This is a genomic window from Rhizobium sp. CF080 (assembly GCF_000282095.2).
Taxonomy (GTDB): domain Bacteria; phylum Pseudomonadota; class Alphaproteobacteria; order Rhizobiales; family Rhizobiaceae; genus Neorhizobium.
On sequence record NZ_AKKC02000001.1, the window covers coordinates 110,838 to 223,398 of the forward strand.

A 112,561-nucleotide genomic window follows, 5' to 3' on the forward strand; every position below is an offset into this window, starting at 1 on the left:
GACACCAGCGGTTTTTCGGCAAGCGCCAGCGCCTTGATGAACACGGCAGCGGCAGGCGCATCCTTCGATCCGGACATGGCATAGGTGAGGAAATCGCCCATGTCGTTGCCGGCGCAGAAGCAGCCTTCGGTGCCGAGGAAGGCGACGGCGTGCACGGCATCGTCCCTGTTCGCCTCTTCGAGCGCTTCGGTCATGCGGTTGTACATGGCCGAGGTGATGGCGTTCTTCTTTTCCGGCCGGTTGAAGCGGATCACCATGACGCCCGGCTGGGCTTCCGGACGCTCGACGAGGATGTGGTTGTCGCTCACGGCTATCTCCTTCAGGCCAGGATCGCGCGGGCAGCTTCAAGGCTCGCGGCGCCCGAAATGACGCGGTCCTTCAGGGCCGAGGTTTCGGCGAGCAGGTTCTCGGCCATGAAGCGGCAGAGCGCGACACGCTTTTCCGGACCGCCGTTATCGGCAGCGACGAGCGCACCCTTGGCGAGATAGCAGCCGGTCAGCACCAGGCCAAACAGGCGCTGGTAAGGGGTCGCGCCAGCGAGTGCATCGGCGGTCTTGCCCGCTGCCTGAGTGTCGAGAAGCCAGCCGGTGGCAGTTTCGAGCGCGGCGATGGCGGCGCGCAGGCGGTCGCCCGTCTCGCCGAATGCCGTATTGTTGGAGGCTGTGACCTTGTCGGCGATCTCCTTCAGTTCGCCGATGAAACCGCGCACCTGGTCGCCGGAGGAAAGCGGCAGTTTTCGCGTCACGAGGTCGATCGCCTGAATGCCGTTGGTGCCCTCGTAGATCGGCGCGATGCGGGCGTCGCGCAGGTAGCGGGCAGCCCCCGTCTCCTCGATGAAGCCCATGCCGCCATGCACCTGGATGCCGAGCGACGCGACATCGACGCCGGCGTCGGTCGCGAAGGATTTTGCGATCGGTGTCAGAAGCGCTGCGCGTTCGATCCAGTGGCGGGCCTCGTCGCCTTCGGTATGGTGAGACATGTCGATCGCGTGGGCACAGGCATAGCAGATGGCGCGCGCGCCTTGTGTCAGGGCCTTCATGGTGATCAGCGTGCGGGCGATATCCGGATGGTCGATGATCGGGCTCATGCCCGAACCCGACCAGCCGGGCGCCTTGCCCTGGGTGCGCTCCTGCGCATAGGCAACCGCCTTCTGCGTCGCGGCTTCGGCTATCGCCACGCCCTGCATGCCGACCGCGAGGCGGGCATTGTTCATCATCGTGAACATGCAGGCGAGGCCCTTATTCTCCTCGCCGATCAGCCAACCGACCGCGCCCTTGTCTTCTTCGTTTCCGGGCGAGTATTTGCCGTCGCCATAGATCATCGTGCAGGTCGGCGAGCCGTGGATGCCGAGCTTGTGTTCGATCGAATGGCAGAAGACGTCGTTGCGCGCTTCCAGCGATCCATCCTCGCCCACGAGAAATTTCGGGACCAGGAACAGCGAAATGCCGCGGGTGCCGGCCGGCGCATCGGGAAGCCGCGCCAGCACCAGATGGATGATGTTGTCGGCGGCGTCGTGCTCGCCCCAAGTGATGAAGATCTTCTGGCCGAAAATGCGGTAGCTGCCGTCGTCGCTGCGCTCGGCGCGGGTCTTCAGCACGCCGAGATCGGAACCGGCATGCGGCTCTGTCAGGTTCATGGTGCCGGTCCATTCGCCGGAGACCATTTTGGCGAGGTATTTTTCCTTCAGCGCATCGCTGCCGTGGGCGACCAGCGCCTCGATCGCGCCCATGGTGAGCGTCGGGGCAAGCGCGAACGCCATGGAGGCGGAATTCCACATTTCCAACGCTGCGACGTTGAGCATATGCGGCAGGTTCTGGCCACCATAGGCTTCCGGCGCGGTCAGCCCGTTCCAGCCGCCTTCCCGCCAGTGCCGGTAGAGTTCCGGCCAGCCGTCCGGCGTTTTCACCTTGCCGTCGGTCAGGCGGGCGCCCTGCCTGTCGCCGATCTCACCGAGCGGGGCCATTTCGTTGCCGGCAAACCGTCCCGCCTCTTCCAGGATCGCCTCGACCAGATCGGCGCTCAGATCACCGAACCTGCCGATCTCCAGGGCGTCCGAAAGGCCCGCCACGTGGTTCAGGGTGAAGGCGATCTCCTCGACCGGTGCCTTGTACATGATGCTCCTCCTCGTGGGCGCAGCTGCGCCGGCATTAATGTAACCGATTCTGCTCCGTCGGCATTCCTCATATGCTTTTTACGTAAACGTAAATGAACTTGTCAACGTTCGTCGACCGGGAGCGGCGACAGCCTGGGATTGCTTGCGGCATTCATCTTCGGCGGCATATGGATTTCCGGTCGAGGTTGAGCGGACAGGCGGCGCTGGCCGAATGACAAGTCCAAGCTACTTCTTATGCTTTAGAGAATCTTGTTGAACCAGCGTTACACAAGAGGTCTATGGAGTGTTGCCTATGCTTCAAGATTCCTCGCCCATGTCCCTCATGAATCCCGCTGTCCCAGGCCTCGTCTGGGCCTATCGCTTCCATCCTGGATCGGCGCCCTGCACCCGATTGCCACTGGATGCGGCGCGCAGCGATCTCGAGGTTGAAGACGGCTTCCTGTGGCTGCATCTCAATCTCGCCGACAACCGCGTCAACGCGTTCCTGGAAAACTTTCCGGGCCTGACGCCACCGGCCATCACGGCGCTCACCACCCACGACACACACGCCGCCGTGACGCTCGACGAGCAGCTCGTCTATGGCACGCTGGTCGATTTCCAGCGGGAGTTCGACAGCGAGACGCGCGATATCGGCTGGCTGCATTTCTTCGTCTCGGACAGGGTGATCATCACCACCCGCCTGCAGCCGTTGCGCTCGATCGACCGGGTGCGGACGGCGATCGAAAAGAACGCCTCGCGCTACAAAAGACCGATCGACGTGTTCGAGACGCTGGTCGCCGAATTCCAGCGTACGCTGATCGCGCTGGTGATGGAACTGACCGAGGAAATGAACATCATCGAGGATTTCGTCTACGACAACACGCCGCGCGACGAGAGGCGCAGGCTCGCGCCGATCAGACGGACGGTGGTCAGGCTGCACCGGCACCTGAGGACCGTGCTGACGCTGCTCAGGCGCGCGGCGGCGATCGATGACGACGAGATGCCACCCGGTTTCGACGATGCCGCCTCGCGGCTGATCGGCCGGCTGGAGGCGGCCGATCACGACGTCTATGCACTGCAGGAACGCGCCCGGCTGCTGCACGAGGAAATCGACTCCAAGCTCTCCTCCGAGACCAACAGGCACCTCTACATCCTGTCCTTGATGACCGCCTTCCTGCTGCCGCCGACTTTAGTCACCGGCTTTTTTGGGATGAACACCTCATCGCTGCCTTTCGAGGGAAGCGGCAGCGGCACCGCCTATGCCTTCGGCCTGATCGTCATCTCGGTCCTTGCCGCCTGGTGGCTGCTGAAACGCACGGGCATTCTCTAACCGCCGGACACGCGAAAACCCGCCCGGTTTTGATGCCGGACGGGTTGAATGTTGGAAAATGCCTGCCAGGCGCTCTTAGAAGTAGGGCGAATAGCAGGTCTGGCGCGGGCCGTAGTTCGGCTGGAACGAGTTCGAATAGGCGTCGTAGGAGCGGTAACGCTGCGAGCACCATTCGTAGTGGCGCGGATTGATATCATCCCCACCGCCATAGGCCGGAGCCGGCTCGACGTAACGCGGCTGGGCGGCGATGGCACCGCCGATCAGAGCACCGGCACCGAATGCCGCCAGCGGGAACCAGTAGCCGTTATGGCGGCGATAGCCCGGACGGTAGTCACGATAACCGCGATGGCCGCCATACCAGCCGCCGCCATGGCGACGATATTGCACGAGGGTCACGTCGGCATTGGCGTTCGTTTCGATCCCGGCTGCCGGAGCGGCCGGCAGCGGCATGGCCTGAGCCGGCATCAGCGAGCCGGCGAGAACGGCAGCGGAGATGCCCGCGACCGCAAGCTTCTTGAAAAGCGTCATGTTAAGCCCCCAAATCCCTTGGCTATGTTTCAACTTTTGCCGGCAGATTATCCTGGATATCCGGCCGAATTCAATTTCGCTGCGACCTTAGGAAATTCATCCTGAATGCGTGATTAACATCGCTTTCGGCCAAGCAAACCCGGTCGCGGGATTTGCCGCAACCGGGTTGGTGTCGAGACGGAATACTTGCTTACCTGTAAGGCGAAACACAGGACCGGCGGATACCGGCGCTCGCGACATACGTGTTGTCGGAGGGGCGGTAGGTTCGGTAGCGGCTTTCGCACCAGGCGACGTGGCGGCTGCCATAGCCTCGATCCGCCTGGATAGCGCCGCCGATAATGGCGCCGGCACCGAATGCCGCCAGCGGGAACCAGAAGCCGTTGTAATAGCGATAGCCGGGGCGGCGGTCACGGTAACCGCGATGACCGCGGTACCAGCCGGAACGGTCACGCCGGAAGTCGCGACGGTACTGGACATTGGTGATATCACCGGCGGCCGAAATGCCGGACGGAGGAGCCGGCATCTGAATGGCCTGCGCAGGCACAAGGCCTGCAAATGTGGTCACGACAGCGACTGCCGCCGCGGTCAGACGTAGACGAAAAGCGTTCATGCGGTGAGCTTCCTCATTCTGATTTTTAATCAGAAAACAACGCCACACGCAGGATTCTGTTCCTGGAAACACGCCCCGCGACGATCAACGCCGATCACGACTTGGCGATCAGGCGACGATCGAAAGTTTCGCCTGGTCGCCCTGCAGCCGGTTGACCATGAAATTCGAATACCATTCGACGAACTGCATGACGCCGCCCTCGTGGAGCGCCGAATAGGGACCCGGTTCATAAGCGGGCGAGCGGATGCCGAAGGCATTTTCCTCGACGATCTGGCGGTCCTGGTCGTTGGTCATGTTCCAGACATGGGTCAGTTCTTCGAGATTGTAATCGACGCCCTCGACCGCATCCTTGTGAACCAGCCATTTGGTGGTGACCGCCGTCTCCTCCGGCCCGAGCGGGGTGACGCGGAACGAGATCGCGTGGTCGCCGAGAATGTGGTTCCAGGTGCTCGGATAGTGGAAAAGGAGCATGGTGCCGATCGAATTGATCGTCACGTCGTCGGAAAGCTTGCGCTGCACGGCGTTGCGGCCGGTCATCGTGTAGCTCTCGGCATCCTCGATCAGCGGCATGCGCGCGACGCGGAACTGGCCGGTTTCGTCCATCCGGAACTCGCTCGGCAAACCCGCCTCTTCACAACGCTGCCAATGGGCGGCGATGACCGGGTCGTCCTTGGCGCCCTGGACGCCGGTCGCGGTCGGCGATTCCGGATAGGTGCGGCAGAGTTCCGGGTGGTTGGCGGCGCAGTGGTAGCATTCACGGTTGTTTTCCCAGACGAGCTTCCAGTTGCCCTTCTCGATAATCGTCGACTGGTGCGCGACCTTGGCTTCCGACAGGCGATGCGGCCCCATATAGGGCTCGATCGCGGCCCGGACCGGTGCGAAATCCGGCGCTTCATTGGCAAGGCAGATGAAGATGTAGCCGGCGACGCTCTCGCAATGGACCTTCTTCATGCTGAACTGGGTCTTGTCGAAATCCTGGCCCATCTGGCGGCCGACCAGAAGCGAGCCGTCCAGCTCATAGGTCCATTGATGGTAGGGACAGACGAGCCGGACCGCCGAACCGCGCTCCTTGGTGCAGACGCGGCTGCCGCGATGGCGGCAGGTATTGTGCAGCGCGCGGATCTGGTTGTCGCGGCCGCGCACGATGACCACCGGATAGTCGCCGATCTGCAGGGTGAAATAGGCGCCGGCCTTGGGCAGCTCGCAATCATGCCCGACGAACAGCCAGTCGCGATACCAGATCATTTCCAGATCGAGCTTGTAATAGTTGGGATCGGTATAGAAGGCCTGTTCCAGGCTGAACCCTTCGCGGCGGTTCTTGAGCTGCCGCAGGGCCTGATTGCGAATTTCCATATCACCTTCCTCGTCAATGTGGACAGCGGAAGGACATGGAAATGCCGGCCGGCCTCAAACCCGCCCAAAACCCTGTCCCGAACGCCCGCCGCGTCCGGTCGTCATCTTTTGTCCCGTGGGCTGGTTTCCGGGCTCAGGAGCTTGTCCCCTTCGGGACGGGCTCGGCGCCTTCCCGGGCGGCCTTTCCGGCTCTTTCCCAGTGGCCTATGCCAAGCTTTATTGCTCCACCACCGTTGCGGGGGCAGCGCCGGATCGAGGTTTTCAAGACCCCTGCCGGCTTCCCAATTCTCCGCCTTCCCTAGTTAGGCGGCACCCTGAGATCGAGGCGGATATAACCACCCGCCGACCGTGTCGCATAGGCGACATTGCGACATCGGCAACCGCGTTGGCGACAGCCGAAAAACGGCCCAAAATGCAACACTCCAGCTCCGCGAAAGCGAAACCTGTCATTAAGGGATAAGCCATAAAATCCCGGCTCGAATGGGAGCATTGCCACCGTGCAAGCCAAGGGAAAGATCCGCTACTACAAAGCTCCTCCACCAAAGCCTCCGGCGCCGGTGGCCGTGAAGACTGCTGCGCATTCCGAATTCCTTCGGACGGGACGCATCGCCCGCTACAATCCGGTCTGGCTGCCGGAAGAGCGCCGCTACCTCACCCATGACGAAGTCGCCGAGCGCACGGGCAAAAGGCTCGAGGCCGCCGGGGAGACCAGCCACAACCGGATCAACTCCTTCCATCGCTCGATCCAGTTTCCGAAGATCATCTTTCACCACACCCTCGATGAAAGGCCGCATCTCGGCTATTGCCATGTCACGGCGGCAAGAACGCTGCTCGCCCACGGCGTGCCGGTCAGCTGGTCCTTCTACATCGCCAACTTCGTCTCCGAGATCGGCGGGGAAGAAACGTTCTTCAAGCGCATCAGCACGGCCTATTCGCGCATGTATTTTGCCGTCGCGGTCGAACGCGAGGCCGGCCAGCCGCTGCAGATCAACCGCTCGATCCGCAAGAACGGCCTTCTGTTCCAGACCAACGATCCGATGGAAGCGATCAAGAACGTGCTGATGCTCGGCACTTCCAACGAAACGCTCCGCGAGATCATCAAAAAGCTTTGAACGAACGCCTGTCCGCGTTATTGACGGGCGGATATGACGGCTCAAATCATCGACATCACCCGGGACCATGACGGCGCGCTCGCCCAGGCCTGCGCCGTGCTTGCAGACGCACTGCCGGTGGCGATCCCGACCGAGACGGTCTACGGGCTTGCGGCGGACGCCACCAATCCCGCCGCCATCACCCGGATCTACGAGACCAAAGGCCGGCCGCGTTTCAATCCGCTGATCTGCCACATGTCGGACCTCGCCATGGCGGAGCGTTATGCCGAATTCGATCCGATTTCGCGAACGCTTGCCGAAGCCTTCTGGCCGGGGCCGCTGACACTGATCCTTCCCCTGAAGCCCGAAAGCGGCATCCACGCGCTGGCGACGGCGGGGCTCGATACGGTCGGCATCCGGCTTCCCAAAGGCTTTGCCTCAGAACTCATCCGCGCCTTCGGCAAGCCACTGGCAGCGCCCAGCGCCAATACATCCGGCAAGGTGAGCCCGACCAGCGCGGCCCATGTAGCCGATGATCTGGGCGACAAGCTCGCGTTGATCATCGACGGCGGCGCGGCCCCGGTCGGGGTGGAATCGACCATCGTCCGTGTCGAGGACGGCGTGATCCGGCTGCTACGGCCCGGTGGCGTGGCTGCGGAAGAGATCGAAAAGGTGACCGGTCTCGAGGTGATCCGTCCGGAAGGGCCGGCGGCGATCATCGAGGCTCCCGGCATGCTCGCTTCCCATTACGCGCCCGGTGCGGCGGTCAGGCTCAATGCCGACCATGTCGATGAAGGTGAAGCATTGATCCGGTTCGGTTCCGTTCCGGTGAAGGGAATGGAACTGGCAAAGGCGGTTTTTGACCTGAGCGCCTCCGGCGACCTTGCACAGGCCGCGGCAAATCTGTTCGATTACCTGAAGCGCGCCGACGCGACCGGCGCTGCGCGTATCGCCGTCACCCCCATTCCAGACCACGGGCTCGGCGAAGCGATCAACGACCGGCTGGCGCGAGCCGCCGCCCCGAGGGAATGAACCGGGGGCAAAAGAGGAGAAGACGCTGATGGATATTTCCGGGCCGAAACCAGAGCTTCTCGATCGCTTCGCGGCGATCGTCGGCGAAAACCACGTGCTGCGCAACGCAAGCGATCTAGCGCCGCATCTGGTCGAGGGCCGCGGGCTCTACCAGGGCTCTTCGCCGATGCTGCTGAAGCCCGGTTCGGTCGAGGAAGTGTCCGCGATCCTCAAGCTTGCGAGCGAAACCGGCACGCCGATCGTGCCGCAGACCGGCAATACCGGCCTTGTCGGCGGGCAGACGCCGCGTGCCGGCGGCAGCGACCTGATCGTCTCGCTCGAACGCATGAACCGTATCCGCGACGTCGATCCTGTCGCCAATGTTCTGGTCGCCGATGGCGGCGCGATCCTCGCTGACGTACAGAAGGCAGCGGAAGCCGTCGATCGGCTGTTTCCGCTGTCGCTCGGGTCGGAAGGGTCCTGCCGCATCGGCGGCAACCTTTCCACGAATGCCGGCGGCACCGCCGTGCTCGCCTATGGCAACACCCGCCAGCTCTGCCTCGGGCTTGAAGTCGTGCTGCCGACCGGAGAGATCTGGGACGGATTGCGGCGGCTCAAGAAGGACAATACCGGCTACGACCTGCGCGACCTGTTCATCGGCGCGGAAGGCACGCTTGGGATCATTACCGGCGCGGTGCTGAAACTCTTCCCGCAGCCGGTCGGGCACCAGGTGGCGCTTGCCGGCCTCAACTCGCCGGCGGATGCGCTGAAACTCTTCGAGCGGGCTTCGAACCTCTGCGGCACGGCGCTGACCGGTTTCGAGCTGATGCCGCGCATCGGCATCGAGTTCGTGACCCGGCATACGGAAGGTGTGCGTGATCCGCTCTCCGAGCCGCATCCGTGGTACACCCTGATCGACATCTCGACCTCCGATTCTCCCGAGACAGCCGAGTCCATGGTCCAGTCACTGCTCGAACAGGGTTTCGAAGCCGGCCTGATCCGCGACGCCGTGATCGCCTCCTCCGTCGCCCAGCAGAAGGCGCTCTGGCATATGCGCGAAAGCATGTCGGACGCCCAGAAGCCCGAGGGCGGCTCGATCAAGCACGACGTCTCGGTACCGGTCTCGAAGATCCCGGCCTTCATGGCCGAAGCCGAGCAGGCGGTGCTGGCCGCCATACCCGGCGCCCGGGTCTGTGCCTTCGGCCATCTCGGCGACGGCAATATCCACTACAACGTCTCGCAGCCTATCAGCGCCGATATGGAGGCCGACAAGCCGGCCTTCATCGGCCGCTGGCGGGAGATCAATGCCATCGTACACGGCATGGTGCTCGCCGCGGGCGGGTCGATTTCGGCCGAACATGGCATCGGTCAATTGAAGCGCGACGAACTCGCCCATATCCGGTCGCCGATCGAGATGGACCTGATGCGGCGCATCAAGCAGGCATTCGATCCGGCCGGCATCATGAACCCCGGCAAGGTGGTGGCGATTCCATGAACCGGTCCTCGAAGACCACGATCCGGATAGACCTCGACAACGGGGTGAGGCTCGGTCCGGGCAAGGCTCAGCTTCTGGAACTGATCGCCGAACATGGCTCGATCCGTGCCGCGGGAGCCTCGATCGGCATGTCCTACCGACGGGCATGGCTGCTCGGCGACGAGATCAACCGGATGTTCAAGGAGGCGTCGATCTTTACCCGCCATGGCGGCAAGAGCGGCGGCGGTGCAGGATTGACCGAATTCGGCCAGGAACTGCTGTTCCGCTATCGGCGGATGGAAAAGGCAAGCCGCGACGCGATGCGCGCTGACCTCGACTGGCTCGAATCGAATGCCGATCCGCGTTTCGAGACGGCGGACAAGGGCGACGACGCCTGACTGGGGCGCCCCTCTCTCAGCTCATCCTGATCTGGGACAAGGCCCACAATGTATCCGAGCTGATGCCCACCGAACTGCCGTCGCTGCTCAGGATGCTAACCGCCGATGCCGTATTCGCGCTGTTTTCCAGATCGTACATGATCGTGAAGCGCTGCACCAATTTCTTCACCTTTTCCGGATCGGCCAGGTCTTCGAGATCGAGCTTCTTCTCAACGATCTTGGCCTGCTGGTCGACATCCATGTTGCCGATTTCCGTGGGGAGGCTGAAGGTGACGCGGAAAAACTCCATCAGCGCTTCGTCGCCGAGGATCACGTAAGGGTCGGTGATGCTGTCGGACATGCGCTCGAAATAGAGCGCGAGGCGGACGCCTGGGTTTTCCTCGCCCTGCTGGGTTTCGAGCATCTGGCGGACGTAAAGGTCCTGCGTCGCGACAACCTCGCCACCGTTCTGAGCCTCACCTGCCGAACTGCGGTCGATTTCGCCCTTGGAATCGAAATTGAAAGTACCGACGATCTGCGCGAACCGCTTGTCCGTCTGCTTATTCACAAAGCTTTCGGGATCGGCAGGGTCGGAGTTGAAGGCCTGCTTCAGGAAGTCGTCGGTGACCGTGGCAGGGTCTATCCCCTTGGAGGTCAGCAGGATGTCGAGCGTCTTGCGGTCGGCTAGCAGCTCATCGCGGCTGCCGATGTGCTGCATCGCGTCGGTATAATATTTCGCCTCGGTCTGGGCCTTCGTCTTGGCGGCCTCAAGTTCATCACCTTCCAGGAAACGGGTCTTGCGCAGGATATAGTCCTTGGCGACATTGGTGATCGCCGCATTGGACTGGAGCAGCACCTGGCGGGTGACGGCCCCCTTGGTGTCGAAGTTGAAAAATTTGGCAAGCGAGACGAAGCGCTCGTCCTTCAGCTTGTAGATATAGCTGTTCGGGTCGGAAAGGTCACTTTTCAGGGCATTCTTGATCGTCAGTTTCGAAACGGTCGTCGGATCGATACCAACCGCCTCGAGAGCGAAATCGTAGGAGACGTCGGCATCCGAGCTGAGGAAATCGTCAAGCGTCGTAATAGCGGAAAGATCAAGCTTGTAGGCCTTGATGGTTTTTTCGAGATCCGCTTCCTGCTTGTCGTCCCAGCGGCTCATATAGTCGCTGCGGGTGGAAGTCATCTGCAGTTCGGTCTGGGCCTGACCGGCGACCACAGTACCATCGGTATTGAAGTTGAAGGCCTTTGCCAGCTCGAGATATTCCGGATTGGTCTCGCCGAAGCGGTTCGCATAGCTATCCGGGTCGGAGAGGTCGCTGGTCAGGATCTGCTCGATCGTCGACTTGACGACCGTGACCTTGTCGAGATTGAAGGCGACCTTGATGTATTGGAGAAGCCGAGGATCGTCGATGAAATCGGTGACGTTGGTCGCGGTCTTGAGCTCCTGCTCGAAGAGTTCCTGATTGAACATCGCCTCGGCATGCGAAATACGGGTCTGCTTGTTGAAGAACCCGCCGACGATCTCCAGCAGCTTTTCGGGAGTGACCGCGCCGCCTGCCGGCACCGAACCGTCCGCATTGAAGTTGAAATCCTCGGCGAGCGATTTCATCAAGTCCAGATAGGGCGCATCGGACACCCCTGCGTTGATGATGGTCGCGAGCTCGGCGCGGCGCGAGGCCGTATCGGCGATCGGCACCAGCCTGGCGTCCAGCTCGGTATAGCGCGTCTGAGAGGTGGTGAGATTGTCCTGGTCCGTCTGGATCGCGGTCACCGTCTTCGTCAACTCCACCTGCATGGCGTCGATTTCGGGCTGGAGGGTTGCCGCATCACCGCCATTGTTCAGCTCATCCTGCTTGGCGGCGATCTGGGTTTCGAGATCGGTTTTCCTTTGCTGACCGAGTGCGATCGAGTCCTGCAGGGTGGGAATGCCGGTGCTGAGGCTCAGCCGCTCGGCAAGCTCGCTGTCTTCGGTTTTCGCTGCATTGTATTGGTCGAGATTGTTGCCGTAGGCGGTGTTGTAAAAGCTGGTCGGATCGGCCGGATCGCTGACCAACACGCCGCGGATGGCATTGTAATTGTAGTATTTCGTATCGATGCCATAGGCGGTGAACAGGTAGTCGCGAAGCCTGGGATTGGCCAGCAACTGATCGACATTGGTGATATTGCCGGTCTCGCCCAGCATCGCCTTGAAGTAGCGGGTGTCCTCTTCGAGCGTATCGTCCTGGGCGGCGATCGTCTGGTCATAGGTATCGAAGAGTTCCTCCATCTGGCCATTGGACTGCGCGGCCGCCCCTTCGCCACTGGAAACGCCGAAATTGAAGGCCGCGGCGATACTCTGGTAGCGATCGTCGGTCAGGCGGTTCGCGAAGCTGTTGTCGTCGCTGAGATCGCTTTCCAGCACCTGTTTCATGAAAGCCTTGGCGTAGATCATGTCGTCCAGGCCGTGCGCCTGCATGGCGTAGGAATAGAGCCGGTAGTTGTCGAGGAACTCGTCTACCGTTTTGATCTTGCCGATGTTTTCCTGGTAGTACTTCGTGTCGTTGACGACCGTCGTCTGGCCAGCGATCGTCTTCAAGCTTTTCTGCATGTCGCGATTGACGAGATCGAAGGTGAGATAGGTCGATACCATGGAAGGCCCCACAAGTCGGAATGATGCTGGCGCAATCATTGCGGACTAGCCTTGCCCGGGGCTTTTCTAAGCGTTCCGACGTCCCGCCCGAGATGTCCCGCACCTGCACCGAAATGCGCCGATTCACTTTCCGGAAACCCAAAACCGAGCCCTTTTGCTAACCATCCAGGCAGGCAAGGCTTCTTTAACCGCTATTTTTAAGCAGTCTCGAACATGGCAGTCCTATGCTTTGGCTATCAGAGGACAAAAGTCCCGTAGAGAAACCGGCAACGGCTCTCAGGTAAAACAAGGGTAGCATATCGATGACCAATACCGTTCTGAAGCCCGTCTGGGCAGGGTCGACATTCAGGCTCGATCCGTCTCGTTTCCCGCAGCAGGTTACCTATGCACTGCGCGAGACCTCAGGAGATGTCACTATCACCATCGACGAACGCGGCGCCGTGCTGCGTAAGATCCTTCCCGCAAGCGGCCTGCCGCTCTCCTTCGCCCTGCCCGCCCGCGCCTTCAAGGGCGTTGCGGCCCGTGCCATCGACCATGGCGACGGCGAAGTGACCGTCACGCTCGAACTGCATCACGACGACCCGGATCTGTGCATTCCGCTGCTCGTCGCCCACGACCTCTGCGACATCGCCGCCGACTGGCGGAGCTGGTCGGACGCCTTCCGCATTCCGATGCTGATGGTGGAAGCCGACGGCATCGCCCGACCGCTGGAAAACCATATCGGCGACGTGCGCACCAACGGCGTCAGGCAGCGCCGCCGCCATTCCTATTTCGCGGCCCGCCGGCCACGCTTCCTGGTCCGCCGCACCACCGGCAGCCTCGGCGTGACGATGAAGATCGAAGGCAAGGAGATTATCGCGCGCCGCTAGGGCTTTGCTGTCCCTTTGTCCTCCGCCCGCGCGATAAGGTGGGAGAGAGCCCGATCCGCTAACGGTCGGGCTTTTTCCATTAAAGGGCGAGCGACAGGACGAGGCCGGCAAACAGGATCGCGCCGACGCGGTTGTTGGACTTGAACAACCTCAGGCACTGGTCGGCGTTGTCGATATCGAGCACCAGAACCTGCCAGCCGAACATCAGCGCTGCGGCGACAAGGCCGAGATAGGCAAGGAACCCGGCACCCGCCGATCCGAAAGCCAACAGCAGGAAGACCAGTGTCAGGCCGTAAAGGCCGATCAGCCACGGCTTGGTATTGTCGCCGAACAGACGGGCGGTCGAGCGGACCCCGATCAGCTCGTCATCCTCCTTGTCCTGATGGGCGTAGATCGTGTCGTATCCGATCGTCCAGGCGATGGCTGCCAGATAGAGCCAGAGGGCTGCAAGCGAGAGGCTGCCGAACGTGGCGGCCCAACCCATCAGCGCACCCCAGGAAAAGGCAAGGCCGAGGAAGAACTGCGGCCAGTCGGTGAACCGCTTGGCGAAGGGATAGATTGCCACCACCGCCAGCGACAGGATGCCGAGCAGGATCGTGAAGGCATTGAACTGGACGAGGACGAGCAGGCCGACCAGCGCCTGCACTGCAATGAAGACCTTGGCCTCGAAGCGGGATACGCGGCCGGACGGCAGCGGCCGCGAACGGGTGCGCGCCACTTCCATGTCGATATCGTGGTCGACGAGATCGTTATAGGTGCAGCCGGCACCGCGCATGGCGACCGACCCCAAGAAGAACAGCAGGAGGTGGAAAAGCAGGAGGCCGAAGGAAAACGTCCCCTCGCCCTTGGCAGCGTTCGCCGCCAGCGCCGCCGACCAGAAACAGGGCCACATCAGCAGCTGCCAGCCGATTGGCCGGTCCCACCTTGCCAGCTGCGCATAGGGCCAGGCCGGCCGCGGCAGAACGCGATAGACCCAATTGTCGGATGGAGCGTCGGCCACGCGGCCGCTGAAATCGTCGGCGTTCGTCATGGCCGGTTCTAGCGCCGCCCGAACGGTGCGGTCAAGCGGACGCGTTGTCGCCTCATGGTGCCGACAGGTCAACGCCTCGGGGCGTGGCAGAGCCACGCCTTCCGGCGCGGACACGTCCACGCCTTAGGGCAGCGAGAAGCCGAATTTGTAGCTTGCCGAAACGCCGAACATCAGCTGGTTTTTCGAACCGCGCTCGCGCACCAGGCTGCTGTCGGCGGCATCGCCGGTCAGCCGCTTGTATTCGGCGAACGAGGACAGCTCGAGCTGTTCAGTCGCCTTCCAGGTCAGCGCCGCACCGACGCCGACCGAATGCAGGCCGCTGCCCGGATCGTAGGCGGAGAGACCCGATGCCGCCGACTGGCTCGGGGTCACCTTATAATAGGCGTCGTTGTAGCCGTTGCTTGCCCAGGTCGCGCGCGGACCGCCGGAAAGCCTGAGATCCGGCTGAAGATCGGTGAACGCATCGACCGAGACATCGGCGACGACGCCATCATGGCTGCGGATGCCCTGCCGGACTTCGGCTCGGGCGCGAATCCAGTCGGTCGGATAGATATCGATGAAGCCACCGAGTTCGCCGCCGAGCTTGACGTTCTTCAGGCCCTTCAGATCGTCGGACGTATCGCCGTCGCGCGGCATGATCAGCTTGGCCGCCACGCCGGCGCGGATCGAACCCTGGTCGATCAGCGCGAAGGAGATGCTGTCGTTGCGGGACGTGAAGCGGGCCTGCTTGCTGTTCTGGCGGCCGAGCGAGATGATCGGCGAGAACTGCAGGCTGCGGCCATTGTCACCTTCAAATTTCGGCGCAACGAAACCGGCGCCGCCGAGCGTCAGGTACCAGTCGCCGGACCAGAAACCTTCTTGGGCCTTGGCGCTGCCGGAAGAAACAATCGAAAAAACGGAAATGAAAAGAGCAGCCCGGAGAGGCAAGGACATGGCAACGGATCCCGAAAACGCAAAACAGAACAGAGATCCCACAGGGGATTTCTGTTCTATTATCGGATTTCCGTTGCCAGCTTGTTAACCACGCGCAAGATCAGACGGCGACCTTGTCGAGCGGGATGCGGCTCTGTTCGAAAGCCCTGAGTTCCGCCTCGCGCTCGTAAATATAGTCGCGATTGTCCGGAACAGCCGTGCGCTTCTTGACGATCTGCATCTGGAAGATGAAGAAGCTTTCGTGCGTGAAGGCCATTTCCGAACCGGCGAGATAGAATTCCCACATTCGCACGAACCGCTGGTCGTAAAGCGCTGCCGCCTTGTCCTTGTTGGCTATGAACCGTTCGCGCCAATGGCGCAGCGTATAGGCGTAATGCATCGGCAGGATCTCGATGTCGGAGACGAGCAAGCCCGCCTGCTCGATCGACGGCATCACTTCCGAGATTGCCGGGATATAGCCACCCGGGAAGATGTATTTCTCGATCCAGGGATTGTTGATAAGGGCCGGATAAGGCTGGCCGATCGAATGCAGGACCATGACGCCGTCATCGGCGAGAACGTCGTTCACCTTGTTGAAGAACTTGGGGTAATTCAACCGGCCGACATGCTCGAACATGCCGACGGAAACGATGCGGTCGTAGCGTTTGTCGGGCGGCAGGTAATAATAGTCCTGCAGCTCGAAGCGGACGCTGTTGGCGAGCCCGCGCTTGGCGGCGCGTTGGTTCGAAATCTTGAGCTGCGCGGTCGAGAGCGTGATGCCGGTCACGTCGACGCCGGAGGATTCCGACAGATACATGGCCATGCCGCCCCAGCCAGACCCGATTTCCAGCGCTTTGTGGCCCGGTTCGGCAAGCAGCTTGGCGACGATATGGCGCTTCTTGGCGATCTGCGCCTCGTCGAGCGAAATGCCCGGCGGATTGAAATAGGCACAGGAATATTGCCAGTCTTCGTCGAGGAAGAGCGAGAACAGCTTTTCATCGAGATCGTAGTGATGGGCGACGTTGCGCCGATTGTGGTTGATCGGCACACGGTTTCGGAACTGGGAAACCAGCACGCGGGCGATACCCCGCCAGATCATGCCGAAGGTCAAACCTTCGCTGAGCGTATTGTCCTTGATCAGGGCCAGGAACTCGTAGATGTCGCCCTCTTCGACAAGAAGGCGGCCATCCATATAGAGTTCGCCGAGTTTCAAGGGCGGATCCGCGACCAGTTCGCGTTCCGCAGCTTCATCGGCGAACCGTATCGAAACGGTGCGACCACCGCCGCCGCCATAACGCTGCTCGCCTCCCGAACCGCGTACGGTCAAGGTTCCAGTCTTGATGATTTTGTTGAGAAGATTGTGAAGGGACGAGGCCACGGACCCACCTCCAATATACTAAGGATGCCTTACTAATCCAAAATCTAATGGTTTCTCGGCGACTTTCAAGCACATTGCCGCCATGAAAATGACATAAAAAAACAGGCCGTCAAACCCCCGCCTGACGACCTACATCTTGTGATTGAGATTCATCCAAAGTGCGCAAAAATCACTTGCGTTTTAAAGCTTCCGCGAGTGCCGCACCGAAAGCGCCCTGGGATGAAGATTTTTCGGTTTTCATCATTTTGGGATTTACCGGCCGGGCGTCGCGGTCGCTGCGCGGGGCCGGCGCTACCTCGCCGCCGTCCTTGCGCATGGTGAGCGCGATCCTCTTGCGCTTCACATCGACCTCGACGACGCGGACTTTGACCACGTCACCTGCCTTCACCACCTCGTGCGGGTCCTTGATGAAACGGTCGGCGAGCTGCGAGACATGGACCAGACCGTCCTGATGCACGCCGATATCGACGAAGGCCCCGAAGGCGGCGACATTGGTGACCGTACCCTCGAGCATCATGCCGGGCTTCAGGTCGGTGATCTCGTCGACGCCTTCGGCAAAGGTGGCGGTCTTGAAGCTCGGGCGCGGGTCGCGGCCGGGCTTTTCCAACTCGGCGATGATGTCCTTGACCGTCGGCAGGCCGAAGGTCTCGTCGATGAACCGCTTCGGGTCAAGCGCCTTCAGGGCGGCGCTATCGCCCATCAGCGAGCGCAGGTCGCGGCCACAGGCGGCGACGATCTTCTTCGCCACGCCATAGGCTTCCGGATGGACGGCCGATGAATCGAGCGGCTCCTTGCCGTTCGGGATGCGCAGGAAGCCGGCCGCCTGTTCGAAAGTGCGGTTGCCGAGACGGGCGACCTTCAAGAGATCCTTGCGGCTCGAAAAAGCGCCGTTCTGGTCGCGATGGGCGACGATCGCTTCGGCAATCGAGCGGCTGAGGCCGGAGACGCGGGCCAGCAGCGGCGCGGATGCCATGTTGAGATCGACGCCAACGGCGTTCACTGCGTCTTCCACCACCGCATCCAGCGAGCGGGAGAGTTTTCCCTGGTCGACATCGTGCTGGTACTGGCCGACGCCGATCGATTTGGGCTCGATCTTGACGAGTTCCGCCAGCGGATCCTGAAGGCGGCGGGCGATGGAGACGGCGCCGCGCAGCGAGACGTCGAGGCCGGGGAATTCGAGAGCGGCGGTTTCCGACGCCGAATAGACCGATGCGCCCGCTTCCGAGACGATGACCTTGGTCGGTTTCTGCCCGGGCAGGTTCAACAGCATGTCTGCGACCAGCTTTTCCGTCTCGCGGCTACCGGTGCCGTTGCCGATGGCGATCAGCTCGACATTGTGTTTGCGGATCAGCGAGGCGAGCTCAGCCTGGGTGCCGCGGATGTCGTTCTTCGGCGGGAACGGATAGACGGTCGTGGTCTCCAGCAGCTTGCCGGTGGCATCGACGATCGCCACCTTGACGCCGGTGCGGATGCCCGGATCGAGGCCCATCGTGGTGCGAGAGCCGGCAGGTGCGGCCAGCAGCAGATCCTTGAGGTTGCGGGCGAAGACGTGGATCGCCTCCTCCTCGGCGCGCTCGCGCAGTTCGCGCATCAGGTCGAGCGACAGCGATACGGAGAGCTTGACGCGCCAGGTCCAGCCTGCGGCTTCCATCAGCCAGCGGTCGGCTGCCCCCCGGTCGCGAATGTCGAAGGCGAGCGCGATGATGCGCTGGGCGGGCTTGATCGGCGACGGATCGTCCTGGTCGACCTCGATCGTCAGGGTCAGGAACTCCTCGTTCCAGCCGCGCAGCATGGCAAGCGCGCGATGGCCGGGTGCCGTCGACCAGCGTTCGGAATGTTCGAAATAATCCGAGAACTTGGCGCCGGCCTCCTGCTTGCCGTCGACGACCTTGGCCTTCAACGTCGCACCATTGCGCATGTGCTGGCGCAGCCGGCCGAGCAGGTCGGCATTTTCGGAGAATGTCTCGGCGACGATATCGCGGGCGCCGTCGAGCGCTACCTTCACGTCGGTGACTTCATCCTTGATATAGGCTTCAGCCAATTTCGTCGGATCAACGCTGCGGTCGGCCCAGATCGCCTCGGCGAGCGGGCCGAGGCCACGCTCGCGGGCGATCTCGGCGCGGGTGCGGCGCTTCGGCTTATAGGGGAGATAGAGATCTTCGAGCTCGGCCTTGGTCGTCGCCTTGCCGATCTTTCCGGCAAGCTCGTCAGTCATCTTGCCCTGCGAATTGATCGAATCGACGATGGTCGAGCGGCGCGCTTCCAGCTCGCGCAGATAGACCAGGCGTTCCGACAGGTTGCGAAGCTGCGTGTCGTCCAGGCCGCCGGTCACTTCCTTGCGGTAGCGGGCGATGAACGGCACGGTCGCGCCTTCGTCGATCAGCCCGATCGCGGCGGCGGCCTGTTCGGGACGGGCATTGATTTCCGCGGCAATCGCGGCGGCAAGGAAACGGAGATCGGCGGCCATGGGCGTCCTCGTTCAAATGGGAGGCGCGACCATAGTCGAAGTTTGTGGCAAGGCAACGTGGCGAATGCCGGTTTCACAATTTGCTGAACCGAACCGTGCCGGAACGAAACACGGGGTGAAGGATCGGTAACCAAGGCTCTGTGGAAAAGAAACGGCACCCTCTCACCTCCGCCGAGAGACAATTAAAACCGCCCCGCCGCATGATGCGGCCGAACGGAGGGAATCATGCCCAAGAAAGCCGCCAGAATCCTGGCATTTGAAACGGCTGTTGACAGCGAAGAGCTTGAGGCCGCCATTTCCTATCTCGAACAGAAACTGGACGACGCGTCCCTGCGGAACGAACCGGTGCCATTCCTGGCGTATCGAAACAGGATGATCTTCCGCACCACGCTGGACATCCGACATGGAGCGAAGAACCGACACGGCGAGTTCTGACCTCTCTTGAACACGACCTGCCTCCCATCAAAGCGCCATGACGGCCACAAGATGGGAGGCCAACCAAGCCTTGGCCCTTGACCTTTGCCTCCCCTCCCCTTAACCGCCGCGCAAGGCCAAGGTTTTCAGCGCAGGCGAGGGCAGGACATGAAGGTTCTCTTGATCGGTTCGGGTGGACGCGAGCATGCGCTCGCCTGGAAACTCGCCCAGTCTCCCAAACTCACGCAATTTTATGCAGCACCCGGCAATCCCGGTATCGCCGATCATGCCGAACTCGTGCCGCTCGACATCGACGACCATGCCGCCATCGCGGCCTTCTGCCTCGAAAAGACCATCGACCTCGTCGTCGTCGGGCCGGAAGCGCCTCTGGTCGCCGGTCTTGCGGACGTTCTCCGCGCCAAGGGCATTGCAACCTTCGGTCCTTCGGCCACTGCTGCGCAGCTCGAAGGCTCGAAGGGTTTCACCAAGGATCTCTGCGCCCGCTACAATATCCCGACCGGCGCCTATCGCCGCTTCACTGATGTGTCCGAGGCCAAGGCCTATGCGCGCGAACAGGGCGCGCCCATCGTCGTAAAGGCCGACGGGCTTGCCGCCGGCAAGGGCGTCACCGTCGCCATGGCGCTCGACGAGGCGCTTGTCGCGATCGACGACTGTTTCGACGGCGCCTTCGGCTCGGCCGGCGCGGAAGTGGTGGTCGAAGCCTATCTGGACGGCGAGGAAGCGAGCTTCTTCTGCCTTTCCGACGGCAAGACGGCGCTGGCGCTGGCCACCGCCCAGGACCACAAGCGGGTCGGCGACGGCGATACCGGCCCGAATACCGGCGGCATGGGCGCCTATTCGCCCGCTCCGGTGATGACGCCGGACATGGTCGCGCGCACCATGAAGGAGATCATCGAGCCGACGATCCGCGGCATGGCAGAAAGCGGACATCCCTTTACCGGCGTGTTCTTTGCAGGACTGATGATCACGGCCAAGGGTCCGGAACTGATCGAATACAATGTCCGCTTCGGCGATCCGGAATGCCAGGTGCTGATGATGCGGCTGAAGAGCGACCTGCTCGACCTGCTCCATGCGGCTGCGACCGAGACGCTCGACCGGGTCTCCACCGAGTGGAGCGACGAGGTGGCGCTGACCGTGGTCATGGCCTCCAAGGGTTATCCGGGCGCCTATGACAGGAACACACCGATCGCCCATCTGCCTGAAAGTGTTCCCGGCGAGAAGATCTTCCATGCCGGAACGGCGCTCAGGGACGGCGCTCTTGTCGCAACCGGCGGCCGGGTGCTGAACGTCACGGCAACGGCAAAGACCGTGGCAGACGCTCAGGTCCGTGCCTATAAGTTGGTCGACCAAGTCGAATGGGAAAACGGTTTCTGCCGCCGCGATATTGGCTGGCAGGCGGTGGCACGCGAAAAGAACTGAGTGCCGGAAACACCAGTTCATTCAAAATTTACCGATTATCCAGACGGGATCGAAACGAAGCTGCGGTAATCATCGGGGACCTCAAGAAGGATTCCCGGTTATGCGTCTCGTCCTGGCTACAGCTCTGGTGTTTGCAAGCGGTTCCGCTTTCGCGTCGTCGATCACGGTGATCAACAGCACGCATCAAACGGGCGTCAGTATCGTCACCAAGACCTGCGCAAACTGCCCGGCCGCCGTGGCACGGAAATCGGAAGAAGCGGCCTATACCGTTCCCGATCTGCCGGCAGGCACCCAGAAGACCGAAATCATCGAGATCAACGGTGAGAAGAAGCTGGCGCGCACCGAAGCCTGGCTCGGCGGTTCGCCTGTGATCCATGTCAGCAAGCTTCCCGCATGGATGGCCAAGGAAAAGGCCATTGCCGAACTTCACCCGACCACCAACGGCTCGACCGAGACGCAGATCGCTGCCGCCGAGGCGTCGGGTGACGGCATCGATACCGGCGCCATGACCAGCGCGGTGAAGACGATCGGTGAGGCAGAGGTGGCGATTACGGAAGCCTCCCTCGCACCGAAGCCGCTGTCGCTCGATACGTTCGAGCTGCGCACCAATCGGTTCTAGATTAGAATATCATTATATTTACATAGCAAAAAGTGCTTCGATAATATCACTTCACGGAATGCGCGTAAATTGCGCATCATCAAGCCCGACTTGCCCAAAATATTCGCATTTGCGACTGTCAAGTCCGGCATAATTAAATTTTTATTCAAATATTCGAGATCACTCTCACATCCCAGTGCGATGTGAGCATGTGATCGGCGCAGGAAGCGCTCCCCCCTAAAACTTCGTCCCGCTCCGGCTCCTCCGGGAGAATTCGGCTGCCTGAAAGTGAGTCGAAACATGAAGAATCTCAAGATCTCCCACCAATTGTTGGCCATGGTGGCGGTACTCATGGTGGCTTTCACCGCCGTCACCTACTATCAGATCCGCACTTCGATCGCCTCCATCTATGCCGAGCGCTACGACATGCTGCGCACCCAGGTCGAATCCGGTATTTCCATCCTCCAGTCCTATTATGACCGGGAAAAATCGGGCGAGTTGAAGCACGAGGACGCGCAGAAACTGGCTTACGCAACCGTCGCAGGGATCAAATACGAGCCGGCCGGCTACATCTTCGGCCTGAACTACGACACGGTGACGCAGTTCCACTACAATTCCAAACTGATCGGCGTGAACCAGAAGGGTCAGCCGGACAAGATGGGCAACCTGTTCCGCGAAGAGATGGTCGCCAAGGGCCGTGCCGGCGGCGGGGTCACCACCTATTACTGGGAAAAGCCCGGCATGCCTGCCGACAAGGTCTTCGAGAAGGCGGCCTATTCCCGCGCCTTCGAACCCTGGCAGATTATTGTCGGCACGGGCGTTTACACCGACGACCTCGACGTCAAGATCAACAAGACGATCGTGGAAGTGGTCGGCATCGGTTTCATCGCCTTCCTGCTCGCCCTCGGTGTCGCCTTCATCGTCATCCGCAATATCACCAAGCCGCTCGCCTCCGTTCATTCGGCGCTGGAAGCGGTCGCCAACGAGAATGTCAAGCTCGCCATCCCGCATACGGACATGTCGAACGAGGTCGGCATGATGGCGAAGGCCACCCAGGCGCTGCAGGAAAAGATCCGCGAGCGTCACGCCATGGCCGAACGCGAGGAAAAGCAAAAGACGGAGCTTGACCGCGAGCGCCAGCATAACCTCGACCTGCAGCAGCAGGAAGCCGCCGTGCAGACCCGGGTGGTCTCCACCATCGGCGAAGCGCTCGAAGCGCTTGCTCAGGGTGACCTCACCGTCCGCTGCGCCGATCTCGGCTCGCGTTACGAAACCTTGCGCCACAACTTCAACGAGGCGCTTGCGCATCTCGAAGCCGCGATGAGCAAGGTCAACGCCAAGGGCATCGATATCGGCGGCTCCAAGGAGGAAATCCGCCGCGCTTCGAACGAACTGTCGCAGCGCACCGAACGCCAGGCCGCAAACCTCGAAGAGACGTCGGCGGCACTCGATGAACTCGCCGTCGCCGTTCGCCAGACGGCCGAAGGTGCACACGAGGCCGCCCAGCGCGTCACCTCGGTCAGCGCCGAAGCCAACCGTTCCGACCAGATCGTCGCCCAGGCGATCGATGCGATGGGCGGCATCGAACATTCGTCGGAAGAAATCTCCAAGATCATCGGCGTCATCGACGACATCGCCTTCCAGACCAACCTGCTGGCCCTCAATGCGGGCGTCGAAGCTGCCCGCGCCGGTGAATCCGGCAAGGGTTTCGCGGTCGTCGCCCAGGAAGTCCGCGAACTTGCCCAGCGCTCCGCCGCTGCCGCCAAGGAGATCAAGGACCAGATCTCGCGCTCTTCCGGCCAGGTGCAGAATGGCGTGCGCCTCGTCGGCGAAGCGGGCGAAGCCCTGAAGCGGATTTCCGACCAGGTGAAGGCGGCGAGCGACATCGTCGGCAAGATCGCCCATTCGGCCTCCGAACAGGACACGACGCTGCGCTCGATCTCGTCTTCGCTGAACCAGCTCGACGCGGCGACCCAGCACAATGCGGCGATGGCGGAAGAAACCACCGCCTCCGCAGAAGCGCTTGCCGCCGACACCGACGAATTGCTGAACCTGATCAGCAGCTTCCGCATCAATGCCGGCAACAATAGCGGTGCCGGCAGCCTCAACCGTGTCGCACAAAAGATGCGCCGCGCAAGCTAATTGAGATTAGTCGGGGGACGGAGAACCGCCGGGTCGAAAGATCCGGCGGTCTGTTTCACAAGAGGCATTACTTTCCACTATAGGTATACATTGCAAGTATATCTCGCCATTCAGCATTTCTATTCAATTTCTTTGAGCTATTTTTCTAGCGTATTCTGTATTTTTCCTATCCTCGCCGACCTTAAACATATCCAGCTCGCGGGAAACATGCGCAGAGTTTTTTAGAATATTGAATATCCTTCTCAAAATTCGCTATTGTTAAATTTTTATTCAAATATTGCGTCATATTCTCCAGAGTGTGCGATGCAGCACATCTCCATGCGCAGGACGCGCCTCTCCATTCCGAATCATTCTTCCCGGTCGCTCAAGGCGAGCTCAATCACTTATGGAACGAACATGAAAAACCTGAGGATTTCAAACCAGCTCGTCCTGCTGGTGCTGGCCCTGATCGCCGGCTTCGCCGTCGTGACCTATTTCGAACTCCAGGCCTCCAAGCGGGCTATCTATGCCGAGCGGTATGGAATGCTGCGGACCCAGGTGGAGTCCGGTATCGGCATCCTCAAGAAGTTCCAGCAGCGTGAGGCGGCCGGTGAACTGACGCGCGCAGAAGCCCAGAAACAGGCCTTTACCGCAGTCTCCGCCATGAGCTTCCAGCCCGACGGCTATCTCTTCGCCTATGACTACGATGTGAAGATGCTGATGCATCCCGATCCGAAGAAGGTCGGCGAGAGCGGCAAGGGCAAACCCGATTCCGCCGGGAAGATGTTCCGCGACGAAATGGTCTCGGTTGGCAAATCCGGCGGTGGAATTATCGATTATTTGAGCACGACCAAGCCCGGGCAGCCTGATGGCGACTTTGCGAAGAGCTCCTATGCGAAGGCCTTCGAACCCTGGCAGATGGTGCTTGCGACAGGCGTCTACACCGATGACCTGCAGGCACAGATCCGCGGAATGGTGCTGGACGCACTCGCTATCGGCGCGCTTGCGTTGATAATCGCTCTTGCGGCTGCCTATGTGGTGATCCGCGGCATCACCAAGCCTCTGGCCGCCGTGCATGGCACGCTTCAGGCCGTCGCCGACGAAAACGTCACGATCGCCATTCCGCATACGGACATGTCGAACGAAGTGGGCATGATGGCGAAGGCCACCCAGGCGCTGCAGGAAAAGATCCGCGAACGCCATGCCATGGCCGCACGCCAGGAAGACCAGCGCCAGGAGCTCGACCGCGAGCGCCAGCAGAACCTCGACCTGCAGCAGCAAGAAGCCGCAAGCCAGGCCCGCGTCGTTTCCACCATCGGCGAAGCACTGGAATCACTCGCCCATAGCGACCTGACGATCCGCTGCGCCGATCTCGGCCCGCGTTACGAAACGCTCCGCCACAACTTCAATGATGCGCTCGTCCATCTCGAAGCCGCGATGAGCAAGGTCAACGCCAAGGGCATCGATATCGGCGGCTCCAAGGAGGAAATCCGCCGCGCTTCGAATGAACTGTCGCAGCGTACCGAACGCCAGGCCGCAAACCTCGAAGAGACGTCGGCGGCACTCGACGAACTCGCCGTCGCCGTTCGCCAGACGGCCGAAGGTGCACACGAGGCCGCGCAGCGCGTCACCTCGGTCAGCGCCGAAGCCAACCGTTCCGACCAGATCGTCGCCCAGGCGATCGATGCGATGGGCGGCATCGAACATTCGTCGGAAGAAATCTCCAAGATTATCGGCGTGATCGACGACATCGCCTTCCAGACCAACCTGCTGGCCCTCAACGCGGGCGTCGAAGCTGCCCGCGCCGGTGAATCCGGCAAGGGTTTCGCGGTCGTCGCCCAGGAAGTCCGCGAACTTGCCCAGCGCTCCGCCGCTGCGGCCAAAGAGATCAAGGACCAGATCTCGCGCTCTTCCGGCCAGGTGCAGAACGGCGTGCGCCTCGTCGGCGAAGCGGGCGAAGCCCTGAAGCGGATTTCCGACCAGGTGAAGGCGGCGAGCGACATCGTCGGCAAGATCGCCCATTCGGCCTCCGAACAGGACACAACGCTGCGCTCGATCTCGTCTTCGCTGAACCAGCTCGACGCGGCAACCCAGCACAATGCGGCGATGGCCGAAGAAACCACCGCCTCCGCAGAAGCGCTTGCCGCAGACACCGACGAATTGCTGAACCTGATCAGCAGCTTCCGCATCAATGCCGGCAACAATAGCGGTGCCGGCAGCCTCAACCGCGTCGCACAGAAGATGCGCCGCGCAAGCTAATTGAGATTAGTCGGGGGACGGAGAACCGCCGGGTCGAAAGATCCGGCGGTTTTTTTGTTCGGGTTAGCCGCTGATCTTCGAGAAATCCGCAACCGTCGCGGTCGCTTCGCGGATGGCCTTCAGGAGCGCCAGGCGGTTGGCGCGGATCGCCGTGTCCTCGTCGTTGACCAGCACGTCCTCGAAGAATGTGTCGACGGGCGCGCGCAGCTTCGACAGGGCTTCCATGGCCGAGCGGAAGTCTTCCCTGGCGACCGCCTCGGACGCTTCCTTCGAGGCGACCACGATGGCCGCCCAGAGCGCCTTTTCGGCATCGAGCCTCAGCAGTTCGTCCGAAACGCCATCGGCGACGACGGTGCCCTTCTTCTCTTCGGCGGCGAGGAGTTGCACGGCACGCTTGGTGCCGGCGAGCAGGTTCTTGCCGTCTTCCGAGGTGATGAACGCCGTCAGCGCCTCGACGCGGCGGGCGACCAGCAGGAGGTCGTCAGCATCCGGTGTCAGGACTGCGTCGATGAGGTCGTGGCGGGCGCCCTGATCGCGGAGGTAGACTTTCAGGCGGTCGTGGAAGAAGGAGAGGAGATCCGTAATGACGACGTCTTTCGACACGTCAGTGACAAATGGCTTTATGTCTTCGATCGGCAGAATCGCTGTTCTCAAAACGGTATTCAGCGGCAGGCGGATCTTCCGCTCCAGCAGCATGCGCACCACGCCCAATGCCGCGCGGCGAAGCGCAAAGGGGTCCTTGGAGCCGGTCGGCTTTTCGTCGATCGCCCAGAAACCAACCAGCGTGTCGAGCTTGTCCGCAAGCGCTACCGTCAGCCCGACCTTGTCTTCAGGAAGGCGATCCGACGGGCCGTTCGGCTTCCAGTGATCCTCGATGGCGGCTGCGACAGAGGCATCCTCGCCCTGCAGCATCGCGTATTTGCGGCCCATCAGGCCCTGCAGTTCGGGGAATTCGCCGACGGCTTCGGTGCGCAGGTCGGCCTTGGCTAAAACCGCGGCACGATCGACGAGGGCCGGATCGGCCCCGACGATCGGCGCCAAATGCGCTGCCAGATCGCGAATGCGGCGAACGCGCTCCCCTTGCGTGCCGAGCTTGGCATGGAACGTCACGTTCAGCGCATCGAGCTTCGCCATGCGCTGGTCGAGCGGCTTCTTGAGGTCGAGGTCGAACTTCGCAGCGGATTCCTTCAGCGTGTCTAGGTCCGGCATGTCGCCCTGGTCGCGGGTCCAGAAATGCTTGGCGTCGGAGAGGCGGGCGCGCACGACCTTGCCGTTGCCGTGCATGATCTCCTTGCCGCCGTCCTTCGCCTCGATGTTCGAAATGAGGATGAAGCGGTTGGAGAGGCCCTCGCCGCCGGTCTGCGGGCGGGTGACGAAACATTTCTGGTTGGTCTTGATGGTCAGACGGATGATTTCGGACGGGATTTCGAGATAGTCCTCTTCGAACTCGCCCATCAGCACGTGCGGCCATTCGACGAGGCCGGAGACTTCCTCCAGCAGGCCTTCGTCCTCGACCAGGTCGAGGCCGTTGGCGAAGGCGAGGTCGCGGGCGTCGTGCAGGATGACGTCCTTGCGGCGGTCGGCATCGAGCATGACCTTCGCCTTTTCAAGGCTCGTCACATAGTCGTCGAAACGGCGCACGGTGATCGCATCAGGCGCATGGAAACGGTGGCCGTAGGTGATGTTGCTGGCGGTCAGCCCGTCGATCTCGAAGGGGATGACCTGGGTTTCGTCATGTTCCGGGCCGAAGACGCAGACGATCGACTGCAGCGGGCGCACCCAGCGCAGGCTTTCCGGACCCTTGCCCTCGACGCCGGCGAAACGGGCACCCTTCGGCATGGAGGCGGCGCCCCAGCGCATCGATTTCGGCCAGGGGAAATTGCGGATGATGCCGGGCATCACCTCGGCGATGATCTCTTCCGCCGGACGGCCGGGCTTGGAGATGACCGCGACGTAGAAATCGCCCTTCTTCGGGTCGTTGACGACCTGGGCTTCGGAGATCGACGACAGGCCGGCGCCGCGCAAAAAGCCGGCGATGGCGCCTTCGGGGGCGTCGGTGCGCGGACCCTTGCGCTCCTCGCGCTGGTCGGCCGAGCGGGCCGTCAGGCCGCGGATATCCAGCGTCAGGCGGCGCGGCGTCCAGTATTCGCGCGCACCCTCATAGGTCAGGCCCGCTTCCACCAGCGCGTCGGTGACGAGCTTTTTCAGGTCTCCCGCCGCCTTGCGCTGCATGCGGGCGGGAATTTCCTCGGAGCGGAGTTCGAGAAGCAGATCGGGCATGATGATGTCTTTGCGCTAACAATAAGGTCGCGGCGGACTTAGCAAGCCCGTCGCCAAAAGTCATCAGTCGGATTGGGGAAAGTCCGGCAATCAGGCAGCGTTGATGACCGGAAGCGCAGCGATTTCCTCGCGCTTTGCGGCACTTTCGATCTTCAGGTCGTAACTGGTCTGGAGATTCATCCAGAATTCCGGCGTGGTGTCGAAAAACCGGCCCAGGCGAAGCGCGGTATCGGTGGTGACCGACGTCTGCTCTGCAACCAGCCGTTCGATGCGGGTGCGCGGGACATTCAGCTTCTTCGCCAGGGCGCCGGCACTCAGATGAAGCGGGCCCAAGTATTCTTCGCGCAGGATTTCACCGGGATGAACGGGAGGAAGAAGGCTCGCCATGCTCGTCTCTTTCAATGGTAATCGACAATCTCAACCTGTTCGGCACCGGCCGTCGTCCAGACGAAGCAGATGCGCCACTGATCATTGATGCGGATGGAGTGCTGCCCCTCGCGATCGCCTTTCAGCGCCTCCAGATGATTGCCCGGTGGTGAGCGCAGGTCGTGCAATTCCATCGCATTTTCAATCATCGTCAGCTTTCGCACGGCTCTTCTTGCAAGATCGGCAGGAAAGCCTTTCGGCACCCTGCCGCTGGCAACCGCCTGCGTCATCGCATCGGCATAGGAGCGGATCACCATACCTCGCCCTCATGTATCACGAGACGATACATGTTTCAATCTCACCAGCCGCCTCCGCCGCCGCCACCTCCGCCGCCGCCGGACGAACCGCCCGAGAAGCCGGAGGAGGACGAGGAGGATTTTGGAGCGGGGATGGTCGAGGCGATGGTGGAGGCCATCGAGGAGGAGAAGCCGCCAATGCGGTCGCCGAAGTTTGAACCGTAATTGCCGCTATACCAGCCGGGCGCATAGGCGCCGGCGGCAGCGCCGGCCGCGGCACTCGCAAGCCAGATCTCGAATGTGGTGCTCCACGGCTTTTCGACACCGAGCGCCACCGCATAGGGCAGCAGCTTTTCGAAATGCTGCGGCGACATGGTGGGCGCGCCGGCCGTGTTCATGCGGTCCTTTTCGGCAAGCGTCAGGTAGATACGCAGGCCCTCGATGCCGTCCATCAGCTTGCGTCCGAGCGGCGTCGGCGCACCTATCAGGAAGAAGAAGATGACGTTGGCGAGCACGATGCCGCCGACCGAGACCAGGATCGGCCAATGCTCGTTGCCGGTCATTTCCGACATGATCGCCACAAGGACTGCCGAGCCGATCGACAGCGCCACCAGGCCGATAAAACCAAGGATCACGACCGACACGATTTTCGAAATCAGCGACGAGCCGCGGCGCAGGCCCTTGCCGAACGCGGCAGCGAGCACGCCGAAGACCACGGCAAAAAAGGCCGGGATGATCAGCATGGCGATCATGTCCGGCTCGAGATTGCCGAAGACGATCAACGCAAGGATGGAAAGTACGCTCAGGATGACGCCGCCGATCACGTAACCCTTGTTGCCGTTGTAATATTTGCCGCGGTGTTCCTTCTCGATCGCCTGGCGGAAGCTCGCGCCGATCGACTGAACAGTGGTGCCGTGCGCCTCGTCGATCACCAGTGCCTGCCCCTTGGCACCGATGGAACCGAGGATCGAGGCCTGGCCGATCGGCACTTCCCTGGGCACGGCCTTGTCGGTGCGCCGGATGACGATTTTTTCCGCGAGATCCTCCAGCGTCACATAACCCTTGACCGCCAGATCGAGCGCGCTTGCGGCGAAAGCCGTCCAGCCGCCGCCGGAAAATCCCTTGTTGTCGATATAGTTGACCAGGGCCGGCGACAGACCCTCCGGCGCATCCCAGCGCGGCACCACGACGCCGCGGTCCGGGTCGCGGCCGACGCGGGTCCAGAAAAGCGCATAATAACCGACGACGAGGACGAGGCCGACGATCGAGATGATCGTCCCGATATTGTCGCGCCACCACCAGGCGCTTTCCTGTTCTTTCGAAGGGGGAGCGACGATCCCCTTGGGAAAGCCCGCGACGATCGTCAGGCCTTCCTGCAAACCGAGCGGCCTTGTGGTCGAAAAGACCGCCTGATTGCCGTTCGCCTGCATGCGGGCATTGCGGGCGGTGGATCCGAGCGGGCCGGTATAGGCAGCGGTCTGGGTTATCCGCGCCGCACCCGGCAAGGTCACCCGCGCCGAGGCCTGGGCGATGCGGAACTCCCAGCCATTGCCGGTAACGTTCCAGTAAAGCTCGTCGTGGTCGTCGAAATAGCGGATCTGCCGGTCGGTCCTGTAGGTGAAGACGAAAGTGTGCTCGCCATCCCGAAGGAACACGTCCTTATCGCCGGAATAGATGCGGATGCCGCCGGTGACGCTTTCCGTGTGGAAGGGCTCTGCCTGGCCATCGCGGGTGACTGAAACGACCTCGAAGCCGACCCGCACCGTGCGGCCGTTGGCGTCCTGCATCGTCAGCGGGAAATCGCGAAACAGGCCGCGCTTGATCCTGTCGCCTTCCGCATTGGCGATGATCGTTTCGGTCACCGTCAGGTCGCCGTTGTCGGCGACCTGGATGTCGGAATGATAGGAGCGGATATATTCCTCTGCCGCGGCGGGCAGCGCCGCCGACAAGCAGAGAAGCAGAGCCAGACCAAAGCCGGAGAACCACCGCATCACGACATTTCTCCTCTTCGGCACGGGCCGATCCGGGTTTTCCGTTTAAACTATGTCCGTGTATTCAACCCCGAGCGAGGCCAAGACGTCCCAGTAGCTGGGGAAGGTCTTGGCGACGCAATCCGGATCGAGAATGGTGATGCCGCCGATCATCAGCCCCGCCAGCGCGAAGCTCATGGCGATGCGGTGGTCGGCAAACGTGTTGATTTCGGCGGATAAGGTCTGGCCGGCGAGCGACGGATCGGAGGCGACGATCAGGTCGTCACCCTCCTCCGTCGCAAGGCCTTCGCGAATGGCGTTGAGGCCGAGCGAGAGCGCCCTCACCCGGTCGCATTCCTTGACGCGCAGGTTGGCGATGCCGGTGAAACGCACCGGCGTTTCGTTGAAGGCGGCGAGTACGGCGATCGTCGGCACCGCATCCTGCATCTGCGAACCGTCGATTTCGGCCGGCAGGTGCGGGAATTGCGCGATCACCTCATAGGCCTTGGCATCCGGCTGGGTGAAGGCGGTGGCCGCCACGCCGAGATCGATGGCTCCGCCGGTCAGCACCTCTGCAGCCCAGAGATAGGTGGCGGCAGAGGCATCCGGCTCAATCACAAAATCCGCCGCCTTGTAGCCGGTCGGTTCCACCTTCCAGGTCGCAGCGTCGATCTGCTCGACCTTGGCGCCGAAAGCCTCCATCGCAGCGAGCGTCAGGTCGACGTAGCCACGGGCGCCGATTTCCGCACCGGCCAGCGCAACCGTCAAGGGGGCGTTAGCGCCTCGGCTGACAAGCGGTCCCGCCATCAGCAGCGCCGAAACATACTGGCTCGACAGTCCGGCGTCGATCTCGACGCGGCCGGAGGCGAAATGGCCGTTGCCGCGCACCGTCACCGGCGGGCAACCGGTCGGCGCCTCGGCATCGATGCCGAGCGACTTCAGGGCGGCGACCAGCGGGCCGATCGGCCGCTTGCGCATGTGTTCGTCACCATCGACGACAACGGTGCCATCGACAGAAGCGACAGCGGCGGTGAGGAAGCGGGTCGCGGTGCCGGCATTGCCGAGGAACAGCGGAGCGGACGGGGGCAGAAGCCTGCCGTTGCCGGTCACGACGAAGGTCGTCTCGTCCGGTTCGTCGACCGAAACACCCATGGCCCGCAATGCGTCGGCCATGTAGCGCGTATCGTCGCTCCGCAGCGCGCCGGTCAGCCGGCTGGTGCCTTCGGCAAGGCCCGCCAGAAGCAGCGCGCGGTTGGTGATCGACTTGGAACCCGGCGGCATCGCGCGTCCGGAAAGCGGCTTGCCCGGCGGCAGGATGGTGAGTTTGGCTCTACCCATGATATTCGTCTCTTAACGCCAAATGGAATGCCGCAATAAGGCGGCCGACCGCGCTCTTAAACCGTTGCGGCACGAAGGTCCAATGACGGATTTCAGAACTTGACGGTGGGGACCGCGCGGTCCGCCGCATTCTCGATCTCGAAATACTCGCGCTTCGAGAAACCGAACTGGCCGGCGACCAGGTTGTTGGGGAAGCTTTCGACCTTGACGTTCAGGTCACGGGCAGCACCATTGTAATAGCGGCGCGACATCTGGATCTCGCTCTCGATGGTTTCGAGCGACTCCTGCAGTTCGGAGAAGTTCTGGTTCGCCTTGAGGTCGGGATAGGCTTCGGCAAGCGCAATGATTTTTCCGAGTGCCTGGCCGAGCAGGCCTTCCGCCTGGGCACGGCCGGCGACATCGCCCGCCGGCACCGCCTGCGCCTGGTTGCGCAGCTTGACGACTTCCTCGAACGTGCCCTTTTCGTGGGCGGCATATCCCTTCACCGTCTCGATGAGGTTCGGGATCAGGTCGGCGCGGCGCTTCAGCTGTACGTCGATGCCGGACCAGGCCTCCTCCGCCATCTGACGCGCTTTAACGAGGCCGTTGTAGATCATGACGACGTAGAGTGCGACGAGAACAATTATACCGATCAAAATGTACATCTGAGTCTCCCGACTTGGCCTTGCGATGGGACAGTAGAGGCTTGGTATAAAAAAGTGGTTGAAGTCATCGATTATTTTTCGCGGTAACAGTTTTGATTTACAGCAAAGTTCCGACCGCGTGGATACCTTAGATTCTCTTGCAGAATAGGGGCGATTCCAAAGATTCGGCCCCACCTCAAAACAATCTGGATGGAATTGCCATGGCGTCCTTGGTGCGAACCGCCAATGTGCTGGCGTTTGCCGTGCTGTTTTTTCAGTACGGCGTGATGATGAAGCCCCCGGAGCCGGCGGGTACGCGGCGGTTTCTGCAGATCTATGCAGGGCAGCTTCCGACCGGGGCCTATCCGACCCTCAAGCCCGTCTGGCAGTTGGGTACGCAATGGACGGGAGCCGTCTGAACGGTTCGCCGCAGGCGGCCAGGTCGAAAATCAGGCAGCCTTGCCGAAATTCACACCACCGGCATCGGTCATCAGGAAGGCTTCGCCGCAGGCCTTTGCGAGCGTGCGTACACGCAGGATGTAGCTCTGGCGTTCGGTGACCGAGATCACCCCGCGGGCATCCAGCAGGTTGAAGACGTGGGACGCCTTGATGCACTGGTCATAGGCCGGGAAGACGCATTTGTGCAGCATCTGGTTGGCGTTCGCACCTGGAGCGCCGGCTGCAAGCAACGCCTGGCATTCCTTCTCCGCATCGATGAAATGCCGATGCAGCATGGCGGTATCGGCGAATTCGAAGTTATGGCGGGAATATTCCTGCTCGGCCTGCAGGAATACGTCGCCATAGGAGATCTTTTCCTCGCCCTCGCGGCCGTTGAAATTGAGCTCGTAGATGCTGTCCACCCCCTGCAGGTAAGTGGCGAGGCGTTCGAGGCCATAGGTCAGTTCGCCGGCGACCGGCGCGCATTCGATGCCGCAGACCTGCTGGAAGTAGGTGAACTGCGAGACTTCCATGCCGTCGCACCAGCATTCCCAGCCGAGGCCCCAGGCGCCGAGCGTCGGGCTTTCCCAGTCGTCCTCAACGAAACGTACGTCGTGCAGCAATGGGTCAAGGCCGATCGCCGCAAGCGAGCCGAGATAGAGTTCCTGCAGGTTCGGCGGGTTCGGCTTCAGGATGACCTGGAACTGGTAATAATGCTGCAGGCGGTTGGGGTTTTCACCGTAACGACCGTCGGATGGACGACGCGACGGCTGCACATAGGCGGCCTTCCACGGCTTGGGGCCGAGCGCGCGCAGCGTGGTGGCCGGATGGAAGGTACCGGCGCCGACTTCCATGTCGTAGGGCTGCAGGATCGCGCAACCCTTGTCCGCCCAGTAATTCTGGAGCGCGAGGATCAGCCCCTGGAAGGAGCGGGTCGGAGACATGTGGTCGGGCAGCTCGGTCATGGCCATATCTGTGTCGGTTCGTGGATGCGGACGAGTGCCACGCATCAGGGGCGCGGGTCAAGGATTTATGCGTCTGCGGCTATGCGCGTCGCGGACGATCCGTGTTAAGGTTCATCCGTTCTTCCGGAGAAAGACCATGAACGTCAAGAACAGCTTCACCCTGTCCGAGCGCTCCCTGCGACTTGCCGAAAAGCTCGTCGAGGACGGCCAGTTTCCCTCGGTCGAGAAAGTGCTCGAAGCGGGCATAGACAGGCTGTTGCGGGACGAGGAGAGTTCCGCTCATGACGACCCGTTGATCGGCATGAAGGACGAGATCCGCCGAAGGATGGAATTGCCCCGGGATCAGTGGTTGCGATGGGATGGGGATGAAATGGCTAATCGCATCAAGGCAAAGCTGGACGAGAAATATAAGAACCGCTGATGAGCTATACGATCATCAAGCACCCGCTCGTCGAACTCGATATCTTTGACATTACCGATTTCATTTCGTCCTATGCCGGCACTGCCATTGGCAAATCCAAGGTAGACGAGATCACGCTGTTCATCTCCCGCCTTACAGATTTCCCCAAAATCGGGACCACCCGGGATGACATTCTACCCGGTCTACGCGCCATCCCGGCCTCAGAAAAAGCCGTCGTCTGCTTCACCGTGAACGATCAAAACCTGACCGTCTCCATTCTCTGCGTAAGCTATGCGGGCTCCGATTGGGCATCGCGGGTGAAGGAACGGGTTTAATCGCTATTCGTCTCACGGCAATTGGCTTCCTCGCGATCGAATTTCCGGCCGTCCGGCAAATCCCACGTGAAAGCGCCAATCCTTTCCAGTGCCGCACGTCTTTCGTCGGCATCGGCCTCCCCGACGGCAGACGTCTTCTCATCGGGCATGAGTTCTATTCCTCGTCCCGCTTCACCCGGTATTCCCCCGTCGTCGGGTCCCTTTCCAGGGTGCCTATCGCGCCGGTCTGGCGTTCCTTTTCCTCCCGGCGGGTGCGCGAGGACAGTCTTTCGGCGTCCTTGATGAACTTCTTGTAGAGCATCCAGCCGCCGCCGATGACGATGATCAGAAATAAAAGCTGCGCCATTTCCCCTCTCGCGCTATTTTTGCGACCTCACAGGCCGTAGCGGCTCCACATTGCCTTTTCTTCCAGGCTCGCGGCAAGTCCCGTGACGGCGCCTGCGGCGATTTCTCCGGCCTTGCCTTCACCAAAGACGACGCCGGGCACGCGGCGGCCAAACAGGGTGCGGGCGCTGCCGATCAGCTCCAGCTTTGTGTCCTTGCCGTAACGGCGCTTGAGGACTTCGCGCATGTCGCCGAGACTGTCGATCAGGCCGAGATCGAGGCCGCGCAACCCGCTCCAGAACAGGCCTGAAAAGATGGTCGCGTCATCGGCCAGCCGCTCGCCGCGGCGCATCTTGACCATTTCGATGAAGACCTTGTGGATTTCGAGCTGCAGCGCCTTCAGGTATTCGATGTCGCCTTCCTTTTCCGGCTGGAAAGGATCGAGGATCACCTTGTTCTCGCCGGCGGTATAGACGCGGCGCTCGACGCCGATCTTGCGCAGCAGTTCCGGGAAGCCGAAGCCGCCGGAAACGACGCCGATCGACCCGACGATGGAGGTCGGATCGGCAAAGATCTCGTCACCGGCGAGAGCGATCATGTAGCCGCCCGACGCCGCGACATCCTCGACGAAAACCAGGACCTTCTTGTCCTTTTCTTCCGCCAGCGAGCGGATGCGCTGGAAGATCAGGCGCGACTGGACAGGTGAGCCGCCCGGCGAATTGAGCGAGATCGCAACGACCGGCGCGTCCTTCTTCGAGAAGGCCTTTTCGAGCATCGGCGCAACGCCGGCGAGGTTGAGGCTCGGCTTGAACTGGCTGCCGCCGGCCATAATCGCTCCGTGAAGGCGGACGACGGGTATCGTCAGCCCCTTCTTACGGAACCTTTTCGGCATCAACCCCTGCAAAAACCCGGCCATTTCTTTTCCTTCTGTCGCGTTCGGCTCTGCCAAAGCATGTATGCGACGGATTTTCAAACGCAATGGCTGCGCCTCGGAAAGCAGGATTTTGATTTTCTAGTTGCGAATGACTTGCATTATCATTCCAATGAGGCAATATCCCTCACCGAACGGAGATAAGGCGACCATGGACGTTTTGAGTTCAAAGCAGGAGAGCGGCTGGCGGAACAAGCGAGGCGAAGCATCGCTTTCTGACGTCCATCGCAGCATCAATATTTCGGCCTCCGGATCGCGGTGGCGGCGGCTAGCTGCCTTTGCGGGTCCAGGTTACCTGGTTGCTGTCGGCTATATGGACCCTGGAAACTGGGCCACCTCACTCGCCGGCGGGTCGAAGTTCGGTTATGCGCTGCTCGCGGTCGCGCTGCTGTCCAACCTGATGGCGATCGTGCTGCAGTCGCTCTGCGCCCGCCTTGCCATTGCATCAGGCCGAGATCTGGCGCAGGCCTGCCGTGACGCGTTTCCGAAATGGGTTTCCATTCCGCTCTGGGCGCTTGCCGAAATCGCCATCATCGCCACAGATATCGCCGAGGTGATCGGCACCGCGATCGGCCTCAACCTGATCTTCGGCATTCCGCTGGAGCTCGGCGTGCTGATCACGGCTCTCGACGTCTTCATCATCCTTTACCTGCAGAAGATGGGCTTCCGCTGGGTCGAAGCCTTCATCATCACTCTGCTCGGCGTCATTGCCGTGTGCTTCGCGATCCAGATCTTCCTTGCCGATCCGCAATGGGGCGGCGTCATCCGCGGCTTCTTCCCGACCACCGAGATCGTCACCAATCCGGAGATGCTCTATCTGGCGCTCGGCATCCTCGGTGCGACCGTCATGCCGCATAACCTCTACCTGCATTCCGGCATCGTGCAGACCCGCAACTATGGCCATACTCTGCCCGAGAAGAAGGAGGCGCTCACCTTTGCGACCATCGACTCCACCGTCGCACTCTGCTTCGCACTGTTGATCAATGCCTCGATCCTGATCCTTGCGGCCGCAGCTTTCAACAGCACCGGGCGGACGGAAGTGGCCGAACTCGGCGAAGCGCATTCGCTGCTGGCACCGCTGCTCGGGCTGGCCATTGCGCCGACGCTGTTTGGCATCGCGCTGCTCTGCTGCGGCCTGAATTCGACGGTGACGGCAACGCTCGCCGGTCAGATCGTCATGGAAGGCTTCCTCAAGATGAAGCTGCAGCCATGGATCCGCCGCCTGATCACCCGGGGGATCGCCATCATCCCAGCCGCGTTCGTCACCATCTGGTACGGCGATGCGGGCACCGCGGAGCTGCTGATCCTCACCCAGGTCGTGCTCAGCCTGCAGCTTTCCTTCGCGGTCTTCCCGCTCGTCATGTTCACCGCCAGCAAGGCCAAGATGGGCGAACTGGTGGCGCCGATCTGGCTCTCCGGCATCGCCTGGCTGATCGCCGTCGTCATCGCCGGCCTCAACGTCAAGCTGCTCGTGGATTTCGTTTCGGGCTGAGGCGAGCATAGGCGGCCCGGCCATTGTTCAGGTCGTCCACGAAAGACGAAAAGGCGTGGCCATCGGCGCCATGCACGAAAAGCGGCGCCCGGAATGCCAGCCGGGCGCGCGAACCCTTGATAGCGGTGACGAGGATGCGCGTGGCGCTTTCGTCCGGCCGGGGGTGAAGGGCGGTGATTTCCAGCCCGCCGAAACGCCTGCCGCAGGCCTCGATGATCTCGGCGATCGATTGCGGCCGGGCGATCAGCGACAACTGTCCGCCGGGCTTCATGATCGCGCCGGCAGTGCGGATCCAGGCTTCGAACAGGTCTTCCGTCATCGCATGTGCCTCGGCCTTCAGGGCATCGGGCGTCTTTCGGTCGCTGGCATCATTGAAGGGCGGGTTCATGATCACGTGGTCGTGGATTTCGTCGACGAGGCCGGCGGCGAGCCGTGGCTTGCCGGTCAGCGTCACGTCCGCCTCCAGCACCTCGACGCGACCGGCCATGAAGGCATTTTCGGGAAGTTTTAGCGTGCTGCGGGCATAGCCCGCCATCAGCGGCGATTTTTCGATCAGCAGGACCTTTGCCCGCTCCAGCCGCGAGGCGACCGCCAGACCCGCAGCACCGGCGCCCGAGCCGAGATCGGCAACGCTGACAGGTTTGTCGGAGTCGACCAGCGAGGCGAGCAGCATGGCGTCGACGCCCGAGCGATGCCCCCCGCCCTTCGGCTGCATGACGTGGAACCGGCCGCGATGGAAGGCGTCGATCGTGTGGGTGGGTGCGGTCATGCGGATTGACGCCATTGAATGTCGGTGGGTACCGGCCTGCCTTGGACATCGGCGGTCGGCAGCCCCCCTCTGCCCTGCCGGGCATCTCCCCCTCGGGTGGGGAGATTGGCTAGGCGCCTGCTCACCGCTCTATATCCACCGTCTCCCTCTGCACGACGTTTCTGGAGAAGCTGGGAGTGCGTAGCTTGTGATCTTCCCCCTTGAGGGGGAGATGCCCGGCAGGGCAGAGGGGGGTGCACCGCACAAAGGCTCAAGGCCGCAGCTCCGCTTCCAACCCCGCGTCCTTCAGGATCCGCCGGGCCTCGTCGGCGCGCTCGCTGTCAACCATCAACCGGCGCTGCAACAGGCCGAGCGAGCCTTCGAGCACGCTCATCGACTGGTCGGCGACCATAAAATGAATGCCCGCATCCTTCATCAGGCTCTGTGCCAGCGACAGGATCACGATGTCGTTGGTGCGGATGATTTCCAGCATGATGTCTTTGTTACCCCATTATATTCGGCCGGATGCGATTTGCGCTTGCCGCACTATCAGCCTCTTTCTATTGTCGTTTGAAAGATTTCGATAGGGAGGCCTGACATTGGGCGTCGTCATACCGCTTGAAGAAGGCAAAAACAAACTGGCATCCGTCAAACCGCTGGTGGATCTGACCAAGGCGGACATGGATCGGGTCAACCAGTTGATCCTGTCCAAGGCCGGCTCCGACGTGCAGATGATCCCGGAAGTTGCCAACCACCTGATCTCCTCCGGCGGCAAGCGGCTGCGGCCGATGCTGACGCTCGCCTCTGCTGCCCTGTTCGGCTACCAGGGCGACGGCCATGTGAAGCTTGCGACCAGCGTCGAGTTCATGCACACGGCAACGCTTCTCCACGACGACGTGGTGGACGAAAGCGACCTGCGCCGCGGGCGTTCCACCGCCCGGATGATCTGGGGCAATCAGGCAAGCGTTCTGGTCGGTGATTTCCTGCTCGGCCAGGCTTTCCGGATGATGGTGGATGTAGGCTCGCTCGAAGCGCTCGACGTGCTGTCGGCCGCAGCGTCCGTCATCGCCGAGGGGGAAGTGCTGCAGCTTTCCGTCGCCAAGAACATGGAAACGACCGAGGACGACTATCTTTCGGTCATCCGCGCCAAGACGGCGGCGCTGTTTGCCGCCGCCGCCGAAGTCGGCCCGATTATCGCCAATGCCGACAAGGCCGGCCGCGGCGCGCTGAAATCCTACGGCATGAACCTTGGCCTCGCCTTCCAGCTCGTCGATGACGCGCTCGATTACGGCGGCAAGGCGGCCGATCTCGGCAAGAATGTCGGCGACGATTTCCGCGAGGGAAAGATCACGCTGCCCGTCATTCTCTCCTATCGCCGCGGCACCGAGGCCGAGCGCACCTTCTGGCGACAGGCGATCGAGAAGGGCGAAAGCAGCGACGAGAATCTCGAAAAGGCGCTCGGTCTGATCAACAAGTACGGCGCCTTGAACGACACGATCGGCCGGGCGCTGCATTACGGCACGATCGCCCGCGACGCGCTGGCGCCGCTGCCCGCCTCGCCGCTCAAGGCCGCTCTTCTCGAAGTCATCGACTTCTCGATCCAACGCGTGAACTGACGGCCAGCGTTCGTTGACGAAGGTGTGACCGGTGCCGCGCCTAAGCGGCGCTGGGGATTTCCTTGCGGACGTGCTTCAAAAAAGCCATTCTATCGTGAATCAATAGGGCGGAATTGGCGGCGGTATTTCACCGAATCGCCATGCTCTTACGAAAGGCATCTTTATGCGGCAGAAATCCAGCCTTCTTCTGCTCTCCAGCGCGGCACTTGCAACCGTCCTCCTGTTCGGAACGGTCGCCAATGCGGCGACGGCGGAAGCGAAGCCCGCGGTGAAAGACACGGTGACGTTCGGTCCCGGCAACGTGAAGACGTTTTCCGGTGCGTTTCTGGCGGCCCGGACCGCCGACGTCGATCATGACTACGACACCGCGATCGCGCTTTACCGCAAGGCGCTGGCTTTCGATCCTGCCAACATGGAAATCCGCGAACGGCTGATGATCTCGTTGCTGCTCAACGGCGATTTCGACCAGGGACTCGCTGAGGCCAATGCGCTGAAGGATGACAACGCTGTCGAGCGGATCACCAAGATCGTCCGCGGCCTCGATGCCCTGCGCGACAAGAAGTTCGACACCGCCAAGAAAGTACTTGCCTATGAAGGCCCGAACGATCTCGACCGGTTGACCCACCAGCTTCTCTCCGCTTGGGCGGATATCGGTGCCGGCAAGGGCAAGCAGGCGATGGCCAGCATCACCAACCTCAAGGGACCGGCCTGGTACAAGGTGTTCACCGACTACCATATCGGCGCCATGGCACTCGTGACCGGCGATATCGGCACCGCCCGGCAGCATCTCAATACCGCCGTCACCAACAAGGAAGCCGTCGCGACGGCGCCCGACACGTTCATGCGCGCGGTCATGGCGCTTGCCCGCCTCGAAGCGGCTGCCGGCAACAAGCAGAAGGCGCTTGACGCGATCTCCGTCGGCGACGGCATGGTCTCCAATTATGCGCCGTTGAAGGCCTTGCGCCAGAGCATCGAAAAGGGCGAGAAGCCCCAGCAGCAGGTGAGCAATGCCGCCGAAGGTGCTGCCAGCGTGCTGTTTTCGATCGGCGGCGCGCTGAACCGCCAGGGCGCCGAAGACATGGTCTCGCTCTACCTGCAGATTTCCCACGCCCTCGACCCCAAGAGCGCCGACACGCTGATCCTGCTCGGCGGCATCGCCGAAAAGCTCAAGCAGCCGGAGCGCGCCATCAAGTTCTATGCCAGCGTTCCGGCCGATTCGCCGATGCGCCGCATTTCCGAGCTGCAGCTCGGCGTGACGCTTTCCGACACCGGCAAGGTGGACGAAGCCAAGCAGCATCTGAAGTCGCTGATCGATTCCGATCCATCCGACATCCGCAGCTACATCGCCTATGGCAGCGTGCTTTCCGACGCCAAGGACTACAAGGCGATGGCGGAAAACTACGACAAGGCCGCCCAGGTCATCGGACCGGTGCCGAAGCCGGGCGACTGGACCATCTTCTTCCAGCGCGGCATTGCGTATGAGCGGCTGAAGAACTGGGAAAAGGCCGAGCCGAGCTTCCGCAAGGCGCTGGAGCTCAATCCGGAGCAGCCGCAGGTCCTGAACTATCTCGGCTATTCGCTGGTCGACATGAGCAAGAATCTCGATGAAGGCCTCGGCATGATCAAGCGGGCCGTCGATGCGCGGCCCGATGACGGCTATATCGTCGATTCGCTCGGCTGGGCCTATTTCCGCATGGGCAAGTTCGACGACGCCGTGACCGAACTCGAACGCGCGGTGCAGCTGCGCGCCGGCGATTCGACGATCAACGACCATCTCGGCGATTCCTACTGGCGCGTCGGGCGCAAGCTCGAAGCCGTCTACCAGTGGAACCGGGCGCTGATCTCGGAAGGCGAGGATATCAACCGCGAGCAGATCAAGGAGAAGATCGAGAAGGGCCTTGCGCCGCTCGATCCGAACGCGACGACGGCCGACCGCAGCCCGACAGAGCCGGTGGCACCAGCACCGCCGGTGCCTGCCAATCCAGACAAGAAATCCTGACGCGCATGTTTCTGGACAATGTGTCGTCCGACAACTGGCTCGCCGACAAGGCGAGCCTTTTCGAACTGGCGCCCGCCAAGATCAACCTCGCCCTGCATGTGACGGGCCAGCGAGCCGACGGTTATCACCTGCTCGAGAGCATCGTGACCTTTGCCGACACCGGCGATCGGCTGGCTTTCAGCGATGCGGATGCCGACGATTTTTCCGTGTCCGGCCGTTTTGCTTCGCTGCTGCCGACCTCTGCCGAAGGCAGGCATGGCAACCTCGTGCTGAAAGCCCGCGACATCCTGCGCAAGGCGTTGGAGGATAAGGGTGTTTCAACAACGCCGGTTGCCATCCATCTCGAAAAGAACCTACCGGTCGCAGCGGGCATCGGCGGCGGCTCGGCGGATGCGGCAGCCGCCCTTCGCGGCCTGATGCGTTTCTGGAATGCCAGCCTGCCGGATGCGGAACTGGCAATGCTCTGTCTTTCGCTCGGCGCCGACGTGCCGATGTGCCTCAGGGGCGAGCCGCTGATGGCCAGGGGGATCGGCGAGGACCTGACTGCGCTTCCCGGCCTGCCCTCGCTGGCGCTGGTGCTCGGCAATCCGCTGGTGGGGGTCTCGACGCCCGACATTTTCCGCCGCCTGACGCAGAAGGACAATCCGCCGATCGGCGAGCTCGACAGCGACTGGATCGGCTTTCTGAGGACGCTGCGCAACGATCTCGAACCACCTGCGCGCTCGCTGGTGCGGGAAATCGACCAGATTTCCAGCCTGATCGGCGCCGAGGGCACGATGCTGACGCGGATGTCCGGTTCGGGCGCCACCTGTTTCGGGATATTTCCTTCCTTTGAAGCGTCCGAAAAGGCAGTGGAAAGCCTTAACGGCCAGAAGCCCGAGTGGTATTTTCAGGCGGTGAGAACCGTTGGCCAGGGCTAGAGAAAACCCAATGAACCGGATCGACGACACCCGCTCCTTCATCCCCGTCGGCATCGCCGTGCTGACCGTCTCCGACACGCGCACGCTTGCCGACGACAAGTCCGGCGACACACTGGTCGGGCGGATCGCGGAAGCAGGCCACGAGCTGAAGGCGCGCGCGATCGTGCCCGACGACAAGGACCGGATCGCCGGTCAGGTGCGGGAATGGACGCTCGATCCGGAGATCGACGTGGTGATTACGACGGGCGGGACCGGCTTTACCGGCCGGGACGTGACGCCTGAAGCGCTGGAGCCGCTGTTCGAAAAGCGCATGGACGGCTTTTCCGAAGTGTTCCACCGGATTTCCTATGACAAGATCGGCACGTCGACGATCCAGTCGCGGGCGACCGGCGGCGTGGCGAACGCCACCTTCATCTTCGTGCTGCCGGGTTCGCCCGGGGCCTGCAAGGACGCCTGGGACGGCATCCTGAAGGCGCAGCTCGACTACCGCCACATGCCCTGCAATTTCATCGAAATCATGCCGCGGCTCGACGAGCACCTGAAGCGCGGCGGCAAGTAGGTCTTAGCGGATAGCCGCCGCAACCCAGGCCGGAATCATCTCGCTTGCCAGCTTCGACACCTTCTGGCCCCGCACCAGGGTTTCCAGATCCATCCCCGACTTTGCCAGCGCGATCGCCTGCCGCTTCGGCAGCAGCATTCCGTATTCCAACGGCGGAACGGCGCGGCCGATGCGCTTGAAGAACGGCCGTCGATAATTGCGCGAAGGCGCGAAGCGAGCCGGCTGCCTGTTGAGCGCGATATATTCCATCACCTCGTCGATCCAGCCGCCCTGCAACCGGGCGCCGGGCTCCACGAGCAGCAGCCACTCGCCGCGGGCGCCACGAAGAATATCCTTGATGTCCCAATGGCCGTAAAAACGGCAACCGGCCGCATCGGCGACGCGGGAGGAACCGTCCCGCGAACCGTGATCGAGCACCACGACGTCGCTCACAAGTCCTTCCACCGCAGCGGAAACGAGCACTGAGAGCGTCTGCGCCAGCTCGGATTCCTGATCGCGGCATTCCATGATGACAGTCAGCATTCCTGACATGTAACGCATTGCAACACGGAACGCCAGAAATGCGGGTTTCAAATTTTGTTCTTGCAATGTTCTCATTTCGGCGCTAGGAATTTAATCATCAGGAACGGGAAATTTCCCCTTCAGGAGCTAACCATGAACGAGCTGCATCAATTGCGGCAGGACGCTTTTGCGCCTGCTCATACGGCTGATATTGCCGATGCGTTGGTCAAATCCTCCGGGCTTCGGGTGGAGATCGACCGACGTCGCGGGCGCGGCGCGGGGCTCAATCCGAGTGGCCGTTTCGAGGAGGAGCGCCGCGAGGCATTCGACGACGGCTGGCAGACGCTGGAGGAGCTCGAACCGTTCAAGACCGAGGTGCAGGTGGAAAAACCGCGCACCGCGATCACCCGCAATGAATCGCCGGATCTTTCCTTCGACCGCTCGATCAATCCCTATCGCGGCTGCGAACATGGCTGCATCTATTGCTTCGCCCGGCCGACCCACAGTTTCATGGGGCTTTCTCCGGGTCTCGACTTCGAATCGAAACTGTTTGCCAAGCCGGACGTGCCGAAACTGCTCGAGCGGGAGCTGAGCCGGCCGGATTACAAGGTACGGGCGATCGCGATCGGCACCAATACCGATCCCTATCAGCCGATCGAACGGGAATGGCGGATCATGCGGCAGATCCTCGAAGTGCTGCAGAAGGCCAATCATCCCGTCGCGATCGTCACCAAGTCGGCGCTGATCACCCGCGATATCGATATTCTCGCCGACATGGCATCCAAGGGGCTCGCGAAGGTCGGGATTTCGGTCACCACTCTCGACCGCAAGCTTGCCCGCACCATGGAGCCGCGCGCCTCGACCCCTCCCAAGCGCCTCTCAGCCATCAAGGCGTTGACCGAAGCCGGTATTCCGACCGCGGTCATGGTGGCACCCGTCATTCCGGCGCTCAACGACCATGAGATCGAGCGTATCCTCGACGCCGGCCATGCGGCAGGGGCGACGGAAGCAAGTTACGTGCTCCTGCGCCTGCCGCTGGAAGTGAGCCCCCTCTTCCGCGACTGGCTGCTGCAGAACTATCCGGACCGCTACCGGCATGTGATGTCGCTCGTCCGTTCGATGCGCGGCGGTAAGGATTACGACGCCGAATGGGGCAAGCGGATGAAAGGTGCCGGTCCCTATGCCTGGCAGATCGGCCGGCGTTTCGAGATGGCGACCAAACGGCTCGGCATGGTTCGGCGCGGCCTGCCGCTACGCGACGACATCTTCCTGCGCCCCGACGGCGGCGGCATCCAGCTCTCGCTGCTCTGATCTGACCGGCTTCCGGTCCGATTGCGAATCTCAATTTTCGACGCGACCCGCCCTGTCCCCGCGTCGGAAAACACCCCGGCTCCACCGCCGCCCCTCGGTGGATAGCGACGCCGCAATCGCCCGCCGGGGGTTGCAGGAGGTCGGGACGACGTGCGAGGTTGCCGCCATGTTACCTCGCACGTCGCCCGATTCTCCGATGCTTTTCGAAGACGTTCCGCTGGTTCCGGATTTCAGTCTGGAGCTCGTGGCACGGCAGGCCGGCCAGTGGCCGGTCGCGGGCACCGACGAGGCAGGACGCGGGCCTCTGGCAGGCCCGGTCGTTGCCGCCGCCGTCATCCTCGACCCTGACAATATCCCGGACGGCCTCAACGATTCCAAGCAGCTCACCGCCAACCAGCGGGAAGTTCTGTTCGAGGCGATCATGGCGACGGCGGAAGTATCGATCGCAGCATCCGGTCCTCGCCATATCGACGAACGCAACATCCTGCGCGCCAGCCTCGACGCCATGCGCCGTGCGGTGGCCGGACTTGCCGTGACGCCTGCCTATGTGCTCGCCGACGGCCGCGACGTGCCGCAAGGCCTCTGCTGCCCCGGCAAAGCGGTCATCAAGGGCGACGCCCGCTCGGTATCGATCGCCGCAGCCTCGATTATCGCCAAGGTCACCCGCGACCGGATGATGACCCGCGCCCACCTGGTCTTCCCCGCCTACGGGTTTGCCAACCACGTCGGTTATGGGACGGCACAACATCGTGCCGGTATCGAGGCGCATGGGCCGTGCTCGCTGCACCGGATGAGCTTCCGGCCGTTGAGGAAAGACGAGCCGGCGGAAGCTTGATACGCAGCAAGCCTCTCATTTCCTGATTTCCAAAAACAAAAAGGCCGGGGTTTCGCCCCGGCCTTTGGAAGTCTTATGTGATTGAAATCAGTTCAATCGCGACTGCACCTTGCCGACGGCGTCCTTGAAGAGCGTGTCCTGGGTGGAGGCATCGGCCTTGCGGGCGATGACGCTCTGGGCGGCGGCGATGGCGAGGTCGACTGCGGCAGCGCGCACGGCGCCGATCGCTTCGGCTTCGGCCTGCTTGATCTTCTGCTCGGACAGCGCGTTGCGGCGGGTGACGAATTCGTCGGTCTTCTGGCGAGCTTCCTCGGTCAGCGCCGCGGCTTCACGCTCGGCGATGGCCACGATCTGGGCGGCTTCCGCTTCGGCTTCCTTGCGCTTGCGCTGGTATTCGGCGAGCAGGGTCTGGGCTTCCTCGCGCAGACGCTTGGCTTCGTCGAGTTCCTTGCTGATGTTGGCGGCGCGCTCGTCGAGCGACTTCGCCATCATGCCCGGCACCTTGAGATAGACGACCAGGGCCAGGAAAAGGACGAGACCGACGAGTGCGAAAAATGTTGCATCGAATGCCATCGGATCAGGCCTCCGTCTTCGCGGCTGCGACCGCAGCCTTGATGTCGTCGCCGCTCGCCTTGGCGCCGATCAGCTGATCGACGATGGCGGTGGCGGTGTCTTCGGCAATCTGGCCGACTTCGGCAAAGGCCTTCGCCTTGATTTCGCCGATGCGGGTTTCGGCCGCAGCAAGCTTGTCGGCAAGTTCGGCTTCGATCGCGGTGCGGTCGGCGGCAGCCTTGGTCTTGGCGGCTTCGCGAGCGGTTTCGGCGATCTTGTGGCCCTTGGAACGAGCGGCAGCCAGTTCCCTTTCATAGGTCTCGACGGCAGCGTCCGCTTCTGCCTTCAGGCGGGCGGCTTCGTCGAGATCCTGGGCGATCCGGTCGTGGCGGTGTTCGAGAATACCGCCGACGCGTGGAACGATGACCTTCTTCATCAGAAGATAGAAAAGGCCGAAAGTGATGACGAGCCAAAGCAGCTGCGACGAGAAATGGGTCGCGTCGAACGGCGGAAAGGTGCCGCCGCCATGGTCAGCGCCGGTTTCGGTATGCGCTCCGCCAGCAGGCGCGGCATGCGGATCAGTAGCGGCCGGCGCGGTCTGCGCATATGCCGAGGTCACGAACATCATCACCTCCAGGTGTATTCCAAATGCGAAGGATCACGGCGCGCTTTCTGCAAGCGGCCGCGATCCGAATTCCTGGACAGATCTTAGACTGCGTACAGGAGCAGGAGAGCGATGAGCAGCGAGAAGATGCCCAGAGCTTCCGTAACGGCGAAGCCGAACACCAGACGGCCGAACTGGCTGTCAGCGGCGGACGGGTTGCGCAGAGCGCCCGAGAGGTAGCTGCCGAAGATGTTGCCAAGGCCAAGAGCCGTGCCGGCCATGCCAAAGCAAGCCAGGCCTGCACCGATGAACTTTGCTGCTTCCGCTTCCATGAGAAACTCCTTCGAAATGGTTGTTGCGGCTGATGACTGACGCCTCAGGACGCCAATGTCGGTTATCCTTAGTGCCCGCCGGGATGGATCGCGTCATTGAGGTACATGCAAGTCAGCACCGCAAAGACGTAAGCCTGGAGGAAGGCGACGAGGAATTCGAGACCGGTCAGGGCGACCGTCATGATGAGAGGCAGAACTGCGCCGCCGATGCCGAGCGCGCCCATGGTTCCGAGCGAGGCAACGAAGCCCGCGAACACTTTGAGCGTGATGTGGCCGGCCAGCATGTTCGCAAAGAGACGAACCGACAGCGAAACCGGGCGGGACAGGAACGAGATGACTTCGATCGCGATGACGAGCGGCAGAAGCGCGCCCGGAACACCGCTCGGCACGAAGAGTTGCAGGAAATGCAGGCCGTGCTTGTAGAAGCCGTAAACGAGCACCGTGCCGATGACGAGCAATGCGAGCGCGAAGGTGACGATGATCTGGCTGGTGATCGTATAGAAATACGGGAACATGCCGAGCAGGTTGGCGGTCAGCACGAACATGAACAGCGAGAAGACCAGCGGGAAGAACTTCATGCCGCTGCTGCCGGCGCCTTCGCGCAGCATGCCGGCGATGAATTCATAGGACATTTCCGCGACCGACTGCGCCCGGCCGGGGATCAGGCCGCGCTGCGAGGTGGCGAAATACAGGAAGCCGGCGGCGCAGGCGACGGTTGCCACCATGAACAGAGATGCATTGGTAAAGGAGAAATCGATGCCGCCGATCTCGATCGGAACGATCTTGCTGATCTGGAACTGATGGATCGGATCGTTTGCCACCGTCTACCTCTTCATCCTTGGCCGCGCCAGGTCGGCCTAATTTTATTTCCGGAAACAGGGCCTCAACGGTCGCCGTTTCCGTTCTCATCTTTGCCGCTTTGCTGATCCATGGTCGGAGGCGGAGCCACCATTCCCACGGAACGAAGCACATTCAACACACCTGCACAGAAGCCGAGGAGGAGGAGAACAATCATCCCCCACGGCGCAGTGCCGGCAAAACGGTCGAGCAAAAAGCCCAGAATAGCCCCAACCGCGACTGCGGAGATGAACTCGGAGGAAAGCTTGAAGCCCAAGGCCATGCCTTTTCGGCTCTCCTCGGATTGCGCGTCCCTCTTCGCCTCTGCCGCGTCGTCAGCCTTCCTGTCCGCAAGTTTCGCGGACAAGCGCTTCCGGCGCTCTTCCAGACCATCGTCGCGGTGATCCGTCATGTGCGTCCTCCCCTATTTCTGCTTCCGGCACAACCGGTTTTATGCTTTCCAACCGCAAAAAAGTGCGATTGGCGAGGGATTTCGCGCCGTCCGGCCCGTTTTCAAGTCGCGCGCAACATAGTTTTGCCCGCCCCCATAGTCAAGGCGTCCAAGACTCTTCATTCTCGGTAAATTAACTAAGCAAATTCAATTGCTTAAAACGGACACAACCGAAGCCGGGTAAAACTGTCGCGGGAATCGCCGCCTGTTGCGGCGATAAAGACTGCTCAGCTCCAGCCGCCGCCATAGGTGCGGTAGAAGAGGTGGAGACCGATGCGGCCGACCTTCTTCATCGTGCGCGCCCAGTCGGGGTGGACGTAGACGGCATGGTAATGAGTGGCTGAACCGACTTCCGGAAGCCAGATCTTGCCGGCGGTCACGGCCATCGCCACTTCGCGGGCCATTTTCCAGTGATATTCGGAGCGGATGCGGTCCTTGATATTGTCGCAGGCAAAGGAGAACTGGCAGCGGTTGCGCCAATCCTCGTTCTGATAGACGACGTCGCAGATCGTCTTCGGATAGGCCGGATTGCGCACCCGGTTGAGGATGACCTGCGCGACGGCGGCCTGGCCGCGGGCGGATTCGCCGCGCGACTCGAAATAGATACCGGATGAGAGGCATTGCTGCTGCTTGGCCGAGAAGGAATCGGGCGGCAGCGGGGTTGCGGCCCAAGCATGGTCGTCGGCACTGATCGGCGGGATGAACCGGCCGGGCGTTTTCTTTTCAGTCAGAATGGCGTCGAACGGTGATTGTTTGGCGAAATCGGGTTCCGGCGGCGCATAGGCGGCGGCCAGCACATCAGCGGTCGGATTGTTGATGAGGCTGGCGATCATCGGCATGAGTTCGTCCTCTGCCCGCCTCGGTTCATCCTTGCGGAAATAGAAGGACGCGAGCTCTACCGGAGCGTCATTCTTGCCGGCCTTCAAGAAGGCTGTCATCGCATCTTTCTCTTCGATAGGCGAAGTGAGCACACTCGAACGCTGCAGCACGGAGCCCGCGGAAAACGCCTTCGGCGGCAACATGGGTTCGACCGTGACGATGCGGCCCTTCTTGGCGGCGCGGTTGACGCGGTCTTCATCGGGGCGCGGATCGGAGGACTTGTTCTCGTCGACAAGGGCGATCTTACGGCCGTCCGGGAGTTCGAGGCCGGCACTGCCGGAAACCGCCTTCTTGAGGCCGGGAAAAGCGAGCGAGGCCTGATGGATCGAGCCCGCAGGCGAATCGGTCAGAACCATGCGCCATTGTTCGGCGCCGTCGAAGCCGCTCAGAAGATCGGAGAGATCGCCATGGGCCGGGGCGGACGGAAAGACCAGCCAGCAGGCAAGGCCGAAAACGGCCGGGGAAGTCCATCCATTCAGTCCGGACGAGGACTTGCGACGCAAAACACGCTTCGAACGCAAAACCTTAAACTCCACAGGGCAACAAGAACCCGATGAAGATCAATCATTAACCTTGATGAGCGGTTAACGCCGGTCGCCGAAACGTCCGGCAACTGGCCTGATTTAGCACATTCACATGAATGTCAGTCTGAGGTGCGCCGAATGCCGCACCTCAGATGATGACATGCGAGCCAAGCTCGACGACGCGGTTGGCCGGCAGGTGGAAGTAGTCGGACGGGTCGGTCGCGGTGTTGGCCATGGCGATGAACAAGCGGTCCTGCCACATGGGCATGCCGGAAGCGGCATCCGGCACCAGCTTGCGGCGGCCGAGATAGAAGGAGGTCGACATGATGTCGAACTTGAAGCCGGTCTTGCGCAGATAGGCGAGCGCCTGCGAAACATTGTGCGACTGCATGAAGCCGAAACGCAGTTCGATCAGCGTGAAGCGATCCGACAGCTTTTCGATCTTGAACCGCTCTTCGAGCGAGACACGCGGCTTGTTGACCGTGATGATGGTCAGGACGACGTTCTTTTCGTGCAGGACGTGGTTGTGCTTGATGTTGTGCAGCAGGGCGGCCGGCGCGGTTTCCGGGTCGCTGGTCAGGAAGATCGCGACACCCGGCACGGAAACCGGCGCGTGATCGCTCTTCTTCTCGACCATCGGAATGAAGGTTTCGAGCGGCACGTCGATGCGGCGGGTCTTTTCGAACAGGATCGCGGTGCCGCGCTTCCAGGTCCACATGACGATGGTGAAGATGATCGCCATCATGACCGGCACCCAGCCGCCGTCGTGGATCTTCAAAAGGTTGGCGCCGAGGAAGACCAGTTCAAGGGCAAGCAGCGGAGCCAGAACGCAGATCGCGAAGGTCTGCGGCCATTTCCACTTCACCCGAACGAATTCGAACGCCATCAGCGTGGTGACGACCATGGCGCCGGTCACCGAGATACCATAGGCGGTGGCGAGCGATTCAGAACTTTCGAAGCCCAGAACCAGAGCGATGACGCCGACCAGAAGCAGCGTATTGACCGATGGCAGGAAGATCTGCCCAGTATTGGTCTCGGAGGTGAACTGGATCTGCATGCGCGGCAGGTAACCGAGATGGATCCCCTGACGGACCAGCGAGAAGGCGCCGGTGATCACCGCCTGGCTGGCAATGATGGTGGCTGCGGTCGCGAGAATAACGACCGGCAGCAGCGCCCATTGCGGGAACATCAGGTAGAACGGATCGGACATCGCTTCCGGATGTTTCAGCACCAGAGCCCCCTGCCCCAGATAGTTCAGGGTCAGCGCCGGAAAGACGAGCGTGAACCAGGCCCACTGGATCGGCCGGCGGCCGAAATGGCCGAGGTCCGCATAGAGCGCTTCGGCGCCAGTGACCGTCAGGAAGACGGCGCCAAGAACGACGATGCCGACGAAACTCTCGTTCAGCATGAATTCGACCGCATATATCGGATTGAAGGACGACAGGATGCTGTAGTCGTCCGATATATGGGCGACGCCGCCGGCGCCCATGACGATGAACCAGACGGCGGTGATCGGCCCGAAAAAGCGCGATACAAGGCCGGTTCCCTTCGACTGGATGGCGAAAAGGCCGATCAGGATGCCGACCGAGATCGGCACCACGGCACTGCTCATCGACGGCGCCACCAGCTTCAGGCCCTCGACCGCGGACAGGACCGACAGCGCCGGAGTGATCATCGCATCGCCGAGGAAAAGTGCTGCGCCGATGAGGCCGAGCAGCATCAACAGCGCCCTGTGGCCGTTGGCGGACTTGGTCAGAAGTGCCAGGAGGGAAAGCGTGCCGCCTTCGCCGTCGTTGTCGGCGCGTAGCAGGAAGAGCACGTATTTGAATGTGACGATGATCGTCAGCGTCCAGATCATCAGCGAAATGAGGCCGATGATCTCAAGTTCGGTGACGCCGTCGTGGGCGATCGGCTTCAGAGCCTCGCGAAAGGCGTAAAGCGGGCTCGTGCCGATGTCGCCGTAGACGACGCCGACAGAGCCGAGTGCCAGCGCGAAAAGGCCTTGAACCTTGGTTTTCTCGGCGGCGTGATGTTCAGCGGGGTGACCCATGGGATGTCCGGCTTAAAGCCAGCCTTTCCAGCGAAAAAAGAAAAAGGGGAGGATGGCGGACATCAGCATCACGAGAAGCGCAAGCGGATATCCGAGATGCAAGCCGAGTTCCGGCATGAACTGGAAGTTCATGCCATAGATGGAGGCGACGAGCGTCGGCGGCAAGAACACAACCGACGCGATCGAGAATATCTTGATGATGGCGTTCTGCTCGACATTGATGAGACCGAGAGAAGCATCGAGCAGAAAGGCGATATTGCCGGCGATGTAGGAGGCGTGTTCCGAAAGCGAATCGACATCCCGCGCCACGGTGCGGCAGAGGTCATCGTCGCTCTTGTCCTGGTTGATCAATGGCACGTTCATCAGAAAGGTCAACAGCCGGGCGAGCGAACCCAGGCTATCGCGCACCTTGCTGATCAGCCGGTGGTATTCGGCGATATCGGCAAGCTTGCCTTCCAGGAATTGCGGCGGGCGGCGCTTGCCGCGGTCGCGGAAGATGTCGGTCGACAAGGCATCGACGTGATCGACCGTCTGCTCAAGAATTTCGGCTGTGCGATCGGCGATCGTTTCGAGAAGTTTTGCCAGCAAAGTGGCGCCATCGCGCCCCGTTTCCGGCAGACGGGTCAAGCTGGCGATGAACAGCTGGAAGCTTTTCGGCTCGGCGTAGCGCACGGTGATCAGCCGGCTGCCGGACAGGATGAAAGCCACATCGGTGAGCTGCGGATCCTTGCCATCGGCGCGCCAGACGAGCGACGCGGTCATGAACACCGAGTCCTTCTCCACATAAAGCCGGCTCGAAGGCTCGATGTCCTTCAGGTCGTCGCGGGTCGGAACCTGAATTCCGACCAAACCTTCGACATAGGCGTCTTCCTGCGGCGTCGGGTCGATCAGGTCGATCCAGACGATGTTGTCGGGAAGCTGTCGCAGCGCCTCAGCCGGCGCAAGCGTCTTCATCGAGCCAGTGGCGCTATAGGCATTGATCAATCGTGGTCTCCGGCCGAAATTCGTCGGCCTTGAACGAGAAGCGGGCTTGCCGGTTCCCTGGTTCCGGGTCCGCCAGCCGGCCCCCGGCGGGACGGGCCTATAGAGACAGCCATAGTCAAAATCAAGAGCCGTATAAATCTCGCAGTGGGCGCCGCAACATGACTCCGGCGTCGAATATGTTCAAGGGGCGTTCGGCAACAAGACGATTCATCACCCACATCAAGGCCTTGGCCGGCAATGCCCGCAAAAGTGCCTCCTCATCAGCGGCAGGGAGGTATTCCAAAATGCCGCGGCACATTTATTCGAACTTTTATTCGAAAACGATTGCCGGTGCCTGTCGCGGGGTGAGGCCGCCGAGTTCGGCCCAGACCCTGGCGGCAATTTCCCGGTAGATCTTGGCAGACGCTCCCTCGGGATCGGAGGCGACGACGGGGGTGCCGGCATCGGAACGTTCGCGGATGTCGATCGTCAGCGGAACCTCCCCCAGGAAGGGCACGCCAATACGCTCCGCCTCGGCCCGAGCGCCGCCATGGCCGAAGATGTCGTAACGCTTGCCGGTATCAGGAGCGAGGAAATAACTCATGTTCTCGACGATGCCGAGCAGCGGCACCTCGACCTTGCGGAACATGGCGATGCCCTTTCGGGCATCAAGCAGCGCCAGATCCTGCGGCGTCGAAACAATCACTGCGCCGGCAAGCGGCACCTGCTGCGCCATGGTGAGCTGCACGTCGCCGGTGCCCGGCGGCATGTCGACGACGAGCACGTCGAGGTCGCCCCAGGCGACTTCGCGCAGCATCTGCAGCAGCGCCGACTGGACCATCGGCCCGCGCCAGATCATCGCCGTCTCCTCGTCGACGAGGAATCCCATCGACATGGCCTTCAGCCCGTAGTTCTCCATCGGCTTGATGATGCGGTTTTCGATCTGCTGCGGGCGGCCGGTGATCTTCAGGAGGCGCGGCACGGAAGGCCCGTAGATATCGGCATCGAGAATGCCGACGCGCAGGCCGTTCGCCTGGAGCCCAAGGGCGAGATTGACCGCCGTCGTCGACTTGCCGACGCCGCCCTTGCCGGATGCCACCGCGATGATGGCGCCGACGCCCGGCACGCCGGGCTTTTCCCGTTGCGGCTGGGCCGGCGGCTGGCCCGGTTGCTGGCCTTGGGGCGGATGGCTGTGACCATGGGCGTGCCCATGCGCATGAGAATGGGCCGCCGGAGCGGCAGGCTGCGGGCGCGGCGGCGGAGCGGTGCCTGCCTTGCGGTCCGCCGTCAGCGTCACCAGCGCGCCCTTGACGCCCGGCATCGCCTTGACGGTGCGCTCGGCAGCCATGCGCAACGGCTCCAGTTCTGTTGCGCGCGCCGCCGGAACGGTGATCGAGAAATAAACCTTGTTGTCGGAGATGAAGACGTCCGAGACCATGCCGCGCGAGACGATGTCGCCTTCCAAGTCCGGTCCGCGCACCTTCGCGAGAACCGCTAGCACTTCCTCTTTCGTCACGTCGGCCATGATGTCAAAACTCCCGAATGCCTTATGCGGCACCGACCCTTCAAAGGGATGCCGCGTTCGCAGATATATAGGAGTTCGGCATTGCCGGGAGCAAGCAAGATAAACCGCCATTCGATCGGCTGCCATATGGCGCACTGATCGAATGGCGGCTTTTCTTGTTACGCCTCTTGGGGCGCTTCCAGTCCCCTCTGGACCTGCCCCTAGAGAAGCACGAAACATGCCAGACGGGAAGATACTTCCAGTTGATGAGCCTTTTCAATCACTTCCGGCCCGAAAGGCCTGCTGCGGCGCAGCATTCCTTGCCGCCAGCTGCATTCCAAGGCGATCAAGGCTTAAGCACTGATGAAATCTTGTGCACCGCAGCACGCAATTTCGTTACTTGATCAAACCGATCCGGAGCGCTTTTGCGACCGCCTGGGTGCGGTTGACCGTATCGAGCTTCTTCGCCGCGCGGTTCAGATAGTGATTGACCGTATGTTCGGAGAGGCCAAGGATCTCGGCGATCTCGGCGCTGGTCTTGCCGGCGGCCGTCCAGTTGAGACAGTCGATCTCACGGTCGGTCAGCATATCGGTGGTGCGGACATCGAGGTTGCGGATCTCCGCCAGCCGCTCGAAAACGTGGATGGAGATATACATCAACTCCATCATCTGCTGGTGCGTGAATAGAAGGCCATCGCCTGAGAAGGAAACGGCACCACGGTTGCCGGACATGTCATGGACAGGGAAATAGGCGCCCCGGACGACACCGAATCTCCCGAAAAGGTTGCGCACTGCCGGTCCTTGCCGCTCGGGCGGCACAGTATCCAGATCGAAGGAGAACGGGATCGTCGAGACGCGCAGCCGTCGAAGCACCGGGCTTGTCTGCATCATGCCTTCACGGTCGAAAAGGGACATCAGCTCCGCCGGCCAATTCGTGATCACCGTGTTGTTGGACAATTCCAGCGACGTGGCGTGAGGCAGGTTGAGGACCATGAACGCGCGGCAACCGTAGTGCTCGGTTATCCGCTTCATGAACCGAAACACATCGAACTGGGTCTTGAGACCGGCAATTTCTCCGATGCTTCCATCAAAGACCCGAGGTTCTTCCGCTTTCTCGGTGTTGGCCATCACTTGCTTCTCTGCTCGCCCGGTAGCGTCGAGCGATTTCCGGTATTTCCCATACATTCGCCCAATCCGGTCCTTCGTATTCGCGGTGCCCGCCTTCGACGCGTGAACATAGCGGGGTCTCCAGATCTGCCCAGACATATTCCCGCCGAACGTGTCTGCGCGGTGGAATGCTATTTCCAGATTTATTTCGATACCAAATTGGTAACTATTATCAATTCCTGAATAATGATGAGCTTAACTATCAACTTCCGATAATGATGACATCCACTCGCATTTGCAAACCTTTTGCACGCTTCCTGCCGTTTGTCAGGAGATAAATGTTGGGGATCAAATCACCTATGGCGGGAGTTTGCCGACTCTCTCTCGACGATGATACTAATCGATTACCTCGGCATGCAATTGGAGATTTCACATGGCGACCACATACACTTTCGAAGGCAGCGTCCTTTCCTCCTCCCTTTGCGAGCTTGGAGAAGGCCCCTCCTTCGAATCGGAGACTGAAACGCTCTGGTGGTTCGACATTCTCGGCAAGGGACTACACGAATTGCATCTGCCGACGGAGCGCGAAATCGTCCATAGGTTGCCGGTGATGGGCAGCGCGCTTGCCTCGATCGACGCCGCCCGACAGCTGATAGCCAGCGATCAGGGGCTTTTCATCCGCGACCGCGCCACCGGCGGGCTTTCCCTCTATCGCGAACTGGAGCCGGGAAAGCCGGGCAACCGTTCGAACGACGGGAGGGTGCATCCCTCCGGCGCCTTGTGGATCGGAACGATGGGCCGGAAGGCGGAAGACGGCGCCGGCGCGATCTACCATGTTCGCCAGGGCGAAGTGACGAAGCTCTTCGACCGCATCAGCATCCCCAACTCGATCTGCTTCTCGCCGGACGGTGCGATCGGCTACTACACCGACACCCGCGCCAACCGGCTGATGCGCATATCTCTCGATCCGGTGACAGGCTTGCCGAACGGCGAGGCTGAGATTCTGGTCGACGAGAACGGCAAGCCGGGCGGCATCGACGGCTCGATCTGCGCCAGCGACGGTACGATCTGGAACGCCCGCTGGGGCGAGGGTGCCGTCGATCATTATTCGGCGGACGGGCGGCATCTGTCACGTCACCTGCTGCCGGCGCGACGCACCACCTGCCCGGTTTTCATCGGCAAGGACCGCCTGGCCGTGACTTCGGCCTGGGAGGGGCTGGACGAAGTCGCCCGTGCTGCAGATCCTCAGGCCGGCGGGCTTTTTGAAATCGCCGTCTCGATCCAATGCGAGCCAGAGCCGGCCTATCGCCTATAAACAATGCAAAGGGCCATCCGAACTAGCAAAACGCAAAAAAGTTCCATCAAAATCGCCTAAAAATTCGGCAATCCTCTTCGGAACCAATCCTTGCTCATAACATTTCCCTTTCGAACCGGCGCGGCGGTAGAGCCGCGTGTTCAGAGAAATAAACTTGAGCAGAGGAAGGCAGGTTCGTTATGAAGAAGACCCTTAGCACGATGGCAGCCGTAGTTCTTTTGGCGTCCACCGCCATTGCACCGGCATTCGCACAGACCCAGCCAATGGCGCCGGCCGCCCCGGCTCCCGCAGCCCCTGCCGCTCCGGCGGACCCGGCTGCAAAACCGGCTGACAGCGCCGCAACGCCCGCTGCGAAGACCGGCACCGACACGGCTGCCGCTTCTGGCAGTTACCTGACCGAACAGGCTGAAAACCAGATCAGCGCCAACGACTATATCGGCAAGTCTGTCTACAATGCAGAAGACAAGAGCATCGGCGACGTCAACGACCTCATTCTTGAAGAAAACGGTGGCATCGTTGCGGCTGTGATCGGTGTCGGCGGCTTCCTCGGCATCGGCGAAAAGGAAGTTGCCCTGCCGATGGACAAGATCACCATGACGCGTGATGCGGAAAACAACAATGAAGTCCGCCTGACCACCACCGAAACGGCGGAAGCGCTTCAGTCCGCGCCGGAATTCAAGACCCTGGCTGACAAGCAGGCAGAAACCGACCGGACGACCACGTCCTCTACCGGCACCATGCCTGCTGCTGGCGGCGCCACTACCCCGTCGACGACCCCGGCTGCTCCGAGCAAATAACAGCTCTGGCAGTTAGCAGTCCGGAACGGGTGACACGTCGTCACAACGAAAAGGGCGGTACCGCAAGGTGCCGCCCTTTGTTTTGGGTCCCGAGCGCAAATAAATCCGGGGATCAAGCCCGTTCGATCGTCATGAAATCACGGTAGTGTTCCTGGAGGTAGCGCAGCGTTGCGTTACCGTCGACCGGCCTGCCGTAATAATAGCCCTGCCCCATCGCGCAGCCGAGTTCGTTGAGTTTGTCGGCATCGGCCTTTTCCTCGATACCTTCCGCCACCACGGCCAGATTGAGGCCGTCGCACATGGCGATAATCGCCTTGACGATATGTTCCGAGGCACGGTCCGTGGTGATGCGCGAGACGAAGGCACGGTCGATCTTCACCTTGTCGAAGGTGAAGTCGCGCAGGCGCCCGAGGCTCGACTGGCCGGTGCCGAAGTCGTCCAGCGAAATGCGCACGCCCTGCTGGCGCAGGTCGGTAATGATGCGTTGCGCCGTATCGGCCGAGGTCATCACCGCCGTTTCGGTAATTTCCAGTTCCAGACGATAGGGATCGAGGCCGACCCGCGCGAGCGTCGCGAGGATGGTCTCTGTCGTGCCGGGGTCCATCAGTTGGGCGGAAGAGAGATTGAAGGAGAGGAAAAGTTCGCGCGGCCAGGAGAGTGCCGCCTCCGCAGCCTTGCGCAGTAACGTTTCAGAAAGCGCGTCAATAAAACCGCGCTCCTCCGCAAGGGGCACAAAAACCGCGGGCGAGACGAAGCCGAGATCGGCATCGATCCAGCGGGCGAGCGCCTCGAAACCGACCACCCCGCCATCGCTGATACGCACGATCGGCTGAAAGTGGACATCCACGGCATCGGCAATGATGGCGTTGCGGAGCGCCTGCTCCAGCTGCGTCGCCCGCTTCATCTCCTGGGCGATCTCGCGCGAATAGACGGTGATCTGTCCACGGCCGCGGCGTTTCGACCGGTAGAGCGCGGTTTCGGCGCTTTTCAGCAGTTCCTCGAAATCCTCGCCGGCGAAGGGGTAGATCGCAAAACCGAAGGAGGCGGAAAGGCGAACGTTGCGGTCACCGAGATCGTAGGGCGCGGACAGGACGTCCTTAATCATCTGGCCGATACGTTCGGCGCCGGTGCGCTCGAAGACCAGGGGCAGGATGAAGGCGAACTCGTCGCCGTCATGACGGGTCACGGTCGCGCCGTCCGGAATGCAGGCCTTCAGCCGATGGGCGACCTGGCAGAGGATTTCGTCGCCGGCTTCGGCGCCGAACAGATCGTTGATCGGCTTGAAACCGTCGAGATTGGCAATGCAGATGGTAAACGGAGCGGGATCCTGGGCTCTCTCGGCAGCCAGAAGGCGCACCTTGTCACGCAGACGGTATCGATTTCCGAGACCCGTCAGGGCGTCACTATAGGCCATTGCTTGCAGCTCATTTTGACTGACCTGCGGCAATGGGTTTCCCGCCGACTTCATGAATAATCCCGTTACGCTCCACAGACCGGCGAAGGATGGGCGAAAAAGATTAAAAAATGATGGCTTGAGCTTAACTTAAATGAACAGATTGATTAATCGGTTAAGCATACACCTGCTTTGCGGGTACGCCGAGAAAGGTCTGAAAGACCGTTTCAAGCGCCTCGGGACTGATCGGTTTCAGGATCACCTCGTTCATGCCGGAGGCGAAGCACTGATCCCGGTCATGGTTGAAGGCCTGGGGAAGGACGCCGATGATCGGAATGGAGTTGTCGATCGTCTCCATATCCCGGATGCGGACGCTCGCCTCGAAACCGCTGAGCTTCGGAAGGGTGATGTCCATCAGAATCAGCCGCGGCGACTGTTCCCGCCAGAGCCTGACCGCCTCTTCGCCATCGGCGGCGATCGCATAACGATACCCCAGGCCCTCAAGGATCTGCGAAAAGACGATCTGATTCACCTCGTTATCCTCGGCGACCAGGATATCGATGCCAGCGCTTTCGCCAGCTCGCGAGGCGATCCGCCAATCCTTTTCGCCCGCAGTTTCAGCTGCTACGGGCTGATTGAACTGGCGAATGACGCCAGCGGCCAGTTCCCGCTTTACCCGGAACCCGTCGATCGCCAATGCGGCAATGCCGTGCCGCCCGACGATTTCGAGGCAATGTTTATCCGCCAGCGTGTCAACGACGACGAGATCGACTGTGATTCCGGCTTCTCTTGCAAGCTGCAGGAAGAGTTCCAGCTCCTCCTCGCCGGAAACCGACGATGTGTCAAATCCCAGATCGGCGAGAATTTCCAGCGCCTCGGCGCTCGTCCGGGGATCGGAGGAGGCGATCAGAACCTTGCGATGGGAGAAACCGCCCGTGTCAGGCACAACTTCGACGTTCACCGGGACGTCATGCTCATGCCGGACCAGCGAGGTGGCGATCAATCCGCCCCGGCTCATGCGCGGCGTGACCTGCTCGCCGTCCTCGACCGCAACCAGCGCGGTAATGTCTTCCATGGCGGTGACCAGATAGTAGCGGCCCGGTTTTCCGATCCGGTATTTGTTGGCGATCATGACGACCTGCGAGCCGTCCGGCCGCGTCACCAGTTCGGTCATCTGCTCGGGCTCGCCAAGATCGAGGACCCCGCGATTGATGCGGTCGAGGCGCTGTTCCACCTGCGGCGAATGGATGTCGGATCCCTTGAGACCGAGAATTGCTTCGGGCGGCAGATCGAGGAAGCGCGCAGCCATCTTGTTGACGGCGACGAAGGTCATATTGCTGTCCTTGACGGTGATCGGGAACGGCAGGTTGTCGAGCACCTCTTCGGTGATCTGCACCCGTTCCATATCGGCCCGCCACTGTTCCTCGCGCTTCTTGTGTTCGGAGATGTCCCTGACGACGCAGACGCCATAACCGGAAGACAGGCGGCGCTTGGTGAAGCTCACCCAGCGATCGGTGCCGCGGCGCTCCTGCGACTCGGCCCGTTCCTTCCATAGCGTGGCAATCTGTTCGGCAACCCAATCTTCACGGCTCAGCATGCGGCGCGGACCGGAGGCGTCGGTCAGGAAGCGTCCGCCGCCATCATAGACGGCTCCAAGGAAATCCCGAAGACGCGTGCCGGGCGCGAGAAAGCTCTTCGGAACCGGCAGAAGGGTCAGTAACTGCTGGCTCGCGAAGACGATCAGGTCATTTTTGTCATAGACAAAGACGCCTCCCGAAATGCCCTCGGAGATCACTTCGAGCATGACAGATTGAATGTTTGCGTCCGCCGACGCCAAATCATTCATAGGATGAAACTCCCCGTATGCTTTTTCGGACCGGAATAAAAGACCGGACCGTAATGCCGATATTCGCCTCTCGGCGTTTATTCCTTCTAGTTTTCGTCTGGTCGGCGCGGGAACATGCTGGCTCCAAGTCCTCAACGGGTAATCGGGGCTCGCATGACGGTGCCCAGCTGGCCGCCATCCCGATCACTCGCGGGAGGCTGGCGCCTCCCCGGTTTCATCCAAGTTCAATACCGGACAAATTATCGCCTTTATCTTAAAGCCGGATTAATGAACGGCCGTGCATCAACCTTAGATGCCCTTTCAATCGGTTGGGAAAGGTGTGGATCCGGGCTTTCCTTCCAGCGCCGAATCCGGGAAAATGGCACATGTCCGTCAAACAGCTGCCCGAAACCCTGATCAACCAGATCGCCGCAGGCGAGGTCATCGAAAGGCCTGCCAGCGCCGCGAAGGAACTGATCGAAAATGCCATCGATGCCGGGGCGACCCGTATCGAGATCGCCACCGCGGGCGGGGGCAAAAGCCTGATCCGCATCACCGACAACGGTTCCGGCATGGATGCGGCGGATCTCGATCTTGCGGTGCGGCGACACTGTACCTCGAAGATTTCCGAGACACTGGACGACATCCGCACGCTCGGCTTCCGCGGCGAGGCCCTGCCCTCGATCGGTTCGGTGGCGAAACTCACCATCACCAGCCGTCGCAACGGTCATTCGGAAGGATCGCAGGTTGCAGTCGTCGGCGGCAGGATGTCCGGCGTGAAGCCGGCGCCGTCGAATACCGGCACGGTGGTCGAGGTGCGCGACATCTTCTTCGCGACACCGGCACGGCTCAAGTTCCTGAAGACCGAAAAGGCCGAGGCCGGCGCGATCACCGAAGTGGTGAAGCGCATGGCGATCGCCTTCCCGCATATCCGCTTCGTGCTGTCCGGCTCCGACCGCACGACGCTGGAATTCCCGGCCACCGGCGACGACCATCTTGCTCGCATGGCGCAGATCCTCGGTGCCGATTTCCGCGACAATGCGATCGAGATCGATGCGATGCGGGAGGATGTCGAGCTTTCTGGCTTCGTCGGCGTGCCGACCTTCCACCGGGGAAATTCGGCGCATCAATATGCCTTCGTGAACGGACGGCCGGTGCAGGACAAACTAATCCTCTCGGCGCTGCGCGGTGCCTATGCGGAAAGCGTGCCCTCCGGCCGATACCCGGTAGCCGTCCTGTCGATCAGGCTCGATCCGGGGCTGGTGGATGTCAACGTGCACCCGGCCAAGTCGGACGTGCGGTTCCGCGATCCCGGCCTGGTCCGAGGCCTCATCGTCGGGGCGATCCGCGAGGCGCTGCATCGCGAGGGCGACCGGGCGGCGACAACCGGAACTTCGGGCATGATGCGCGCCTTCCGTCCCGGCTTCCAGGCGGCACCGCCCACCGCGCGCACCCCCTGGGCGGCAGCGGCCTCGCCCTTCCGGCCGCTCTATCCGCAGCCCGCCAACGACTTTGCCGAACAGGTGCAATCCGGTTTCGACGTGCTGACCATGCCGGCCGCGCGTGCCGATACGGTCATCGCGGAACCCGCTCCAAGGATCACCGGCGAAGATGCCCCGCGCTATCGTCTGGGCGCCGCACGCGCGCAGGTTCACGAGAACTATATCGTGGCGCAGACAGAAGACGGTCTGGTCATCGTCGATCAGCACGCCGCCCATGAACGGCTGGTGTTCGAAGCGATGCGCAAGGCGCTCGATAACAAGCGGCTGGCGAGCCAGGTGCTGCTGATCCCGGAAATCATCGACCTGCCGGAAGAGGATTGCGACCGGCTGATGGCGAATGCTGAGGAACTCGACCGGCTGGGGCTGGCGATCGAACGGTTCGGTCCCGGCGCTGTCGCCGTGCGCGAGACGCCCGCCATGCTCGGGGAAGTCGATGCGGCCTCGATGGTCCGTGATCTGGCCGACGAGATCGCCGAATGGAACACCGCCGGGGGCCTGCGCGGCAAGCTGGAATATGTCGCCGCAACCATGGCCTGCCATGGCTCGGTGCGTTCCGGCCGGCGACTGAGGCCGGAGGAGATGAACGCGCTTTTGCGGGAAATGGAAGCCACGCCCGGCTCCGGCACCTGCAACCACGGACGGCCGACCTATATCGAACTCAAGCTTTCCGACATCGAGCGACTCTTCGGCCGAAGCTGAAAAAGCTGGCAATTCAGACATAATCGGGTTAGAGCAGGCGCCATGTTTTTCCGCAGGAGACGTCAGATGAACCGGTTCGAGGGAAGCGGATTCCGCGAAGCGAAAATCCGCTATCTCGACGGCGACTATCAGATCCTGACCGCCGGCTCCTATGTTGTCTGCGCCATGACCGGTGCGCAGATCCCGATCGACGAGCTGCGCTACTGGAGCGTCGCGCGCCAGGAACCCTATGTCGATTGCGCCTCCTCGCTGGAGGCCGACAAGCGCGCCGGCATGCTGCCGAACCAGAGCCGCGGTTAAGGTCGGAACCTAGGCCTTCGCAGCATTTCCTTCCCTGATGCGTCGCTCCCGGAAATTGGCGATCGCGGTATCGATGATCTTGCCCGGTGCCTGCGGATCGTCGAACGCCATGTCGACCTCGACCACGCTTACCTTTTCCGCCAGTTCCTCCATGCGTCCGTGGTGGCCCTGCAGCCGCACCGCATCCTTTGCAGTGGTCACAAGGGTCAGACCGTCCCTGGCAGCATCGTCCAGAAGGTCCGAGATCTCGTCCTCGCTGAAATAGTGATGATCCGGAAAGTCGCGTTTTTCCATGATCAAGCCGCCGACCTGCTTGACGGTGCGGTAGAACTTTTCCGGATCAGCAATGCCCGCGAAGGCGAAAAGCGCCTTGCCGGCCACCTCTCGGTTTTCGCGCGGCTTCAATGCCGCGACATAGACCTGCTTGCCGGCGCGGGCGGCCTGGCGCACCAACTTGTCGGCCGCCTCGCCGTTTCCGACCTTGAGGATCGCCGAGAGCTGATGCATCTGCTCGGATATCGGCGCCCTGACCGGCCCGCCCGGCACGAGATGGCCGTTGCCGATGCCACGCACCGTGTCGATGACGACGAGCGCGAAATCCAGCGCCAGGCGGGCGCTCTGGAAACCGTCATCCATGATGATCAGATCGGCGCCTTCAGCGACCAGCTTGTGGGCGCCATCGACGCGAGTGCGGGAAATCACCGTCAGCGTCTCGCGGCAGAGCAGCAGCGCCTCGTCGCCCACAGCCTCGGCACGGTGGTGTTCGGGATCGACCACGGTCGTCACGTCGAGCGAGCCGCCGTAACCGCGGCTCAGGAAACCCGGCTTCAGGCCCTTCTCCTTGGCGGCGCGGGCAAGCGTGATCGCGGTCGGCGTTTTGCCGGCCCCGCCCACGGTGAAATTGCCGATGCAGATGACCGGTACGGGGACGCTGGCGCGCCTGGCTTTCGCCATGCGGCGGCCGGCGATCCGACCATAGAGAAACGAAATGGGAGCAAGCCCCCAGGCACGCCAATCCGCTTTCGTCCACCAGAATGGCGGTGCTTCCGATACCATACCTAAACTCCGGCTGATCCGTTCTGAAGCAGCCCGCGAAGAAAATGGGAGTTTTCGAAAAAAGGCAAGTCTTTGAAACCAAAGCGCGGTTCAGGCACGAAGCTTTTCCGGCAGGAGGTCGATCAGCGCGGTGATATCGTCGAGGCAGATATCCGCCGATGCCGACAGCGTTTCGCGGGAGCCGGTGCCGGTCAGAACCGCGACTTTCAGGCCGACCCCGGCGCTGGCGCCCATATGCATGTCGTGATTGTTGTCGCCGACCATCGCGACTTCGGCCGGATCGAGGCCCGTGGCGCGGCAGAAACCCAGCACCATGCCGGGCTCCGGTTTCACCCCGTGACCGCTGTCGTAACCGGCGATGAAATCCACATGATCGATGATGCCGAAACGGATGGCGGTCTGGCGGATCGCCTGCTCGTTGTCGCTCGACGCGATGCCGAGCTTGAGGCCCCGGGCCTTGAGCTTGCCGAACAGGGCTGCCAGATCGGTGACGGCCACGGAAAATTCCGCCGAGCGGATGAAGAGTTCGTCGAGCAGCCGGGTGAGTTCCCCTACCTCGACCGGCGAGCCGGCGGCGACGAAGCCGGCGGCGATCTCGGCAGCGTTGCCGGCGGCAAGCAGGCTGTCCGGCCGGGTGTGGCCGGAGACGGGATCCATGCCACCGGAAAACAGGAGCTGCGGTTCGAGATCGGCATTGCCGGCAGAAGCGATGCGGGCGGCCTCCCGGTTCACCGGTCCCCAGCTTTCGTCATAGAGCAAAAGCGTGCCGTCCTTGTCGAACAGGATGCCGGCGATTTGTGTGAGCTTTTCCGGGTTCATCGGGCGGCGGCGGCTTTCGGCTGCAGCCTTGCACTCACCGTCAGCGGGTTGACGTAGGGCTCAAGCGCCTTGACCGTCTTCGACAGCGCGCCGCGCATCTCTTCCATCGCGTCATGGCCGGAATCGATCATCTTCACCCGGGCGAGATCGTTGATCATCAGGTAGTGGACGGCCTTGGCCAGCATCTCGACATCCTTGACGATGCGGGCAGCGCCCTTGCGAACCAGATGCTGGTAGGCGTCACGGAAGTTCTGGACATGCGGGCCGGAGAGCACCGCGCAGCCGAGCATGGCCGGTTCCAAGGGGTTCTGCCCGCCCTCGTTTGTCAGCGACCTGCCGACGAAGGCAATCTCGGTGAGACGCAGGTAAAGTCCCATTTCGCCGATAGAGTCGCCGAGGAAGACATCGGTCTCCGGCGTCAGCACATCGTTGCGCGAGCGGCGCGCAACGGTCAGGCCCATTTCCTTCAGCATCTCTTCGACCGCGTCGGCGCGATCTGGGTGGCGCGGCACGAGAATGGTCAGCTGGCCGTTCTTTGGCTTCAGCGCCTTGTGCACGGTCGCCGCCGCCTTTTCCTCGCCATCGAAGGTCGAGATTGCCGCCCACGTCTGGCGGCTGCCGATTTGCTTGCGATAACTTGCAAGCAGCGCCTCGTCGCATGGTGGCGGATCGGTATCGCTCTTCAGGTTGCCGGAGACGATGACCGGCCAGGCGCCGAGATCGCGGAAGCGCTCGGCATCGAGATCCGACTGGGCGACGACCAGAGCCATCCTGCCGAAAATCGCTTCAGCGATCGAGTTGCGGTTGCGCCAGCGATCGAAGGAGCGGTCGGAAATACGGGCATTGACGCGGATCTGCGGAATGCGGCGGCGGGCGAGTTCGGCGATCGTCGTCGGCCAGATTTCGGATTCCGCGGTGATGCAGGCATCCGGCTTCCAATAGGCGATGAAACGCTTGATCGGGAATTTCAGGTCGAGCGGCACGTATTGATGGATCACCTCGTCGGCCAGCCGAGACCGGACGAGGTTTGCGGAGGTGACGGTGCCCGTCGTCAGAAGGATGTGGATCTCGCGGCGGCGCAGCTCGCGGATCATCGGCATGATGGCGATGGTTTCGCCGACACTTGCGGCATGCACCCAGATCAGCGGACCGCGGGGTCGGGCAAGGCTCGCATAGCCGAGCCGCTCCAGCTTGCGGGTCCTGTCTTCCTTGCCCTTCATGGCGCGATAAGAAAGGTAAGGCCCAACTAACGGATAGAGGGCAATACCAGCCACCCGGTAACCAGCAAGAGCCATGCGCGCAGAAATCTTGCTCACCGCATTTGCCCTCGATGAATGATGGCCGCCATCAATATGATAGACCCTCCGATTGCTCATCCGTAGCCCAGTTTTTTGTGTTTTACAAATGCGTCAAAAAAGGGTCCCCGGGATCGATACCAGACGAGGGACCAGCATTGCGAACACATCGTAAAACGCGAGGCTTATCTCAAGCCGACTTAGTATCAGGATCGAGCAGGCGGTGCATATGGACGATGAAATAACGCATGTGGGCGTTGTCGACCGTCTGCTGCGCCTTGCCCCGCCAGGCGACCAGGGCGCTGGCATAATCGGGATAGATGCCGACGATGTCGAGGGCCGAGAGATCCTTGAATTGAAGGCCTTCCAGGCTCTGCAGTTCGCCGCCGAAGACCAGATGCAGAAGTTGTTTCTTTTCGCCCGTTTCCGTCATTGTCCGTATCCGTCCGTTCCAGCTCCCCCAGCCTTTCCTGTGCTGCATTCCTAAGGAAAGGTCAACCCGGAGCGAGGCCGGCAAGCTGGGGCAAAAGGCTGCGGAGGGCATGTTCGGCACCGGCGGCCAGCATTTCGTGGCTGACGCTCTCGCGGTTGTAGACAAGCCGGTTGCCGGCAAGATCGGTGAGCCGCCCGCCCGCCCGTTCGAGAATGAGATCGGCCGCGGCCAGATCCCAATCGTGGGAAGCGCGCTTGACGACGGTGCCATCAATGCTGCCGTCGGCGATCATGGCGAGCCGATAGGCGAGTGACGGCACGTGCCGCACTCGGCGGATTTCGTCGCGAAAGCCCGGCTCGAATTTCTTGACGAGGTTTTCGTCGGCCGCGATGACCAGTTCGCCATTGCTGCGGCCGGTGGTGACTGAAATCGGCTGGCCGTTCTTCAGCGCCAGCCCATCCTTCACCGCACTGAACTCTTCGTCGAGTGCCGGCGCGACCAGGACGCCGGCGACCGGCTGGCCGCGATGCACGACGGCGACCGAGACGCACCAAGTCTTCTCGCCGTTGATGAAGGCGCGGGTGCCGTCGATCGGATCGACGACGAAAAGCGTTTCGCGGCCAAGCCGGGCAACGTCGTCATCGGTCTCCTCGGAGAGCCAGCCATAGCTGGGCCGGGCTTTCAGAAGCAGGTTCTGCAGCCGGTCGTTGGCGGCGAAATCCGCGGCGCTGACCGGCGACTTGCCCTCATTCTTCCACCAGACTTCCGGCGAGCGGCCGAAAAAGCCGTGGGCGATCTCGCCGGCCTGGCGCGCCGCGTCGAGAATGAGTTCGAGATCCTGCCCCCAGGCTTCCGTAACCGCCATCGGGATCAGCGTCCCGCCAGCGTCATGCCCTCGATGGCGATGGTCGGAGAGGCGACGCCGAACTTGCGGTCGATGTCGTTGGCCGGCGTCAGGCGCATGAACATGTCCTTGAGATTGGAAGCGATCGTGACTTCCGAAACGGGATAGGCGAGTTCGCCGTTCTCGATCCAGAAACCGGTCGCGCCACGCGAGTATTCGCCGGTGATCATGTTGACGCCCTGGCCGATCAGTTCGGTGATGTAGAAGCCGTTGCCGATCGACTTGATCAGCTCTTCGGGCGAGATATCGCCGGGCTCCAGGGCCAGGTTGGTGGAGGCGGGCGATACCGCCGTGCCGCCGCGCACGCCGCGGCCGTTGGTGACAAGCCCAAGTTCGCGGGCCGTCGAGGTCGACAGGAACCAGTGCTTCAAGACGCCGTCCTCGATCATCACCATGCGCTCGCCGGACACGCCCTCGCCATCGAAGGGGCGCGAGGAGGAGCCGCGCACGATCAGCGGATCGTCGGTGATGTCGAGGCCTGCCTTCAGCACCTGTTGGCCCATCTTGTCGCGCAGGAAGCTGGTCTTGCGGGCGACGGATGCGCCGTTGATGGCACCGGCAATGTGGCCAACGAAACCGCGGGCGATGCGCGGATCGAAGACGACAGTGACGTTGCTGCCGGTGTCGACCTGGCGGGGATTGACACGTTTCACGGTCCGCTCGCCGGCGCGGCGGCCGATCAGCTTCTGATCGTCGAGGTCAGCGGCATAGAGGCGGCTGTCGAAGTCGTAGTCGCGCTCCATCCTGGTGCCCTCGCCGGCAATGACGCTGACGGAGCGGCCGAAACGGGAAGCCATGTAGCTGCCGGAAAACCCGTGGGAGGTGACGAGAACGAGGCCGCCCATGCCCGACGATGCGCCGGCGCCTGAGGAATTGGTGACGCCCTGGACGTCGAGCGCCGCCTGTTCCATTTCGAGCGATACTTCACGGAGCGCGTCGGTCGAGATGTCAGTGGGATCGTAGAGTTCCAGGTCCGGATAGGATCTGGCGAGATCGGTCTCGTCCGCAAGGCAGGCGAACGGATCTTCAGGGGAGACCTTGGCCATGGCGACGGCGCGCTCGGCGAGGATCTTCATGTCGAAGCCCGGATTGGCCGAGACGCTGGCAACCTGTTTGCCGACGAAGACACGGAGCGAGAAATCGTCGCTCTCGGAGGCCTCCGTGCCCTCGACCTTGCCGAGGCGGACGCTGACGGAACGGGAGCGGGAGCGAACCACGACCGCATCCGCCTGATCCGCTCCCGCGGCCTTGGCGAGATCAATCAGTTGGCTGGCGCGGGAAAGCAGGTCGGCGGAATCGATTTCAGAGGTCATGATTGCAAGCCTTTCATTCTCGTCCCATTTATTGTGCACTGTCAGAAGCATCAAGGGCGGCTCGCCGATTCTTGATGTCCCACCTTAGACTGAAAGTATCCGCATGACCGCTCCTGGCTCGCTCTTTTCCCAAATGCTTCTTCTGCTTGCGGGCGCGGTGATCGCCGCCCCCCTGTTCAGGAAGCTCGGGCTCGGTACGGTGCTCGGCTATCTTGCCGCCGGCGTCGTCATCGGGCCGATCATGCAGCAGATCATAGAAACAGAAGAAGTGCTGCATTTTGCGGAATTCGGCGTGGTCTTCCTGCTGTTCGTCATTGGGCTCGAACTGAAACCCTCACGTCTGTGGCAGATGCGCGGCGACGTGTTCGGCCTCGGTCCGGCACAGGTGGTGATTTCGGGACTGGTACTGACCGGGCTTGCGCAACTGACGAACATGGCGGACTGGCGCGGCAGCCTGATCATCGGCTTCGGTCTTGCGCTGTCCTCGACCGCGTTTGCGCTGCAGATCCTCAACGACGACGGCGACATGAACAGCCGCTATGGCCAGCGATCCTTCTCGGTGCTGCTTTTCCAGGATCTCGCCATCGTGCCGCTTCTGGCGCTGATCACCATCCTGTCGCCGGGGACCACGGGGACAGAAGCGGCACCGCTCCTCGATTTCGCGGTCGCGGTCGGAGCCGTCGGCGCCATGGTGATTGCCGGTCGCTATCTTCTGACCCCGATGTTCCAGGTCATCGCCCGCGCCGGCGCCCGCGAGGTGATGATCGCCGCGGCCCTGCTGGTGGTGCTGGGATCGGCGGCTGCGATGCAGGCGGTCGGCCTGTCGATGGCGATGGGGGCCTTCCTGTCGGGCGTGATGCTTGCCGAATCCTCCTACCGGCACGAGCTGGAGGCGGATATCGAACCCTTCCGCGGCCTGCTTCTGGCGCTGTTCTTCATGGCGGTCGGCCTGTCGCTGGAAGTCCATGTCATTCTCGACAACATCTTCTTCATCCTGCCGGCGGTGCCGATCTTCATGGCCTTGAAGGCGCTGATCGTCTACGGGCTCTGCCGGCTTTGGGGTTCGCCGCACAATGATGCGGTGCGCATCGCCTTCCTGCTGCCGCAGGGCGGCGAATTCGGTTTCGTGCTGTTCACCACCGCAACAGCCGCCGGCCTGTTCTCGTCGGCCACCGCCTCGCTGCTGATCGCCGGCGTGACGCTTTCGATGGCGCTGACGCCGTTCGGAGCCGCCCTTTCCAAGCGGCTCCTCAACGGCGAGAGCCGCGAGGAACTGGAGGAGGATTTCGACGGTGCGGGCGCCGACGTGCTGATGATCGGGTTTTCGCGTTTCGGCCAGATCGCCGCGCAGATCCTGCTTGCCGGCGGCCGCGAAGTGACAGTCATCGACGATTCCGCCGACCGTATCCGCCAGGCGGCCTCCTTCGGTTTCCGCATCTATTTCGGTGACGGCACACGCCGCGACGTGCTGATCGCGTCGGGCATCGAGAAGGCAAAGATCGTCGCCGTTTCCACCCAGAAACGCGAGACGACCGACCAGATCGTCGATCTCATCCGCTCGGAATTCCCGGACGTGCGCCTCTATGTACGCTCCTACGACCGTATCCATTCTCTGTCGCTGCGGGATCGGAATGTCGAATACGAGCTGCGCGAGACCCTGGAATCCGGCCTGCTGTTCGGAAGAAAAACGCTGGAAGCGCTGGGTATGAGCGAAATCGACGCCCAGGAGATCGGCGACGACATCCGCCAGCGCGACGAGGAAAGGCTGCAGATCCAGGCCGTCCAGGGGCTCGGTGCCGGCCGGGAGATGCTGTTCAACAGCCCGGTCCGGCCGGAACCGCTGATCAAGCCGAAACGCGCGATGGTGGTCGACGACGAGATGAGCGCGGAGCCGGCCACGGCAGAGAACTGATCGGGCAGGCGAACTTCAGGCTTCGGCCGCCGCATGCAGCGCGTCGATGGCGCGCTTCAGCTCGTCCTTGACGTGCTCGGATTCATCGAGGATTTCGCGGGCCTTCAGGAAATCCAGAACCCGGAAACGGTTGACGGACGGCCGCAGGAAAATCTGCGGGGGATTGAGCTTCAGCTTGAGCGCGATGCTCGCCTGCATGGTGAGCTGGCTGGCGCCGAACAGGCTGTCGATACGGTTCGGCGCATGGGTGCCGTCGCCTTCCGGCGCGCCGACCACGTCGACGCCGATCACCACATCGGCAACGTCCATCAGCTGCTCGTAGGGGACGGGATTGAAGACACCGCCATCGATCATCACCCGGCCATTCACCCGGACCGGCATGAACAGGCCGGGAATGGCGGCCGAGGCGGCGATCGCGGTGCGCAGCTCGCCCTGCTCGAGGATCACTTCCGCCTGGCCGTAATAATCGGTGGCGGAGATCTTCATGGGAATTTCGAGCTCGGCGAAATCCTCCGGCACCTGCGGCGGCAGGAAGGCATCGAGGATGAGTTCGAGATTGAACTGGCCGAAGCGGAAGCCGCCGAGCTTGTCGCGCATGGTGGCGGGACCAAGTCCCCAAAGCTTGTTGAGAAGGGTGCCGCGGTGCCCGACGGTTTCCAGCGCATACTGGCGGATTTCGCGGCCGGTCATGCCCGACGCCATGCCGGCGCCGATGATCGCGCCGATCGAGGAGCCGGAAATCGCCACCGGACGTATCCCGAGTTCGTCCAGCGCCTCGATGACCTGGATATGCGAGAGGCCGCGTGCACCGCCACCACCGAGAGCGACGGCAAACGTCAGGCCGCCCTTGGCCTTGACGGCTTCGAGATCGGGAATTGCAAGCCTCGTATTCATTCCTCGGACCTCAGGCCGGCTGGTAGCGGAAAAAAGCCATGCGCGTATCGCCGAACGTCCGGCTCTCCAAAAATTTGAAGACGGCATCGACGGCAGGGGTTATGTCGGCCCGCTCCTCCAGAATGGCAAGGGCTCCGGGCGCAAGCCAGCCGCCCGCATGGGCCGAAAGCATGGCGCCCTCCCCCAGCCCCTGGCCATAGGGCGGATCGGCGAACAGGAAATGAAACGGCTCGATATTGTTGGCGACCCCAAGCTTGGTGGCATCGCGGCGCAGAATCCGCGCCCGGCCATGCAGGCCGAGACTGTCGATATTCTCCCACAGCAGCCCCCGGCCCTCGACGCCATTCTCGACGAAGAGCGCGCTTTTGCAGCCGCGCGACAGCGCCTCCAGCCCGACCGCGCCGGTGCCGGCGAAAAGATCGATCACCCGGCCGCCGTCCAGCGCCTGCGGATAGACGTGGCCGATGATGTTGAACAGGCTTTCGCGCGTCCGGTCGATGGTCGGCCGGATTTCATTTGTTTTGGGCGTGGCCAGAGACCGGCCGCGAAATTCACCACCGACAATCCGCACCGCGCATCACCCTCTCGGCGTGCGCGGCTTGCCGCCGGCCGGGCGTCCGCCCGAAGCGGGCCGGCCACCAGTCTTGCCCCCGGGCTTGCCACCACCACCCGCCGGTTTTCCACGGCTGCCGGAAGGCTTTCCGCCAAAGCTCTTGCCGCCGCCCGGTTTTCCGCCAAACGGCTTGCCGTTACGCGGCTTGTCGCCGAACGGCCGGTCGCCTGCAGGACGATCACCACGCGGCGGCCGATCCGAGAACGGCCGTTCGGAACGGCCCTCGCCGGCGGAGAAGGAGCGTGCGGGACGCTCGCCATCCTCGCGGGGCTTGCGATCACCGAAGGAACGCTCGCCGCGGGGTTTATCACCGAAAGAACGGTCGCCCCTCGGCTTGTCGCCGAACGGGCGGTCGCCGCGCGGACGCTCGGGGCGGCCTTCGGCGGAGAAGGTCCGTGCAGGACGATCACCATCGGCGCGCGGCTTGCGGTCGCCAAATGAGCGTTCGCCCCTGGGCTTGTCAGCAAACGGGCGGTCGCCTCTCGGCTTGTCGCCGAATGGACGATCGCTACGGGGTGGACGATCGCCGAAAGCACGATCGCCGCGCGGACGTTCCGCGCGTGCGTCGCCCGAGAAGGATTTGGTCCGCGGACGGTCGCCGGACGAGCGTTCACCTCTCGGCTTGTCACCGAAGGGACGATCACCGCGGGGCGGGCGATCACCAGAGGACCGCTTTTGGCCGAAATCGCCCTTTTCCTGTTTGTCGGGGCCATCGGCACGGATCCAGTCGCTGTCCTCTTCGGCGCGATTGACGATGACCGGCCGGTCGTTCTGCGGCGAGGGCTTCTTGAAAAGCTGTTCGGCCTCGGCACGGGCGGAGGATTTGCGCGTCTTGCTTTCGGTGGTCGGGCGGGCGCCCGGCGCCATCCAGACATTGGCGGTGCGGCTGGTGCCCATCGGAGGACGCTTCTTGGGGCGGTCCTCGTCCTCCTGGTCCCGGTTGCCGAACGGCTTTGCGCCACGCGGCTTGTCAGCAAACTTGCGGTCGTCGCGCCTGGTATCCGGGCGGCCGAGCGCCTTTTCGCGTCGGTCTTCCGGCTTTCCAGCGCGCGGGCGTTCAGTCTTCTCGGGCCTCGCCGCCCATTCCGAGCGCTCGGTGCGGGCAGGTTTCTCATCCTCTTCGGGAGCCGCCTCGGTATAGATCGGCGCGTCGAAATTCGCCTTGGATTCCTCGATCAGGCGTGGTCCGAGCTGGTCGCGCAGCATGCGACCGCGCACCTCGACCACCTGGCTTTCCGGCAGATCTCCCAGTTGGAACGGCCCATAGGAGATACGGATCAGGCGGTTGACCTCGAGGCCGAGCGCGCCGAGCACGTTCTTGATCTCGCGGTTCTTGCCTTCCCGAAGGCCCATGGTGATCCAGACATTGCTGCCCTGGGTGCGGTCGAGCGTCGCGTCGATCGAGCCGTAGAGCACGCCCTCGACGGCGATGCCCTCCTTCAGCTTGTCCAGTTCCTCCTGCTTGATCTCGCCATGGGCGCGGACGCGGTAACGGCGCAGCCAGCCGGTGGTCGGCAGTTCCAGCACTCGCGACAGGCCGCCATCGTTGGTCAGCAGCAGCAGGCCTTCAGTATTGATGTCGAGGCGGCCGATGGAGAGCACCCGCGGCAGACCTTCGGGCAGGTTGTCGAAGACGGTGGCGCGGCCTTCCGGATCGGAATTGGTGGTCACCAAGCCGGCCGGCTTGTGATAGAGCCAGAGACGGGTGCGCTCGATGCCGCGGATCGGCATGCCGTCAACTTCGATCTTGTCGGCCAGCGTGACGTTGACGACCGGCGTATCGAGAACCTTGCCGTTCAGGCTGACGCGGCCTTCCATGATCATCCGCTCGATATCGCGACGCGACGCGACGCCGACGCGGGCGAGGATCTTGGAAATGCGCTCGGGCTTGCCCTCGGCCTCCATGGTCTCCGGCGGAGGCGGCAGCTTACGGACGGGTTTTGCCGCCTTTTCAGCACCGGCTTTCGCCGCGAAACTCTTCTTGGGCCCAAGACCCTCCTTGGCGGAGAAACCCGCCTTGCCGCCGGCACCAGCCTTCGGAGCGGCTCTCGGTTTGGTTTCGCGAACGAAGGTCTTGCCTTCGCCGCGCTTCGGCTTGTCTTTGGAATTCATTTGTTGTTTGCCTGAAGCGTGATGTCTAACGGAGCGATCCGGACATTCTTGTTCGTGTTGACTGAGATGGATTCGTGCCCGCAGTCGGGCTTCCAGTTGGATGCTTCCTACCAGTTCACGCGATCCGGGTTAAGAGGAAATCGCCGAAATGCCTAATACCGATGGGTTCATGCACGCAGCACTCGCAGAAGCCAGGGACGCAGCCGCTCGCGGCGAGGTTCCGATCGGCGCCGTCCTGGTGCTTGACGGGGCGATCGTCGCCCGATCCGGAAACCGGACCCGCGCCGAAAACGACGTCACTGCCCATGCCGAAATCGCCGTCATCCGAGATGCTTCGGCCGCACTTGGACAGGAACGACTGTCGGGTGCAGACCTCTACGTGACGCTCGAACCATGCACCATGTGCGCGGCGGCGATCTCGTTTGCGCGCATCCGGCGGCTCTACTACGGCGCGGAGGATCCCAAGGGCGGAGCGGTCGACAACGGCGTGCGCTTCTTCGCCCAACCGACCTGCCATCATGCGCCGGAGGTCTATTCCGGCCTCGGCGAAACCGAGGCAGCGATCCTGCTCACCGGTTTCTTCAAATCGAAAAGAGAGAGTTGAGCAGCTGACTTAGAAGAGCTTCCACCACTCGCTGCCCTTCTTGGCAGCCTCAGCTTGCGCCTTGCGACGCTTTTCCTTCTGGGTTTCGGGCTCGCCGACATCCGTCAGCGCAGCGGCATCCGCCGAGCGGAATTCCGCCGGCGGCTCGGAGAGCGAACGACGGCGGCCGGTAACGGTGACGGTTTCAGCATCTGCCTTGGCCTTGCGGAAGGCTTCCCATTTTTCGGTCTCGGTCATCTGGCCGCCCTGACCACTGCCCGCCAGTAGCGGCGAGCGGTAGGTGGGATCGTTCTCGTGAGCATCCGCCTCTTCACGCATGCGCTTGCGGGTTTCTTCCGGAGATTCAACCCAGTTGGGGTTGCTCTCGCGGCTCGCAAGCGACTGCTGCGGCGCCGGCAGCGCCTGTTCCTGCCCCTTGGCGACAACCAGCGACGGACGAGGATTGTATTTCAGGCCCGCTTTCGCTTCGGCACTCTTGCCACCCAGCGACACGGATTGCCCGATATCGTCGGTCAGCTGTTCCATGGCGGTCTTGTCGGTGCCGTAGGTCGGGCCACCGATGCAGCCCGAAAGGGTCAATGTCGAGGCGAGAATGCCGGCCACACCCAGGCCGACACGAAACGCATATGTCGCTTTCATCAAAACCCTTCCAGCAGCGCCCGTCCTGACGCCTCAGACATAACTAAACGCCTAATGGCCAGAAAATCCGGCCAATTTCAGGCAGATTTACCGGATGATTGCTCAAAGCGCAATCATCCGGCGATTTCAGGCGTCAAAGCCGGCCGAGAGCGGCCAGTTCGCGCAACGCGGCCGCGTCACGGGCCGACACATCCGGATAGGCAGGATCTGAGCCGACATCGGTCGTCACCCGCCACGAACGGGCACATTTGATGCCTTCGGCGAGTTTCGGATCGACGGCGACGCCCTGCACTTCCGGCAGGCGGAAGGCGCTTTCAGGGCCTTCACCCGAAACGATGGCGATTCCCGAGGTGATGCAGGTCTCTTCGAAATCCTGGCCTTCCAGCGCTTTCATCAGCTCCGGGTCGTTGACATAAACGACCGGTGCGGCCTCCAGCGAAGAGCCGATCCGCTTGTCCTTGCGTTCGATCTCGAGCGCGCCTGTAACAACCGAGCGCACCTTGCGGATCTGCGCCCACTTCTCGGCAACCGCCTCGTTCCTCCACTCGGTGGGAACCGTCGGGAACTGTTCGAGATGCACCGAAACCGCGTCCGGGTTGCGCGACAGCCACGATTCTTCGGTGGTGAACGGCAGCATGGGCGCAAGCCAGGTCACCGTGCATTCGAAGATCTTGCGGATGACGGCGAGAGCGGCACGGCGGCGCAGCGAGGACGGCGCGTCGCAATAAAGCGCGTCCTTGCGGATGTCGAAATAGAAGGCCGACAGTTCGATATTGGAGAAGTCGATCAGCGCCCGGGCGATCTTCTTGAACTCGAAAGCATCATAACCCTCGCGCACGAGCTTATCGAGCTCGGCGAGACGGTGCAGCATCAGCTTTTCGAGTTCCGGCAGATCGGCATAGGCGATCTCCTCGCCCTCGTCATGGGCGAGCGTGCCGAGCATCCAGCGGATCGTGTTACGCAACTTGCGGTACGCATCAACATTGGTCTGGATGATGGTCTTGCCGAGGCGCTGGTCTTCCCAATAGTCGGTCGTCATCACCCAGAGGCGGAGGATATCGGCGCCGGCATCCTTCATGACGTCCTGCGGCGCCACGACATTGCCGAGCGACTTCGACATCTTCTGGCCCTTCTCATCCATGGTGAAGCCATGGGTGACGACCGTGTCATAGGGCGCCCGGCCGCGGGTGGCGGCGGATTCCAGAAGCGAGGAATGGAACCAGCCGCGATGCTGGTCGGAGCCTTCGAGATAGACGTCGGCCGGCCATTTCAGGTCCGGGCGGTCTTCGAGCGTGAAGGTGTGGGTGGAACCGCTATCGAACCAGACATCGAGGATGTCCATCACCTGGGTCCAGCCTTCATTGGCACGGGAGCCGAGGAAGCGCTCGCGCGCGCCTTCGGCGAACCAGGCATCGGCACCTTCGAGATCGAAGGCTTCGAGGATGCGCTTGTTGACCGCTTCGTCCTGAAGGATCTCGCCCTCTTCGTCAACGAAGACGCAGATCGGCACGCCCCAGGCGCGCTGACGGGACAGCACCCAGTCCGGGCGCTGTTCGATCATGGCGCGCAGGCGGTTCTGGCCGGCTGATGGCACGAAGCGGGTGTCGTCGATCGCCTGCAGGGCACGCGAGCGCAGCGTCGTGCCATCCGCCAGCGCCTTGTCCATATAGACGAACCACTGCGGCGTGTTGCGGAAGATGATCGGCTTCTTCGACCGCCAGGAATGCGGATACTGATGCTTCAAGCGGCCGCGGGCAAACAGCGCGTTGCGCTCGATCAGCGCCTTGATGACGCGATCGTTGGCATCGCCCTTCTTACCGTTGTCGTCCATGACGCGGGCGCCCTCGAAACCGGGGGCGTCGGCCGTGTAGGCGCCAGCGTCGTCGACCGGGAACGGGATCTTCGTCTCGATGCCGCGCGCTTCCAGCTCACGGGCGTGATGCGTCCAGGCCTCGAAGTCCTCGCGGCCGTGGCTGGGTGCGGTGTGGACGAAACCGGTACCGGCATCGTCGGTGACGTGGTCGCCGGCGAGGAGGGGGACAGCGAAATCATAGCCGCCGCCGAGACCCTTGAGGGGATGGGCGCAGGTGATCGCCGACATCTCGCCGGCTGAGACGTCACGTAGACGCTTGAAGACGAGCTTAGCTTTGGCAGCGGATTCTTCGGCAAGCTTGTCGGCAAAGATCAGCTTTTCGCCCGGACGCGGGCCGAAGTCGTTGGCGGCTTCGGTCACCTCGTAAAGGCCGTAGGAGATTTTTGGAGAGTAGGAGATCGCACGGTTGCCAGGGATGGTCCAAGGGGTGGTCGTCCAGATCACGACATAGCTAGCAAGCAAATCCGCAAAGTCGGCCTCGACATCCGCAGGCTCAGAAGCTTCACCCTCTTCCTTGAGGATTTCCGCGATAGCAACAACCTGATCGGCATAGCCTTCACGGCGAATATCCACGACCGGGAACTTCACCCAGATCGTGTCGCTCTCATAATCGTGGTACTCGACCTCGGCCTCAGCCAGCGCGGTGCGTTCGACGACCGACCACATGATCGGCTTCGAGCCGCGATAGAGCTGACCGCTCTGGGCGATCTTCAGCAGTTCGCCGGCGATGCGGCTCTCCGCGTGAAAATTCATCGTCAGGTACGGGTTTTCAAAATCGCCGACGATCCCGAGGCGCTTGAATTCCTCCGCCTGGACCTTGATCCAGCCGGCGGCGAATTCGCGGCATTCCTGGCGGAACTCGTTGACCGGAACCTCGTCCTTGTTCTTGCCCTTCTCGCGGTATTTTTCCTCGATCTTCCATTCGATCGGAAGACCGTGGCAATCCCAGCCCGGAACATAGTTCGAGTCGTAGCCGCGCATCTGGAACGAGCGGGTGATGACGTCCTTCAGGATCTTGTTCAGCGCGTGGCCGATATGGATGTTGCCGTTGGCATAGGGCGGGCCGTCATGCAGCACGAATTTTTCGCGGCCAGCGGCGGAGGCGCGAAGCTTTTTGTAGAGGTCCATCTGCTGCCAGCGGGCAACCAGTTCCGGCTCCTTCTGCGGCAGGCCGGCGCGCATCGGGAAATCGGTTTCGGGCAGATAGAGGGTCTTCGAATAGTCGAGCTTTTCGGCGGTATCTGTCATGGATTAAGCAATCGTCCTGGCGCCGCGACGGGGCGCATCTCGATGAAAATTCGCTGGCGGAAGGCGCTTTGAAAAACGCCGAAAACCCGGACCTTCCCGCTCGCTCTCAAGCCGCGCGGAAGGCCGGGCCGATAATTCGAATGATCTGAGCCAGCCGGAATTCTTTCATAATGCGGTTCCTTAAGGGTTTTTGCGGCGGAAAGGAAGGGGCAAAACCAAGATGTTGTTCTGGACTCCCGAACTGGCGAGGGCTATATCTGACTAGCTGACTAGTCGGAGATTTTCATGTCGGGCAAGCCAACCGTTCAGGATAGTAGCTGGAAGCTAGAAGACGCCAAGGCACGCTTCAGCGAGGTGGTCAGGCGCGCGCATAGCGAAGGCCCGCAGCGCGTAACGGTGCGAGGGCGCGACAGCGTCGTCGTCATCAGCACGGAGGAGCTGGAGAGGCTGACCAAAGCCGCCCCTAAGAAACCCTTCCTGGAATTCATGGAAGGCCTGGGGCTGGACAGACTAGACCTCGAACGGGAAGCGGATCGTGGCCGGGATATCGACCTGTGATCGGCTGGCTGCTGGATACCAATGTCATCGCCGCCCTGATCAATACGAACGGGGCACCCTCCGTCAAACGCTGGGCCGCCGGGCAAGATGAAGGCAGTTTCTTCATCAGCATCCTGACCTTGGCAGAATACGACAAGGGCATCGAAAACCTGCCGCCGGAAGACGAAAACCGCTATCGCTATGCTGCCGCCCGTGATGCACTCGAAGACAGGTTTGCCGGCCGGACCCTTTCCGTCAGTGACGCGATCGCCAGGCGGTGGGGCGCGATATCCGGAAAGGTGAAGCAGGCGACCGGCCATGCGCCGCCGGTGATCGATACGATTTTTGCCGCGACCGCGATCGAGCACAATCTTTATCTCGCCACCCGCAACGTGAAGGATACTCGCACGTCAGGCGCTGCGATCTTCGATCCGTGGCAGGACGATCCCGAGCGGTTTCCGCTGAGCCGCCGCTAACCCCTCAAAACGCGATCTTGGCGTCCACTTCGCCAAGCGGCTTCACACCGGAAAGCAACGCCCGCGCCTCTTCCTCGTCGCGCTTGATCTGGGCGACCAGCGGATCCAGCCCGTCGAATTTCAGCTCGTCGCGCAGGTGGCCGAAGAAGGAGACGGAACAGGTCTCGCCGTAGAGGCTGCCGGAGAAATCGAAGAGGTAGGTTTCCAGAAGCGGCGCGCCGTTCTCGATCACCGTCGGGCGGCGGCCGTAGCTGGCGACGCCGTCGAAAAGCGTGCCGTCGGGGCGGCGGAAGCGCACGGCGTAGATGCCGGCCTTCAGTTCGGCTTCGGGGGGAAGCTGCATGTTGGCTGTCGGGAAGCCGAGCTGGCGGCCGAGCTTTTCGCCGCCGATCACTTCTGCCTCGACCGTGTAGCGATATCCGAGCAGGCCGGCCGCGGCGGCGACATCGCCTTCCGCCAGCAGGTCGCGGATCCGGCTCGACGAGATCACTTCGGCATTCTCGTCGCGGAAGGCGTCCACCAACTGGACATTAAAATCATGCTTGGCGCCTGACGCCATCAGGAAGGCCGGTCCGCCTTCCCTGCCCTTGCCGAAATGGAAATCGAAGCCGGTGACGACGGCGCTGGCGGAAAGCCAATCGACAAGGATGGTCTGGATGAACTCTTCCGCCGAGCGGGTCGCAAACTCGCGGGTGAAAGGATATTCGATCACCGAGCGGAAGCCCATGGCCTCGAGCAGGCGAGCCTTGAGCGGCGCCGGCGTCAGGCGGAAGACCGGTTCCTCCGCGCGAAAAACGGTGCGCGGATGCGGCTCGAAGGTCAGCACAAGGGCGGGTACGCCGCGCTCTTCGGCAAGTGCCAGCGCGCGCTCGAGCACGCTGCGATGGCCACGATGGACGCCGTCGAAATTGCCGATGGCGATGACGCCGCCCTTCAGTTCCTCGGGCAGCGGTTCCTTCTTCTCGTTGCGGTGGAAGACAGTCATGCGGCGGGTTCCGGTTCAGGCCGAATTCAGGCCCAGGGGCTATGCGAGGCGCGGCATCCAGTATTTCGGCGCGGCATTTTCCCGCTTCAGCCAGGCATTGAGGATCGCCTCGTCGGTCTGGCCGTTGACGGTGTATTCCGCGACATGGATGCCTGCGCTGATATAGAGCAGGTCGAGGCCGTATGCGAGCGCGCCGCGCACGTCGGTCGGCATGCCGTCGCCGATCGCCAGAACCCGGCTCATCGGGAAATCGCCGCGCACCTCGCGGGCAGCGGCAATCGTCGCCTCGTAGATCGGCCGATGCGGCTTGCCGGCGACGCGGGTCTTGCCGCCGAGATCTTCGTAATAGGCCGCGACCGCGCCGGCGCAAGGAATGATCTTGTGGCCGCGCTCGACGACGAGATCCGGGTTGGCGCAGATGAAGGGCACGTCGCGCTTGGCAAAGGCGGTCAGCATGTCGGTATAGTCTTCCGGCACTTCCTTCTCGTCGTCGAAGAAACCGGTGCAGACGATGCATTCGGCCTCGTCGGCCGAGACCACCTCGACGCCGAGCCCGTCGAACAGGTTCAGGTCGCGGTCGGGACCGATCAGGAAGACCTTTTTCGGACCGTCGACGATCAGATGCTGGGTCACATCGCCTGACGTAACGATCCGGTCGTAGGTGCCGTCGGGAACGCCGAGCACCTTCATCTGCTGGATGACGCCGGGTGCCGTGCGCGGCGAATTGGTGATCAGTACCACCGTGGCGCCGGCCTCGCGCGCCTCGGCGAGCGCCTTGCAGGAATGCTGGAAGGCTTCGACGCCATTGTGAACGACGCCCCAGACGTCCGACAGAACCACGTCGTATTCGCCGATCACTTCGCTCAGATTGCCGATGCGCTTTGCCATGTCTTCTTCCCGTCTCGCAAGCCCCGGGGTCACATGGCAAACCCCTGGAAAGATTACAAGAGATATTCGGGGGAAAAGCCGACGACGTCCGATCGCGGTGCACGCAGGCCACTTTTTGCGTCGCACCATGTTGTTATTGCATCTGCTAAATGGTTTATTGCCCGCGGGGCTGGCTCACTCAACGAGGGAGCCGATGATGAAAAGAATCGACCAGCTTGAAGGCCTGCGCGGCCTGCTCGCCATCTGGGTCGTCGTGGTCCACCTGCTGCCGGCTTCCGGAATAGAACCGGAAGGGTTCGGGCCATTCCAGGTGCTCTTCAACGAGAAAATCCGGGTGCAAATCTTCTGCATCATGAGCGGCTTCGTCATCTTCATGATGATGTCGTCGACGCGGGAAGGCTATGGCACCTACCTCACGCGCCGGCTGAAGCGCATCTATCCGGCCTATATGCTGGCGTTCGTGCTGTCGATCCTTACCGCCGGCATCGCCTACCAGGCATTGGTGACCGCTGATTTCGAAAGCGTGCGAAATGTCGGCCGACTGAAGATCCTGGATCAGAGCTTCCTCAACTGGCCCTATCACGTGCTCGCCCATGCGACCCTGCTGCACGGTGTCATTCCGGAACAATGGCTGCCGCTCGGTTCCTACGCCTTTCTCGGGCAGGGCTGGAATATTTCCACGGAATTCCAGTTCTACGTGATCGCGCCGATCGCCTTTTTCTTCCTGCACCAGCCGCTCAAATGGCTGCGGGCTGTTTTCGTCGTCGCCTGCCTCGCCGCCTGGTATCTCTTCCGGCACTGGCCGAACGGCTCGCTGCTCAGCTACTACGCGATCTATTTCACCATCGGCATCGCCAGCTATTACGTCTGGAAGCGTCGGTGGGACAACCGGACGCTCGTCAATCCGGTGACCGTGATTGTCGCCGCGATCCTTGCCGGTCTCTTCGACCTTGCGATCGGCGGCTGGGTGTTCGTGTTCGGTTATGCCGTGCTCATCCGCGACCAGGCCCGCCAAAAGGACCCGGTCACCCGTTTCCTCGAACAGCCGCCGATGATGTTTCTCGGCACGATTTCCTATTCGCTTTACCTGCTGCACATGATCCCGCTTTACGGCTGGATGTACGCGCTGAACGGCCAGGGCCTCAGCCAGCCGGTCTATTTCGCAAGCCTTGCGGTGCTGACATTTACGACCGCCATACCGCTTTCGCTGGTCAGCCAGAGATATATGGAAAACGTGTTCTACAAATCGAAGACCCACCGCCTGCCGGAAAAACAGCTGGCAACGGCGAACGAGGCAACCGCCGTGCCCCGTCCCTAGATCGCAACCGCCAACCGGACGGCAAGGCCCACGACCGCGCTGACGGCGAGGACCGGCACCATGCCGATCTTCATGCGGAAAAGCAGGAAGGCCGAGACGACGAAGAGCAGGAAGGCGAGCGGGTCGAGGGTCATCCAGACCGGCCAGAAAAGCCTGAGACCGGCTGCCGGCCAGAGGGAGATTTGCTCGACCTCGTGGAAAAGGACGTGCAGGCCGAACCAGATGGCGAGGTTGAGGATGACGCCGACGACCGCGGCAGTGATCGCCGACAGCGCTGCCGACAGAACCGGGTTGCCGCGCAGCCGCTCGATATAGGGCGCTCCGGCGAAGATCCAGATGAAGCTCGGCACGAAGGTCGCCCAGGCGACCAGCAGCGCGCCGATCACGCCGCCGGTGACCGGCCCGAGACCGGCGGCCTCGCGGAAACCGACCAGGAAACCGACGAAGGAAAGGACCAGAACGAGCGGTCCCGGCGTCGTTTCGGCAAGCGCCAGCCCGTCCAGCATTTCCCCGGGCTTCAGCCAGCCGTAATCCTCGACCGCCACCTGCGCCACATAGGCAAGCACCGCATAGGCACCGCCGAACGTCACCATCGCCATCTTGGAGAAGAAGGTGAACATGGCGGCAAGACCTTCAGGCGCGGAGAAAATCCACAGCACGAGAAGCGGAAGCTGCCAGACGGCGATCCAGAGGATTAGCGTGGCGATGGCCGCCACTGGCGCCGGCCGCTTCGGCAGGTCTATCACTTCGGAACCGGTGCTCGCCCCCCGGCCTCCCCTGCGAGCCGCGACGAAACCGGCAAGTCCGGCCAAGAGCACGACGAGCGGAAATGGCAGGCCGAAGAAGAACAGCGCGATGAAGGCCGCCGCCGCGATGCCGACCAGGAGGCTGCTCTTCAGCGTCTTGCGGCTGAGGCGGATCACCGCTTCGACGACGATCGCCAGCACCGCCGCCTTGAGGCCGAAGAACAGGCCAGTCAGCCAGCTCGTATCCTGATAGAGGGCGTAAGCCGTCGAAAGGGCTATGATGACCGCCAGCCCCGGAAGCACGAAAAGAAGGCCGGCGATGATGCCGCCCCGCACCCCGAACATCAGCCAGCCGATATAGGTGGCCAGCTGCTGTGCTTCCGGTCCCGGCAGAAGCATGCAGTAGTTCAGGGCATGCAGGAAACGCTCTTCCGAAAGCCAGCGTCTTTCTTCCACCAGGGTCCGATGCATCATGCCGATCTGGCCGGCGGGGCCGCCGAAACTCAAGACCCCGATCCGGCCGAACACCGCCGTCAGTTCGCGGAGCGAGGGCGTCGCCGCAATCTCGTCCTTTACCGCCCGATCCATCACTGCCTCACGCTCTCCCGCCACGGGCCACCCAGTCGTGCTTTTCGTCCGTGGCGTCACGCGCCCACCGATACAGCGCGTCGTAGATCAGCATTCCCTGCTCGAGCTGCTCCAGATCGCTGGCATACATGCGCGACAGGCCGAGCGATATGGCCAGAAGCCCCGCCGCCTGCGGTTCGAGATCCAGCCGGTCGGTGTCAGCGCCACGAACAATCCTTGCCACTTTGTTCAAGGCCGGCAGGGACAGCGCGAATTCCTCGACCATGACGTCGAAGCTGCAGAGTTCTCCGCGATGGCTCCAGAACACGCCTTCGATATCGAACGGCGTCGCGCCGAACCGCTCGGCGACGGCTTCGACCTCGGGGGCCGCGACGAAGAGAAAGACCGCGCCCGGATCCACGAAGCGACGGATGAGCCAGGGACAGGCGATCCGGTCGATCTTCGGCCTGGCGCGGGTGACCCAGAGCGTCGCACCGTCGGTGTTGCGCGCAGGGAGCTTCTCGACAGGCAGGAGTGGTAGTCCGAGGTCACGCCAGCCTTCGAAGCCTCCTTCGAGTATTTCGGCTTCGGCACCGGCAAGGCGCAGATAGGCCGCAACACCCTCGCTCAGCTTGCGGCCCTTCTGACAGAGTACAACGACCCAGCGGCCGCGGAAGGCTGCCGCCCAACCGGCCACATCGGCATGATCCCTTTTCAGCGAGGCCGGCAGCAGGAAAGGGCTTTCGGCAAAATCTTCCGTCGTGCGAACGTCGATGATGACGGGCGCCTTGGGCGTGCCGATGAGACGGGCCAGTTTTTCACAGGAAATCGCGTTGAAATTCGCCATGTTACGTCCCCTCTATGAGGCATATGTGAAAACCATATGAAGGACGCGAACTTCGGCATGGCGCCTCGTGGGGCATTCGCAGACCCCATGCTTCTGTTAAACGAAATCCTGGAAATCAAGTCAAGGTCGCAATGCGAATTCGCCTGATGCTCCAGGTGTGAACACCGGCAATTGCCATGGTTCTGCGCGTGCCTCAAACACCTTTCCCGAAGCCCGCGCCTTTCTTCCACCAAAGTCCGGTGCAACATGCCGACCTGCCCGGAGGGGTTGCCGAAACGGAAAACCCCGATGTGGCCGAAGACGGCCGTCAGTTCGCCAAGCGCAGGCGTAAACCCAGCATCCGTATCGTTAAGCGTATTTCCTATGAGGTTCCGAGCCGTCTCGAAAATTTTACGGCCGTTCTTGACTCATCCGCCGGGCACCCTTATCTCGACGCGGCTGGCACTCTCCAACAGGGAGTGCTAACAGCACCGAGATACGGGTTTCCACCCGTCCATGTCATTTGATCGAGGGATTAGACAATGGCAAGCACCAATTTCCGCCCCCTTCACGACCGCGTCGTTGTTCGTCGCGTCGAATCCGAAGCCAAGACCAAGGGCGGCATCATCATTCCTGACACCGCCAAGGAAAAGCCGCAGGAAGGCGAAATCGTCGCCGTCGGCACCGGCACCCGCGACGACAAGGGCAACATCACCGCTCTCGACGTCAAGGCTGGCGATCGCGTCCTGTTCGGCAAGTGGTCGGGCACCGAAGTCAAGCTCGATGGCGAAGACCTTCTGATCATGAAGGAATCCGACATCATGGGCATCATCGGCTGATCTACGGCCGGTTGCTCTTCATTCGAAATCGCTGACACCCCTTTTCAGGAGTTATCAAAATGGCAGCCAAAGAAATCAAGTTCGGCCGCACCGCGCGCGAAAAGATGCTGCGCGGCGTCGACATTCTCGCTGACGCAGTCAAGGTAACGCTCGGCCCGAAGGGCCGCAACGTCATCATCGACAAGTCCTTCGGCGCTCCGCGCATCACCAAGGACGGCGTATCGGTCGCCAAGGAAATCGAACTTGACGACAAGTTCGAAAACATGGGCGCCCAGATGGTCCGCGAAGTTGCTTCGAAGACCAACGACATCGCCGGCGACGGTACCACGACTGCTACCGTTCTTGCCCAGGCGATCGTTCGCGAAGGCAACAAGGCCGTTGCAGCCGGCATGAACCCGATGGACCTGAAGCGCGGCATCGATCTCGCCGTTGCCGACGTCGTCAAGGATCTCCAGGCCAAGGCCAAGAAGATCTCGACCTCGGAAGAAGTCGCACAGGTCGGCACGATCTCCGCAAACGGCGACAAGCAGGTCGGTCTCGACATTGCTGAAGCCATGCAGAAGGTCGGCAACGAAGGCGTCATCACGGTTGAAGAAGCCAAGACCGCCGAAACCGAACTCGAAGTCGTCGAAGGCATGCAGTTCGACCGCGGCTACCTGTCGCCCTACTTCGTCACCAACCCGGAAAAGATGGTCGCCGACCTCGACGACGCTTTCATTCTCCTCCACGAGAAGAAGCTCTCGAACCTGCAGGCGATGCTCCCGGTTCTCGAAGCCGTCGTTCAGACCGGCAAGCCGCTCCTCATCATCGCTGAAGACGTCGAAGGCGAAGCTCTTGCAACGCTCGTCGTCAACAAGCTGCGTGGCGGCCTCAAGATCGCTGCCGTCAAGGCTCCGGGCTTCGGCGACCGCCGCAAGGCCATGCTCGAAGACATCGCCATCCTGACGGGCGGCACTGTCATCTCCGAAGACCTCGGCATCAAGCTCGAAAATGTCACGCTCGACATGCTCGGCCGTTCCAAGAAGGTCTCGATCTCCAAGGAAAACACCACGATCGTTGACGGTGCCGGCGCCAAGTCCGACATCGAAGGCCGCGTTGGTCAGATCAAGGCTCAGATCGAAGAAACCACTTCCGACTACGACCGCGAAAAGCTGCAGGAACGTCTTGCCAAGCTCGCTGGCGGCGTTGCCGTGATCCGCGTCGGCGGTTCGACGGAAGTCGAAGTCAAGGAAAAGAAGGATCGCATCGACGACGCTCTCAACGCGACGCGCGCTGCCGTTCAGGAAGGCATCGTACCGGGCGGCGGCGTTGCCCTGCTGCGCTCTTCCACGAAGATCGCTGCAAAGGGTGCCAACGACGACCAGGAAGCCGGCATCAACATCGTTCGCCGCGCTCTCCAGTCGCTGGTTCGCCAGATCGCTGAAAACGCTGGTGACGAAGCTTCGATCGTGGTCGGCAAGATCCTCGAAAAGAACGAAGACAACTACGGCTACAACGCCCAGACGTCTGAATATGGCGACATGATCACCATGGGCATCGTCGACCCGCTCAAGGTCGTTCGCACGGCCCTGCAGAACGCAGCTTCGGTTGCTTCGCTGCTGATCACCACCGAAGCCATGATCGCCGAACTTCCGAAGAAGGAATCGGCTGGCGGCGGCATGCCGGGCGGCATGGGCGGAATGGGCGGAATGGACATGATGTAAGACCTTCGGGTCTCACATCTGAGCCAACCGGTTCAGTTCGGAAAGGGCGGTCTTCGGACCGCCCTTTTTGCTTGTCTAAGGATCGAGCACGGCTGACAAAGACTCAGACCGCAATTACAGTCGCGCCATGAGTTTCTTCGAGAGCCTGCTCGTCCTGCTGCTTGTCGCGATCGTGCTTTTGCAGATTTCGCGCCGGCTTTCCGTGCCCTATCCGTCGATGCTGGCGCTGGCGGGTGCCGCCGTCGCGCTGGTGCCGGGCATGCCCTATATCTCGCTCGACCCGCACACCGCGCTGGCGCTGTTCATCGCGCCGGCGCTGCTGGATGCCGCCTTTGATTTTCCGATCGGGATCGCCCGGCGGTTCTGGGTGCCGTTGCTCGTCTTTGCGATCGGTGGCGTCTTCGCGACCGCGGCTGTCGTCGCCTTTGCCGGATGGGCGTTTGCCGGATTGCCGATTGCGGCCGCACTCGTGCTCGGTGCGATCGTTGCCCCGCCCGATGCCGCCGCTGCGACGGCCGTGCTGTCATCGATGTCGATCCCGCGCACCACCGATACCGTGCTGCGCGGTGAGAGCCTGTTCAACGACGCCGCGGCACTGCTGATCTTCGACGCGGCGCTGTCGGTGCAATCGGCCGGCAGTCTTGATACAGGTGTGGCTCTGCATCTTTCCCTCGCGGTTCCAGGCGGTATCCTGCTCGGCATCCTCGCCGCCTGGGTCGTCCGGCATCTCATGCGGTTCGTTGCCGGCACGCTCGGTGGCATCCTCCTGCAGTTCGTGCAGACCTTCCTTCTGTGGATCCTCGCCGAACGCCTCGGCCTGTCGGCCGTGCTCGCCATCGTCGCCTTCGCGATGACGCTTGCGAGAAGCAGCGAAGCGCGCTCCTCGGCGCGCATGCGGGTGCAGTCCTATGCGGTCTGGACCGCCGTCGTGTTCGTGCTCAACGTCATGGCCTTCCTGCTGATGGGCATGCAGGTTCGCGACATCGTCGGCGGAATGCCGGCCGATCACCTATGGGATGCGGCGCTGTTTTCGATGATCACCATCGTGATCGTCGTCGCGGTGCGTTTTATCGTCTGCATTGGCTACAACCGCCTCACCGCCTGGCATGAACGCAGCCGTGGCAGGCCCGAACCTGCAACGATGACGCAGGCGCTGCTGGCCGGCTGGTGCGGCATGCGCGGCCTGGTGACGCTCGCGACCGCCTTCGCCCTGCCGATGGATTTCCCGCAACGCGACGTGGTGGTGCTGACGGCTTTTTCGGTGGTTCTCGCAACCCTCGTCGTTCAAGGCCTGACGCTGACCCCGATCATCCGGTGGCTCGGCCTCGATCGTCGCGCAGAAGGACATGGCGAACTCGCCGTCCTGCGCGGCAAGATCGCGCTCGCCGGCCTTTCGAAACTGGACGGCGCAACCGAAGTGGAAGCCGAACTGCTGCGCTCCAAGTTCCGCATCGAGCAGCAGGCCTCTTCAACGGCTGAGGATGCGAACGCCCTCGCTACCTACCGGCGGCTGGCATTGCAGGCGATCGCAGCGCAACGAGACGAGTTGGAAAAGCTCCGCTCGGTCCACAAGGTCAATGTCGACGAATACAATCTGCTGCTCGAAGAGATCGACTGGCGGGAACTTTCGGTCTTGCCGGAAGACGCGCGCCGGATCGAAGAGAGCTGATCTCATATTCCAACAAACCGGCCTTTCCGACCTTCCGCATCGGCAATTCACAATTCCGAGATTGCCGCGTATTCAATCGAATACCCTCCGCATCTGAGAGGAATTCCTTAGAAAGTTTCTGCGACTTTACGCACGCCTGAAGTCGGGGAACAATCATGACATCGCAGCGTATCACGCGATCCGAACTCCTGAATGCGCTGAGTTATGCGCTCGACCTGACCGAGGGCCAGCCGGCGGGCCACGGTATCCGCTGCGCCTGGATCGGCATGCATATCGGCCGCGAGATTGGCATCCCGGCCGAAGAGCTCACCGATCTTTATTACACGCTGCTTTTGAAGGACATCGGCTGCAGCAGCAATGCCGCCCGCATCTGCAACCTGTTCCTCACCGACGACATCGAGTTCAAGCGGGGTATCAAGACCGTCAACGAGAGCCTGCCGCAGGTGCTGCGCTTCGTGCTGTCCCATACGGGCATGAAGGCCGGGCTCGCCGAGCGTTTTCGCGCCCTGATCACCACCTTCAAGGAATCCGGCACCATCGCCCGGGAACTCGTCGAGATCCGCTGCCAGCGCGGTGCCGATATCGTGCGGCGCATGCGCTTTTCCGAGGCGGTCGCAACCGGCATTCTCGACCTCGACGAACACTGGAACGGCAAGGGCCAGCCCACCGGCCTGAAAGGCGAGGCCATCTCGCTTTACGCCCGGATCGCGCTGATCACCCAGGTGGCGGACGTCTTCCATACCAGTGCGGGGTCGGAAAGCGCCCGGCGCGAAGTCATCCGGCGGGCGGGGACCTGGTTCGATCCGGCATTGGTCGCCGCGTTCAAAAAGGTTTCGGCCCGTCCCGATTTCTGGGCAGCACTTGCAGCCCCGGATCTCGCCGAACGACTGGCGACGAGCTTCGGTGACGACGGTGCCTATCTGGTCGACGACGACTATCTCGACGATGTCGCGGCCGCCTTCGCGGATGTGGTCGACTCCAAGAGCCCGTTTACCGCCGGCCACAGCCGTCGCGTCGCCTTGTTCACCGACATGATCGCCGAAGAGCTGGGCATGCCGGAGGAAGAGCGCCGGTATCTGAGGCGTGCGGCACTTCTGCACGACATCGGCAAGCTCGGCGTTTCCAACCAGATTCTCGACAAGCCGGGCAAGTTGGACGACGCGGAATTTGCCGTCGTTCGCAGCCATCCCGGCCTCGGCGAGGATATTCTCTCGAAAATCTCCGCGTTCCAGGAGCTCGCAAGGCTCGCGGGCGCGCATCACGAAAGGCTCGACGGGCGGGGATATCCCCGCGGCCTCATCGGCGAGGCGATCTGCCCGCTGACCCGGATCCTGACCACCGCCGACATTTTCGACGCACTGACGGCAGACCGGCCCTACCGGGCCGCGATGCCGGTATCGAAAGCACTTGATATCATGAAGCAGGACATCGGCACGGCGATCGATGCCGGGTGTCATGCAGCACTTTGCCGGGCGCTTGTGAAGGTCGAGCAGGCGGCGGCATAAACGATCGTCTTCTTTTATCGAACAAACCGTCAATCATTGTTCATCTTCCGGATACGGGCAAAATGAGACACATAGGGTCTCAGAGAATTCAACCGCGTGTCCAATCAAGGGCACTGATCCGGAGACCCAAAATGTCCACCACCACCACCAATTCCCTGCTTCTCATCGGCCGCGTCCTTCTGTCCGGCATGTTCGTCATGTCCGGCTTCCAGAAGCTCGTCGATCCCTCGGGCACCGCCGGGATGATCACCGGCGCCGGCCTTCCCGCCGCCACGCTGCTCGCCTATGTCGCGGGCCTCTTCGAACTCGCTACCGGCCTTGCCGTGCTGACCGGCTTTCAGACGCGCATCGCAGCGCTGCTGCTGGCTGCCTTCTCGGCTTTCACCGCGTTCGTCTTCCATTCGGGCGCCATCAACGTCCCGGGCTTCCCGGAGGCCGCCAACGGCCTGCTGACGCTCTTTAACAGCCTGATGATGATGAAAAACCTGACGATTGCCGGTGGTTTCCTGGCTCTCGCCGCCGTCGGCGCCGGTGCGTTTTCGATCGACGCCCGCCGCGGTTCTGTCGCAATCGCTGCCTAAGCTTTCTAAATTCCCTGCCCAAGACTGCCCGCCGGACGTAAAAGTCCGGCGGGCTTTTTGTTTTCAGTCCTTTTGCTTGGCAGGCAGTTCGCCGATATCCGCAAGCCAGGCAGGCGCGGAACGGCACCAGACCTGCCGCAGCGGCTTGATCTCCAGCCGCTGATCAATGCTGCCCCAACGAATGCCCCAGACTTTTGCGGCCTCGCCCTCGCCATTGACGAAGAGCTGCGATCCGCATTCGGGACAGAAATACTGCTGGCGGACGCGACCGCTCTCGGCCACCCGCTTGTACATCTTCGGCTGGTTGCCGGTGATCTTCAGGTCGCTATCGGAAACGACAGCCGTGACGCGGAACGGAGAGCCGGTCAGCTTCTGGCAATCCGAGCAATGGCAGATGGCGACACGCTGCGGATCAAGTTCCGCCTCATAGGTCGTCCGCCCGCAATGGCATCCGCCGGTGATATGCATGGGTGATCTCCTCCTCTTCGAATTCAGAGCGCGGCGCGCACGGCCTCCACGATCTTCGCGATACGCGGGTCTTCCTCGTGACCCGGTTTGCGGGCACGCACAAGGCAGGCCTCCGACTTCAGGATCACGCCATCCGACAGGATCTTCAGGTGGTTGGCCTTAAGCGTCGACCCTGTGGAGGTGATATCGACGATGATATCCGCCTGGCCGGCAGCCGGGGCCCCTTCCGTGGCGCCGAGGCTTTCGACGATGCGGTAGAGCTGGATGCCGTGCTGGCTCGAGAAGAACTGCTGGGTGAGCCGCCAGTATTTCGTGGCGATTCCGAGACGGCGGCCATGGCGGGCGCGAAAATCCGCCGCCACGTCGCCGAGATCGGCCATGGTTTCAACGTCGAGCCAGATTTCCGGCACCGCGACCACCACATCCGCCTGGCCGAAACCGAGGCGGGCGCAGAATTCCACGCGGCCGTCGGCGCCGGCCATGCCTTCGCGCACCAGGTCTTCGCCGGTGACGCCGAAATCGACGGCGCCGCTGGCGAGCTCGCGGGCAATCTCGGAGGCCGAGAGATAGGCGATCTCGACGCCGTCCATCCCCTCGATGCGGCCGCGATAGGAGCGGTCGTTGCCGACGGCGGAAATGGCAAGTCCGGCGCGTTCGAAGACTGCCGCGGTATCTTCCTTGATGCGGCCCTTGGAGGGCAGAGCGATCGTGATCGTGCTCATCTGGATGCCCTCGCGACTTCGATCCGGTCGAGCCAGAGCGAGAAACCGACAGCCGGAATATGCTCCCTGGCGCCGAGCAGGGTCAGCAGCCGGTCGAAACGACCGCCGCCGGCGAGCACTGCAGACGAACCCGCCTCGGTGACCTCAAAGACGAGGCCGGTATAATAATCGAGCGGGCGGCCGAAGGCGGCGCGGTAGGTCATGGCCGAGAGATCGGCGCCGGCATTGGCGAGTGCCGCCAGCCGCGCGTCGAAGCGGGAAACGGCGGGGCCGAGCTTCAGGTCGGCGGCATCGGCAAAACCTGCCAATGCGGCAGGCGCTTCGGCGAGCGGCAATTGCAGCGTCAGGAATTCACGCAGCAGGAGCAGAGCGGTTCCGTCGAGCCGGGTTTCGGCCAGTTCCAGCTTTTCCTTGAGCCTTCTCGCGATTTCGGTCGGCGAACGGCTGGCATTGGTGGAATAACCGGTTTCCTGCATGGTGCGGTCAATACGGGCCACGAGGTCCGCCTCGTTGTCCGAAGCGATCAGTTGGGCGATCTCCGGATCGAGGCCTGTGACCGGCTGGGGCTTGGCGAGCCGCTCCAGCAGCGCTTCGAGATGGGCCATGTCGCCGAACGCGTGGATCAACCGCCGCTGCCAGCCGAACGGCAGGCCGAGCGCCTTGACCACCGCCTCGAACACCGCCTGGTCGCCGAGCGTCAGGCTGAGCGTGCGGCCGGGCAGCAGCGCTTTCAGGATGCCGGTCGCATCGCCGATGGCGCGGGCGTCGGAACTGGCGATATCCTTGTCGCCAAGATCCTCGATGCCGGCCTGGTAGAATTCGTGGGAACCCTCGCGGCGCTGGCGGAAAACCTCACCGAGATAGGAATACCGTTTTGGCGTGCCGGTCGCCGTTTCGATGTGGCGCAGGCAGACCGGAATGGTGAATTCCGGACGCAGGCAGAGATTGGCGCCGGTCTCGCTTTCGGTGAGGAAAATGCGGCGGCGCAGATCCTCGCCGGCCATGTCGAGAAAGGGTTCGGCCGGTTGGATGACCGGCGTGTTGACCCGCTCGGTGCGGCGGGCGGCGAACTCGTCGAGGAGGTCGGCGGAGAAGTCCGGCATGTCGATCAGGGGCATGGAATCGCTCCCACCTTGCCACGAAGCCCCCCTCTGCCCTGCCGGGCATCTCCCCCTCGGGTGGGGAGATCACAAGCGGCATGACCGCCATTTCCAAAGCGGCGCAGCGGAAAGCGGGACATCAAAGAGGAAACGAGGTGCGAGCCGCCAGCCAATCTCCCCCCTTGAGGGGGAGATGTCCGGCAGGACAGAGGGGGGTGGAGCTCACGCATCGCCCGCCCTTTTCCGATCCTCCGCCTGAGCGGCCAAAATCTCCTTCACCTTGGCGACCAGATCCGCCTCGGGAACAGTATCCTGCGCCACGCGCGCTTCGCGCCAGCTGGCATTGTCCTCGATCTCGCCGGAGAGGCGCTTGCCCTCGATCAGGTCCTTCAGCTGCACGACGCCCTGCGCCCGCTCGTCGCCGCCCTGGATGATGGCGATCGGGCAGCCGCGTCGGTCGGCATATTTCAGCTGGTTGCCGAACTTCTTCCAGTTGCCCTGGTACATTTCGGCACGGATGCCTTCGTTGCGCAGTGCCTGGGTGAAGCGCTGGTAGCGGCCCATGCTCTCGACATCGCCATCCATGACGGTGATGAGAACCGGGGCGATCACCTCGTCCTGGCCGAGCTTGCCGAGGTTCTTCAACGCCGTCATCAGGCGCGACACGCCGATCGAGAAACCCGTCGCCGGGACGGGCTGGCCCATGAAGCGCGACACGAGGCCGTCGTATCGCCCGCCGCCGCCGACCGAGCCGAACACGACTTTTTCGCCCTTTTCGTTGGTGACGTCGAAGAGAAGTTCGGCTTCGAAGACTGGACCGGTGTAATATTCGAGGCCGCGGACGACGGAGGGGTCGATCTTGATGCGATCCGGGCCGTAACCGGCGCTAACAGCAAGCGCGCCGATCGTGTTCAGTTCATCGACGCCTTCGCCGCCCTGCGCCGTGCCGGCGACAAGTTCGCCAAGCTCGGCGGCACTTTCGGCGTAATTCTTGATGCCGACGAAGAAGAGCACCTTTTCGATTTGCTCTTCGCCCAGGCCCGCGCCCTTGGTGAAGTCGCCGGATTCATCCTTGCGGCCGGCACCAAGCAACAACCTGACGCCTTCGGGGCCGAACTTGTCGAGCTTGTCGATGGCACGCAGCACGTTCAGGCGCTGTCCACTCTTGTCCTCGCCGCCAAGCCCGATCGCCTCCATGACACCGTCCAGAACCTTGCGGTTGTTGACACGGATCACGTAGTCGCCGCGCTTGATGCCGAGCGCTTCCATCGTATCGGCCATCATCATGCACATTTCGGCATCCGCCTGGACGCCCGGCGCACCGACCGTATCGGCATCGAACTGCATGAACTGGCGGAAACGGCCCGGGCCCGGCTTCTCGTTGCGGAAGACGTAACCGGCGCGATAGGTGCGGAAGGGAAGCTGGATCTCGTTGAAATTCTCCGCGACATGGCGGGCGAGCGGCGCCGTCAGGTCGTAGCGCAGGCTCATCCACTGGTCGTCGTCGTCCTGAAGCGAAAAGACGCCCTCGTTCGGGCGGTCGCTGTCGGGCAGGAATTTTCCGAGCGCATCGGTATATTCGAACAGCGGCGTCTCGACCGGATCGAAACCGTAGCGTTCGTAGACCTCGCGGATTTTCGCGGTCATCTCGTTGGTGGCATGGATATCGGAGCTTGAGCGATCGACGAAGCCGCGCGGCAGGCGGGCTTTCAGTTTCTGCGGTTTCTTCTGCTTGTCGCTCATGATCGGAATTCCATTGCCAAAGGCCCCGGAGAGGCCGGATTTGTGTGCGGTTTCTTAGAGGATAGAGGCCGGAGCGGCAAGGGCGGCATCATGCCGGATACTGGAAGCTGCGGACATAAAGTGCTATACGGGCGAAGTCCCCGCTACAAAGGAACGCGCCGTGGGTAAGCACGCTGCCATTGAGCTCCCTGATGAGACGATCGAACGGCTCGAAGCATTGGCTGAGCGGACCGGAAAAGATCCTTCTGTTTATGTCACCGAGGCTGTGGAGCAGCTGTTAGAAGATATGGAAGATCTGCGTTTGGCCGAAGAGGCTACGCTCAGAATCCAGCGCGGAGAATCCGAAGTGATCAGCAGCGAGGAGTTCTGGCGTGGCTTGGTCGATTGAATTCGACAAGCTGGTCCGAAAACAAGTCGAAAAGCTCGATCCTCAAGTCCAAAAACGTATCCATTCCTTTCTTTATAACCATCTGGCAAAGCTCGATAGTCCGCGCCGGGCAGGCGAAGCCTTACACGGATCCGAACTGGGCAAGTTCTGGCGCTACAAGGTTGGCGATTACCGCGTCATCTGCGACATTCAGGACCACAAGCTTGTCGTGCTGGTGATCGAAATCGGCCACCGCCGAGAGGTCTATCGCTAATTCATGCTCATCGAAGCTCTCCAATATGCCGCGACCTCGCTGGTCACGCCGATGAAATTCCGCCCCTTCGTCCGCTCGTCCGTCAGCCTCTGGTCTCGCGCCGGGCGATGCGCGCGCGATTGGGCAGCGCACGAGGAGAATTGCAAGGCGTTCATCCGGGAAGCCACAGCCGACATGAAGCAGCGGCGGACCTGCGTCGTGCTCGGCTCGGGCCTGCTGCGGGACGTGCCGATCGATGATCTCTCGGCAAAATTCGATACGGTGGTGCTGGTCGACCTCGTGCATCTGGCGAGCGTGCGGATGCGGCTGAAGGCGAAACGGTTCCGGAATGTCCGGCTGATTTCGCGCGACCTCTCCGGCTTCGACGATGCGGTCGCAGCCAAAAATCCGGAGCCGCTGTCGTTCCTGCGGCAGGTGCCGTATCTCGATCTCGTCGTCTCGGCCAATATCCTGTCGCAGATCGGGGTCGGATCGAAGCGCCGGCTGGAAGCCGAAAATAATCCCGCGCGTGGCGAGATTTTGGAGCGGCTGGTCCGGGCGCATCTCGACGGCCTTGCAGCGCTGCCCTGCAAAACGGCCCTGATCACTGACACCGCCTATCGCGTCACGGATCGTGGCGGGCAGGTGCTTGAGGAAGCCGACCTGCTCTGCGGCGTGCCGGTGCCAGCGGCGAAACGGGCGTGGACCTGGCCGGTCGCGCCTTATGGCGAACTCAACAAGGAATATCAGGCGGTGCATGATGTCATCGCCTTGTGATGTTCAAGCGGTTGATTTCCGGGGAGACGATCGTAGATTCAAGGCCATGTCACGCCTTGCCGCCATCATGATGTTCTTCGCCTGGCTCCTTTACGGGGCCATGCCGGCCGTTGGCATGCCTTATGTGCAGGTGCCGGTCGAACATAACGCGCAGGTCATGCAGGATCGCCCCCAGCATCACGACCATGGCAAGATGACGGAAACGGCGAAGGCCTCGCATTCCCATGGGTCATCGCAGCAGCCCTGCCCGCATGGCGGCAAGACCTGTGTCACGCCCTTCTGCGCCGCTTGCCTGACGCTGCTGCCGGAACTGGCGATCGGCGAAAACGGCCGGTCTGCCTATGCCTATCCCTCGCCGGCCATTGAGCAGGCGCTGGTCTCTCCAGCAACCGCGCCGCTGACGCCCCCTCCCCGCGTCTGACGGAATTCAAATCTACGTCATCATTAAATTCTGTCGGACACGGAAAAGGAAACCCTATGTCTGCGAAATTCGTTCTCATGACCGCCGCCCTCTCCGCTCTCCTCGCCGGCCCGCTCGCGGCGCAGGAGATGAAGGGCATGGACCACTCCAAGATGGGCATGCCGACGGGCGGCAGCCCCTCCACCAAGGCATTTGAAGATGCAAACGCCAAAATGCACAAGGATATGGCGATCCAGTATTCGGGCGATGCGGATGTGGACTTCGTCCGCAGCATGATCCCGCATCACCAGGGCGCAATCGACATGGCCAAGGTCGAGCTTGCGCATGGTAAGGATCCGGAAATCCGCAAGCTGGCGCAAGCCGTCATCAAGGCGCAGGAGGCGGAAATCGCCGACATGCAGGCCTGGTTGAAGGCGCACGGCAAGTAAAAAGTCTCCGTGATCGATATGGCGCTGGGCAGGCTTTCATCTTGCCCGGCGCCGTCTTTTTCGCCATATGAGCGAATGGAGGCAGATCCATGCGCCCGATTACCGCCATCGGCTTCGATGCCGACGATACGCTCTGGCAGAACGAACAATATTACCGGCTGACGGAGGAACACTTCGCCACGCTGCTCGGCGAGTTCGCCGAAGGCGCTCACATCTCCGAGCGGCTGCTCGAAGCGGAAAAACGCAATCTTTCCCATTACGGTTTCGGCATCAAGGGTTTCACCCTGTCGATGATCGAGACGGCAATCGAAATCACCGGCGGCAAGGTGCCGACGAGAACGATCAGCGAGATACTCGATATCGGCCGCGACCTGCTGCGCCATCCGGTCGAAACCCTGCCGCATGTGGAAGAAACGCTCGAGGCGCTGAATGGCGAATATCTGTTGGTGCTGATCACCAAGGGCGACCTGTTCGACCAGGAGCGGAAGCTGGCGCAATCGGGTCTCGGCGATTTTTTCGATGCGGTGGAGATCGTCAGCGACAAGAACGCCACCACCTATCGCCGTATCTTCTCCAAGGTTGCCGACGGGCCGGAGCGGGCGATGATGGTCGGCAATTCGCTGAAATCCGATATCGTGCCGGCGATCGCGGCCGGAAGCTACGGCGTGTTCGTGCCGCATGCTCTGACCTGGGTGCTGGAACAGGTGGACGTGCCGACCGCAGCACCACGCTTCCGCCAGATCGGCCATCTCGGCGAACTCACTTCGGTGATCTCGAAGATCACGGGCGTTTGAATTTCAGCCTCAGTGCGTCGACCTCGCGCTGGCAGAAACAGCCGTCGAGATGGTCGTTGACCATGCCCATGGCCTGCATGAAGGCGTAGACGGTGGTCGGACCGACGAATGTCCAGCCGCGCTTCTTCAAGGCTTTCGACAGCTGCACCGATACCGGCGTGGTGGGGTTGGCCCTGAGCGTGGTGAGGTCCATCACGGCCGGACGCAGATGCGTGGCCGGTTCGAAGCTCCAGAAGAATTTGGCGAGCGAACCGAACTCGCCCTTGAGTTCGATGGCGCGCGCGGCATTGTTGATGGTCGAGACGATCTTGCCGCGATGGCGGATGATGCCCGCATCGCCGAGGCAGCGGGCGATATCCGCCTCGCCGAACCGCGCGACCTCAACGAAATCGAAACCGGCAAAGGCGGCACGGAAATTTTCGCGTTTCCTGAGGATCGTCAGCCAGGACAGGCCGGACTGGAAACCTTCGAGGCAGATCTTCTCGAACAGGCGGATGTCGTCCGTCACCGGCCGGCCCCATTCCTCGTCGTGATAGTGCCGGTAGTCTTCGAGACCGCCATGCCAGGAGCAACGCCCCTTGCCATCCTCGCCGATGATGATTCCTGCCTTTTCCATTCCTGCTCCCAGACCCAAACCATTTGGTTAACAGCTTTTCCGCCGGCTTTAACATCGGTCAACCATGTTTCAAAACCGGGCGGTAACCCTGCCAAAGGGTTTATAGGCCCGCCGGCTTTCAATGTTCCACCCGTTTACCATTCGCTTTCACCTCGTGGTCACCATGTTCGTCAACACCGACGCCAGTTATCAAGTGCTTGAAGGGCGTCCGGTCGGTGATTTGTAACGAGTGGATCCGATCATGAAGAAAACCCTTTTCCTGGCCTTCGGCCTTGCGACTGCCCTGTCGAACCTTGCCCTTTCCGGTGCCGCCCTTGCCCAGGACCGATATCGTGAACGCCCGCCCGTCGTCGTCAGCCCCGATCTTGCCGCCCCATGGGTGATGCAGCTCGCCGGGCCGAACGGTCGCCCGGTCGTCTATCCGCGTCAGGCCGCCCAGCCGCGCACCATCTATCAGCAGCGCGAGCAGCAGCCGGTGGTTCGCCGCGGCATCTTCGACCGCTCCCCGGCACAGCAGGTCGCGATGCGCCCACAGCCGCTCCGCAGCCAGATCGAACCGCAGTTCCTGCCGCAGACGGTCGCTTACGACACCAAGGAGAAGGCCGGCACGATCGTCATCGACACCAACAACCGCTTCCTCTATCTGGTCACGGGCAACGGCCAGGCCCGTCGCTATGGCGTCGGCGTCGGCAAGCCGGGCTTCGAATGGGCCGGCGAGCACCGGGTGACCCGCAAGGCCGAGTGGCCGGACTGGACGCCGCCTTCGGAAATGATCCAGCGCGAAGCCGCCAAGGGCCACTACCTGCCGGCTCGCATGGACGGCGGACCGGAAAACCCGCTCGGCGCCCGCGCCATGTATCTCGGCTCGACGCTCTATCGCATCCACGGCACCAACGCTCCCTGGTCGATCGGCAGCGCCGTCTCGTCCGGCTGCATCCGCATGCGCAACGAAGATGTGACGGATCTCTACGAACGGGTGAACATCGGGACCAAAGTCATCGTCATGTAATACCCGCCCGTCCCCAAGGTGAGGCGGCGGAGACACAGTCCCGCCGCCTTTTTACCATCACATCTTCTTTATTAGACCTACTCCCGCTTGTTTTGACGCCCGAGTCGGTTAGCCTCCGCCGTTCAACAAATCGGAGAGGACCTTGGGATGAAATTTGGGGGAATGAGGACAGGCAAGACCCTCGCGATGGCCATGGGGATGGCTGGTGCGATCTTCTTCACCGCCGGACATGCCAGCGCATTCGGCCCGGCAGCACCGTTTATGGAACGCCCGGCGAGCGACGTGACGCTGGTCGCGATGCCGCGGGAAGTGCCGGAAGAATTCAAGCGTCGCATGGTGCGCTTCTCGTCGACCGAAAAGCCTGGCACGATCATCGTCGATACCAACAACAAGTTTCTCTATTATATCGAGGGCCCCAACCGGGCGACCCGCTACGGCATCGGCGTCGGGCGCGAAGGGTTCGGCTGGTCCGGCGTCGTCAATGTCGGCCGCAAGGCGGAGTGGCCTTCATGGACGCCGCCGGCTGAAATGCGTGTCCGCGAACGGCGGGCCGGTCGCATCCTGCCGGCCGTGCAGGAAGGCGGCATCGACAACCCGCTCGGTGCCCGTGCCATGTATCTCTACAAGGGCGGCCGCGACACGATCTTCCGCATCCACGGCACCAACCAGCCCTGGACGATCGGTCTCAACATGTCGTCCGGTTGCATCCGCATGATGAACAAGGACGTCGAGCACCTTTATTCGCGCGCCGACATCGGCACCAAGGTGATCGTCATCGGCCCCGGCAACCGGCAGGGGAAAGTCGATTTCGAAGATCGCGGAATCGATATTTTCGGCACGATTTTCGGCGGCTGAGGCGGCTACCTAGAGGTCCGAAAGAGCGGCAAAAGCCGCTCTTTTTCATGGGTTTAGATTTCGTTAACCATAACTGGCTTAGCTTCGTCGGCGACTGGTGCAAAAAAAGCACAGACCGGCGAGGCATCCGCCGCTAAATATTGAGTCACCAAAAAGCCAACGTTCCTCCCTGCAGGCTGATTCATGCGCAAAATCCTTTCCTTCGCCTTCGCATCTACGCTTCTCACAGCTGGTCTTGCTTATATTGCTCCGGCTCAGGCAGCCGACCTGACCCCCGCTGCTCCCGCCTATGTGGCTCCGGCCAGCACCGGTGGTTTTGAAATCTCCGGTTACGGCGGCTACCAATTCGCACCGCATTCCGACGTCGATGTCTCGGACGGTCCTGACTTCGCAGCCGGCTGGGATACCAAGCCCTTCGCGATGCCTCCCTACTGGGGTATCCGCGGCACCTACTGGTTCGATGGCGGTGCCCTGACGAACTGGGGTGTCTCGCTCGATTACACCCATGCCAAGGTCTATGCAGACGACGAAACCATGGCTAAGGCGGGCGGCTGGAGCGTCTTCGAATTCACCGACGGCCTGAACCTGCTGACGCTGAACGCGCTCTACAAGTTCCCGATCGAAGGCAGCAAGTGGACGCCTTATGTCGGCGCCGGTGTCGGTATCAACGTGCCGCATGTCGAGGTGACCCGCGCTTCCGGCCGCACCTTCGAATATCAGTTCGGCGGCGCGACGATCCAGGCCCAGGCCGGCGTGAAGTACCAGCTCACCGAAAAGTGGTCGATGTTTGCCGAATACAAGGGCAACTACTCGTTCGTGGATGTGGATATCGACAGCGGCGCTTCGCTGAAGACCAACATCCTGACGCATGCCATCAACCTCGGCGTCTCCTACAAGTTCTGAGGGCCAGAACCTTCGACGAAAAAGCCGGCGATTTCGCCGGCTTTTTTGTTGGACCGAATTTATCTGCCCGGGATCTTTTCCGGCTTCGGGCCGCCATAGGCCCAATCCAGAAGCTCCACCGTGTGGAGGATCGGGATGGCGGTGCCGGAGGCGATCTGGGTGATGCAGCCGATATTGCCGGTGGCGATCACATCGGCCTTGGTGGCCTCGATATTCCTCACCTTGCGGGCCTTCAACTGCGCCGAGATGTCCGGCTGCAGGATGTTGTAGGTGCCAGCCGAGCCGCAGCAGAGATGCCCCTCGCCCGGATCGCGGACGGTAAAACCCGCCGCCTTCAGGAGGTTCTTGGGCGCCATGGTGATCTTCTGGCCATGCTGCATGGAACAGGCAGAATGATAGGCGACGTTGAGCCGCTTCGGCTCGAGTCTCGGAAGGTCGAGCGTCGAAAGATACTCGGTGATATCCTTGGCGAGGTTCGAGACCCTTGCCGCCTTGTCCGCATAGGCCGGATCGAGGCGGAGCATGTGGCCATAATCCTTGATCGTCGTGCCACAGCCGGACGCGGTTATGATGATCGCATCGAGCCCGCCATTGTCGATTTCGCGCGTCCAGACATCGACATTGCGACGGGCGAAATCGAGCGCCTGCTCCTCGCGGCCCATGTGGTGCACGAGCGCGCCGCAGCAGCCCTCGCCTTCAGGTACAACCACTTCGACACCGAATCGAGCGAGAAGCCTGAGCGTCGCGTCGTTGATGTCCGGATCGAGCACCGGCTGGGCGCAGCCGGACAGGATCGCGACGCGACCACGCTTCTCGATCTCAGGCGCACGGATGCCGGGGTTGGCGGAGTCGGAAACCCTGGCGGTGGATTTCGGGGCGAGATCCAGCATCGCGCCGAGCGGTTTCAACGCCGGAACACGGTTCAGGAGGGGCGCGAAGGGGCGTCCAAGCCTGGCCAGACCAAGTGCGATGCGAAATCGGGCGGGATAGGGCAGCACGGCGGCGAGCAGGCTGCGGATCAGCCGGTCGATCAGCGGGCGCCGGTAGGTGTTTTCGATATGGATGCGGGCATGGTCGACCAGGTGCATGTAGTCGACGCCAGACGGACAGGTGGTGACACAGGCAAGACAGGAGAGACAGCGGTCGATATGGGTGACCACTTCCTCATCCGCAGGCCGGCCGTTTTCCAGCATGTCCTTGATCAGATAGATGCGGCCGCGCGGGCTGTCGAGTTCGTTGCCGAGGGTGACGTAGGTGGGACAGGTGGCGGTGCAGAACCCGCAATGAACGCAACGGCGGAGGATCTGCTCGGATTCGGCCACATGCGGGTCGGCGAGTTGGGCGAGGGTGAAGTTGGTTTGCATTTATTGGGTATCCCTCGCGGACATTGCATCTTCACCGACGGCTCTGCGTTTCGCCAGCCCCCCTCTGTCCTGCCGGACATCTCCCCCTCGAGGGGGGAGATCGGCAGGAAGCACGGACGTCATTTCCACCAGTCCCGTCGAGATGGGCGAAACGCTGCTCCGATTCGATCTCCCCCCTTGAGGGGGAGATGTCCGGCAGGACAGAGGGGGGTATGCCGGGAACACTACCATTGCCGTATTCACCCCATCTTGCCCGGACTGAAAATACCGGCCGGGTCGAGTTTCTGTTTGACGCGCGCCGAAAGCGCCGCAACGGCATCCGGCTGCGGCTCGAAGGCCTGCGTCTGCGCACGCACGGCATCCGATGCCCGCAGCAGCGTCGCGTGACCGCCGCCGAGCGCGCGGATGTAGCGGCGCAGCAAATCCGCCTCCGGATCGGCTTCCATGCGCATCCAGACCAACCCGCCCTGCCAGTCGTAGAAGGCATCGACGCCGGCTTCGAGCCGGAGAGCGGCAACCAGCTGGTGGCCTGCCGAGGGGGCAACGGAGACCCGCCAGACGGGCTTCAAAGTTCCATCCGAATAGGGATAGACATCGCGGACCTGCCGCCAGAGCGTTTGGCTCTCCTCCTGGCCCAGCCGCGAGACCGGACCGAATGCCTGCATGACGGCAGCCAGTTTTTCGGCCCGCACCGCAACGGAGGCAGCAAGGCCTTCGAGGCGCAAGACGGTAGCCTCGCCTGCCGGCAAGCCGCCGCCGAGGAAGCGGAACCGGACGGTCTGCGGCAGATGGGCTGACCCTGAAACTTCGACCGGCAGCGCCATCGCCGCCGCCATCGCTTTCGCGGCAGCCGCGTCGTCGAGACCGGAGATGACGATGGTTTCCACCGTCTGCGGCACCGGCAGCACCCGGAAGGTCACCTCGGTCAGGAAACCGAGCGTGCCGTGCGAGCCGGCCAGAAGCTTGACCAGATCGAGGCCGGTGACGTTCTTCATCACCCGGCCGCCGGCGCGGATCGCCTCGCCCCGGCCGTTGATGAACCGGATGCCGAGCAGGCTGTCACGGGCGGCACCGGAGACGAATCGGCGCGGGCCCGAGACATTGGCGGCAAACACGCCGCCGATTGTCGGCTCGCCGAGCGTACCCATCACGCCGCGATGGTCCATCGGCTCGAAGGCCATCATTTGGCGATTGGCGGCAAGCGTCGCCTCGATCTCGGCGACCGGCGTGCCGGCTCTCACCGTCATCACCATTTCCGCCGGTTCGTAATCGACGATGCCGGAAAGGCCGGTCGAGCTCACCATTTCGGCCGGCTCGGCGGTGTTGCCGAAACCGGCGCGGGTGCTACCGCCGCAAAGGGCGACCTTCTTGCCGTCGTTCGCAGCATTGCGGATGATATAGGCGGCATCCACCTCGGAATTCGGTATCAGCGTCATGCTGTGGGCCGTCCATCGAGCGGGAAGACTTTCGACGGATTGAGTATCCAGTCTTCATCGAAAGCGTAACGCACCGCCATCTGCTGGTTGAGATCGGCCTCGGAATACTGATGGCGCATCAGGTCGCGTTTCTCGATGCCGACGCCGTGTTCGCCGGTGAGGCATCCGCCGGCATCGACGCAGAGTTTCAGGATCTCGTTGCCCGCCTCTTCGGCCCTGGCCGCATCCTCGGGATCGTTAGCGTTGAAGAGGATCAACGGGTGCATGTTGCCGTCGCCGGCATGGAAGACGTTGGCGACCCGCAGCCCGAAGCGGTCGATGATCTCGGACGTCTTGTTAAGCACATAGGAGAGCTTGCCGAGCGGCACGGTGCCATCCATGCAGATATAGTCGGCGATGCGGCCGGTGGCGCCGAAGGCGGACTTGCGGCCTTTCCAGATCAATGCGGCTTCGGTGGCCGACTGGCTTTCGCGCACGGTCTTGACGCCATGGCGGCCGGCGATCTCGACGATGGCCTTCAGCATCGCGTCCATTTCGGCCTCGGAACCCTCGACCTCGACGATCAGCAGCGCTTCGACGTCGAGCGGATAGCCCGCATGAGCGAATGCCTCGCAGATTTCGATCGCGGGCTTGTCCATGAATTCGATGGCGACCGGGATGATGCCCGAGCCGATGATATCGGCGACGCAGGCGCCTGCATGTTCGGACGTATCGAAGCCGAACAGGACCGGGCGAGCACCTTCCGGCTTGGCGATCAGCCGCACCACGGCCTCAGTGACGATGCCGAGCTGGCCTTCCGAACCGCAGACGAGGCCGAGCAGGTCGTAACCTGCCGCGTCGAGATGCTTGCCACCGAGCTCGATCACGGTGCCATCGACCAGCACCATCTTCACGCCGAGCAGATTGTTGGTGGTGACGCCGTATTTCAGACAGTGGGCGCCGCCGGAATTCATGCCGATATTGCCGCCGATCGTGCAGGCGAGCTGCGAGCTCGGGTCGGGCGCGTAGAAAAAGCCGTCTATGCCGACCGCTTCGGAGATGTTGAGATTGGTGACGCCGGCCTGGACGGTGGCGGTGCGGTTGGCATAGTCGACTTCCAGGATGCGCGACATCTTGGAAAGACCGAGCACGACCGCATCCTCCTGCGGGATGGCGCCGCCGGAGAGCGAGGTGCCGGCCCCGCGCGGCACGACCGGAATGCCGTAGCGATTGCAGTATTTCATTACGGCGGCCACCTGCGCCGTCGTCTTCGGCAGGGCGACGGCCATCGGCAGGCGGCGGTAGGAGACGAATGCGTCGGTCTCGAACGGCACCAGCTCGCGGGCCTCATGCACCAGGCATTCGGGCGGCAGAAGCTCGGTCAGATCGGCAATGATCGCCGCCCGGCGCGACAGCACCGCCTCGCGAGGCTTCAGAAAACTGATCGTATCGGCCACCGGATCCTCCTAAACACATTCAACTGGTATACTTTTTTTACCAGTGATACAAGAAGCCGGAACACCCGGCTGGCATGACCCGATTTGGAGACGGCAAAGTTGACGCATGAGCTTTTCGCGCCGGTGCCGCATGGTCGAACTGCGGACGAGGTCATCCTTCAGATCGAAAGCCTGATCCTCAACGGCGTGCTGCGCGACGGCGACCGGTTGCCCGGTGAGCGCGAGCTGGCGCAGAGATTCGACATTTCGCGGCCTATCCTGCGGGAAGCGCTGAAGGAGCTGGAGGCACGCGGGCTGCTCACCAGCCAGCATGGCGGCGGAACCTATGTCGCCGATATCGTCGGCCAGATCTTCTCGCCGCCGCTGGTCGCCCTGATCCGTCGGCATCAGCGGGCGGTTCACGATTATCTCGAATACCGCCGCCAGCTCGAAGGCATGACGGCGGAGCTTGCCGCCAGACGGGCGACGGCAACCGACAGACAACTCATCGAACGCATCCTGGAGACAATGCGCAGTGCCCATCAGGACGGACGCTTTGAGGATGAACTGACTTCGGACGTCGAATTCCACAATGCGATCGGCGATGCGGCGCATAATATCGTTCTGATGCACACGCTCAGAGCTTGCTACCGCCTGCTCAGCGACGGGATCTTCTACAACCGCCGCATCATCTTCAATGTCGGCGGCGCCCATGATGCCGTGATGACCCAACATGAGGCGATCGGACGGGCGATTTTGGACGGCGACCCTTCCAAGGCCAGACAGGCTGCGGAAGACCATATCGACTTCATTTCCAAGGTCACCGACGAAGCTGAACGCACCGGCGAATGGAGCCGGATCGCACAACTCAGGATGATTCAGACCAAAATCTGAGCCTGCGTCTGCCTGGTTCGCGGCATCGTGCACAATTACAATTGAACACCTGTGCAAATTTCTATTGACGTGAAACCAAGTGGCCTCACAATGGTTAGCGCTTCGGTGATCGTTAACCACCACGATTCTTCTCAAAAATGTCGCTGTGGGTCGTTAATCTTCGCGCAAGCTCTATATTAGTAAAATGTCATTCTCAGGAGGAATAAACAGAAATTGGGCTTTATGGATCGGGTCACGGGCAATCTTCGGTTAATGCTGCAGCGACCGCCGCGGCAGCAATATGCTGCGCTTTGCTATCGGATAAAAAAGAAGCCGGCACAACTTGAGGTTCTGGTTGCGACGAGTCGTGATACCGGCCGCTGGGTCGTGCCCAAAGGCTGGCCGATGACCGACAAAAAAGCTCACCAGGTCGCCGAACGCGAAGCGTTCGAAGAAGTCGGCGTCAAGGGCAAGGTGGAAAAGGAACCACTCGGTTTCTATCACTACCGCAAGACGCTCGATAATGGCCTGAAGATCCCCGTGCGGGTGCAGGTCCACGCGCTCGAAGTGGACGAATGCCTGAAAAGCTATCCGGAAAAGGGCTCTCGAACGCTGGAATGGGTTTCCTGTGAAGAGGCCGCGATGCGCGTCAACGAACCGGAATTGAAGATTCTCTTCCTGCAGTTCGCCGAAAGAATGCAGCCGCGCCTTCCGCAGCTTGCAGTCAAAGCCGCAAGTTAAAGCGCTTCGAAGTATCTTCACAATTCTGCGATATTGCCTTCGCCAACGCGCGCTATTAAGCGGTAGGCCGTAATTTTCTTCCGTGAGGCGGAGACGGCCGCAGTTCCGGTCTCGCGCCTCCCTTTTCATCCAAGGACGGAGATATGGGCCAAAGACGGCCGCGCCTGGCGAAGCCGACGCTCGACAAGGATTTGGAGAAGTTCTCCTCCGTGGAGGAAGCCGCGCGGCAGATGTCGCGTGGGCTTGCCGCGCCGGGCACGGCGCTGCTGTTCATCATTCTCGTCGCCATCTTTGCCGCATCCTATGTGACCGGAAAGCCCGGTGCCGTCGTCGTCATCGCCGCGTCCGGCCTTGCCGCCTACATGGCAATGAACATCGGCGCCAACGACGTCACCAACAATATCGGCGCGGCAGTCGGCGCCCGCGCCATGACCATGACTTTCGGCCTCGGTCTCGCAGCCATCTTCGAAGTGGCGGGTGCGGTGATCGCCGGCCGGGGCGTCGCCAACACGATCGCCAACGGGATCATGCAGGGGGGCATGATCAGCAGCCCGGACGTGCTGATATGGGCGATGATGGCAGCACTTCTGTCGGCCGCGGTGCTGATCAATGTCGCGACCTGGCTCGGCGCGCCGATTTCCACCACTCATTCGATCGTCGGCGGCGTCATGGGAGCCGGGATCGCGGCTGCCGGGTTCTCGGCCGTCAATTGGGCAATGATCGCCCGGATCACTGCAAGCTGGGTCTTTTCGCCGATCCTCGGGGCCGTTATCGCCGCCGCTTTCCTTTTCCTGATCAAGGAAAACATCATCTACCGCGAAGACAAGATCGCCGCCGCGAAGACATGGGTACCGGTGCTGATCGGCCTGATGACCGGCGCCTTTGCGGGCTTTCTGGCGCTGGTCGGGCTCGGCCAGCTGGTGAATATCCCGGTGTCGGTTGCAACCATGATCTCGCTCGTGACCGGCCTTGCAGCATGGCGCGTCCTGATCCCGGTCATCGCCCGTCAGGCCGAGGGACTGGAGAACCGCAACCAGTCACTGCGCACCCTCTTCCGTATTCCACTGGTGTTTTCCGCCGCGCTGATGTCGTTTGCACATGGCGCCAATGACGTTTCGAACGCCATCGGCCCACTTGCGGCGATCGTTTCGGCGGCGCAACGCGGCATTTCAGCGGGCGTGCATATTCCGCTCTGGGAACTGATCGTCGGCGGCCTCGGCATCTCGCTCGGCCTGCTTCTCTACGGACCGAAGCTGGTGCGGCTGGTCGGCGCGGAAATCACCAAGCTCAATCCGATGCGCGCCTATTGCGTCTCGCTGTCGACGGCACTGACCGTCATCGTCGCATCCTGGGTCGGCCTGCCGGTTTCCTCGACCCATATTGCCGTAGGCGCGGTGTTCGGCGTCGGCTTCTTCCGCGAGTGGTACACCCGCCATTCCCGGCGGCGATACGAATATATGCGGGTGCGGGCCGGCAAGGATCTCGATACGGTCGAACCGTTCGAGCGCAATGACGACGAGCTGAAACGGCGTTATCTGGTGCGGCGCTCGCATTTCCTCAGCATCATCGCCGCCTGGATGATCACGCTTCCGGCCGCGGCCGCGCTTGCGGCGCTGATCGCCACGGCTATGTTCGCGCTGTTCGTTTAGCTTCGAGGTTTCCATGCGCGCCAATTTCCGGATGCAGAGACTGTTCATCGACGCGCCACTCGGGGCCGGTACGCGCGTTGAAGTGTCGCCGGAGCAATTCAACTATCTCGCCAACGTGCTGCGCATGGAGGAAGGTGCGGCAATCCTGCTCTTCAACGGTCGCGACGGCGAATGGAAGGCCCACGTCACCTTCCCGACCCGCAAGAAGATCGTGCTGGAGGCGGTCGAACAAACCCGGCCGCAGCCGCCCTCTTCCGATCTGCACTATCTTTTCGCGCCGTTGAAAGTCGGACGTCTCGACTATCTTGTGCAGAAGGCGGTCGAGATGGGGGCCGGGTTTATCCAGCCGGTCATGACCCAGCATGTGCAGGGCAAGATCACCAGCATGGACCGGCTCCAGGCGAATGTGGTGGAGGCTGCCGAGCAGTGCGGCATTTTGTCGGTGCCGGAGGTGGCTCCACCGAAGAAGCTCGGCGACCTCCTCGACACCTGGCCCGAAGATCGGCGCATCATCTTTTGCGACGAAGGCGATGCGGGCCAGAACCCGCTGCCTGTCCTTTCCGCGATCAAGGAGACCAAACTGGCGCTGCTGGTCGGCCCCGAAGGCGGATTTTCGGAAGAGGAACGGGAAAGGCTGCGCGCGCTGCCCTTCGTTACCGCAATTCCACTCGGCCCCCGGATTCTCCGTGCGGATACGGCAGCGGTCGCAGCACTTGCGGTCATCCAGGCGGCACTTGGCGACTGGCGTTGACCCGCTTGCCCCCCGCTTGACATGAGGGCGTTGAAATTCTGAATCTATCTTGAAAGAAATTGACTTGCGCCGCACATCAATCCGGTCCAATCACCCGGCCATTCGTGCAATTTGGCGTCCAGATCAGGCATTCCGAACAAGGTAGTTTTCATGGCCCGCGATACCACCGACCAGACACCGCTCACCTCGGTGTCCGAGCTTTCCGCCTACCTGGCGCAGGGACCGCGGCCGAAGGAAAAATTCCGCATCGGCACCGAGCATGAGAAATTCGCTTTTTTCCGGGCGGACAACAGCCCCGTCCCCTATTTCGGCGAGGCGAGCATTTCGGCGCTGCTGAAAGGCATGGAAAAGAAGCTCGGCTGGGAGCCGATCATGGACGGTGAAAACATCATCGGCCTCGGTGAGCATTCGGGCATGGGCGCGATCTCGATCGAGCCCGGCGGCCAGTTCGAGCTTTCCGGCGCGCCGGTCGAGACCATTCACGAGACCTGTCGGGAATCGAACCAGCATCTCGCGGTCTTGCGCGAAATCGCCGAACCGATGGGCATCCGCTTCCTCGGCATCGGCGGTAGCCCGAAATGGACGCGCGCTGAAACCCCGCGCATGCCGAAATCCCGATACGAGATCATGACGCGCTACATGCCGAAGGTCGGCTCCAAGGGTCTCGACATGATGTACCGCACTTGCACGATCCAGGTGAACCTCGACTTCTCCTCGGAAGAGGACATGGCCGCCAAGATGCGCGTGTCGATGAAGCTGCAGTCGATCGCAACTGCGCTGTTTGCCTCCTCCCCCTTCACCGAGGGCAAGCCGAACGGGCTCGTCTCCTGGCGTGGCGACATCTGGCGCGATACCGACAACCAGCGCTCCGGCGTACTGCCCTTCGTCTTCAGACAGGACTTCGGGTTCGCGGACTATGTGGAATGGGCGCTGGACGTGCCGATGTATTTCATCGTCCGAGACGGCAAATATCACGACTGCACGCATGTCACCTTCCGTCAGTTCATGAACGGTGCCCTCAAGGGCGAAGTGAAGGACTGGGAGCCGACGATGGGCGACTGGACCAACCACCTTTCCACCCTTTTCCCCGACGTTCGCCTGAAGCGCTTCCTCGAAATGCGCGGGGCCGACGGCGGCCCGTGGCGGCGGATCTGTGCGCTGCCGGCCTTCTGGGTCGGCCTGCTTTATGACGACACGGCGCTTGCCGACGCCGAAGCGCTGACCGCGGACTGGACGGTCGAGGACGTCATCGCCATGCGCGATGCCGTGCCGGCGAAGGGTCTGAAGGCCGAGATCAAGGGCAAGCCGGTGCTCGACATCGCTCGCGAGGCGGTGGCAATCTCCAAGGCGGGTTTGAAGGCCCGGGCGCGGCTCAACGGCGAAGGTCAGGACGAGAGCATATTCCTGCAACCGCTCGACGAAGTGCTCGCCAAGAAGACGACCATGGCAGACGACATGCTGTCTCTCTACCACGGCCGCTGGAACGGTTCGGTCGAGCCGGTGTTCGAGGAATACCAATACTGACCCTAGATTGAGATCAGTTCTAAAAACCGGTTTCCGTTCAGCACTTTCCGGATATAGTGGTGCATCACCCGAACCGGAAAGGATTCTCCATGCTGCCATTGTTCGACATGATGCTCAGAGCTCAGAACGGCGC

General features: G+C 62.0%; 110 protein-coding genes and 1 riboswitch (2 of these 111 only partly in view). Of the genes, 51 read left to right on the plus strand and 59 right to left on the minus strand.

The window, feature by feature from the left end; genetic code table 11:
• Positions 1-308: the 5' portion of a crotonase/enoyl-CoA hydratase family protein gene (locus tag PMI07_RS00565; RefSeq protein WP_007762930.1), read on the minus strand. The gene continues 451 nt to the left of window position 1, outside the view; only the first 308 of its 759 coding nucleotides appear in the window; the start codon lies at positions 306-308; the stop codon falls past the left edge of the window.
• Between the two features lie 11 nt (positions 309-319).
• Positions 320-2,113: an acyl-CoA dehydrogenase gene (locus tag PMI07_RS00570; protein ID WP_024163439.1), complete on the minus strand. Its 1,794-nt coding sequence runs from the start codon at positions 2,111-2,113 to the stop codon at positions 320-322.
• Positions 2,114-2,426: 313 nt separating this feature from the next.
• Here PMI07_RS00570 and PMI07_RS00575 point away from each other — a divergent pair, with 313 nt between their 5' ends.
• A complete protein-coding gene (locus PMI07_RS00575; protein WP_037084944.1) occupies positions 2,427-3,422 on the plus strand; it encodes a transporter in 996 nt (331 codons plus the stop codon).
• A gap of 75 nt (positions 3,423-3,497) precedes the next feature.
• Here PMI07_RS00575 and PMI07_RS00580 read toward each other — a convergent pair whose 3' ends face one another.
• From PMI07_RS00580 to PMI07_RS00590, 3 genes are all read right to left on the minus strand, one after another.
• Positions 3,498-3,950, minus strand: a complete 453-nt coding sequence (locus PMI07_RS00580; protein WP_024163440.1) for a BA14K family protein — start codon at positions 3,948-3,950, stop codon at positions 3,498-3,500.
• Between the two features lie 190 nt (positions 3,951-4,140).
• Complete coding sequence (locus PMI07_RS00585; RefSeq protein ID WP_024163441.1) at positions 4,141-4,560, minus strand: BA14K family protein; 420 nt, start codon at positions 4,558-4,560, stop codon at positions 4,141-4,143.
• Positions 4,561-4,668: 108 nt separating this feature from the next.
• Positions 4,669-5,913, minus strand: coding sequence for an aromatic ring-hydroxylating dioxygenase subunit alpha (locus PMI07_RS00590; RefSeq protein ID WP_024163442.1), 1,245 nt, complete (start codon positions 5,911-5,913; stop codon positions 4,669-4,671).
• A 100-nt stretch (positions 5,914-6,013) separates the two neighbouring features.
• Positions 6,014-6,245: riboswitch (cobalamin riboswitch) on the minus strand.
• Between the two features lie 183 nt (positions 6,246-6,428).
• Here PMI07_RS00590 and PMI07_RS00595 point away from each other — a divergent pair.
• The 4 genes from PMI07_RS00595 to PMI07_RS00610 are packed head-to-tail and all read left to right on the plus strand — an operon-like array spanning position 6,429 to position 9,887.
• Positions 6,429-7,025, plus strand: a complete 597-nt coding sequence (locus PMI07_RS00595; protein ID WP_155956356.1) for a DUF6656 family protein — start codon at positions 6,429-6,431, stop codon at positions 7,023-7,025.
• Positions 7,026-7,058: 33 nt separating this feature from the next.
• Positions 7,059-8,036, plus strand: a complete 978-nt coding sequence (locus PMI07_RS00600) for an L-threonylcarbamoyladenylate synthase (protein WP_007772571.1) — start codon at positions 7,059-7,061, stop codon at positions 8,034-8,036.
• A gap of 28 nt (positions 8,037-8,064) precedes the next feature.
• Positions 8,065-9,510, plus strand: coding sequence for an FAD-binding oxidoreductase (locus PMI07_RS00605; protein ID WP_024163443.1), 1,446 nt, complete (start codon positions 8,065-8,067; stop codon positions 9,508-9,510).
• Complete coding sequence (locus PMI07_RS00610) at positions 9,507-9,887, plus strand: LysR family transcriptional regulator (protein WP_007757520.1); 381 nt, start codon at positions 9,507-9,509, stop codon at positions 9,885-9,887. The genes PMI07_RS00605 and PMI07_RS00610 overlap by 4 nt, the downstream gene beginning before the upstream one ends.
• A gap of 16 nt (positions 9,888-9,903) precedes the next feature.
• On the opposite strand, the gene PMI07_RS00615 is transcribed toward PMI07_RS00610, so the two are convergent.
• Positions 9,904-12,495 carry a DUF1217 domain-containing protein gene (locus PMI07_RS00615; RefSeq protein ID WP_007757521.1) on the minus strand — a complete coding sequence of 864 codons (2,592 nt, stop codon included), beginning with the start codon at positions 12,493-12,495 and terminating at the stop codon, positions 9,904-9,906.
• Between the two features lie 302 nt (positions 12,496-12,797).
• On the opposite strand from PMI07_RS00615, the gene PMI07_RS00620 reads away from it, so the two are divergent.
• Positions 12,798-13,364, plus strand: coding sequence for a DUF6101 family protein (locus PMI07_RS00620; protein WP_007757522.1), 567 nt, complete (start codon positions 12,798-12,800; stop codon positions 13,362-13,364).
• A 79-nt stretch (positions 13,365-13,443) separates the two neighbouring features.
• Here the strand turns inward: PMI07_RS00620 and ubiA are convergent, their stop codons facing one another.
• The 4 genes from ubiA to PMI07_RS00640 form a co-directional block, all read right to left on the minus strand.
• Positions 13,444-14,394: a 4-hydroxybenzoate octaprenyltransferase gene (gene ubiA / locus PMI07_RS00625; RefSeq protein WP_037084879.1), complete on the minus strand. Its 951-nt coding sequence runs from the start codon at positions 14,392-14,394 to the stop codon at positions 13,444-13,446.
• Positions 14,395-14,517: 123 nt separating this feature from the next.
• Positions 14,518-15,327, minus strand: coding sequence for a MipA/OmpV family protein (locus PMI07_RS00630; RefSeq protein ID WP_007757525.1), 810 nt, complete (start codon positions 15,325-15,327; stop codon positions 14,518-14,520).
• Between the two features lie 100 nt (positions 15,328-15,427).
• Positions 15,428-16,684 (minus strand): cyclopropane-fatty-acyl-phospholipid synthase family protein, encoded by a 1,257-nt coding sequence (locus PMI07_RS00635; RefSeq protein ID WP_007757527.1) that lies wholly within the window; start codon positions 16,682-16,684, stop codon positions 15,428-15,430.
• Between the two features lie 169 nt (positions 16,685-16,853).
• Complete coding sequence (locus PMI07_RS00640) at positions 16,854-19,151, minus strand: Tex family protein (RefSeq protein ID WP_007757528.1); 2,298 nt, start codon at positions 19,149-19,151, stop codon at positions 16,854-16,856.
• Positions 19,152-19,376: 225 nt separating this feature from the next.
• Between PMI07_RS00640 and PMI07_RS00645 the strand changes: the two genes are divergently transcribed.
• The 5 genes from PMI07_RS00645 to PMI07_RS00665 all read left to right on the plus strand — a co-directional run bounded on the left by PMI07_RS00645 (position 19,377) and on the right by PMI07_RS00665 (position 25,983).
• Positions 19,377-19,586, plus strand: a complete 210-nt coding sequence (locus tag PMI07_RS00645) for a hypothetical protein (RefSeq protein ID WP_007757534.1) — start codon at positions 19,377-19,379, stop codon at positions 19,584-19,586.
• A gap of 147 nt (positions 19,587-19,733) precedes the next feature.
• Positions 19,734-21,005 carry a phosphoribosylamine--glycine ligase gene (gene purD, locus PMI07_RS00650; RefSeq protein ID WP_007757535.1) on the plus strand — a complete coding sequence of 424 codons (1,272 nt, stop codon included), beginning with the start codon at positions 19,734-19,736 and terminating at the stop codon, positions 21,003-21,005.
• A gap of 100 nt (positions 21,006-21,105) precedes the next feature.
• Positions 21,106-21,624, plus strand: a complete 519-nt coding sequence (locus tag PMI07_RS00655) for a plant virulence effector HPE1-like domain-containing protein (RefSeq protein WP_007757536.1) — start codon at positions 21,106-21,108, stop codon at positions 21,622-21,624.
• 279 nt (positions 21,625-21,903) lie between these two features.
• Positions 21,904-23,745: a methyl-accepting chemotaxis protein gene (locus PMI07_RS00660; RefSeq protein ID WP_024163445.1), complete on the plus strand. Its 1,842-nt coding sequence runs from the start codon at positions 21,904-21,906 to the stop codon at positions 23,743-23,745.
• Between the two features lie 396 nt (positions 23,746-24,141).
• Positions 24,142-25,983, plus strand: coding sequence for a methyl-accepting chemotaxis protein (locus tag PMI07_RS00665; RefSeq protein ID WP_037084949.1), 1,842 nt, complete (start codon positions 24,142-24,144; stop codon positions 25,981-25,983).
• A gap of 63 nt (positions 25,984-26,046) precedes the next feature.
• Here the strand turns inward: PMI07_RS00665 and glyS are convergent, their stop codons facing one another.
• The 6 genes from glyS to PMI07_RS00695 all read right to left on the minus strand — a co-directional run bounded on the left by glyS (position 26,047) and on the right by PMI07_RS00695 (position 32,877).
• Positions 26,047-28,263, minus strand: a complete 2,217-nt coding sequence (gene glyS / locus PMI07_RS00670) for a glycine--tRNA ligase subunit beta (protein WP_007772873.1) — start codon at positions 28,261-28,263, stop codon at positions 26,047-26,049.
• Between the two features lie 90 nt (positions 28,264-28,353).
• Positions 28,354-28,650, minus strand: a complete 297-nt coding sequence (locus PMI07_RS00675; protein ID WP_007772871.1) for a HigA family addiction module antitoxin — start codon at positions 28,648-28,650, stop codon at positions 28,354-28,356.
• Between the two features lie 11 nt (positions 28,651-28,661).
• Positions 28,662-28,943 carry a type II toxin-antitoxin system RelE/ParE family toxin gene (locus PMI07_RS00680; protein ID WP_037084953.1) on the minus strand — a complete coding sequence of 94 codons (282 nt, stop codon included), beginning with the start codon at positions 28,941-28,943 and terminating at the stop codon, positions 28,662-28,664.
• A gap of 44 nt (positions 28,944-28,987) precedes the next feature.
• Positions 28,988-30,919, minus strand: coding sequence for a DUF2207 domain-containing protein (locus tag PMI07_RS00685; RefSeq protein WP_197032454.1), 1,932 nt, complete (start codon positions 30,917-30,919; stop codon positions 28,988-28,990).
• Positions 30,920-30,961: 42 nt separating this feature from the next.
• On the minus strand, positions 30,962-32,236 hold the full coding sequence (locus PMI07_RS00690) for a 3-phosphoshikimate 1-carboxyvinyltransferase (protein ID WP_155956348.1): 1,275 nt from the start codon (positions 32,234-32,236) through the stop codon (positions 30,962-30,964).
• A gap of 89 nt (positions 32,237-32,325) precedes the next feature.
• Positions 32,326-32,877, minus strand: a complete 552-nt coding sequence (locus PMI07_RS00695) for a LemA family protein (RefSeq protein ID WP_007772449.1) — start codon at positions 32,875-32,877, stop codon at positions 32,326-32,328.
• 200 nt (positions 32,878-33,077) lie between these two features.
• On the opposite strand from PMI07_RS00695, the gene PMI07_RS00700 reads away from it, so the two are divergent.
• Complete coding sequence (locus PMI07_RS00700) at positions 33,078-33,275, plus strand: hypothetical protein (protein WP_007772448.1); 198 nt, start codon at positions 33,078-33,080, stop codon at positions 33,273-33,275.
• A gap of 30 nt (positions 33,276-33,305) precedes the next feature.
• On the opposite strand, the gene PMI07_RS00705 is transcribed toward PMI07_RS00700, so the two are convergent.
• Positions 33,306-34,259, minus strand: coding sequence for a glycine--tRNA ligase subunit alpha (locus PMI07_RS00705; protein WP_037084957.1), 954 nt, complete (start codon positions 34,257-34,259; stop codon positions 33,306-33,308).
• Positions 34,260-34,395: 136 nt separating this feature from the next.
• Here PMI07_RS00705 and PMI07_RS00710 point away from each other — a divergent pair, with 136 nt between their 5' ends.
• Together PMI07_RS00710 and PMI07_RS00715 are read left to right on the plus strand one after the other, a co-directional pair.
• Positions 34,396-34,680 (plus strand): hypothetical protein, encoded by a 285-nt coding sequence (locus tag PMI07_RS00710; protein WP_007772446.1) that lies wholly within the window; start codon positions 34,396-34,398, stop codon positions 34,678-34,680.
• Positions 34,680-34,994, plus strand: a complete 315-nt coding sequence (locus tag PMI07_RS00715; protein ID WP_007772445.1) for a type II toxin-antitoxin system RelE/ParE family toxin — start codon at positions 34,680-34,682, stop codon at positions 34,992-34,994. Before PMI07_RS00710 ends, PMI07_RS00715 begins: the two co-directional genes overlap by 1 nt.
• On the opposite strand, the gene PMI07_RS35515 is transcribed toward PMI07_RS00715, so the two are convergent.
• Genes PMI07_RS35515 through PMI07_RS00725 form a run of 3 tightly spaced genes read right to left on the minus strand, consistent with a single transcriptional unit; the run spans position 34,991 to position 36,234 of the window.
• Positions 34,991-35,143, minus strand: coding sequence for a hypothetical protein (locus PMI07_RS35515; protein ID WP_007772444.1), 153 nt, complete (start codon positions 35,141-35,143; stop codon positions 34,991-34,993). The genes PMI07_RS00715 and PMI07_RS35515 overlap by 4 nt on opposite strands.
• 5 nt (positions 35,144-35,148) lie before the next feature.
• Complete coding sequence (locus tag PMI07_RS00720) at positions 35,149-35,340, minus strand: hypothetical protein (protein ID WP_007772443.1); 192 nt, start codon at positions 35,338-35,340, stop codon at positions 35,149-35,151.
• Positions 35,341-35,367: 27 nt separating this feature from the next.
• Positions 35,368-36,234 (minus strand): S49 family peptidase, encoded by an 867-nt coding sequence (locus PMI07_RS00725; protein WP_007772442.1) that lies wholly within the window; start codon positions 36,232-36,234, stop codon positions 35,368-35,370.
• A gap of 166 nt (positions 36,235-36,400) precedes the next feature.
• Here PMI07_RS00725 and PMI07_RS00730 point away from each other — a divergent pair, with 166 nt between their 5' ends.
• Positions 36,401-37,741: an Nramp family divalent metal transporter gene (locus PMI07_RS00730; RefSeq protein WP_007772441.1), complete on the plus strand. Its 1,341-nt coding sequence runs from the start codon at positions 36,401-36,403 to the stop codon at positions 37,739-37,741.
• Here the strand turns inward: PMI07_RS00730 and PMI07_RS00735 are convergent.
• A complete protein-coding gene (locus PMI07_RS00735; RefSeq protein ID WP_024163449.1) occupies positions 37,710-38,510 on the minus strand; it encodes a methyltransferase in 801 nt (266 codons plus the stop codon). The genes PMI07_RS00730 and PMI07_RS00735 overlap by 32 nt on opposite strands.
• 250 nt (positions 38,511-38,760) lie before the next feature.
• Positions 38,761-38,982 (minus strand): DUF2007 domain-containing protein, encoded by a 222-nt coding sequence (locus PMI07_RS00740; RefSeq protein ID WP_007772087.1) that lies wholly within the window; start codon positions 38,980-38,982, stop codon positions 38,761-38,763.
• A gap of 106 nt (positions 38,983-39,088) precedes the next feature.
• Here PMI07_RS00740 and PMI07_RS00745 point away from each other — a divergent pair, with 106 nt between their 5' ends.
• From PMI07_RS00745 to moaB, 4 genes are all read left to right on the plus strand, one after another.
• Positions 39,089-40,105: a polyprenyl synthetase family protein gene (locus PMI07_RS00745; protein WP_024163450.1), complete on the plus strand. Its 1,017-nt coding sequence runs from the start codon at positions 39,089-39,091 to the stop codon at positions 40,103-40,105.
• Between the two features lie 163 nt (positions 40,106-40,268).
• Complete coding sequence (locus PMI07_RS00750) at positions 40,269-42,104, plus strand: tetratricopeptide repeat protein (RefSeq protein WP_007756570.1); 1,836 nt, start codon at positions 40,269-40,271, stop codon at positions 42,102-42,104.
• Positions 42,105-42,109: 5 nt separating this feature from the next.
• On the plus strand, positions 42,110-43,024 hold the full coding sequence (locus PMI07_RS00755) for a 4-(cytidine 5'-diphospho)-2-C-methyl-D-erythritol kinase (RefSeq protein WP_007756568.1): 915 nt from the start codon (positions 42,110-42,112) through the stop codon (positions 43,022-43,024).
• A gap of 10 nt (positions 43,025-43,034) precedes the next feature.
• On the plus strand, positions 43,035-43,583 hold the full coding sequence (moaB, locus tag PMI07_RS00760; RefSeq protein ID WP_007756565.1) for a molybdenum cofactor biosynthesis protein B: 549 nt from the start codon (positions 43,035-43,037) through the stop codon (positions 43,581-43,583).
• Between the two features lie 3 nt (positions 43,584-43,586).
• Here moaB and PMI07_RS00765 read toward each other — a convergent pair whose 3' ends face one another.
• Positions 43,587-44,105: a glycosyl transferase gene (locus PMI07_RS00765; RefSeq protein ID WP_037084960.1), complete on the minus strand. Its 519-nt coding sequence runs from the start codon at positions 44,103-44,105 to the stop codon at positions 43,587-43,589.
• Positions 44,106-44,237: 132 nt separating this feature from the next.
• Between PMI07_RS00765 and PMI07_RS00770 the strand changes: the two genes are divergently transcribed.
• Together PMI07_RS00770 and PMI07_RS00775 are read left to right on the plus strand one after the other, a co-directional pair.
• Positions 44,238-45,395 carry a PA0069 family radical SAM protein gene (locus tag PMI07_RS00770; protein WP_024163451.1) on the plus strand — a complete coding sequence of 386 codons (1,158 nt, stop codon included), beginning with the start codon at positions 44,238-44,240 and terminating at the stop codon, positions 45,393-45,395.
• A gap of 166 nt (positions 45,396-45,561) precedes the next feature.
• Positions 45,562-46,230: a ribonuclease HII gene (locus PMI07_RS00775; RefSeq protein ID WP_007774912.1), complete on the plus strand. Its 669-nt coding sequence runs from the start codon at positions 45,562-45,564 to the stop codon at positions 46,228-46,230.
• 87 nt (positions 46,231-46,317) lie between these two features.
• Here the strand turns inward: PMI07_RS00775 and PMI07_RS00780 are convergent, their stop codons facing one another.
• The 10 genes from PMI07_RS00780 to PMI07_RS00825 all read right to left on the minus strand — a co-directional run bounded on the left by PMI07_RS00780 (position 46,318) and on the right by PMI07_RS00825 (position 56,054).
• Positions 46,318-46,803 carry a F0F1 ATP synthase subunit B gene (locus PMI07_RS00780; RefSeq protein WP_007774913.1) on the minus strand — a complete coding sequence of 162 codons (486 nt, stop codon included), beginning with the start codon at positions 46,801-46,803 and terminating at the stop codon, positions 46,318-46,320.
• A gap of 4 nt (positions 46,804-46,807) precedes the next feature.
• Positions 46,808-47,407 carry a F0F1 ATP synthase subunit B gene (locus PMI07_RS00785; protein ID WP_007774916.1) on the minus strand — a complete coding sequence of 200 codons (600 nt, stop codon included), beginning with the start codon at positions 47,405-47,407 and terminating at the stop codon, positions 46,808-46,810.
• A gap of 83 nt (positions 47,408-47,490) precedes the next feature.
• Positions 47,491-47,718, minus strand: a complete 228-nt coding sequence (locus PMI07_RS00790) for a F0F1 ATP synthase subunit C (protein WP_007774919.1) — start codon at positions 47,716-47,718, stop codon at positions 47,491-47,493.
• A 68-nt stretch (positions 47,719-47,786) separates the two neighbouring features.
• A complete protein-coding gene (locus tag PMI07_RS00795) occupies positions 47,787-48,539 on the minus strand; it encodes a F0F1 ATP synthase subunit A (RefSeq protein WP_007774922.1) in 753 nt (250 codons plus the stop codon).
• 62 nt (positions 48,540-48,601) lie between these two features.
• A complete protein-coding gene (locus PMI07_RS00800; RefSeq protein WP_007774925.1) occupies positions 48,602-48,967 on the minus strand; it encodes a F0F1 ATP synthase assembly protein in 366 nt (121 codons plus the stop codon).
• Between the two features lie 266 nt (positions 48,968-49,233).
• Positions 49,234-50,406, minus strand: coding sequence for a cell wall hydrolase (locus PMI07_RS00805; protein ID WP_007774928.1), 1,173 nt, complete (start codon positions 50,404-50,406; stop codon positions 49,234-49,236).
• A 151-nt stretch (positions 50,407-50,557) separates the two neighbouring features.
• On the minus strand, positions 50,558-52,459 hold the full coding sequence (locus PMI07_RS00810; RefSeq protein WP_007774931.1) for a potassium transporter Kup: 1,902 nt from the start codon (positions 52,457-52,459) through the stop codon (positions 50,558-50,560).
• A gap of 12 nt (positions 52,460-52,471) precedes the next feature.
• Positions 52,472-53,413, minus strand: a complete 942-nt coding sequence (locus tag PMI07_RS00815; RefSeq protein WP_081760623.1) for a magnesium transporter CorA family protein — start codon at positions 53,411-53,413, stop codon at positions 52,472-52,474.
• Positions 53,414-53,753: 340 nt separating this feature from the next.
• Entirely contained in the window at positions 53,754-54,947 is a 1,194-nt protein-coding gene (gene apbC, locus PMI07_RS00820) for an iron-sulfur cluster carrier protein ApbC (RefSeq protein ID WP_007774935.1), read from the minus strand.
• 375 nt (positions 54,948-55,322) lie between these two features.
• On the minus strand, positions 55,323-56,054 hold the full coding sequence (locus PMI07_RS00825; protein ID WP_037084894.1) for a LuxR family transcriptional regulator: 732 nt from the start codon (positions 56,052-56,054) through the stop codon (positions 55,323-55,325).
• Between the two features lie 412 nt (positions 56,055-56,466).
• Here PMI07_RS00825 and PMI07_RS00830 point away from each other — a divergent pair, with 412 nt between their 5' ends.
• The gene (locus tag PMI07_RS00830; protein ID WP_007756878.1) at positions 56,467-57,348 is read left to right on the plus strand and encodes an SMP-30/gluconolactonase/LRE family protein; all 882 of its coding nucleotides are present in this window, start codon (positions 56,467-56,469) and stop codon (positions 57,346-57,348) included.
• Positions 57,349-57,527: 179 nt separating this feature from the next.
• Complete coding sequence (locus PMI07_RS00835) at positions 57,528-58,145, plus strand: PRC-barrel domain-containing protein (protein WP_007756877.1); 618 nt, start codon at positions 57,528-57,530, stop codon at positions 58,143-58,145.
• Positions 58,146-58,257: 112 nt separating this feature from the next.
• Here the strand turns inward: PMI07_RS00835 and PMI07_RS00840 are convergent, their stop codons facing one another.
• On the minus strand, positions 58,258-59,613 hold the full coding sequence (locus tag PMI07_RS00840) for an EAL domain-containing protein (RefSeq protein ID WP_037084900.1): 1,356 nt from the start codon (positions 59,611-59,613) through the stop codon (positions 58,258-58,260).
• Between the two features lie 100 nt (positions 59,614-59,713).
• Complete coding sequence (locus PMI07_RS00845; protein WP_007756875.1) at positions 59,714-61,384, minus strand: response regulator; 1,671 nt, start codon at positions 61,382-61,384, stop codon at positions 59,714-59,716.
• A gap of 365 nt (positions 61,385-61,749) precedes the next feature.
• Between PMI07_RS00845 and mutL the strand changes: the two genes are divergently transcribed.
• Both mutL and PMI07_RS00855 read left to right on the plus strand, forming a co-directional pair.
• Positions 61,750-63,564, plus strand: a complete 1,815-nt coding sequence (gene mutL / locus PMI07_RS00850) for a DNA mismatch repair endonuclease MutL (protein ID WP_007756874.1) — start codon at positions 61,750-61,752, stop codon at positions 63,562-63,564.
• A 66-nt stretch (positions 63,565-63,630) separates the two neighbouring features.
• The gene (locus PMI07_RS00855; protein ID WP_007756873.1) at positions 63,631-63,864 is read left to right on the plus strand and encodes a DUF2093 domain-containing protein; all 234 of its coding nucleotides are present in this window, start codon (positions 63,631-63,633) and stop codon (positions 63,862-63,864) included.
• Between the two features lie 9 nt (positions 63,865-63,873).
• Here the strand turns inward: PMI07_RS00855 and lpxK are convergent, their stop codons facing one another.
• The 6 genes from lpxK to PMI07_RS00885 form a co-directional block, all read right to left on the minus strand.
• Positions 63,874-64,920 carry a tetraacyldisaccharide 4'-kinase gene (lpxK, locus tag PMI07_RS00860; protein WP_007756872.1) on the minus strand — a complete coding sequence of 349 codons (1,047 nt, stop codon included), beginning with the start codon at positions 64,918-64,920 and terminating at the stop codon, positions 63,874-63,876.
• A 90-nt stretch (positions 64,921-65,010) separates the two neighbouring features.
• A complete protein-coding gene (locus tag PMI07_RS00865; RefSeq protein ID WP_007756869.1) occupies positions 65,011-65,739 on the minus strand; it encodes an HAD family hydrolase in 729 nt (242 codons plus the stop codon).
• The gene (waaA, locus tag PMI07_RS00870; RefSeq protein ID WP_007756863.1) at positions 65,736-67,055 is read right to left on the minus strand and encodes a lipid IV(A) 3-deoxy-D-manno-octulosonic acid transferase; all 1,320 of its coding nucleotides are present in this window, start codon (positions 67,053-67,055) and stop codon (positions 65,736-65,738) included. The genes PMI07_RS00865 and waaA overlap by 4 nt, the downstream gene beginning before the upstream one ends.
• 169 nt (positions 67,056-67,224) lie before the next feature.
• Complete coding sequence (locus PMI07_RS00875) at positions 67,225-67,467, minus strand: DUF4170 domain-containing protein (protein ID WP_007756862.1); 243 nt, start codon at positions 67,465-67,467, stop codon at positions 67,225-67,227.
• A 61-nt stretch (positions 67,468-67,528) separates the two neighbouring features.
• Complete coding sequence (locus PMI07_RS00880) at positions 67,529-68,332, minus strand: 3'(2'),5'-bisphosphate nucleotidase CysQ (protein WP_007756861.1); 804 nt, start codon at positions 68,330-68,332, stop codon at positions 67,529-67,531.
• A 5-nt stretch (positions 68,333-68,337) separates the two neighbouring features.
• A complete protein-coding gene (locus PMI07_RS00885; protein ID WP_037084962.1) occupies positions 68,338-69,684 on the minus strand; it encodes a TldD/PmbA family protein in 1,347 nt (448 codons plus the stop codon).
• A 103-nt stretch (positions 69,685-69,787) separates the two neighbouring features.
• Here PMI07_RS00885 and PMI07_RS00890 point away from each other — a divergent pair, with 103 nt between their 5' ends.
• Complete coding sequence (locus PMI07_RS00890) at positions 69,788-71,596, plus strand: monovalent cation:proton antiporter-2 (CPA2) family protein (RefSeq protein WP_007756859.1); 1,809 nt, start codon at positions 69,788-69,790, stop codon at positions 71,594-71,596.
• A gap of 15 nt (positions 71,597-71,611) precedes the next feature.
• On the opposite strand, the gene PMI07_RS00895 is transcribed toward PMI07_RS00890, so the two are convergent.
• The 3 genes from PMI07_RS00895 to PMI07_RS00905 are packed head-to-tail and all read right to left on the minus strand — an operon-like array spanning position 71,612 to position 75,215.
• Positions 71,612-72,490, minus strand: coding sequence for a patatin-like phospholipase family protein (locus PMI07_RS00895; protein ID WP_007756858.1), 879 nt, complete (start codon positions 72,488-72,490; stop codon positions 71,612-71,614).
• A 10-nt stretch (positions 72,491-72,500) separates the two neighbouring features.
• Entirely contained in the window at positions 72,501-73,061 is a 561-nt protein-coding gene (gene rsmD / locus PMI07_RS00900) for a 16S rRNA (guanine(966)-N(2))-methyltransferase RsmD (protein ID WP_007756857.1), read from the minus strand.
• 6 nt (positions 73,062-73,067) lie between these two features.
• On the minus strand, positions 73,068-75,215 hold the full coding sequence (locus tag PMI07_RS00905; protein ID WP_024163452.1) for a pseudouridine synthase: 2,148 nt from the start codon (positions 75,213-75,215) through the stop codon (positions 73,068-73,070).
• A gap of 148 nt (positions 75,216-75,363) precedes the next feature.
• Here PMI07_RS00905 and PMI07_RS00910 point away from each other — a divergent pair, with 148 nt between their 5' ends.
• On the plus strand, positions 75,364-75,819 hold the full coding sequence (locus tag PMI07_RS00910) for a nucleoside deaminase (protein WP_007771035.1): 456 nt from the start codon (positions 75,364-75,366) through the stop codon (positions 75,817-75,819).
• A 9-nt stretch (positions 75,820-75,828) separates the two neighbouring features.
• Here the strand turns inward: PMI07_RS00910 and PMI07_RS00915 are convergent, their stop codons facing one another.
• Positions 75,829-76,458: a hypothetical protein gene (locus tag PMI07_RS00915; protein WP_007771032.1), complete on the minus strand. Its 630-nt coding sequence runs from the start codon at positions 76,456-76,458 to the stop codon at positions 75,829-75,831.
• Between the two features lie 133 nt (positions 76,459-76,591).
• A complete protein-coding gene (gene ileS, locus PMI07_RS00920; protein WP_007771030.1) occupies positions 76,592-79,579 on the minus strand; it encodes an isoleucine--tRNA ligase in 2,988 nt (995 codons plus the stop codon).
• A gap of 285 nt (positions 79,580-79,864) precedes the next feature.
• Here ileS and PMI07_RS00925 point away from each other — a divergent pair, with 285 nt between their 5' ends.
• Together PMI07_RS00925 and PMI07_RS00930 are read left to right on the plus strand one after the other, a co-directional pair.
• Positions 79,865-80,137, plus strand: coding sequence for a type II toxin-antitoxin system Phd/YefM family antitoxin (locus PMI07_RS00925; protein WP_007771028.1), 273 nt, complete (start codon positions 79,865-79,867; stop codon positions 80,135-80,137).
• The gene (locus PMI07_RS00930) at positions 80,134-80,592 is read left to right on the plus strand and encodes a type II toxin-antitoxin system VapC family toxin (RefSeq protein WP_007771026.1); all 459 of its coding nucleotides are present in this window, start codon (positions 80,134-80,136) and stop codon (positions 80,590-80,592) included. The genes PMI07_RS00925 and PMI07_RS00930 overlap by 4 nt, the downstream gene beginning before the upstream one ends.
• Positions 80,593-80,596: 4 nt before the next feature.
• Here PMI07_RS00930 and PMI07_RS00935 read toward each other — a convergent pair whose 3' ends face one another.
• Both PMI07_RS00935 and PMI07_RS00940 read right to left on the minus strand, forming a co-directional pair.
• Positions 80,597-81,577, minus strand: a complete 981-nt coding sequence (locus tag PMI07_RS00935; RefSeq protein WP_007771024.1) for a bifunctional riboflavin kinase/FAD synthetase — start codon at positions 81,575-81,577, stop codon at positions 80,597-80,599.
• A 39-nt stretch (positions 81,578-81,616) separates the two neighbouring features.
• Positions 81,617-82,465, minus strand: coding sequence for a TIGR01459 family HAD-type hydrolase (locus PMI07_RS00940; protein WP_007771022.1), 849 nt, complete (start codon positions 82,463-82,465; stop codon positions 81,617-81,619).
• Between the two features lie 196 nt (positions 82,466-82,661).
• Here PMI07_RS00940 and PMI07_RS00945 point away from each other — a divergent pair, with 196 nt between their 5' ends.
• The gene (locus PMI07_RS00945; protein ID WP_024163453.1) at positions 82,662-83,783 is read left to right on the plus strand and encodes an acyltransferase; all 1,122 of its coding nucleotides are present in this window, start codon (positions 82,662-82,664) and stop codon (positions 83,781-83,783) included.
• On the opposite strand, the gene chrA is transcribed toward PMI07_RS00945, so the two are convergent.
• Together chrA and PMI07_RS00955 are read right to left on the minus strand one after the other, a co-directional pair.
• Positions 83,780-85,117, minus strand: a complete 1,338-nt coding sequence (gene chrA, locus PMI07_RS00950) for a chromate efflux transporter (protein ID WP_024163454.1) — start codon at positions 85,115-85,117, stop codon at positions 83,780-83,782. The genes PMI07_RS00945 and chrA overlap by 4 nt on opposite strands.
• A 7-nt stretch (positions 85,118-85,124) precedes the next feature.
• The gene (locus PMI07_RS00955; protein ID WP_007752579.1) at positions 85,125-85,943 is read right to left on the minus strand and encodes a sulfurtransferase/chromate resistance protein; all 819 of its coding nucleotides are present in this window, start codon (positions 85,941-85,943) and stop codon (positions 85,125-85,127) included.
• Positions 85,944-86,119: 176 nt separating this feature from the next.
• Between PMI07_RS00955 and PMI07_RS34685 the strand changes: the two genes are divergently transcribed.
• The 6 genes from PMI07_RS34685 to PMI07_RS00980 all read left to right on the plus strand — a co-directional run bounded on the left by PMI07_RS34685 (position 86,120) and on the right by PMI07_RS00980 (position 92,219).
• Positions 86,120-86,449, plus strand: coding sequence for a hypothetical protein (locus tag PMI07_RS34685; protein WP_155956349.1), 330 nt, complete (start codon positions 86,120-86,122; stop codon positions 86,447-86,449).
• A gap of 15 nt (positions 86,450-86,464) precedes the next feature.
• Positions 86,465-86,761, plus strand: a complete 297-nt coding sequence (groES, locus tag PMI07_RS00960) for a co-chaperone GroES (RefSeq protein ID WP_007752582.1) — start codon at positions 86,465-86,467, stop codon at positions 86,759-86,761.
• Positions 86,762-86,820: 59 nt separating this feature from the next.
• On the plus strand, positions 86,821-88,464 hold the full coding sequence (gene groL / locus PMI07_RS00965; protein ID WP_007752585.1) for a chaperonin GroEL: 1,644 nt from the start codon (positions 86,821-86,823) through the stop codon (positions 88,462-88,464).
• 127 nt (positions 88,465-88,591) lie between these two features.
• Positions 88,592-90,133 (plus strand): cation:proton antiporter, encoded by a 1,542-nt coding sequence (locus tag PMI07_RS00970; protein ID WP_024163455.1) that lies wholly within the window; start codon positions 88,592-88,594, stop codon positions 90,131-90,133.
• A 155-nt stretch (positions 90,134-90,288) separates the two neighbouring features.
• Positions 90,289-91,638 carry an HD-GYP domain-containing protein gene (locus tag PMI07_RS00975; RefSeq protein ID WP_007770367.1) on the plus strand — a complete coding sequence of 450 codons (1,350 nt, stop codon included), beginning with the start codon at positions 90,289-90,291 and terminating at the stop codon, positions 91,636-91,638.
• 131 nt (positions 91,639-91,769) lie between these two features.
• On the plus strand, positions 91,770-92,219 hold the full coding sequence (locus tag PMI07_RS00980; RefSeq protein ID WP_007770365.1) for a DoxX family protein: 450 nt from the start codon (positions 91,770-91,772) through the stop codon (positions 92,217-92,219).
• 63 nt (positions 92,220-92,282) lie between these two features.
• Here PMI07_RS00980 and PMI07_RS00985 read toward each other — a convergent pair whose 3' ends face one another.
• The 4 genes from PMI07_RS00985 to hisS all read right to left on the minus strand — a co-directional run bounded on the left by PMI07_RS00985 (position 92,283) and on the right by hisS (position 96,252).
• Positions 92,283-92,687: a GFA family protein gene (locus PMI07_RS00985; RefSeq protein ID WP_007770362.1), complete on the minus strand. Its 405-nt coding sequence runs from the start codon at positions 92,685-92,687 to the stop codon at positions 92,283-92,285.
• Positions 92,688-92,710: 23 nt separating this feature from the next.
• Positions 92,711-93,409 carry an ATP phosphoribosyltransferase gene (gene hisG / locus PMI07_RS00990; RefSeq protein WP_007770360.1) on the minus strand — a complete coding sequence of 233 codons (699 nt, stop codon included), beginning with the start codon at positions 93,407-93,409 and terminating at the stop codon, positions 92,711-92,713.
• Entirely contained in the window at positions 93,406-94,527 is a 1,122-nt protein-coding gene (locus tag PMI07_RS00995; RefSeq protein ID WP_024163456.1) for an ATP phosphoribosyltransferase regulatory subunit, read from the minus strand. Before PMI07_RS00995 ends, hisG begins: the two co-directional genes overlap by 4 nt.
• Before the next feature lie 204 nt (positions 94,528-94,731).
• Complete coding sequence (hisS, locus tag PMI07_RS01000) at positions 94,732-96,252, minus strand: histidine--tRNA ligase (RefSeq protein ID WP_007773781.1); 1,521 nt, start codon at positions 96,250-96,252, stop codon at positions 94,732-94,734.
• Between the two features lie 160 nt (positions 96,253-96,412).
• Between hisS and PMI07_RS01005 the strand changes: the two genes are divergently transcribed.
• The 6 genes from PMI07_RS01005 (at position 96,413) to PMI07_RS01030 (ending at position 99,292) form a co-directional block, all read left to right on the plus strand.
• Entirely contained in the window at positions 96,413-96,640 is a 228-nt protein-coding gene (locus PMI07_RS01005) for a ribbon-helix-helix domain-containing protein (protein ID WP_007773780.1), read from the plus strand.
• Positions 96,624-96,893, plus strand: coding sequence for a type II toxin-antitoxin system RelE/ParE family toxin (locus PMI07_RS01010; protein ID WP_007773779.1), 270 nt, complete (start codon positions 96,624-96,626; stop codon positions 96,891-96,893). The genes PMI07_RS01005 and PMI07_RS01010 overlap by 17 nt, the downstream gene beginning before the upstream one ends.
• Before the next feature lie 3 nt (positions 96,894-96,896).
• Positions 96,897-97,649, plus strand: a complete 753-nt coding sequence (locus PMI07_RS01015) for a hypothetical protein (protein WP_007773777.1) — start codon at positions 96,897-96,899, stop codon at positions 97,647-97,649.
• A gap of 46 nt (positions 97,650-97,695) precedes the next feature.
• Entirely contained in the window at positions 97,696-98,070 is a 375-nt protein-coding gene (locus PMI07_RS01020; RefSeq protein WP_007773776.1) for a hypothetical protein, read from the plus strand.
• 56 nt (positions 98,071-98,126) lie between these two features.
• A complete protein-coding gene (locus PMI07_RS01025; RefSeq protein WP_007773773.1) occupies positions 98,127-98,498 on the plus strand; it encodes a DUF305 domain-containing protein in 372 nt (123 codons plus the stop codon).
• 89 nt (positions 98,499-98,587) lie between these two features.
• Positions 98,588-99,292 (plus strand): HAD family hydrolase, encoded by a 705-nt coding sequence (locus PMI07_RS01030; RefSeq protein ID WP_007773771.1) that lies wholly within the window; start codon positions 98,588-98,590, stop codon positions 99,290-99,292.
• Here the strand turns inward: PMI07_RS01030 and PMI07_RS01035 are convergent.
• Positions 99,279-99,908 carry a DNA-3-methyladenine glycosylase I gene (locus PMI07_RS01035; protein WP_007773769.1) on the minus strand — a complete coding sequence of 210 codons (630 nt, stop codon included), beginning with the start codon at positions 99,906-99,908 and terminating at the stop codon, positions 99,279-99,281. The two genes, PMI07_RS01030 and PMI07_RS01035, sit on opposite strands and share 14 nt — an antisense overlap.
• A gap of 238 nt (positions 99,909-100,146) precedes the next feature.
• Between PMI07_RS01035 and PMI07_RS01040 the strand changes: the two genes are divergently transcribed.
• Positions 100,147-100,917, plus strand: a complete 771-nt coding sequence (locus PMI07_RS01040; protein WP_037084964.1) for a L,D-transpeptidase — start codon at positions 100,147-100,149, stop codon at positions 100,915-100,917.
• A 162-nt stretch (positions 100,918-101,079) separates the two neighbouring features.
• Positions 101,080-101,772 carry a L,D-transpeptidase gene (locus tag PMI07_RS01045; protein ID WP_051484061.1) on the plus strand — a complete coding sequence of 231 codons (693 nt, stop codon included), beginning with the start codon at positions 101,080-101,082 and terminating at the stop codon, positions 101,770-101,772.
• A 53-nt stretch (positions 101,773-101,825) separates the two neighbouring features.
• On the opposite strand, the gene PMI07_RS35915 is transcribed toward PMI07_RS01045, so the two are convergent.
• Complete coding sequence (locus PMI07_RS35915; RefSeq protein WP_280949758.1) at positions 101,826-101,957, minus strand: hypothetical protein; 132 nt, start codon at positions 101,955-101,957, stop codon at positions 101,826-101,828.
• Between PMI07_RS35915 and PMI07_RS01050 the strand changes: the two genes are divergently transcribed.
• Positions 101,956-102,675 carry an outer membrane beta-barrel protein gene (locus PMI07_RS01050; RefSeq protein ID WP_007759566.1) on the plus strand — a complete coding sequence of 240 codons (720 nt, stop codon included), beginning with the start codon at positions 101,956-101,958 and terminating at the stop codon, positions 102,673-102,675. The two genes, PMI07_RS35915 and PMI07_RS01050, sit on opposite strands and share 2 nt — an antisense overlap.
• Positions 102,676-102,734: 59 nt before the next feature.
• On the opposite strand, the gene glcF is transcribed toward PMI07_RS01050, so the two are convergent.
• From glcF to PMI07_RS01065, 3 genes are all read right to left on the minus strand, one after another.
• Positions 102,735-104,039 (minus strand): glycolate oxidase subunit GlcF, encoded by a 1,305-nt coding sequence (glcF, locus tag PMI07_RS01055; protein ID WP_007759562.1) that lies wholly within the window; start codon positions 104,037-104,039, stop codon positions 102,735-102,737.
• A gap of 239 nt (positions 104,040-104,278) precedes the next feature.
• Positions 104,279-105,475, minus strand: a complete 1,197-nt coding sequence (locus tag PMI07_RS01060) for an FAD-binding protein (protein ID WP_024163459.1) — start codon at positions 105,473-105,475, stop codon at positions 104,279-104,281.
• On the minus strand, positions 105,472-106,911 hold the full coding sequence (locus PMI07_RS01065) for an FAD-linked oxidase C-terminal domain-containing protein (RefSeq protein ID WP_007756442.1): 1,440 nt from the start codon (positions 106,909-106,911) through the stop codon (positions 105,472-105,474). The genes PMI07_RS01060 and PMI07_RS01065 overlap by 4 nt, the downstream gene beginning before the upstream one ends.
• Before the next feature lie 99 nt (positions 106,912-107,010).
• Here PMI07_RS01065 and PMI07_RS01070 point away from each other — a divergent pair, with 99 nt between their 5' ends.
• From PMI07_RS01070 to PMI07_RS01095, 6 genes are all read left to right on the plus strand, one after another.
• A complete protein-coding gene (locus PMI07_RS01070) occupies positions 107,011-107,784 on the plus strand; it encodes a FadR/GntR family transcriptional regulator (protein WP_007756444.1) in 774 nt (257 codons plus the stop codon).
• A gap of 213 nt (positions 107,785-107,997) precedes the next feature.
• On the plus strand, positions 107,998-108,504 hold the full coding sequence (locus PMI07_RS01075) for an NUDIX hydrolase (protein WP_007756446.1): 507 nt from the start codon (positions 107,998-108,000) through the stop codon (positions 108,502-108,504).
• Between the two features lie 143 nt (positions 108,505-108,647).
• Entirely contained in the window at positions 108,648-110,153 is a 1,506-nt protein-coding gene (locus tag PMI07_RS01080; RefSeq protein WP_007756451.1) for an inorganic phosphate transporter, read from the plus strand.
• A 13-nt stretch (positions 110,154-110,166) separates the two neighbouring features.
• Positions 110,167-110,904 (plus strand): 16S rRNA (uracil(1498)-N(3))-methyltransferase, encoded by a 738-nt coding sequence (locus PMI07_RS01085; protein WP_007756453.1) that lies wholly within the window; start codon positions 110,167-110,169, stop codon positions 110,902-110,904.
• 150 nt (positions 110,905-111,054) lie between these two features.
• A complete protein-coding gene (locus PMI07_RS01090; protein ID WP_007756456.1) occupies positions 111,055-112,428 on the plus strand; it encodes a glutamate--cysteine ligase in 1,374 nt (457 codons plus the stop codon).
• Positions 112,429-112,517: 89 nt separating this feature from the next.
• A protein-coding gene (locus PMI07_RS01095) for a DUF937 domain-containing protein (RefSeq protein ID WP_024163460.1) crosses the window boundary here: on the plus strand, positions 112,518-112,561 show its 5' portion. It continues 862 nt past the right edge of the window; 44 of the gene's 906 nt are visible here — the first part of the coding sequence; its start codon is at positions 112,518-112,520; the stop codon falls past the right edge of the window.

Bases quoted from the DNA above. Each gene is read 5' to 3' on its own strand.
- PMI07_RS00570 (WP_024163439.1), bottom strand. From the start codon at position 2,113: ATGTACAAGGCACCGGTCGAGGAGATCGCCTTCACCCTGAACCACGTG.
- PMI07_RS00575 (WP_037084944.1), top strand. From the start codon at position 2,427: ATGTCCCTCATGAATCCCGCTGTCCCAGGCCTCGTCTGGGCCTATCGC.
- PMI07_RS00580 (WP_024163440.1), bottom strand. From the start codon at position 3,950: ATGACGCTTTTCAAGAAGCTTGCGGTCGCGGGCATCTCCGCTGCCGTT.
- PMI07_RS00585 (WP_024163441.1), bottom strand. From the start codon at position 4,560: ATGAACGCTTTTCGTCTACGTCTGACCGCGGCGGCAGTCGCTGTCGTG.
- PMI07_RS00590 (WP_024163442.1), bottom strand. From the start codon at position 5,913: ATGGAAATTCGCAATCAGGCCCTGCGGCAGCTCAAGAACCGCCGCGAA.
- PMI07_RS00600 (WP_007772571.1), top strand. From the start codon at position 7,059: ATGACGGCTCAAATCATCGACATCACCCGGGACCATGACGGCGCGCTC.
- PMI07_RS00605 (WP_024163443.1), top strand. From the start codon at position 8,065: ATGGATATTTCCGGGCCGAAACCAGAGCTTCTCGATCGCTTCGCGGCG.
- PMI07_RS00610 (WP_007757520.1), top strand. From the start codon at position 9,507: ATGAACCGGTCCTCGAAGACCACGATCCGGATAGACCTCGACAACGGG.
- PMI07_RS00615 (WP_007757521.1), bottom strand. From the start codon at position 12,495: ATGGTATCGACCTATCTCACCTTCGATCTCGTCAATCGCGACATGCAG.
- PMI07_RS00620 (WP_007757522.1), top strand. From the start codon at position 12,798: ATGACCAATACCGTTCTGAAGCCCGTCTGGGCAGGGTCGACATTCAGG.
- ubiA (WP_037084879.1), bottom strand. From the start codon at position 14,394: ATGACGAACGCCGACGATTTCAGCGGCCGCGTGGCCGACGCTCCATCC.
- PMI07_RS00630 (WP_007757525.1), bottom strand. From the start codon at position 15,327: ATGTCCTTGCCTCTCCGGGCTGCTCTTTTCATTTCCGTTTTTTCGATT.
- PMI07_RS00640 (WP_007757528.1), bottom strand. From the start codon at position 19,151: ATGGCCGCCGATCTCCGTTTCCTTGCCGCCGCGATTGCCGCGGAAATC.
- PMI07_RS00645 (WP_007757534.1), top strand. From the start codon at position 19,377: ATGCCCAAGAAAGCCGCCAGAATCCTGGCATTTGAAACGGCTGTTGAC.
- purD (WP_007757535.1), top strand. From the start codon at position 19,734: ATGAAGGTTCTCTTGATCGGTTCGGGTGGACGCGAGCATGCGCTCGCC.
- PMI07_RS00655 (WP_007757536.1), top strand. From the start codon at position 21,106: ATGCGTCTCGTCCTGGCTACAGCTCTGGTGTTTGCAAGCGGTTCCGCT.
- PMI07_RS00660 (WP_024163445.1), top strand. From the start codon at position 21,904: ATGAAGAATCTCAAGATCTCCCACCAATTGTTGGCCATGGTGGCGGTA.
- PMI07_RS00665 (WP_037084949.1), top strand. From the start codon at position 24,142: ATGAAAAACCTGAGGATTTCAAACCAGCTCGTCCTGCTGGTGCTGGCC.
- glyS (WP_007772873.1), bottom strand. From the start codon at position 28,263: ATGCCCGATCTGCTTCTCGAACTCCGCTCCGAGGAAATTCCCGCCCGC.
- PMI07_RS00675 (WP_007772871.1), bottom strand. From the start codon at position 28,650: ATGGCGAGCCTTCTTCCTCCCGTTCATCCCGGTGAAATCCTGCGCGAA.
- PMI07_RS00695 (WP_007772449.1), bottom strand. From the start codon at position 32,877: ATGTACATTTTGATCGGTATAATTGTTCTCGTCGCACTCTACGTCGTC.
- PMI07_RS00700 (WP_007772448.1), top strand. From the start codon at position 33,078: ATGGCGTCCTTGGTGCGAACCGCCAATGTGCTGGCGTTTGCCGTGCTG.
- PMI07_RS00705 (WP_037084957.1), bottom strand. From the start codon at position 34,259: ATGACCGAGCTGCCCGACCACATGTCTCCGACCCGCTCCTTCCAGGGG.
- PMI07_RS00710 (WP_007772446.1), top strand. From the start codon at position 34,396: ATGAACGTCAAGAACAGCTTCACCCTGTCCGAGCGCTCCCTGCGACTT.
- PMI07_RS00715 (WP_007772445.1), top strand. From the start codon at position 34,680: ATGAGCTATACGATCATCAAGCACCCGCTCGTCGAACTCGATATCTTT.
- PMI07_RS35515 (WP_007772444.1), bottom strand. From the start codon at position 35,143: ATGCCCGATGAGAAGACGTCTGCCGTCGGGGAGGCCGATGCCGACGAA.
- PMI07_RS00720 (WP_007772443.1), bottom strand. From the start codon at position 35,340: ATGGCGCAGCTTTTATTTCTGATCATCGTCATCGGCGGCGGCTGGATG.
- PMI07_RS00725 (WP_007772442.1), bottom strand. From the start codon at position 36,234: ATGGCCGGGTTTTTGCAGGGGTTGATGCCGAAAAGGTTCCGTAAGAAG.
- PMI07_RS00730 (WP_007772441.1), top strand. From the start codon at position 36,401: ATGGACGTTTTGAGTTCAAAGCAGGAGAGCGGCTGGCGGAACAAGCGA.
- PMI07_RS00735 (WP_024163449.1), bottom strand. From the start codon at position 38,510: ATGACCGCACCCACCCACACGATCGACGCCTTCCATCGCGGCCGGTTC.
- PMI07_RS00740 (WP_007772087.1), bottom strand. From the start codon at position 38,982: ATGCTGGAAATCATCCGCACCAACGACATCGTGATCCTGTCGCTGGCA.
- PMI07_RS00750 (WP_007756570.1), top strand. From the start codon at position 40,269: ATGCGGCAGAAATCCAGCCTTCTTCTGCTCTCCAGCGCGGCACTTGCA.
- PMI07_RS00755 (WP_007756568.1), top strand. From the start codon at position 42,110: ATGTTTCTGGACAATGTGTCGTCCGACAACTGGCTCGCCGACAAGGCG.
- moaB (WP_007756565.1), top strand. From the start codon at position 43,035: ATGAACCGGATCGACGACACCCGCTCCTTCATCCCCGTCGGCATCGCC.
- PMI07_RS00765 (WP_037084960.1), bottom strand. From the start codon at position 44,105: ATGCTGACTGTCATCATGGAATGCCGCGATCAGGAATCCGAGCTGGCG.
- PMI07_RS00770 (WP_024163451.1), top strand. From the start codon at position 44,238: ATGAACGAGCTGCATCAATTGCGGCAGGACGCTTTTGCGCCTGCTCAT.
- PMI07_RS00775 (WP_007774912.1), top strand. From the start codon at position 45,562: ATGTTACCTCGCACGTCGCCCGATTCTCCGATGCTTTTCGAAGACGTT.
- PMI07_RS00780 (WP_007774913.1), bottom strand. From the start codon at position 46,803: ATGGCATTCGATGCAACATTTTTCGCACTCGTCGGTCTCGTCCTTTTC.
- PMI07_RS00785 (WP_007774916.1), bottom strand. From the start codon at position 47,407: ATGTTCGTGACCTCGGCATATGCGCAGACCGCGCCGGCCGCTACTGAT.
- PMI07_RS00790 (WP_007774919.1), bottom strand. From the start codon at position 47,718: ATGGAAGCGGAAGCAGCAAAGTTCATCGGTGCAGGCCTGGCTTGCTTT.
- PMI07_RS00800 (WP_007774925.1), bottom strand. From the start codon at position 48,967: ATGACGGATCACCGCGACGATGGTCTGGAAGAGCGCCGGAAGCGCTTG.
- PMI07_RS00810 (WP_007774931.1), bottom strand. From the start codon at position 52,459: ATGGGTCACCCCGCTGAACATCACGCCGCCGAGAAAACCAAGGTTCAA.
- PMI07_RS00815 (WP_081760623.1), bottom strand. From the start codon at position 53,413: ATGAAGACGCTTGCGCCGGCTGAGGCGCTGCGACAGCTTCCCGACAAC.
- apbC (WP_007774935.1), bottom strand. From the start codon at position 54,947: ATGGCCGACGTGACGAAAGAGGAAGTGCTAGCGGTTCTCGCGAAGGTG.
- PMI07_RS00825 (WP_037084894.1), bottom strand. From the start codon at position 56,054: ATGGCCAACACCGAGAAAGCGGAAGAACCTCGGGTCTTTGATGGAAGC.
- PMI07_RS00830 (WP_007756878.1), top strand. From the start codon at position 56,467: ATGGCGACCACATACACTTTCGAAGGCAGCGTCCTTTCCTCCTCCCTT.
- PMI07_RS00835 (WP_007756877.1), top strand. From the start codon at position 57,528: ATGAAGAAGACCCTTAGCACGATGGCAGCCGTAGTTCTTTTGGCGTCC.
- PMI07_RS00840 (WP_037084900.1), bottom strand. From the start codon at position 59,613: ATGAAGTCGGCGGGAAACCCATTGCCGCAGGTCAGTCAAAATGAGCTG.
- PMI07_RS00845 (WP_007756875.1), bottom strand. From the start codon at position 61,384: ATGAATGATTTGGCGTCGGCGGACGCAAACATTCAATCTGTCATGCTC.
- mutL (WP_007756874.1), top strand. From the start codon at position 61,750: ATGTCCGTCAAACAGCTGCCCGAAACCCTGATCAACCAGATCGCCGCA.
- PMI07_RS00855 (WP_007756873.1), top strand. From the start codon at position 63,631: ATGAACCGGTTCGAGGGAAGCGGATTCCGCGAAGCGAAAATCCGCTAT.
- lpxK (WP_007756872.1), bottom strand. From the start codon at position 64,920: ATGGTATCGGAAGCACCGCCATTCTGGTGGACGAAAGCGGATTGGCGT.
- PMI07_RS00865 (WP_007756869.1), bottom strand. From the start codon at position 65,739: ATGAACCCGGAAAAGCTCACACAAATCGCCGGCATCCTGTTCGACAAG.
- PMI07_RS00875 (WP_007756862.1), bottom strand. From the start codon at position 67,467: ATGACGGAAACGGGCGAAAAGAAACAACTTCTGCATCTGGTCTTCGGC.
- PMI07_RS00880 (WP_007756861.1), bottom strand. From the start codon at position 68,332: ATGGCGGTTACGGAAGCCTGGGGGCAGGATCTCGAACTCATTCTCGAC.
- PMI07_RS00885 (WP_037084962.1), bottom strand. From the start codon at position 69,684: ATGACCTCTGAAATCGATTCCGCCGACCTGCTTTCCCGCGCCAGCCAA.
- PMI07_RS00890 (WP_007756859.1), top strand. From the start codon at position 69,788: ATGACCGCTCCTGGCTCGCTCTTTTCCCAAATGCTTCTTCTGCTTGCG.
- PMI07_RS00895 (WP_007756858.1), bottom strand. From the start codon at position 72,490: ATGAATACGAGGCTTGCAATTCCCGATCTCGAAGCCGTCAAGGCCAAG.
- PMI07_RS00905 (WP_024163452.1), bottom strand. From the start codon at position 75,215: ATGAATTCCAAAGACAAGCCGAAGCGCGGCGAAGGCAAGACCTTCGTT.
- PMI07_RS00910 (WP_007771035.1), top strand. From the start codon at position 75,364: ATGCCTAATACCGATGGGTTCATGCACGCAGCACTCGCAGAAGCCAGG.
- PMI07_RS00915 (WP_007771032.1), bottom strand. From the start codon at position 76,458: ATGAAAGCGACATATGCGTTTCGTGTCGGCCTGGGTGTGGCCGGCATT.
- ileS (WP_007771030.1), bottom strand. From the start codon at position 79,579: ATGACAGATACCGCCGAAAAGCTCGACTATTCGAAGACCCTCTATCTG.
- PMI07_RS00925 (WP_007771028.1), top strand. From the start codon at position 79,865: ATGTCGGGCAAGCCAACCGTTCAGGATAGTAGCTGGAAGCTAGAAGAC.
- PMI07_RS00935 (WP_007771024.1), bottom strand. From the start codon at position 81,577: ATGACTGTCTTCCACCGCAACGAGAAGAAGGAACCGCTGCCCGAGGAA.
- PMI07_RS00940 (WP_007771022.1), bottom strand. From the start codon at position 82,465: ATGGCAAAGCGCATCGGCAATCTGAGCGAAGTGATCGGCGAATACGAC.
- PMI07_RS00945 (WP_024163453.1), top strand. From the start codon at position 82,662: ATGAAAAGAATCGACCAGCTTGAAGGCCTGCGCGGCCTGCTCGCCATC.
- chrA (WP_024163454.1), bottom strand. From the start codon at position 85,117: ATGGATCGGGCGGTAAAGGACGAGATTGCGGCGACGCCCTCGCTCCGC.
- PMI07_RS00955 (WP_007752579.1), bottom strand. From the start codon at position 85,943: ATGGCGAATTTCAACGCGATTTCCTGTGAAAAACTGGCCCGTCTCATC.
- PMI07_RS34685 (WP_155956349.1), top strand. From the start codon at position 86,120: ATGGTTCTGCGCGTGCCTCAAACACCTTTCCCGAAGCCCGCGCCTTTC.
- groES (WP_007752582.1), top strand. From the start codon at position 86,465: ATGGCAAGCACCAATTTCCGCCCCCTTCACGACCGCGTCGTTGTTCGT.
- groL (WP_007752585.1), top strand. From the start codon at position 86,821: ATGGCAGCCAAAGAAATCAAGTTCGGCCGCACCGCGCGCGAAAAGATG.
- PMI07_RS00970 (WP_024163455.1), top strand. From the start codon at position 88,592: ATGAGTTTCTTCGAGAGCCTGCTCGTCCTGCTGCTTGTCGCGATCGTG.
- PMI07_RS00975 (WP_007770367.1), top strand. From the start codon at position 90,289: ATGACATCGCAGCGTATCACGCGATCCGAACTCCTGAATGCGCTGAGT.
- PMI07_RS00980 (WP_007770365.1), top strand. From the start codon at position 91,770: ATGTCCACCACCACCACCAATTCCCTGCTTCTCATCGGCCGCGTCCTT.
- PMI07_RS00985 (WP_007770362.1), bottom strand. From the start codon at position 92,687: ATGCATATCACCGGCGGATGCCATTGCGGGCGGACGACCTATGAGGCG.
- hisG (WP_007770360.1), bottom strand. From the start codon at position 93,409: ATGAGCACGATCACGATCGCTCTGCCCTCCAAGGGCCGCATCAAGGAA.
- PMI07_RS00995 (WP_024163456.1), bottom strand. From the start codon at position 94,527: ATGCCCCTGATCGACATGCCGGACTTCTCCGCCGACCTCCTCGACGAG.
- hisS (WP_007773781.1), bottom strand. From the start codon at position 96,252: ATGAGCGACAAGCAGAAGAAACCGCAGAAACTGAAAGCCCGCCTGCCG.
- PMI07_RS01015 (WP_007773777.1), top strand. From the start codon at position 96,897: ATGCTCATCGAAGCTCTCCAATATGCCGCGACCTCGCTGGTCACGCCG.
- PMI07_RS01020 (WP_007773776.1), top strand. From the start codon at position 97,696: ATGTCACGCCTTGCCGCCATCATGATGTTCTTCGCCTGGCTCCTTTAC.
- PMI07_RS01025 (WP_007773773.1), top strand. From the start codon at position 98,127: ATGTCTGCGAAATTCGTTCTCATGACCGCCGCCCTCTCCGCTCTCCTC.
- PMI07_RS01030 (WP_007773771.1), top strand. From the start codon at position 98,588: ATGCGCCCGATTACCGCCATCGGCTTCGATGCCGACGATACGCTCTGG.
- PMI07_RS01035 (WP_007773769.1), bottom strand. From the start codon at position 99,908: ATGGAAAAGGCAGGAATCATCATCGGCGAGGATGGCAAGGGGCGTTGC.
- PMI07_RS01045 (WP_051484061.1), top strand. From the start codon at position 101,080: ATGAGGACAGGCAAGACCCTCGCGATGGCCATGGGGATGGCTGGTGCG.
- PMI07_RS01050 (WP_007759566.1), top strand. From the start codon at position 101,956: ATGCGCAAAATCCTTTCCTTCGCCTTCGCATCTACGCTTCTCACAGCT.
- PMI07_RS35915 (WP_280949758.1), bottom strand. From the start codon at position 101,957: ATGAATCAGCCTGCAGGGAGGAACGTTGGCTTTTTGGTGACTCAATAT.
- glcF (WP_007759562.1), bottom strand. From the start codon at position 104,039: ATGCAAACCAACTTCACCCTCGCCCAACTCGCCGACCCGCATGTGGCC.
- PMI07_RS01060 (WP_024163459.1), bottom strand. From the start codon at position 105,475: ATGACGCTGATACCGAATTCCGAGGTGGATGCCGCCTATATCATCCGC.
- PMI07_RS01080 (WP_007756451.1), top strand. From the start codon at position 108,648: ATGGGCCAAAGACGGCCGCGCCTGGCGAAGCCGACGCTCGACAAGGAT.
- PMI07_RS01085 (WP_007756453.1), top strand. From the start codon at position 110,167: ATGCGCGCCAATTTCCGGATGCAGAGACTGTTCATCGACGCGCCACTC.
- PMI07_RS01090 (WP_007756456.1), top strand. From the start codon at position 111,055: ATGGCCCGCGATACCACCGACCAGACACCGCTCACCTCGGTGTCCGAG.